This window comes from Paraglaciecola sp. QJM3NY_14, assembly GCF_056173245.1.
The window spans coordinates 3,979,331-4,094,673 of the sequence record NZ_CM149664.1; the positions used below are offsets into that span (position 1 = coordinate 3,979,331).

The 115,343-nt window shown below is 45.5% G+C and carries 91 protein-coding genes (2 of these 91 running past the window's edge); 37 read left to right on the forward strand and 54 right to left on the reverse strand.

Features of this window, described 5'->3' with window-relative positions:
* Together AC0VYA_RS17075 and AC0VYA_RS17080 are read right to left on the reverse strand one after the other, a co-directional pair.
* Positions 1–996 carry the 5' portion of an ATP-NAD kinase family protein gene (locus AC0VYA_RS17075; RefSeq protein ID WP_475489056.1) on the reverse strand. 141 nt of this gene lie to the left of the window's left edge, so the window shows 996 of its 1,137 coding nt (coding positions 1–996); its start codon is at positions 994–996; the stop codon falls past the left edge of the window.
* On the reverse strand, positions 996–1,628 hold the full coding sequence (locus AC0VYA_RS17080) for an elongation factor P hydroxylase (protein WP_475489057.1): 633 nt from the start codon (positions 1,626–1,628) through the stop codon (positions 996–998). The genes AC0VYA_RS17075 and AC0VYA_RS17080 overlap by 1 nt, the downstream gene beginning before the upstream one ends.
* 148 nt (positions 1,629–1,776) lie before the next feature.
* Here AC0VYA_RS17080 and AC0VYA_RS17085 point away from each other — a divergent pair, with 148 nt between their 5' ends.
* The 4 genes from AC0VYA_RS17085 to AC0VYA_RS17100 all read left to right on the forward strand — a co-directional run bounded on the left by AC0VYA_RS17085 (position 1,777) and on the right by AC0VYA_RS17100 (position 5,188).
* Positions 1,777–2,514, forward strand: a complete 738-nt coding sequence (locus AC0VYA_RS17085; RefSeq protein ID WP_473475594.1) for a sugar-binding protein — start codon at positions 1,777–1,779, stop codon at positions 2,512–2,514.
* 69 nt (positions 2,515–2,583) lie between these two features.
* Positions 2,584–3,426 carry a DUF8198 family protein gene (locus AC0VYA_RS17090; protein WP_475489058.1) on the forward strand — a complete coding sequence of 281 codons (843 nt, stop codon included), beginning with the start codon at positions 2,584–2,586 and terminating at the stop codon, positions 3,424–3,426.
* A gap of 6 nt (positions 3,427–3,432) precedes the next feature.
* Entirely contained in the window at positions 3,433–3,897 is a 465-nt protein-coding gene (locus tag AC0VYA_RS17095; RefSeq protein WP_475489059.1) for an acyl-CoA thioesterase, read from the forward strand.
* Between the two features lie 13 nt (positions 3,898–3,910).
* The gene (locus AC0VYA_RS17100) at positions 3,911–5,188 is read left to right on the forward strand and encodes a retropepsin-like aspartic protease family protein (protein ID WP_475489060.1); all 1,278 of its coding nucleotides are present in this window, start codon (positions 3,911–3,913) and stop codon (positions 5,186–5,188) included.
* Positions 5,189–5,293: 105 nt separating this feature from the next.
* On the opposite strand, the gene AC0VYA_RS17105 is transcribed toward AC0VYA_RS17100, so the two are convergent.
* Positions 5,294–6,151, reverse strand: a complete 858-nt coding sequence (locus AC0VYA_RS17105) for a PA4780 family RIO1-like protein kinase (RefSeq protein ID WP_011576127.1) — start codon at positions 6,149–6,151, stop codon at positions 5,294–5,296.
* Positions 6,152–6,602: 451 nt separating this feature from the next.
* Here AC0VYA_RS17105 and AC0VYA_RS17110 point away from each other — a divergent pair, with 451 nt between their 5' ends.
* Together AC0VYA_RS17110 and AC0VYA_RS17115 are read left to right on the forward strand one after the other, a co-directional pair.
* Positions 6,603–7,439, forward strand: coding sequence for a hypothetical protein (locus AC0VYA_RS17110; RefSeq protein WP_475489061.1), 837 nt, complete (start codon positions 6,603–6,605; stop codon positions 7,437–7,439).
* A gap of 132 nt (positions 7,440–7,571) precedes the next feature.
* The gene (locus tag AC0VYA_RS17115; protein ID WP_473475603.1) at positions 7,572–8,468 is read left to right on the forward strand and encodes a DapH/DapD/GlmU-related protein; all 897 of its coding nucleotides are present in this window, start codon (positions 7,572–7,574) and stop codon (positions 8,466–8,468) included.
* Between the two features lie 144 nt (positions 8,469–8,612).
* Here AC0VYA_RS17115 and arsB read toward each other — a convergent pair whose 3' ends face one another.
* The 4 genes from arsB to AC0VYA_RS17135 form a co-directional block, all read right to left on the reverse strand.
* Positions 8,613–9,668, reverse strand: a complete 1,056-nt coding sequence (gene arsB, locus AC0VYA_RS17120; protein ID WP_475489062.1) for an ACR3 family arsenite efflux transporter — start codon at positions 9,666–9,668, stop codon at positions 8,613–8,615.
* Between the two features lie 15 nt (positions 9,669–9,683).
* On the reverse strand, positions 9,684–10,418 hold the full coding sequence (gene arsH / locus AC0VYA_RS17125; protein ID WP_475489063.1) for an arsenical resistance protein ArsH: 735 nt from the start codon (positions 10,416–10,418) through the stop codon (positions 9,684–9,686).
* The gene (locus AC0VYA_RS17130) at positions 10,418–10,888 is read right to left on the reverse strand and encodes an arsenate reductase ArsC (protein ID WP_475489064.1); all 471 of its coding nucleotides are present in this window, start codon (positions 10,886–10,888) and stop codon (positions 10,418–10,420) included. Before AC0VYA_RS17130 ends, arsH begins: the two co-directional genes overlap by 1 nt.
* 141 nt (positions 10,889–11,029) lie before the next feature.
* Positions 11,030–11,374 (reverse strand): metalloregulator ArsR/SmtB family transcription factor, encoded by a 345-nt coding sequence (locus tag AC0VYA_RS17135; protein WP_011576133.1) that lies wholly within the window; start codon positions 11,372–11,374, stop codon positions 11,030–11,032.
* 237 nt (positions 11,375–11,611) lie between these two features.
* On the opposite strand from AC0VYA_RS17135, the gene AC0VYA_RS17140 reads away from it, so the two are divergent.
* Positions 11,612–12,649 (forward strand): mechanosensitive ion channel family protein, encoded by a 1,038-nt coding sequence (locus AC0VYA_RS17140; protein WP_475489065.1) that lies wholly within the window; start codon positions 11,612–11,614, stop codon positions 12,647–12,649.
* Between the two features lie 7 nt (positions 12,650–12,656).
* Here AC0VYA_RS17140 and AC0VYA_RS17145 read toward each other — a convergent pair whose 3' ends face one another.
* Positions 12,657–13,148, reverse strand: coding sequence for an RNase H family protein (locus tag AC0VYA_RS17145; RefSeq protein WP_475489066.1), 492 nt, complete (start codon positions 13,146–13,148; stop codon positions 12,657–12,659).
* A 125-nt stretch (positions 13,149–13,273) separates the two neighbouring features.
* Here AC0VYA_RS17145 and AC0VYA_RS17150 point away from each other — a divergent pair, with 125 nt between their 5' ends.
* A complete protein-coding gene (locus AC0VYA_RS17150) occupies positions 13,274–13,771 on the forward strand; it encodes a YcxB family protein (protein WP_475489067.1) in 498 nt (165 codons plus the stop codon).
* 12 nt (positions 13,772–13,783) lie between these two features.
* Here the strand turns inward: AC0VYA_RS17150 and AC0VYA_RS17155 are convergent, their stop codons facing one another.
* The 4 genes from AC0VYA_RS17155 to AC0VYA_RS17170 all read right to left on the reverse strand — a co-directional run bounded on the left by AC0VYA_RS17155 (position 13,784) and on the right by AC0VYA_RS17170 (position 16,691).
* Complete coding sequence (locus AC0VYA_RS17155) at positions 13,784–14,158, reverse strand: hypothetical protein (protein ID WP_473475622.1); 375 nt, start codon at positions 14,156–14,158, stop codon at positions 13,784–13,786.
* Between the two features lie 186 nt (positions 14,159–14,344).
* A complete protein-coding gene (locus AC0VYA_RS17160) occupies positions 14,345–14,704 on the reverse strand; it encodes a hypothetical protein (RefSeq protein ID WP_473475625.1) in 360 nt (119 codons plus the stop codon).
* Positions 14,705–15,145: 441 nt separating this feature from the next.
* Positions 15,146–15,991: a MipA/OmpV family protein gene (locus AC0VYA_RS17165; protein ID WP_475489068.1), complete on the reverse strand. Its 846-nt coding sequence runs from the start codon at positions 15,989–15,991 to the stop codon at positions 15,146–15,148.
* A gap of 175 nt (positions 15,992–16,166) precedes the next feature.
* Positions 16,167–16,691 (reverse strand): DUF1439 domain-containing protein, encoded by a 525-nt coding sequence (locus AC0VYA_RS17170; RefSeq protein ID WP_475489069.1) that lies wholly within the window; start codon positions 16,689–16,691, stop codon positions 16,167–16,169.
* Between the two features lie 258 nt (positions 16,692–16,949).
* On the opposite strand from AC0VYA_RS17170, the gene AC0VYA_RS17175 reads away from it, so the two are divergent.
* Together AC0VYA_RS17175 and AC0VYA_RS17180 are read left to right on the forward strand one after the other, a co-directional pair.
* Entirely contained in the window at positions 16,950–18,221 is a 1,272-nt protein-coding gene (locus AC0VYA_RS17175) for an O-acetylhomoserine aminocarboxypropyltransferase/cysteine synthase family protein (protein WP_475489070.1), read from the forward strand.
* Between the two features lie 155 nt (positions 18,222–18,376).
* Positions 18,377–18,763 carry a DUF2306 domain-containing protein gene (locus tag AC0VYA_RS17180; protein ID WP_475489071.1) on the forward strand — a complete coding sequence of 129 codons (387 nt, stop codon included), beginning with the start codon at positions 18,377–18,379 and terminating at the stop codon, positions 18,761–18,763.
* A gap of 108 nt (positions 18,764–18,871) precedes the next feature.
* Here the strand turns inward: AC0VYA_RS17180 and AC0VYA_RS17185 are convergent, their stop codons facing one another.
* The 3 genes from AC0VYA_RS17185 to AC0VYA_RS17195 form a co-directional block, all read right to left on the reverse strand.
* Positions 18,872–19,954: an alkaline phosphatase D family protein gene (locus AC0VYA_RS17185; RefSeq protein WP_475491085.1), complete on the reverse strand. Its 1,083-nt coding sequence runs from the start codon at positions 19,952–19,954 to the stop codon at positions 18,872–18,874.
* A gap of 10 nt (positions 19,955–19,964) precedes the next feature.
* Positions 19,965–21,164 carry a phosphoglyceromutase gene (locus tag AC0VYA_RS17190; protein ID WP_475489072.1) on the reverse strand — a complete coding sequence of 400 codons (1,200 nt, stop codon included), beginning with the start codon at positions 21,162–21,164 and terminating at the stop codon, positions 19,965–19,967.
* Between the two features lie 169 nt (positions 21,165–21,333).
* Positions 21,334–23,679, reverse strand: coding sequence for a TonB-dependent receptor domain-containing protein (locus AC0VYA_RS17195; protein ID WP_475489073.1), 2,346 nt, complete (start codon positions 23,677–23,679; stop codon positions 21,334–21,336).
* Positions 23,680–23,979: 300 nt separating this feature from the next.
* On the opposite strand from AC0VYA_RS17195, the gene AC0VYA_RS17200 reads away from it, so the two are divergent.
* Together AC0VYA_RS17200 and AC0VYA_RS17205 are read left to right on the forward strand one after the other, a co-directional pair.
* Complete coding sequence (locus AC0VYA_RS17200; protein WP_011576146.1) at positions 23,980–24,669, forward strand: response regulator transcription factor; 690 nt, start codon at positions 23,980–23,982, stop codon at positions 24,667–24,669.
* Positions 24,666–26,081 (forward strand): sensor histidine kinase, encoded by a 1,416-nt coding sequence (locus AC0VYA_RS17205; RefSeq protein ID WP_475489074.1) that lies wholly within the window; start codon positions 24,666–24,668, stop codon positions 26,079–26,081. The genes AC0VYA_RS17200 and AC0VYA_RS17205 overlap by 4 nt, the downstream gene beginning before the upstream one ends.
* Position 26,082: 1 nt before the next feature.
* Here AC0VYA_RS17205 and AC0VYA_RS17210 read toward each other — a convergent pair whose 3' ends face one another.
* From AC0VYA_RS17210 to AC0VYA_RS17230, 5 genes are all read right to left on the reverse strand, one after another.
* Entirely contained in the window at positions 26,083–27,225 is a 1,143-nt protein-coding gene (locus AC0VYA_RS17210) for a PepSY-associated TM helix domain-containing protein (protein ID WP_475489075.1), read from the reverse strand.
* 20 nt (positions 27,226–27,245) lie between these two features.
* Positions 27,246–29,309 carry a TonB-dependent receptor gene (locus tag AC0VYA_RS17215; RefSeq protein ID WP_475489076.1) on the reverse strand — a complete coding sequence of 688 codons (2,064 nt, stop codon included), beginning with the start codon at positions 29,307–29,309 and terminating at the stop codon, positions 27,246–27,248.
* Between the two features lie 246 nt (positions 29,310–29,555).
* Positions 29,556–30,410 (reverse strand): co-chaperone DjlA, encoded by an 855-nt coding sequence (gene djlA / locus AC0VYA_RS17220; RefSeq protein ID WP_011576150.1) that lies wholly within the window; start codon positions 30,408–30,410, stop codon positions 29,556–29,558.
* A 41-nt stretch (positions 30,411–30,451) separates the two neighbouring features.
* Positions 30,452–31,180: an N-acetylmuramate alpha-1-phosphate uridylyltransferase MurU gene (gene murU, locus AC0VYA_RS17225; protein WP_475489077.1), complete on the reverse strand. Its 729-nt coding sequence runs from the start codon at positions 31,178–31,180 to the stop codon at positions 30,452–30,454.
* 85 nt (positions 31,181–31,265) lie between these two features.
* Entirely contained in the window at positions 31,266–32,303 is a 1,038-nt protein-coding gene (locus tag AC0VYA_RS17230; RefSeq protein WP_475489078.1) for an aminoglycoside phosphotransferase family protein, read from the reverse strand.
* 97 nt (positions 32,304–32,400) lie between these two features.
* Between AC0VYA_RS17230 and AC0VYA_RS17235 the strand changes: the two genes are divergently transcribed.
* The 7 genes from AC0VYA_RS17235 to AC0VYA_RS17265 all read left to right on the forward strand — a co-directional run bounded on the left by AC0VYA_RS17235 (position 32,401) and on the right by AC0VYA_RS17265 (position 41,453).
* Positions 32,401–34,665: an LPS-assembly protein LptD gene (locus AC0VYA_RS17235; RefSeq protein ID WP_475491086.1), complete on the forward strand. Its 2,265-nt coding sequence runs from the start codon at positions 32,401–32,403 to the stop codon at positions 34,663–34,665.
* 67 nt (positions 34,666–34,732) lie between these two features.
* Positions 34,733–36,028: a peptidylprolyl isomerase SurA gene (gene surA, locus AC0VYA_RS17240; RefSeq protein WP_473475661.1), complete on the forward strand. Its 1,296-nt coding sequence runs from the start codon at positions 34,733–34,735 to the stop codon at positions 36,026–36,028.
* A 3-nt stretch (positions 36,029–36,031) separates the two neighbouring features.
* Positions 36,032–37,012, forward strand: coding sequence for a 4-hydroxythreonine-4-phosphate dehydrogenase PdxA (gene pdxA, locus AC0VYA_RS17245; RefSeq protein WP_475489079.1), 981 nt, complete (start codon positions 36,032–36,034; stop codon positions 37,010–37,012).
* Positions 37,009–37,815: a 16S rRNA (adenine(1518)-N(6)/adenine(1519)-N(6))-dimethyltransferase RsmA gene (gene rsmA, locus AC0VYA_RS17250; RefSeq protein ID WP_475489080.1), complete on the forward strand. Its 807-nt coding sequence runs from the start codon at positions 37,009–37,011 to the stop codon at positions 37,813–37,815. Before pdxA ends, rsmA begins: the two co-directional genes overlap by 4 nt.
* On the forward strand, positions 37,816–38,217 hold the full coding sequence (gene apaG, locus AC0VYA_RS17255) for a Co2+/Mg2+ efflux protein ApaG (protein ID WP_475489081.1): 402 nt from the start codon (positions 37,816–37,818) through the stop codon (positions 38,215–38,217). It abuts the gene before it with no gap.
* 14 nt (positions 38,218–38,231) lie between these two features.
* On the forward strand, positions 38,232–39,032 hold the full coding sequence (locus AC0VYA_RS17260; RefSeq protein WP_475489082.1) for a symmetrical bis(5'-nucleosyl)-tetraphosphatase: 801 nt from the start codon (positions 38,232–38,234) through the stop codon (positions 39,030–39,032).
* 396 nt (positions 39,033–39,428) lie between these two features.
* Entirely contained in the window at positions 39,429–41,453 is a 2,025-nt protein-coding gene (locus AC0VYA_RS17265; RefSeq protein ID WP_475489083.1) for a methyl-accepting chemotaxis protein, read from the forward strand.
* Between the two features lie 83 nt (positions 41,454–41,536).
* On the opposite strand, the gene lysC is transcribed toward AC0VYA_RS17265, so the two are convergent.
* Positions 41,537–42,895, reverse strand: coding sequence for a lysine-sensitive aspartokinase 3 (lysC, locus tag AC0VYA_RS17270; protein WP_011576160.1), 1,359 nt, complete (start codon positions 42,893–42,895; stop codon positions 41,537–41,539).
* Positions 42,896–43,133: 238 nt separating this feature from the next.
* Here lysC and AC0VYA_RS17275 point away from each other — a divergent pair, with 238 nt between their 5' ends.
* Positions 43,134–44,696 carry an amidase gene (locus tag AC0VYA_RS17275; RefSeq protein WP_475489084.1) on the forward strand — a complete coding sequence of 521 codons (1,563 nt, stop codon included), beginning with the start codon at positions 43,134–43,136 and terminating at the stop codon, positions 44,694–44,696.
* 115 nt (positions 44,697–44,811) lie between these two features.
* On the opposite strand, the gene AC0VYA_RS17280 is transcribed toward AC0VYA_RS17275, so the two are convergent.
* Positions 44,812–45,276: a DUF192 domain-containing protein gene (locus AC0VYA_RS17280; RefSeq protein WP_475489085.1), complete on the reverse strand. Its 465-nt coding sequence runs from the start codon at positions 45,274–45,276 to the stop codon at positions 44,812–44,814.
* Positions 45,277–45,552: 276 nt separating this feature from the next.
* On the reverse strand, positions 45,553–48,165 hold the full coding sequence (gene acnB / locus AC0VYA_RS17285; RefSeq protein ID WP_473475678.1) for a bifunctional aconitate hydratase 2/2-methylisocitrate dehydratase: 2,613 nt from the start codon (positions 48,163–48,165) through the stop codon (positions 45,553–45,555).
* A 421-nt stretch (positions 48,166–48,586) separates the two neighbouring features.
* On the opposite strand from acnB, the gene AC0VYA_RS17290 reads away from it, so the two are divergent.
* Both AC0VYA_RS17290 and AC0VYA_RS17295 read left to right on the forward strand, forming a co-directional pair.
* The gene (locus AC0VYA_RS17290) at positions 48,587–49,663 is read left to right on the forward strand and encodes an SMP-30/gluconolactonase/LRE family protein (RefSeq protein WP_475489086.1); all 1,077 of its coding nucleotides are present in this window, start codon (positions 48,587–48,589) and stop codon (positions 49,661–49,663) included.
* A 353-nt stretch (positions 49,664–50,016) separates the two neighbouring features.
* A complete protein-coding gene (locus AC0VYA_RS17295) occupies positions 50,017–50,562 on the forward strand; it encodes a type 1 glutamine amidotransferase domain-containing protein (protein WP_475489087.1) in 546 nt (181 codons plus the stop codon).
* Positions 50,563–50,621: 59 nt separating this feature from the next.
* On the opposite strand, the gene AC0VYA_RS17300 is transcribed toward AC0VYA_RS17295, so the two are convergent.
* From AC0VYA_RS17300 to AC0VYA_RS17315, 4 genes are all read right to left on the reverse strand, one after another.
* Positions 50,622–52,976, reverse strand: a complete 2,355-nt coding sequence (locus tag AC0VYA_RS17300; RefSeq protein WP_475489088.1) for a YgiQ family radical SAM protein — start codon at positions 52,974–52,976, stop codon at positions 50,622–50,624.
* A gap of 214 nt (positions 52,977–53,190) precedes the next feature.
* Complete coding sequence (locus AC0VYA_RS17305; protein WP_475489089.1) at positions 53,191–54,477, reverse strand: lytic murein transglycosylase; 1,287 nt, start codon at positions 54,475–54,477, stop codon at positions 53,191–53,193.
* A gap of 200 nt (positions 54,478–54,677) precedes the next feature.
* Complete coding sequence (gene def / locus AC0VYA_RS17310; RefSeq protein ID WP_475491087.1) at positions 54,678–55,241, reverse strand: peptide deformylase; 564 nt, start codon at positions 55,239–55,241, stop codon at positions 54,678–54,680.
* Positions 55,242–55,270: 29 nt separating this feature from the next.
* Complete coding sequence (locus tag AC0VYA_RS17315; protein ID WP_475489090.1) at positions 55,271–57,019, reverse strand: ABC transporter transmembrane domain-containing protein; 1,749 nt, start codon at positions 57,017–57,019, stop codon at positions 55,271–55,273.
* Between the two features lie 196 nt (positions 57,020–57,215).
* On the opposite strand from AC0VYA_RS17315, the gene AC0VYA_RS17320 reads away from it, so the two are divergent.
* Both AC0VYA_RS17320 and AC0VYA_RS17325 read left to right on the forward strand, forming a co-directional pair.
* Positions 57,216–58,898 (forward strand): phosphoethanolamine transferase, encoded by a 1,683-nt coding sequence (locus AC0VYA_RS17320; protein WP_475489091.1) that lies wholly within the window; start codon positions 57,216–57,218, stop codon positions 58,896–58,898.
* A 259-nt stretch (positions 58,899–59,157) separates the two neighbouring features.
* A complete protein-coding gene (locus tag AC0VYA_RS17325; protein ID WP_475489092.1) occupies positions 59,158–60,075 on the forward strand; it encodes an SGNH/GDSL hydrolase family protein in 918 nt (305 codons plus the stop codon).
* A gap of 130 nt (positions 60,076–60,205) precedes the next feature.
* Here AC0VYA_RS17325 and AC0VYA_RS17330 read toward each other — a convergent pair whose 3' ends face one another.
* From AC0VYA_RS17330 to AC0VYA_RS17350, 5 genes are all read right to left on the reverse strand, one after another.
* Entirely contained in the window at positions 60,206–62,260 is a 2,055-nt protein-coding gene (locus AC0VYA_RS17330; RefSeq protein ID WP_475489093.1) for an EAL domain-containing protein, read from the reverse strand.
* A 415-nt stretch (positions 62,261–62,675) separates the two neighbouring features.
* Positions 62,676–63,059, reverse strand: a complete 384-nt coding sequence (locus AC0VYA_RS17335) for a diacylglycerol kinase (RefSeq protein WP_473475703.1) — start codon at positions 63,057–63,059, stop codon at positions 62,676–62,678.
* A gap of 54 nt (positions 63,060–63,113) precedes the next feature.
* The gene (locus AC0VYA_RS17340) at positions 63,114–63,815 is read right to left on the reverse strand and encodes a phosphatase PAP2 family protein (RefSeq protein WP_475489094.1); all 702 of its coding nucleotides are present in this window, start codon (positions 63,813–63,815) and stop codon (positions 63,114–63,116) included.
* Between the two features lie 75 nt (positions 63,816–63,890).
* Positions 63,891–64,601, reverse strand: a complete 711-nt coding sequence (locus tag AC0VYA_RS17345; RefSeq protein ID WP_475489095.1) for a hypothetical protein — start codon at positions 64,599–64,601, stop codon at positions 63,891–63,893.
* A 242-nt stretch (positions 64,602–64,843) separates the two neighbouring features.
* Positions 64,844–65,833, reverse strand: a complete 990-nt coding sequence (locus AC0VYA_RS17350; protein ID WP_475489096.1) for a phosphotransferase — start codon at positions 65,831–65,833, stop codon at positions 64,844–64,846.
* Between the two features lie 155 nt (positions 65,834–65,988).
* On the opposite strand from AC0VYA_RS17350, the gene AC0VYA_RS17355 reads away from it, so the two are divergent.
* Positions 65,989–66,831 (forward strand): DUF2797 domain-containing protein, encoded by an 843-nt coding sequence (locus tag AC0VYA_RS17355; protein ID WP_475489097.1) that lies wholly within the window; start codon positions 65,989–65,991, stop codon positions 66,829–66,831.
* A gap of 156 nt (positions 66,832–66,987) precedes the next feature.
* On the opposite strand, the gene AC0VYA_RS17360 is transcribed toward AC0VYA_RS17355, so the two are convergent.
* Entirely contained in the window at positions 66,988–69,519 is a 2,532-nt protein-coding gene (locus AC0VYA_RS17360; protein ID WP_475489098.1) for a TonB-dependent receptor plug domain-containing protein, read from the reverse strand.
* Positions 69,520–70,179: 660 nt separating this feature from the next.
* Between AC0VYA_RS17360 and sbcD the strand changes: the two genes are divergently transcribed.
* From sbcD to AC0VYA_RS17385, 5 genes are all read left to right on the forward strand, one after another.
* Complete coding sequence (gene sbcD, locus AC0VYA_RS17365; protein WP_475491088.1) at positions 70,180–71,529, forward strand: exonuclease subunit SbcD; 1,350 nt, start codon at positions 70,180–70,182, stop codon at positions 71,527–71,529.
* Positions 71,529–75,227: an AAA family ATPase gene (locus AC0VYA_RS17370; RefSeq protein ID WP_475489099.1), complete on the forward strand. Its 3,699-nt coding sequence runs from the start codon at positions 71,529–71,531 to the stop codon at positions 75,225–75,227. Before sbcD ends, AC0VYA_RS17370 begins: the two co-directional genes overlap by 1 nt.
* Positions 75,228–76,209: 982 nt before the next feature.
* Positions 76,210–76,545 carry a type II toxin-antitoxin system RelE/ParE family toxin gene (locus AC0VYA_RS17375; RefSeq protein WP_475489100.1) on the forward strand — a complete coding sequence of 112 codons (336 nt, stop codon included), beginning with the start codon at positions 76,210–76,212 and terminating at the stop codon, positions 76,543–76,545.
* Positions 76,542–76,826, forward strand: coding sequence for a NadS family protein (gene nadS, locus AC0VYA_RS17380; protein ID WP_011576179.1), 285 nt, complete (start codon positions 76,542–76,544; stop codon positions 76,824–76,826). The genes AC0VYA_RS17375 and nadS overlap by 4 nt, the downstream gene beginning before the upstream one ends.
* Before the next feature lie 1,086 nt (positions 76,827–77,912).
* Positions 77,913–78,515, forward strand: a complete 603-nt coding sequence (locus tag AC0VYA_RS17385; RefSeq protein ID WP_475489101.1) for a thiamine biosynthesis protein ThiC — start codon at positions 77,913–77,915, stop codon at positions 78,513–78,515.
* Between the two features lie 928 nt (positions 78,516–79,443).
* On the opposite strand, the gene AC0VYA_RS17390 is transcribed toward AC0VYA_RS17385, so the two are convergent.
* From AC0VYA_RS17390 to AC0VYA_RS17400, 3 genes are read right to left on the reverse strand one after another with little or no spacing between them, the layout of a single operon-like run.
* On the reverse strand, positions 79,444–80,049 hold the full coding sequence (locus AC0VYA_RS17390) for a DUF4326 domain-containing protein (protein WP_475489102.1): 606 nt from the start codon (positions 80,047–80,049) through the stop codon (positions 79,444–79,446).
* A complete protein-coding gene (locus AC0VYA_RS17395; RefSeq protein ID WP_475489103.1) occupies positions 80,049–80,489 on the reverse strand; it encodes a DUF488 domain-containing protein in 441 nt (146 codons plus the stop codon). Before AC0VYA_RS17395 ends, AC0VYA_RS17390 begins: the two co-directional genes overlap by 1 nt.
* A gap of 12 nt (positions 80,490–80,501) precedes the next feature.
* Positions 80,502–81,203 carry a dual OB domain-containing protein gene (locus tag AC0VYA_RS17400; protein ID WP_475489104.1) on the reverse strand — a complete coding sequence of 234 codons (702 nt, stop codon included), beginning with the start codon at positions 81,201–81,203 and terminating at the stop codon, positions 80,502–80,504.
* 747 nt (positions 81,204–81,950) lie between these two features.
* Here AC0VYA_RS17400 and AC0VYA_RS17405 point away from each other — a divergent pair.
* On the forward strand, positions 81,951–83,243 hold the full coding sequence (locus AC0VYA_RS17405; RefSeq protein ID WP_011576185.1) for a spinster family MFS transporter: 1,293 nt from the start codon (positions 81,951–81,953) through the stop codon (positions 83,241–83,243).
* A gap of 34 nt (positions 83,244–83,277) precedes the next feature.
* Here AC0VYA_RS17405 and radD read toward each other — a convergent pair whose 3' ends face one another.
* The 3 genes from radD to grxB form a co-directional block, all read right to left on the reverse strand.
* The gene (radD, locus tag AC0VYA_RS17410) at positions 83,278–85,071 is read right to left on the reverse strand and encodes a DNA repair helicase RadD (RefSeq protein WP_475489105.1); all 1,794 of its coding nucleotides are present in this window, start codon (positions 85,069–85,071) and stop codon (positions 83,278–83,280) included.
* Positions 85,072–85,148: 77 nt separating this feature from the next.
* Positions 85,149–86,390 carry a nucleoside phosphatase gene (locus AC0VYA_RS17415; protein WP_475489106.1) on the reverse strand — a complete coding sequence of 414 codons (1,242 nt, stop codon included), beginning with the start codon at positions 86,388–86,390 and terminating at the stop codon, positions 85,149–85,151.
* A gap of 101 nt (positions 86,391–86,491) precedes the next feature.
* Positions 86,492–87,151 (reverse strand): glutaredoxin 2, encoded by a 660-nt coding sequence (gene grxB, locus AC0VYA_RS17420; RefSeq protein WP_475489107.1) that lies wholly within the window; start codon positions 87,149–87,151, stop codon positions 86,492–86,494.
* Between the two features lie 321 nt (positions 87,152–87,472).
* On the opposite strand from grxB, the gene AC0VYA_RS17425 reads away from it, so the two are divergent.
* On the forward strand, positions 87,473–89,221 hold the full coding sequence (locus tag AC0VYA_RS17425) for a gamma-glutamyltransferase family protein (protein ID WP_475489108.1): 1,749 nt from the start codon (positions 87,473–87,475) through the stop codon (positions 89,219–89,221).
* Between the two features lie 352 nt (positions 89,222–89,573).
* On the opposite strand, the gene AC0VYA_RS17430 is transcribed toward AC0VYA_RS17425, so the two are convergent.
* From AC0VYA_RS17430 to AC0VYA_RS17455, 6 genes are all read right to left on the reverse strand, one after another.
* A complete protein-coding gene (locus AC0VYA_RS17430; protein WP_011576190.1) occupies positions 89,574–89,852 on the reverse strand; it encodes a hypothetical protein in 279 nt (92 codons plus the stop codon).
* Between the two features lie 33 nt (positions 89,853–89,885).
* Entirely contained in the window at positions 89,886–90,374 is a 489-nt protein-coding gene (locus AC0VYA_RS17435; protein WP_473475745.1) for a hypothetical protein, read from the reverse strand.
* A gap of 4 nt (positions 90,375–90,378) precedes the next feature.
* Positions 90,379–90,684, reverse strand: a complete 306-nt coding sequence (locus AC0VYA_RS17440; protein ID WP_011576192.1) for an ElaB/YgaM/YqjD family protein — start codon at positions 90,682–90,684, stop codon at positions 90,379–90,381.
* Positions 90,685–91,093: 409 nt separating this feature from the next.
* A complete protein-coding gene (locus tag AC0VYA_RS17445; protein WP_011576193.1) occupies positions 91,094–91,696 on the reverse strand; it encodes a DUF502 domain-containing protein in 603 nt (200 codons plus the stop codon).
* A gap of 321 nt (positions 91,697–92,017) precedes the next feature.
* On the reverse strand, positions 92,018–93,640 hold the full coding sequence (locus AC0VYA_RS17450) for a methyl-accepting chemotaxis protein (RefSeq protein ID WP_475489109.1): 1,623 nt from the start codon (positions 93,638–93,640) through the stop codon (positions 92,018–92,020).
* 168 nt (positions 93,641–93,808) lie between these two features.
* Positions 93,809–94,318, reverse strand: a complete 510-nt coding sequence (locus AC0VYA_RS17455) for an Lrp/AsnC family transcriptional regulator (protein ID WP_011576195.1) — start codon at positions 94,316–94,318, stop codon at positions 93,809–93,811.
* 213 nt (positions 94,319–94,531) lie between these two features.
* Here AC0VYA_RS17455 and AC0VYA_RS17460 point away from each other — a divergent pair, with 213 nt between their 5' ends.
* The 3 genes from AC0VYA_RS17460 to AC0VYA_RS17470 all read left to right on the forward strand — a co-directional run bounded on the left by AC0VYA_RS17460 (position 94,532) and on the right by AC0VYA_RS17470 (position 99,379).
* On the forward strand, positions 94,532–96,688 hold the full coding sequence (locus AC0VYA_RS17460; protein WP_475489110.1) for a TonB-dependent receptor: 2,157 nt from the start codon (positions 94,532–94,534) through the stop codon (positions 96,686–96,688).
* An 86-nt stretch (positions 96,689–96,774) separates the two neighbouring features.
* On the forward strand, positions 96,775–98,094 hold the full coding sequence (locus tag AC0VYA_RS17465) for a cytosine permease (protein WP_475489111.1): 1,320 nt from the start codon (positions 96,775–96,777) through the stop codon (positions 98,092–98,094).
* 163 nt (positions 98,095–98,257) lie between these two features.
* Positions 98,258–99,379 carry a DUF917 domain-containing protein gene (locus tag AC0VYA_RS17470; protein ID WP_475489112.1) on the forward strand — a complete coding sequence of 374 codons (1,122 nt, stop codon included), beginning with the start codon at positions 98,258–98,260 and terminating at the stop codon, positions 99,377–99,379.
* Positions 99,380–99,485: 106 nt separating this feature from the next.
* On the opposite strand, the gene AC0VYA_RS17475 is transcribed toward AC0VYA_RS17470, so the two are convergent.
* The 5 genes from AC0VYA_RS17475 to AC0VYA_RS17495 form a co-directional block, all read right to left on the reverse strand.
* A complete protein-coding gene (locus AC0VYA_RS17475; RefSeq protein ID WP_475489113.1) occupies positions 99,486–100,184 on the reverse strand; it encodes a pseudouridine synthase in 699 nt (232 codons plus the stop codon).
* A gap of 124 nt (positions 100,185–100,308) precedes the next feature.
* Positions 100,309–101,907 (reverse strand): tetratricopeptide repeat-containing sulfotransferase family protein, encoded by a 1,599-nt coding sequence (locus AC0VYA_RS17480; RefSeq protein WP_475489114.1) that lies wholly within the window; start codon positions 101,905–101,907, stop codon positions 100,309–100,311.
* 97 nt (positions 101,908–102,004) lie between these two features.
* Positions 102,005–104,455 (reverse strand): TonB-dependent receptor, encoded by a 2,451-nt coding sequence (locus AC0VYA_RS17485; RefSeq protein WP_475489115.1) that lies wholly within the window; start codon positions 104,453–104,455, stop codon positions 102,005–102,007.
* Between the two features lie 544 nt (positions 104,456–104,999).
* Positions 105,000–106,532, reverse strand: coding sequence for a sulfatase family protein (locus AC0VYA_RS17490; protein WP_475489116.1), 1,533 nt, complete (start codon positions 106,530–106,532; stop codon positions 105,000–105,002).
* 1 nt (position 106,533) lies between these two features.
* A complete protein-coding gene (locus AC0VYA_RS17495) occupies positions 106,534–108,042 on the reverse strand; it encodes a sulfatase-like hydrolase/transferase (RefSeq protein ID WP_475489117.1) in 1,509 nt (502 codons plus the stop codon).
* Positions 108,043–108,256: 214 nt separating this feature from the next.
* Here AC0VYA_RS17495 and AC0VYA_RS17500 point away from each other — a divergent pair, with 214 nt between their 5' ends.
* Entirely contained in the window at positions 108,257–110,455 is a 2,199-nt protein-coding gene (locus AC0VYA_RS17500; protein WP_475489118.1) for a glycoside hydrolase family 3 C-terminal domain-containing protein, read from the forward strand.
* A gap of 55 nt (positions 110,456–110,510) precedes the next feature.
* On the opposite strand, the gene hmpA is transcribed toward AC0VYA_RS17500, so the two are convergent.
* The 3 genes from hmpA to AC0VYA_RS17515 form a co-directional block, all read right to left on the reverse strand.
* A complete protein-coding gene (gene hmpA / locus AC0VYA_RS17505; RefSeq protein WP_475489119.1) occupies positions 110,511–111,701 on the reverse strand; it encodes an NO-inducible flavohemoprotein in 1,191 nt (396 codons plus the stop codon).
* Between the two features lie 95 nt (positions 111,702–111,796).
* Positions 111,797–113,065, reverse strand: coding sequence for an NnrS family protein (locus tag AC0VYA_RS17510; RefSeq protein ID WP_475489120.1), 1,269 nt, complete (start codon positions 113,063–113,065; stop codon positions 111,797–111,799).
* A complete protein-coding gene (locus AC0VYA_RS17515; protein WP_475489121.1) occupies positions 113,066–113,380 on the reverse strand; it encodes a hypothetical protein in 315 nt (104 codons plus the stop codon).
* 249 nt (positions 113,381–113,629) lie between these two features.
* Between AC0VYA_RS17515 and norR the strand changes: the two genes are divergently transcribed.
* On the forward strand, positions 113,630–115,219 hold the full coding sequence (gene norR, locus AC0VYA_RS17520) for a nitric oxide reductase transcriptional regulator NorR (RefSeq protein ID WP_475489122.1): 1,590 nt from the start codon (positions 113,630–113,632) through the stop codon (positions 115,217–115,219).
* 57 nt (positions 115,220–115,276) lie between these two features.
* Here norR and AC0VYA_RS17525 read toward each other — a convergent pair whose 3' ends face one another.
* Positions 115,277–115,343, reverse strand: partial view of an MBL fold metallo-hydrolase gene (locus tag AC0VYA_RS17525; protein WP_011576206.1) — the 3' portion only. It continues 899 nt past the right edge of the window; the window shows 67 of its 966 coding nt (coding positions 900–966); its start codon lies off the right edge, out of view; it ends in the stop codon at positions 115,277–115,279.

Genomic DNA, 115,343 nt, shown 5'->3' on the forward strand with positions numbered 1-115,343 from the left:
GGTCGCCACGAGCAACAGGTTGTCACGACCAATTTTTTTGAGCACCTCAGGGCTAAGCTGCTGATTACCTCGGCCGAAGATATGTCCTTGGCCACCAATTAAGGTGATAACTAAGGTAACGGGTACATGTGAAACGTATTCGAGCAAAGTACTGGCAGTCACATCATGGGCAACAACCTGCTGATTTTGCACAATATCTACGCCAAGTAAGGTGTTCTTTAAACCTAACTCCTGCATAATGAAATCAACAGTTGAACCTGAGCCCATCACAAATAGGCGCTCTGGGTGCTCGTCCATGAATTCAATCACATGCGCGACGATATCAGCCAACACTAACTCGTCAGATTCCTTGCCGCCCATTTTCACCGCTTGGATATAGCGAAGTTCACTGGGCACACGCATTTCACCATACTGACGGGCATTGACTCTGCCTTGGCGAAAGAGTGTTTCGTCTATGTCCATGACATCAGCGTCTTGCAAGGTGACAATTTCGCCGTTGACCATCATAGCTACCACACGACCTGCCGCCTGCGGCGTGACAGCGTATACCCCTGAGTGAATTTTGCAGCCTGCAGGCACACCCAGCACGGGTATTGACTCACCGACAATATGGCACACATTGCGCGCTGTACCATCGCCTCCCGCAAACAGGAGCAAATCTACGCCTTGTTGCTGTAAGACGTGCACGCAGCGCTCGGTATCTTCCGGTTCGCTTTGAACGGCTGCTTGTTGATACACCACTGTGTGTTCGAACCCCATATCGGCCACGAGCGCTTCGCCCATTTCACCCCCGGCGGTATAGATATGCACATAATCTCTAACCCCCAGCAGTTCTTGTAATGCCAATCGAGTTCGGCTATTTGCCAATTTGGTCGCACCTAGAGCGAGTGCTTTGTCTCGAGTTTGTGCCCCATCGCTACCTTTTAATGCGACGCTGCCGCCAATGCCTGCAAAGGGATTGATCACTAAACCAAGCTTAAAATGTGTCATTGTCATTACACCGCAGCCTCAGTCACAGTGACACGCCACTCTTTGGGCAAACTAAACTTAGCTGGCGTTAATGCCTCTGTTGCATAGAATGCTGCAAGCGCATCAATAAATAAGGCCGCTCGCGGGGGGAATCCATCTCGTAAATATTCTAATACTTGTTGCTGCACATTTAAGGTAAATGCTTTGGTATCGGGATCAGCACCATTTAAGTTATCAGTACTAACACGAAACGCTTTATTGGCTGACACCGAAAACGCCCATTCGATTGCTTGAGGTTTAATTTCTACTTGCTCGAATTTTTTCTGCTCGGCTTCTGTTCGCCCATCCGGGCAATACCAGTAACCATAATCGTTTAACATACGACGCTTTTTTCCGGCAATACACCAGTGGGCAATTTCGTGCAGCGCACTGGCGAAATACCCATGGGCAAAAATCACTTGATGGTAATTGCACTGCTCATTGGCAGGGATATATTCAGGCTCGCCAGCGCCTTTGATCAAGCGGGTATTTTCGCTTTGATTGAAGGCAGCATCAAATAGCGCAATGACATCTTGGTATCGATGTATTTCTGCGCTGATATGACGACAACTCGGTTCATTGACATCGTTGGAATGTATGCAGGCGTTAGCGGTATTCATAGGAGGCGCATTCTACCTAACCCAAGACCATAAACTCAAGCGGCGAAACGCCCTATTGTGTTAACTCGTACTTTGCGTCAAGCTAACCTAAGCATATGTTTATTGTTTTCTACTTTCTGTTTTTTTATACCACGAACAAGGACTTACCATGTTTTCACGCCTAGTAAAATCACTACTGATGGCCTCAACATTTGGCGGACTATCGCTTTCTGCCCATGCATTCGACGTAAAGTACACCCCACAAGCGCCTATTATTGATGGGCATTCAGACAATGTTTGGCAACAAGCACAATGGCACGATATGCCTTATTTAATGGACGGCACCTTACCAGAAAAAGCAGATTTTTCCGGCCGCTACCGTCTGCTATGGGATGAAAACTACTTGTACCTACAAGCCGAGATTACCGACGACCTGCTGATCGACACCCATGCTGATCCCTTGGTGCAATACTGGGATGATGACGCCCTAGAAATATTTATTGATGGTGACGCATCAGGCGGTAATCACCGCTTTAATCACAGCGCATTGGCCTACCACATCGGCCTTGATAACCAAGCAGCAGATATTGGCGACGATGAAAAGGCGCATTTGTATAACGAGCATGTAAACAGCACCTGGAAGCGCCAATTAGATGCGCCCAACACAATATTGTGGGAAGTGGCCATCAAGCGTTATCCCAACAACTACACTGATGCCAACCCTAAAGCGGCAATTCCCCTGAAGAGCGGCGATGTGATGGGCTTTATGTTGGCTTACTGTGATAACGATGGCAGCGAAGTACGTGAGCATTTTATGGGGTCTCATGATTTTGCTGAGCAAAACGGTAGCAAAAACTTGGGTTTTATCACCGCTGACGTCTTCGGTAAAATCACATTGAAAAAGTAATGTCTTCTCTTAATTCAGCGCTTATTAAAAAGACGCGCGTCAAGATCGCCTCATTGATTGTGTTATCTAATGCCTGATTTAGTGGCTCAGGTTTCGCGTCATTTACACACCGTGCAAACGCTGCAAGAAATGGCGTTAGACGCGAAACTGTTACCCCTCATCCAAGGGGTACAGGCATGGCAAACTCTGCGTATGCAAAGCACCCATCAAGCGCACATGAGCAATCCTGATACTGCGCCTGCACTGGCTTTTTTTGTTGAACAAATTTATGGCCCAAAGGATTTCAGCCAGCGAGATGCGGATATAAAACGCGTGGTACCAAAAATGCACAAATACATGCCCAGCAAAGCGTTGTTCTCCTTGGAAAGCGCTTTGCGTTTACACGCATTATCTTATGAGTTGGATTACGTCTTGGCGCTGGAACTCAAAAAGCATGTAACAGCCGCTAACCGTCAATTCGTTACACCTAATCAAACTGACGCCAATAAGCGAATCCTAATTAATCAGCAAACGTATGCGGCGGCTTTTGTCAGTGGGCACAATGGGCATTTACGCCAAGAGCAAATAAGTTTGCTTAAGGAGCTTGGTAACAACTTAAGTGACGCGGTAGCGATTAAAGGCGTTGCTATGATGCTGGCCCTGTCAAAGCACCCTGCTCGTATGAAAGGCTTGCAAACATTGCATTTATTTTTGCAAGACGGCTACAAAGCATTTAAAAAAATCCCTAACAGTCAGACCTTTATGCGCGAAATTATCAGCAAAGAAGCACATCTTGTTGCGTTGTTGTTTACTAAGGAGGAGTGTACTAAGGAGGTGTTTCCTAAGGAAGTGCTTACTAAACAGGAGCTTTCCCAACAAGGTACTAACCCATTACCTTGTATTCCCAGTATTGAAATTTTACTTGAGAGCTAATCGATAATGTCAGACTCCCTAAATCTCCTTCCGTGGCATTACCCAAAGCCTTTTGTGTGCCAATGGCAGATAAGCCCTGAACAAATTGACCATTACAACCATGTCAATAATGTGGCCTATGTCAGTCAATTAGAGCGCACCGCCTGGGCCCATTCAAATGCACTAGGTCTGAGTATCGAACAATACCAAGAGCTAGACAGAGGTATGGCCATTAGCCGCCATGAGATTGATTATCTGGCAGCGGCCGTATTGGGCGATACGCTAGCTTGTGCCACATGGATTGTCGCCTGTGATAACAAATTAAAACTCGCTAGGCAGTTCCAGTTTATCCGCCTAAGTGACGGATTGACCATGCTCAATGCACGCACCGAATTTGTGTGCATCGCATTAAGTTCAGGTAAGCCAAAGCGCATGCCCAAGGTATTCTGCGATACCTACTTTAATGCCATGCTGGCGTCTCAAACAGAGTGAAGGCATCGATGTCATGACTAAACTCAATAGCGCACTGCTCTTGGCTTTATTGGCTTCAATTTTTGCTAACGTTTATCAGTACCTAAACGGCCACGAACAAGTACCCGTGCCCCAGTCAGAACAGAGTCAAATTGAATCACGCCGATCTGATGCCCTAGCGCACCAGCAAAGTAAAGACACCCAGCAGCTAAATGAACAGCTAATTGAGCAGCTAAATCAAGACACTCAACCTCACTTTTCTCAAACGCCCAACGTACATGAACCAAGCATTAAAACCGATTCAAGAGTAGCAAAGAAACCAACCACACCAGCAAGCGCTGAAATGCAACGCGGAGTACCAAACACGACACGCTTCAAACCAGATAGGCGTGTAGCCTATTTGGCCCAAACTCGGCGCTGGCTTGCGGCGCAGGAGTACGCCAAATTAGATGCCTTTTTCCCACTATATCTACGCCAATACCCACAAGATGTTGAGTTTTTGTTGCTAGAAGCCGAATATATTGCACATACACATTTGCTCAGTGATGCCATCATTCATTACCACGGCATGCTCAGTTTACCCTTGAGTCATGCACAGCAAACTCAGGTGCAAAACACCATTTCGCGCTTAACCAATGAAACCATCAACCAGTTAAAACAGGCCTACTCATGGGATATATTGGCGCAATTTGTTGAGCCCTTATTACAAGTAAGTCCCACCAGCCGTGAATTAATATTAGCGTTAGCCACAGCGTACGCACACCAGCAGCAAGCGGGGTTAATGGAAAACACCTTGGCCTCTATTCGCTATGAAGACCCTCAAGCCATGCAGATACGCGGAATTATTCAACAATACGATGACGAGGTGGACGCGCAAAGCGATAGGGCCATCAAAGCAGCGAATGACAATCCACGTAAGAATGTCCCCGCAGGTGTTACGTCAATAGGATTACAAAAATATGGCGATCAGTACGTAGTTGAAAGCCGCTTAAGCGGCAATCAAGTCCACTTTTTAATTGATACGGGCGCATCCACTACCACCATTTCAAGACAAAAATTCAAAACACTGTTCAAATCAGTCGCCACTAAATTTGTTGGCCAATTTAACGTGCAAACTGCCAATGGCACCGTACGCTCCCCTATGTACCAATTCGCTAGCCTGGAAATTGCAGAGGCGAAAGTAAAAAGCATCAACGTGATGGTATTGCCACTCGATGAGCTAGGTCACAGCGATGGCTTATTAGGAATGAATTTTTTACGAGAGTTTGATTTTAGAATAGATCAAAAAAATGCCCTGCTGCATCTGCAATAGGCGCCTTTCCTTAGGCGCCACTGCTGAAGATAGTAAGTTGTGCTATTTGTATTAATGAGGTTAAAAGCTGTTGTCAGTTATCTGACGGGAAATAGGTAAGGATCCCTAATCTTCGTCACTAGGGCCTGCGATGCGTGCTTTACGCTCTTGTTCTTCTTCAAACGCGGCCTTGATTTCTTCTAAAACAGTATCGACATCCGCTTCATCATCTGGGAAATCGAAATGCCCAGTTAACTGGGTATCTGCTTCAAGCTCACCTGCTTCAAACAAAGCCCACATTTCTTCGGCGTAATGGCTGTTTTTAAGCTCTGGGGCATATTGTGCGTAGTACTCAGTCATATTGCGCACGTCGCGCTGTAACATGCTAAACGCATTGTTATTGGCTGCCGCATCAACCACTTGGGGCAAATCGATGATCACGGGGCCGTAAGCATCGACCAAAACATTAAATTCTGACAAGTCACCATGCACCAAACCGGCTAATAACATGCGCATCACATACACCATCACAATGGCGTGATCTTCTATGGCTTGTTCAGCAGGCATAGTCACATCATTTAAACGAGGCGCCACATCGCCTTCGTCATCGGTGATCAACTCCATTAGCAATACTCCGTCATAACAGCCGTAAGGCTCAGGCACACGAACCCCGGCTTTAGCTAACGTAAATAAGGCATCTACCTCAGTGTTCTGCCAAGCGTCTTCTTGCTGCTTACGACCGAATTTCGAGCCCTTTTCCATGGCACGGGCACGGCGGGTGTTGCGCACTTTACGCCCTTCTTGATATTGCGCCGCTTTTTTAAAACTGCGCTTCATCGCTTCTTTATACACTTTGGCGCAGCGGATTTCGTTACCACAGCGCACAGCATAAACTGTAGCTTCTTTACCGCTCATTAGCTGATAAAGCACCTCATCAACGAGGCCGTCATCAACCAGAGGTTGTATTCTTTTAGGTATTTTCATGGCGCCGTTATACAGCAGTTAAGGCTTGCTTGGAATAGCAGCAAAAATTTGACATACATTTACTCAATGAAACACCTTAGACAAGAAATTTGATATGGATTGCGAACGGATGTTCGACGACGCTCAACACAGTGTTTTATCGCGTTTGTTTACCGTATTTTTTCAACGTAATTTAAGCCTGAAAACAACATAAAACACACCTTACGACGGATAGATTAATCTGCTAATGTTGCAAATTCAAGTGCTTAAATCTTCTCCCCTTAAAAACGTTATACCTGTATCTAACAAACTGATTTAACGAGCGCTTTTCGCGCACAATCGTATATCAGTGTAAAGGTTGTCATTTTTCATTTTAGCGTCATTTACGCCCAAGAGCCCTTTGAGTGTTGCCCGCGTGCACTAAGTGCTATGCTGCATACTCGGCTCAGTTGTTTACGCCATTAGGAACCCAATGAAATTACCCTGGTTACGTCGTTTAATGTTTATTAGTAGTGTGTCATTTACTTGTTTTAGTTTGGCACAAGTCTCCTCCCCTCATGTATTGGAACAAACCACAGGCCTTAAGCGCTTCGACGCGTCGCACCGTCTATCCGGAGCGGATAGCCGCAGCACAGTTGACATAAAACAGATGCATGTTGGTGACAACGCCCTTGCCAGTGCAATATCGCTTTATGACCAAGGCGCTAAATTACATCACATCGCCGGCAGCAGCCGCAGTGACAAAGTACGTTTGAGTTTTTATCAGCCCTATCAAAACTCCCGTTTAGAACAGCGCCTAGCGCTACATTTTAATAAATTCAATGGCTTTATTACTCAAATCAATAGCGTGTATACCGTTGAAAGTGCTTATGTGGGCATTAAAGACGTACTCAAAGACGTGTTGGCCTCAGCGGTTACTAAGTATGGTGAGCCCATTAGCCTTGCCGATGCGCGCACGCAAACCAACCTGACGCAAGATGAGGTGCCGCTTAGCAACTTTATTAAGACCCTTGCCCCAAGAGAAGATGTAAAGAACGACGTCATCGCATTCTTTGAAGACTTACGGGTATCACGCAGTGCCAAATTTGTGGCTGACGACGCTGGTCGCGCACTGTTACAAACTGGTTTTAACCGTTGTTATCTTTGGCAAACAGACAGCTACAACGAAATACTCACCTTGTGTTTCTTCCCACCCAATGCAGCCAACTCGGCCAACCGAGGCGTTGAGTTACAATTAGTCGATTTTGCCGTGCGGAAAAAAATTGCTGCGACAGAAAAAATCAAAAACACACTATCACTCAGTTTGTAAACGATGACGGGTCTAAACAGGGCAAGAATCCTCTGTAAATTATAATTTATAAGCAAAAGGGGGCTGTCAATTACGTCGTTTCACGCCATAATTCGCCCTCAATTTTTAAACTATCGACACTAGGAAAGATAAATGACTGTAAAACGTATTGGTCATCGCTACATTGATGCCGCCAGTGGTAAAACGTTAGATGTGTGGTTTCCCCGCGCGAACACCCAAATTGCACGTAGCTGTCTTGCGCAAAAGGTTGGCGTGATCAACAGCGATTTCGTTGAAGTTGAACTTGAAATCGACGGCGCACCACAAAACATCGAAGACGCTTACCTGCGTTTACATTTATTGTCAGAAGGCGCAGTAACACCTAATAACATCAACTTAACAGGCATTTTTGGTTTACTGACTAATGTCGCTTGGACGTCTGCAGGCCCTGTATTACCCACTAAAGTTGATGAGTTACGTGCCGCGATTGCCAGTGAACATCATCATTTAACTGTCAGCTCAATTGATAAATTCCCACGTATGACCGACTACGTTATTCCTGAAGGTGTGCGTATTGGTGATGCTGATCGCGTTCGTTTAGGTGCACATTTGGCTTCTGGTTCAACGGTCATGCATGAAGGATTCGTTAACTTCAATGCAGGTACCTTGGGCAGCTCTATGGTTGAAGGGCGTATTTCACAAGGCGTAGTAGTCGGCGATGGCTCTGACATCGGCGGCGGCGCATCGACGATGGGCACGTTATCTGGCGGCGGCAAAACCATCAATGCAATTGGTAAAAACAGCATGGTTGGGGCGAACGCTGGTATCGGTATTTCATTAGGTGACGACTGCATCGTCGAAGCGGGCTTGTATGTCACAGCTGGCACAAAGGTCACCACACCAGATGGCAAAGTAGTGGCTGCTCGTGAGTTATCCGGTATGAACGGCTTATTGTTCCGCCGCAACAGCCAAAATGGTGCAGTGGAAGCCATTGTCGCTGATCCCGCTAAGTGGGGCGGACTGAACGCCAGCTTGCATAGCAACGACTAAACGTTTGCAGCCCAATCTAATGAGCACACTTCATTGCATTGCTCTTCAACGGTAGCTCTTTAACTGGGCGACAGAAAAAAAAGCCAGCTGATATCAGCTGGCTTTTTTGTACGTAACCGTTTATTTCACTTACAAAACACGCTATCAAGCAAACCACTCACGGGTGCGATTCGCAAAATACACCAACGATAGCATCACAGGAACTTCTACCAACACCCCCACCACGGTCGCCAGCGCAGCCCCGGAATGCAGGCCGAATAAAGATATTGCTACCGCAACGGCCAATTCAAAGAAGTTAGATGAGCCAATCATACTCGCTGGCGCTGCCACATTGTGAGGCAAGCGCATTTGCTTGGCTGCATAGTAAGTAATGGCAAAAATACCGTAGGTTTGCAGCAATAACGGAATCGCAATCAGCACAATCATTTGTGGTTTGTCTAATATGGTTTGCGCTTGAAAACCAAACAGCAGCACCACAGTCGCTAACAACCCAATAATTGACCAAGGCTTTAACGCGCCAACAAATTTCGCTATGCGCACGTCACCGTCTTGTACTGCGCCTTGTGTAATATCAGCGGTATCATCGTGGCTTTTATTCAGCCAAGAGCGGGTCATCGCACCGGCCACCAATGGCAGTAACACGTATAAGACCACTGAAATAATCAAGGTTTCCCAAGGAACTTGAATATCGCTCATACCCAGCAGTAATGCGCTGATGGGAGCAAACGCAAAAATCATGATAATGTCGTTTACCGACACCTGAACCAAGGTGTAGTTAGCATCTCCTTTGGTCAGTTGGCTCCACACAAACACCATAGCCGTACACGGTGCTACGCCAAGTAAAATCATGCCTGCGATATATTCATTTGCGGTTTGCGGGTCAACCCAATCCGCAAAAACACCTTTGAAAAACAACCAGCCTAGGGCCGCCATGGTAAATGGCTTAATGAGCCAGTTGATCACTAATGTCAGTACGATCCCTTTCGGTTTGCGCCCCACGTCTTTGAGCGACGAGAAGTCGATTTGGATCATCATAGGGTAAATCATCAACCAGATCAGCACCGCCACGACCAGATTGACGTGGGCGTATTCAAGCCCTGCCACCACGGCGAAAAGATCAGGAAATACGCTTCCCAGCACAACCCCGGCGGCAATGCTTAGTGCAACCCAAACAGATAAATAACGCTCGAATAAACCCATTTTTATTTGCCTCCCTTAAATAGAACGTTGGTTAACGCGCTGACTTAATTGCTCTGCATTTTCGACTCGCTCTGAATAACGATCAACCAAGTGATCTTTATTATCCCGCGTCAACAAGGTGAACTTCATCAGCTCTTCTAATACGTCTACAATCCGATTGTAATAGGATGACGGCTTCATGCGGTTGTCATCGTCAAACTCCATAAAAGCTTTTGCCACAGAAGACTGGTTCGGGATAGTCAACATGCGCATCCAGCGACCTAGCACGCGCATTTGATTCACTGCATTAAACGATTGAGACCCACCGCTGACCTGCATAACGGCCAAGGTTTTACCTTGTGTTGGGCGAACGGCTCCTACCGATAGTGGCACCCAATCAATTTGGCTTTTTAGAATGCCAGTCATTGAGCCGTGACGCTCAGGTGAGCACCACACTTGCCCTTCTGACCACATCATTAAGTCGCGCAGCTCAACCACCTTAGGATTGGTCGCATCATCACCATCTGGCAATGGCAAGCCGGTGGGATTAAATATGCGTGTTTCAGCCCCCATGGCTTGTAAAATTCTGGCGCTTTCTTCTACAACGAGTCTGCTAAACGAGCGCTCGCGCAATGAGCCATACAACAACAAAATACGTGGCTTGTGGGCAGACGACTCAGTGTTAAATTGCGCAAAATTTGGAGCACTGAATGCCTCGGCTTGCACGTTTTCAGGTAAGGTATCTGAGTTTACTATTTTGATATCAGTCATTACTGAGCTCCCAACGCTTGAAATGCTTCGCGTAACGCTACTTGGTCTTGGGTATCAACATCGACATTGAGCATGGCATTTACGCGCTGAGTAATTTCATCAATGGTGGCGCGAAATGCTTGCGCTATTTCATCTTCGCTACCGGATAATTTAGACGGATCAGCCAAGCCCCAGTGTACTTTGACACTTTTGCCAAACCAAAGCGGGCACGTCTCGCCCGCTGCGTTGTCACAAACGGTGATCACCACATCAGGAGCAAAATCTTCAAACTCGTCCCATGATTGACTGAACAATCCTTCGGTACTGATACCCGCTTCTTGTAAGTATTTAATTGATAATGGGTGTACCTCACCTACCGGTTGGCTGCCAGCGCTTTGCGCCTCAATCTTGCCTTGGCTAGCATGGTTAGTGATCGCTTCTGATAAAATGCTACGGCAACGGTTGTGGGTACATATAAATAAGACTTTCAAGGTGATCCTCGCTTTGCTTTTAGGGTAAACACATCATTCAAACAAAATGCCGTTGTCAGTAGAGCTATTTCTTAAAGCACCGCAACTCTTTGTTATGAATAAGATTCGATTCTTTTTATGAACTACGCTCGTTATTCGCAGCTAACAACACTCGCTTTGCTTGGCCATGTTCAAATTGGTGATGTTGTCATTCAAATAGGCTTCTGTGTTGTGTGCGGTCAGTTCAAGGACTTTCATCGCCCATTCTGGCAATTTAGGGTTAACCGAGTAGTACACCCATTTTCCTCGACGCTCATCAAGCAGAATATGACATTTACGCAAATCAGCGAGATGGCGTGACACCTTAGGTTGGCTCAACTCTAGCGCCGTAATGAGGTCGCACACGCACAATTCTTTTTCAAGATAGATCAACATCAGTGCTTTAAGGCGCGTGTCATCTGACAAACATTTGTAAAACGACAAGGGTGACAAAATAGGGGTAGACATAAAAACGCTCCACTTTTTAATATTCGACAAATCATATATATGTTTTGTCGAATGTCAATTAGCTATTTTTCGATTTAACCCATGAAAAGCCACGGCATTACTGAAGTGATTAGGGGCGCCGGCGTACTTTGGTGATAACTTGATAGGACTGTAAAAGTGAATCCACTGGAAATCAGTTGTAAAATCAAGGTATAACAAGATACGAACTTTCGATACTCAGATTATTTCGGACCCGCCATGCCTTTAAGTGACACCTTCATCAGCGATTGGCTACCAGTTGTATTGACCTTAGTTTTCTTTGGTTTGCTGACCTGGCTAGCGCAAATTTTTCTGTTCAATAAACTTAAACACACAGGAGACGAAAATATTTTTGCCCGTCAGCTTGGCATGTTAATGCTAATGTTGGTTGGCCTAGTCACCGTGGTGATCATGCTGCCCATATCTGAAAGTTTAGAGCTACAGATTTTAAGCTTAATCGGTTTATTACTGTCTGGTTTACTCGCCTTCTCCTCTACCACCTTGTTCAGCAATTTAATGGCAGGAGCGTTATTGCGCTTCACTCAGCCGTTTCGCACTGGAGACTTTATTCGTTTTGACAGTAATTTTGGCCGGGTGACTGAACTGGGCTTGTTTGATTGCGAAATTCAAACGCAAAACCGAGAGTTGGTATCGATTCCAAACAGCTTACTGATCAATAAACCCGTTAGCGTAATCCGCCGCTCAGGCACCATCATTAGTGTTGAACTGTCGTTGGGTTACGATCTGCATCACAGCAAAATTGATGAGCTACTATTGCAAGCTGCAAAACAAGCCGGACTAGAAGACCCATTCGTGCATATCACCCAATTGGGCGATTTTTCGGTCAGTTATCGCGTTAGCGGCTTGTTAGTAGAAGTGAAAAACCTACTGACGGCTCGCTCAAACTTACATCGCCACGTACTTGATTGCCTTCACGATAATGACATTGAAATTATGTCACCAAACTTTGTTAGCCAACATGCGGGCCCAGATGTGGAGCGAAAAATTGCCCACTCCCCCGCATTTAATCAAGTACAAACAGAGTCTACCGCAGAAGACATCGCATTTGATAAAGCCGAGCAGGCTCAGCAACAAGCCAATGATAAAATTGAGACATTAGCAAAAATAAAAAGCTTAGAAGAGCAACTCTCCCATGCCGAGAAAGACCAACGTCAAGCGATAGAAAAGAGTATTGACCAACTTAAACAGAAATTGGCCGAAATCAAAGATGTCGTAGACGTACCGGAGGATGACTAATCCACCACTAACGAAGCGCTTCTCGCAGTGAACGCCTAGCGGCCTTATCGACTAAGGTAAAGCGCTGAGCGATTTCGTCTTTATCCCGAGAAGGCTGATGTCCAGCCACTTTTACAAAATCACATTTAATGTTGTCCGTGAACCGATACAACGCTTGGTAGAGTGGGTAGTGAGATAAACGTTTATTTTTACTCGAATAATAATCGTTCTTTTCAAGGCGCGTGCGACGTTTAGGTAAACTTATGATGTTCTGTGAATCCGTATACACAGTTAACCCTATGTCTTTGGTGCAACCAAGTTCAGTGATTTCACCGAGCGCCCATAGTAAGGTTTGTAACTCTAGCTGAGTCGAACTGGTCTGCTCGAAACGCTGAACCTTTATCTGCTTTTGTAATTCTTTTAGGGGGGAATGATCAAGCGAGATAAGAAGATATGCACCATAACCCACCCCAGTTTGGGTATTCACGCTGCCGTCGGTAAATAGACTCAAGGGTTGCATATTGGATCCTGTATAGAGCACATATGTGTATTCGTTTGCTTTTCAGTGTGAAAGCCAATGAAAACAAGTATCAAGGTAAGCCACATCCCGATACACTACTTTTTTAGATTGATTTATAAAAGCCAATGACTGCGCCCTTTAGTTACTCAACAAGCTACGTATTAGACAAAAGCCACTTCATAGAAACTTACGAAGCATCAGCCCCGTCAGTCTCTCCAAAAAAAGCGTACACCATCGCGTTTTTATTAGGCCTAGCAGGGCTAATGCTGCTTATGCTAACGCCGGTAGATCCATTTGTCGCTTGGTTTATTGTTGCCTTAGGAGGGCTTGAAGCTTTCAGCGTGCGCTATAAAAAAGCCTGGTGGTTGGGCAGGCAATTAATCAGTAAGGCAGCTAATACGGAACTTACATTAACGGTAAACGAAGAAGGTGTCAGTAGCGAATCAATACATATTAAAAGCACGCTCCTGTGGGCTGATATCACCAACATTGAAGCCACCGACAACGGTTGGTTGCTGCACCACAAAGGTGGCAAAAACTATCTTTCCGCCAGAGCCTTATCAGAAGAAGCTAACGCATTTTTGGTAGCAAAAACTGAAATGATTAACTCCAGCGCAAAGTAAAATAAACGCTGCTTAGTCCTTAATAAACAAGCTGTTGCGCTTGGCATACATCCAAGTCAACAAGAGAAATACTAAAGTGACTGCGCCGCACACTAACTCAAACTGATCGCCCAATACTTCACGATATTTCTTAGACCAAAACAAAGCGAATAAGCCATGTGAAGTAAGCAAAAAGCCACACCAAAAATTCACCCTTTTTGCCCAATTTGTTTGCGTTAACCCATACCAAGCCAAGTTACCTAGAAGTACAGTGACCACCAATAATACGCTAGGAATGATGTAATGCTTACCAATCACGAATGTTTGCAGTACCGCTAAGCCCGCCAATAAAGCCAACAGCGCCAAAAACCAATCTAAAGAATTTGCCCAACTAAGTGATTTTTTCATGCTGTCTGCCTTTTATTTTTATTGTTCGCTTTATCCTACTGTAAAACCAAACAACAAAACCAGTATATAAAACCGATATAAAGACAATTGTGGATAAGACATAGCACTTGAGTGACTTAAACTCATAAGTATCGGCTCAAGAGCATCAGTGGCTCTGAGCACCTATTATTTTCAAGCTAATCCCTATTATTGTTTTACCAACATCACTTTTGTTCCTTTATCACTGAGCATACAGTCGCGCTCTATGTCACTAATTTTAGTGTCGACTTTTGAATCAAACGCACCGGTCGCAATGGCCGCTCGGCTAGTGAACTCCCCTAGAATCACGTTTAATAAAATGGAGGTTGGCAGCACAGACGCCACCCCATTAACTAGTTTTTCACTAGCGGTTGTTTTATGGGATTCAAGTGAGGCGATATGCCCGTGCGCTTCCTCGCAATCTACTGCTTTATTTAAATGCTCTGCAGCCAATTCATGGCGCTTAACTGCTGAAGCACAACCAGACAGTACTAACGCGGAAATAGGGATTATGAGTAGTGCTTTCATTGAAGTTAGTCGCCTGTTTAGTAATGAACCAAGTCAGTCTAGACAGGTTGTTTTTCAAACAAAAGGGCGTGACGACCAATGTTAACCAATAGTGATAAGTCACATACTTTCGTGATAATTATGAGTGTATTGCTACGGGTAACAAATAGATGCTTTCTAAAAACTAGGCGAGAAACATCCTCGAAATTTCATCTCGACACTTAGCCAAAGGCTATTAATCCCCAGATGCTAGCTTCTCGGATGCCCGGCTTTGCCTCACTGGCGAAAACACACGCCCAGTTACTTTTTAAGGCTGACAACTCGCTCAGTAAAGCCCAATGGCAATACCGAGCAAGCTAGAGTGGTTCGCTCAAAATAACGCTAGCCTTTACTGCATCATGAACGATTACACAATCAAATAAGCTAAGCGTTCGCGGTATTCAAATGCTCAAACCTGATTACTCAGAACTTATATAAATAAGCGAACATCAGCCTGTTTTCAGTGGAGCTGTCCACTAACGGGCTGTCTTTAATTTCATCACCTAGACTGATAATACTGGCATCAATGAAAATCGAACTCTGTCTGCTAAACAAGTATGCTGTGCGTAGGCCTAGTTCAATGTTTATCGTTGAATCGCCACTATACGCTTGTCGCTCTGAGGTCGCTTCATTGGCACGCACGCCGTATTGGTAATCCACGTAGCTTTCATCTAGCCAGGTGGCAACAATTCTCGGTGATAACATGACTTGCTGGCCGAGCATCCATCTTTTATCGAGCCCCAAGCTAAAGGTACTACCATCTCGGTCGCCTGAAACGTCACTCGTCCATTTAGCGCTAACATTAACAACAGGGGTTTGCCACTGGGCTCTGGCGCCAATCACAAAGCCACCATCACGTTCGTCCATGCCCTGCAGAATTGGCGTATCTTCAATATCGTCATCATCATATCCGCTAAAGTCATAGCCAGCTGATAAGGTAAAAGCGATGCGTTGCGCATCATTTATTTGCAGGCTAGGTAGCTTAACGTCGAGGTTCGGTCCAAACCAACGGATATAGCGATTTTCATAGCTGATAAATGGGATAACATTGGTGTTTCTGTCGATGTCTTTTATGCCTAACTGTTGGCTAAAGGCGCCGACCCCTATTCCCCATTGGGACTTAGTCGATTCTGGTTGTAGACCTGAGCGCTCGCTTGGGGGAGTTTGTGCAGAAACAGGAGCACAGAATCCCAAGGCAAAAGCGAGCACACTAACGGAGCACAAGCTTTGCTTAGATAAGCTATAAAAAGGTAAAAATGCGAATGACATTCGTGATTCTCCAGTAGATTTTAACATTCGATGTACGCTTTACAGCCAAAGTTATGCGCACAAGCTAACCGACTATGCATGTGTTCGAATGATGACAGCGCTGCCGCTTTGCAGTAAGAGGCCTCACCGTGCGGTAGAAAGCGCTCACCGTGCGGTAAAAAGCACTCACTGTGCATTAAAACGCACTTAGGGTGATGATCAGTTTTTTGTCTTTCACCTCGAGTGACTCTAACGTCGCTTTGGCTAATTTTTGCTTCAAGTCGCCATCATCCAACACGTAAATAGGTCGCGACGCTAATATGGTACCGACCACAGATTGCAGTAATTTTCTGATGTCGTTTTGCTGCTTGTCTGACACTTTGTTCAGGTTTAGCTCCACCAATTTGGCGTTGGTAAAATACAGTGCGCCTTGCTCCTGATTATACGCTAGGCTACCGGTAATATATGAGCTGCCTGAGCCACTATACCTGCCCAAGGCACTGGCTTTAATATTCGCCCCAAGGCCAATTTCATTGGTCTCATCTAGCAAGTTCAGGCGCGGCTCTGATAAGGTCATAGTGACGAAAAACTTAGTTCTGGTCATCGGCATGATAGAACTCACCATCTCTTGCAGCTCAGCCTCGGTAAACTCATGCGTATAAGCCTGCGCTTGAGTGCAGCTCACACTAAGAAACAGGATTAAACTAATAATAAACTTCAAATTTCACCTCGTGTTGACGCTTGTTATTCAGCGTTGCTCTTGAGTTAGGACTTCAGGGATAGGCGCGTGGGGTACTTCTTATCCCTAACAATAACCCAGTTTTACATCATTCGATGACGTTAGGAACAACAATCACTATCGCGGTTCTAATTTAGCGCAGAAAATTCTGATAAAGGTGTCATTTTTGGAGAAACATTTGGTAATGTGAATGAATTGATAACGTAATTTAGCAAGCGACTTTAGAAGAGGAGATTGAGCATGAAAAAGGAAACTATCTGTATCCACGAAGGGTACGAAACCGATCCCACAACAAAAGCCTGTGCGGTACCCATTTATCAAACCGTTGCCTATGAGTTTGATGATGCCCAACACGGCGCAGACTTATTCGATTTGGCCGTGCCTGGCAATATCTACACGCGCATTATGAACCCCACGTGGGACGTGCTTGAAAAACGTGTTGCTGCGCTCGAAGGTGGCGTTGCAGCGCTGGTCGTTTCAGCAGGCAGTGCTGCCATTAACTACGCTATTTTAACCATCGCTGAAGCGGGCGATAACATAGTGGCCACCCCGCAGCTTTATGGTGGTACCTACACGTTATTTGCTCATTTACTGCCTAAGCAAGGCATCGAAGTACGCTTCGCAGAATCTGATAAAGCCGAAGATTTGGCTAAATTAATGGACGAAAAAACCAAAGCGGTATTTTGCGAAACCATAGGTAACCCAGCGGGCAATATCGTCGATATCGAACCTATTGCCAATATGGCACATGAGCACGGCGTTCCCTTGATGGTGGATAACACTGTGGCCACACCGGCACTTTTAAACCCGATTGAATACGGTGCAGATATTGTGTTGCATTCGTTAACGAAATACATGGGCGGCCACGGCAATTCGTTGGGCGGTATCATTGTTGATTCAGGTAAATTTCCATGGGCTGAGCACAAAGAGCGCTTCCCTATGCTTAATGAGCCTGAGCCTGCTTATCACGGCGTAGTATACACCCGGGAGTTTGGCGCCGCGGCGTTTGTAGCGCGAGCACGTACTGTGCCCCTTCGCAATACAGGCGCCGCTCTCTCCCCGATGAACGCTTTTATGTTAATGCAAGGCATGGAAACACTGCCCCTGCGGATGGAGCGTCACTGCGACAACGCCATAGCCGTAGCCGAGTACTTAAAAGCCCACCCGAAAGTAGAATGGGTGAGTTATGCAGGCCTTGAGGGCGATAAGTATTATCCGATGGCCAAAAAGTATTTTAATGGTCGTCCTTCATCGTTAATGACGTTTGGTATTAAAGGCGGTTTTGAAGCGGGCGTTAAGTTTTACGATGCCCTTAAATTGATTAAGCGTTTGGTGAACATCGGCGACACGAAAACACTGGCTTGTCACCCTGCCTCAACCACCCATCGCCAGCTAAATGAAGATGAGCTAAAAAGCGCTGGCGTGAGCCCAGAAATGCTGCGCTTGTGCATAGGTATTGAGCACATTGATGATATACAAGCTGACTTAAAGCAGGCGTTCGACGCAGTTTAACGTCAGCTTTTTGTGCACTAGCCCATTGTTTTCAATCACAAAACAGTGGGCTTTTTTGTGTTTAGGCTTTTGTTTTCAAGTAGATGTCATTATGATTCTGCTTCGAATTTAAGTCCCCTAGAAAGCACCCCCATTGTCCAAGGAACAGGAACAACATGACATATGTACAACTTGCCTACTTTCACCTCGCCACTGTAGTACCGGCCTTTTTGATTGGCACCTATTTATTGGCCAATCGCAAGGGGACACCAACCCATCGCCTGCTGGGTAAAATATATATGAGCTTGATGCTCGTTACTGCCATTATCACGCTTTTTATGGCCCCTGTGGTGGGCCCCGTACTGATTGGCCACTTTGGATACGTACACCTGTTTAGCCTGCTAGTACTATACGCCGTACCGAGTGCCTATTTCGCTGTACGAAAAGGGAATATTGCGAAGCATAAACGCAGTATGATCCTGCTTTATGTGGGGGCAATTTTGATTGCCGGGGGCTTTACCTTTACCCCCGGCAGAATGATGTATGACTGGTTTATAGCTTAGTGATTTAGCCAACATATTAGGCTGACGAACTCGATTAACACTGCAATTGCCACTGGCTCAGTTATCCCAATGAGCCGTCGAGCCAACAATATGGAGTATGGACTTTGGTTAATGCAGTGACAGCACCTGCTGCATTTTCACTTCGCCAGTATCGTCTTTTACACTCATGGTGACGCGCACTGCCTTTTCGTCAAATTGGATGTCCAATACGCCGTAGTTTGCTTTTGAAAAACTGCTACCCACACGGTGTTTATTCGGGCTAACTTGTTTCCACTCTTCTGTTAAGCCTGACGAGGTCATCTCCCATAACGATGTGCCATTTTTTCGCTTAACTTGGCTCAGTTCGCTCCAATGCGTATCGCCACTGACAATCACTAAATTGTTAATCTCCAAAGAATCTAACATGCTGAGTAAGCGCTGGCGCTCTTGGGGAAAGTTAGCCCAAGACTCCCAGCCACTAAATTCGGGTAAAAGCTGCAAACTTGAAGCTAAAATGCGCATATCAGCTGGTTTTTGCAATTCCTCCTCTAACCATGCCCACTGCTTATCACCCAGCATTTTGTGGCCAGGATCAGTATGCGGCACATAAGGCCCCTGATTGTTCGGTTTCTTCTCCAGCATATATTCTACGCGAGTCACGTGTTTTAAATCGTCTCGATTCCAACGTAAATCTGGCATGATGACTTGCACCCGATGGGGGGTGTCACCATAAAAGTAACTGGTATAAATACCGTCATCTCGGCGGCGCCTAATACTGTCTTTTGGCTCATTAAAATAGTCGAGCATAATCTGCCGAGAAGCCTCTTTTTGCGGATATGCTTTGCCTGCATCATTTTCACCAAAATCATGATCATCCCATATACCAATGGTTGGCGTGCTCGCCAGCATTTTTTGCATGCCAGGCGTTGACCATTGTTTTTTATATTTTGCTTCTAGTTCAGCCATGTCTTCAGTATCACCGTAAATATTGTCACCGAGGAGCATAAATAGGTCGGCATGCTCTTGTAGCATAGGCTGCCAAATTGGCTGGACTTTGTCTTGATGCAAGCACGAGCCAACGACCACTTTAAAACTCTGGCGACTGGGGTTCATTTGTGGTGACGTTTTTTGCTCAGCTAACGCACTTAGGCTAACTAGGGCAAGCGTCGCAATAAGTGACATGAGAGGTATCATCTGAATTTGGCTTTTCATATATTTATAATCAATTTTTAATAGTTTCATTGTGAGCTTGTTTGGGTTTCAAAATAGGCAAGGCTTCACCTATTGGCTCGCCATTGATTTTGGCATATTCATCAGGGTTTTGGTCTAACAATATTAACGCCGTCGCAGCGATTTGATCTAGCCCGTAGGTTTCACTATGCCTCACCTCTCCCGTTGGCTGGATATCAGGCCCTAAAGCAGCCATCCACACTTGGTTCGAACCTGCTATGCCTTCTTTATGCTTGGCTAGACCGCCCAAATACCCCTGAGTTGCTTTTGGACTTGCGTGGTGTTGCCACGTTTCGATGCTATTCCCACGACCGTGATCAACGGTTACCAGTAAATTAGTGTTACCTTGGTATTTAGGTATGGTTTGCAACATACCCCATAAGCGTTCAATAAACACATCGCTTTGATGTGCAGAGCGCAAGTATGCTGGGTAATCTCCGTCGTGGGCGAAGTCATCTGTCTCACCGAGTGCCACATAAATCACGCTTGGTTGTTTGGCTTGAATATACTCTTGGGCAAAACCCACGGTGAATGCATCAAGGCGCACGTTATGCCATGGGCTGGGAATGTCTTTTTGTAGCTCATTCAACCATTTCGCTTTGGCGCTTAGCCCGCTCCAGTCGGCTGACATAAACCCGGCATTTATCGGCAGTTTGCTGCGCTCTTGATTGATAATGGCAGGAAACACATCCCAACTGCCAAATGCAGCCACATTGTTTTGATGGCTTTCTTGCTGATTAAGCCACTCTAAAATAGTCATATTTGGGTTTGCTAAGGGGTTGTTTGAATCAATCCGCTCGTCTGCCTTGCCGGTCAGTATTTCGTTGTAACCAGGATACGAAAACCACCAAGTGTTGCCGACCTTCATAGCCGATTGCTTATCTCTATTACCTATCACTACTCCTTGCTTTGCCATAACATTCCACAAAAACGGCATTAATTTGTGACGCCTCTCGTTTGCTGTTTTTGCACCTAGATCGTGGCGGATAGATTTTTTGTGCTTTTCAAATTCAGGCTGGGCTAACAGATTAGCGTCATAGCCGCGAAAGACCTCTTGCCAGCGTAAACCGTCGATACTGATGATAAGGAGATTATCCGCAGCCCGAACAGGTGCGCTGAGCGTTAAGATAAACAAGGCCTGACATAAAATGACTATTTTCATGATGGATTTAACAGGTTGGTTGAATGACATAAACGTTCCTTAAAGCGATGCTGAGACTCTGTTTGCTCGTTATTTGTTATTGCTTGCTCGTTTCGATATTTGTTTCGACACTCGTTTCGCGACTCGTTTTAATATACGAAAAAGGCGAGCCGAAGCTCGCCATTTCTATTGATTGCACGAGTACAACCTAGCTGTACACTTAGAAACGTGCTTGTGCGTTAAATGCAGCGGTGCGCGGTGCGCCAATCCAAGCTGATTGACCTGCAATACCCCCCAAGTAACTTTCGTCAAACATATTATTTACGGTGAAGCGTAAATCGATTGAATCAACACCTTGAATAGGTGCATCAAGGCTGACTCCGGCATAAAAATCAGTGACTAAATACGCCTCTGCCACTTGGGTATTAGCAGCATCGATGAAACGGTCATCTACCCATTTGGTTGACGAACCTATGAAGTAGTTTCCCCGTGTCCAATCAAGTGACACAACTGCCATATTCTCAGGTGAACCAAATACGGTGTTACCTTCAGGGAAGTCGATTGAACCATCTGTGTACTCTGAATCGTTGAAGGTATATGAGCTATACACTGACAATTCATCGGTCACATTGAATGATAATGACGCTTCAAAACCTGAAGACTCGATGCCGCCCACGTTAACGTAGCTACCGTTAGTACCGATTAGGTAATCAATACCATCTGGCGAATCAGGGGCGATAAAGGTTAAGCGGTTATCAAACTTGATGCTGTAGTAGGTTAAGCTCGCATTGATATTTTGTGATACGTAACGTAAACCCACATCCACATTTTCAGCGGTTTCAGGTTCAACTTGGGTCAACGTTGAAGCGTCGCGCTCAAGCACTGTGTCTTTAATCGCGGCAAAATTCTCAGCGTAACCGGCGAAGACTTCTAAGCCATCAATTGGCGTTTGCGCCACAATACCACCAGAGAATAGTGTGTCTGAGTCAGAATTGAGCTCTGCTTTGTTAGCAGCGTCAAAGTTATCTTGGCGCTCTAAATCAACGAAGAAGCGCTTCATGCCTAAGCGAATACTGGCCCAGCCCATGTCTAGCTCGTCTTCTGCGTAAACCATTAAGGTTTCTACTGGGAACTCACGTTCGTACTGCACCCAATAAGGCGTGTGGTCGAATTCAAAGCTTGAGCGAGAATCCAGGATTTTGTGCCAATCACGTGATTCTTTACGGTTGTAATCTTCGTACCAAATACCACCACGTAAGGTGTTGTCCATATCATTTATTTGTGTGTACCACGCAAAATCTGCGTCAAAACCGAAACGCTCTTTCTCGTAATGAGTGTGGCGGTATGAACCAACGGGGATTGCACCTTGTGCATAACAACCTGGGTCATATTCTGGGCCTGCACCGCCATACGGCGCGGTGATCGTGCTTTCACAACCGGCAATGGGGCTAACGGCTAATCCGTTGGCGTTAACAAACAAAAGCTCGCGGATCGCACTACCACCGTAAACGGTATTCCCCGATGAAAGCTCTGAATGCGCCACGCCATCACCGTCCTCTTTTACATCAACAATGTACTGAGGAGCCCAATCACCACGGCCTTCGTTGTCGTGGTAATAAACATTGCCCGATATCTCAACGTTATCCGCTTTATAATCAGCACTTAAATAGGCAAACATGTTTTCACGTAAGCTTGACCAAGCCTGACGAAAAACCTGATCCACATAAGGAATGCCCACCCACTCACCCGACAAACCATCTGACTCAGGGTTTTGTTCAAACTGGGCTAGACTGACGCGCTGGTAGTTATCTTCGTGCACATCATCCCACGAGAAATACCCTTTGATATCAACGTCGCTCACTACCGTCATAAACTTAGCCGCTAAATGGTCACGCTTATTCTCAGCGGTTTGGGTTACCCAATCAGTGTTTTCGCTGCTAGACGCACTGAACCATGCGTAGGTATCAGGTGCTATTTCGCCTGTTTCGTAGCGCACGAAATACTTCTGTGCATCAAAACTACCACCAGAAATACTCACCACCATGGACTCTTCCATGCCTGGAGCGATAGTGGTGAAGTTAAGCGTACCGCCTAAGGCCTCGTTTGAACGCGATGCAATATCACCGGTCCCTTGAGATACCTCAACTCGGCCCAAGTTTTCGGTGTCGATGTAACGGTTAGCCTTAGCACCGCCGCCATAGTTTGAGTTACCGTTAGCAATACCATCAATGGTGATACCAATTTGCTGCTCATCCAGGCTTAATTGAAAACCGCGAATAGACACAGTGGTAGACCAATCATCTGAGCCAAAGGTATCCCCTTCGTTGATCAACACGCCCGGTAGGTTATCAATCACTGCAAGGGCACTGGTCAACGAGCTTTGTTGCTTTGCCATCTCATCAGACGTTTGGTTGTTTGCGTAAGAAACGCTTTTACCCACAACCGTGATTTCTTCAATCGCAGCATCGTCTGGTGTTTCTTGAGCAATTGCTGAGCTAATAAAAGATTGGCTACCTATGGCCATAGCAACGCAAAGTGCTAAGTGTGTTTTAGCGGTTGTTTTCATGTGTGTGTATTCTCTTAGGATTATAAAGACCGCAACAATGTGACCGTTTCTCGTTACAATTTGAGTGCAAAAATATGACGATATTGTGACGGGTCAAACCACTGAATTACCTAACTTAATGCTTAAAAAAACTTCAAAAACAACGCCACACTATGCTTCACCGGTCTTTGAGATGTGACCGTTTTACAGCAACTGAAAGCTAAACTTCCCTCTAAGCTAAAAAATAGCCAACGAATTACACTTGAAAACAGGAATCATTATCAATAACATCTAAACACTGAATCATTACCCTGTACTGCCATGTCCTCTCAGCGCATTTTGATTATCGAAGACGATGCCACCTTAAGTGGTCAAGTCGCAAGATTACTCGAAGAAAAAGGCTTCAATACCCACCAATGCTTAGACGGGCAGAAGGGGTTACTCTGTGCATTACAGGAAAGCTTCGATCTCATTTTACTCGACGTTTTGCTCCCCTCTCTCAATGGTTTTAATGTGTTGAATCAAATACGTCGCAGCAAGCAAACGCCGGTTATGATGATCACGGCCTGTGGTGCCGAACAAGAGAGAATCGAAGGCTATCGAAAAGGCGCAGATGATTACCTACCCAAGCCGTTTAATTTCACCGAAATGATGCTGCGCATTGAAGCATTGCTGCGCCGCAGTCAACACAGCGTAGAGCCAATCACGAAAACGACAGAATTGAAAATTGATAAACTTCGTCTTAATCGGATAAAACAGCAGGTTTTTTTTGCAGATTGTGACGTTGAACTGACGCCAATCCAATTCCGATTACTATGGGTGTTAATCGAAAACAGAAATGAAATCATGAGCAAGGCATTTCTCTATCACAGTGTGCTAGATAGGCCCTTTAGTCGTTATGACAGAAGTTTAGATATGCACTTGAGCCGAGTGCGTAAAAAGTTGGTCGAGGTGGGCATGTCGCCGGAACGCTTGCTGACGATGCACGGTAAGGGTTATCGATTTACATGAAAAACTCCCTTTTCTGGCGTCTTTGCGCATTTATTGCGTTGGGCACAGTGTTACTTTTTTGGGCATTGAGTTGGTTAACAAATCACACTGAAACCAGCATGAGTTTCATCGCGCCTGAGCATCAACAACAGCTACTTGAATATGGTAAAGAGGCAGAAGAAATTTTACGCCGCGACGGTGAAGCGGCCTTAGCAAGTTGGCTACGCGCGTTGCAGCAAAAAGAGCATACCTGGGCTGCTGTGGTGCGAACAAATATCACCCCTTTTGCTGGTTCAACCATAGAAAGCCAGTACCTTGATCGGTTCCAAATGGGGCGAAGCGTTGAGTGGAAAATTCACCTGTACTTTGAAGACAACCCCACCATGGAGATCCCCTTTTCAGATGCCTCAAGCCACTTTTTGATTCGACTCCCACAACGCATGCGCCCTGGGGCATTTCTGATTTACGCAAAAGTCATTTTACAAATTGCTCTACCCTTACTATTACTCAGCCTTTTGAGCTTTGTGCTTTATCAACATGTTATGTCACCGCTACGAAAATTAGAAAATGCCACGAAGGCGTTCAGTAGCGGAGAGCTCGATGTAAGAGTCTCACCTTATTTATCCCATCGAGACGACGAGTTAACACGCCTTGCTGCCACATTCGATCATATGGCACAGCGCATAAGTAAGCTTATTTACAATCAAAGGCAGTTGCTCGCTGACTTATCCCATGAATTACGCACTCCTTTGACCCGAATCGACATGGCGGTAGATTTTGTAGAGCAAAATATAAACCCCAAACAAGCCTTAGAACGCTTAAGATACGAAGCAGCTACCATGCGCAACTTGGTAGAGGACACGCTCACATTGGCTTGGCTGAATAATGAATCGCCACGACTCGACACGGATGATTTTGACTTAGTCGAGTTATTAGAAGTGATTTGTGAAGATGCTCGCTTTGAGTATCCGGATCGTCTGTTAACAACAGACTTACCCGCGCAAAGCAAAATGTCCCACAGTAGCCAAACAGCCTTAGGCCAAGCTATCGAAAACATCATACGCAATGCTTTGCGTTACACGCCAAAAGGCAGCGAGGTAAAAGTCTCCTTAAGCCAGCGTGACAACGGCTACCTCTTGATCGTTAGAGATCAAGGCCCAGGTGTCCCCCAAAGCATGTTGTCAGATATATTTAAGCCATTTTTCCGGGTCGATAAAGCAAGATCGGTAGATACTCCATCAGATAGAACTGTCAACCCTAGTGGATTCGGCCTAGGACTGGCGTTAGCCCACAGACAGATTGCAGCAGTAGGCGGTAGCATAAAAGCCTCAAACTATTACAGTAAAAACGACGGTAACGAACAGGGCTCGCCACTGGGCTTAGAAATCAGCGTTGAGCTTCCTTGCTCAAGCTCTTGTGACGAGTCACCTTGATCTATGTAGGTGTATTTCTTTGTCGAGGTGCAATTATCAATCGTCGCCATGCCAGTAAAATACCTGTGTACACCAAAATGCAAGCCATTAAAGACACCAAGCCAGCAATAGTCTGGCCTATTACGCCGAAGTATTCCCCTGTGTGTAAAAACCGAGCTGTGCCCCACGCTTGACCTCCGCGGGACCAGTCTGATTTTCGCAATACCTTACTGATATCGCCGCTGGAAGTATCAAAATACAATGAATACGCCAGCTCTTGTCTGTGACCAATGCTTTTGTCGATATAGAAACGGGCCTCATTTTCCTCCTCTCCTATTTCCAACCACATGGAATGCCAATCAGCGTAGTCATTGTCATTTGCGTGCCCAATAGCAAATTGAAACAAGGTCTCGTAAGGCACAACATCCGCCGCTAAACTTGTGGGTGCTTGGTGAGTTTCTCGTTGCGGTACACTTTCCCCAAACACACCATAGAGCGCTTCATTTGCCCACGTGAAATGAAAAAGGGTGGCTGTTAGCGCAATAACAAACAGTGCGGGCAAGCACCAAATTCCAAAAACCAAGTGCCATTGTCGATAGCGATGCTGAGTATTTGAATAACGCTTTGGTAACCTAAATGCATGTTTTAAAGCGGTGCGATTAAACCGTTTCGGTAGCCATAAATACAGACCGCTGAGCAGTAAAAATAAAAAGACTAGGTTCGCGTAAGCGGTAATGTTTTTGCCGATAGCGCGAGAATCTCCCGCAAGCAATAAATAGCGATGCAAGTTGGTCACCTGGTGGAAAAACTCAGCCGTCACGCCCTCACCGTCTCGCAGCACCTCTCCCGTATAAGGGTGCAGTAAATAACTGCTCTTACCGGACCAGGCAGGTATAGCGGCACCCTCTTTGTTCACCCAGCGGATAAATATATGATGCTCATTGGGATGGAGTTGGTGCAAGATATCAACAACCTCATCGGTGCTGATGCGCCTAGCTGATGTGTCAGGCTCGACGGCGTATTGCATTTCGCTGAATTCAATAATTTGCCGCTCGTAGGTCAATAACACACCAGTAAACGACATACAAAAGACAAACAGACCTGCCACCAGCCCCGTCACTAGATGGGCCCAAAAGACCCACCTCTTGATTACATTACTGCTCATAAATTGATAATACTAGGTGATTAAAAATCGTAAGAGACAGACAAGCGAACGTCACGACCTGCTTCATATGGGCCAATAACCGTAGCAAATACCTCGCTATAGTCCCCCACACTTGAGTGGTCGATATATAACTTATCGAATAAGTTGCTGACCGCTAAGTTAACCATCAAGTTATTGGTGATATGCCATTTTCCGTAAATATCCACTGTAGTGTAACTGGGTTTATTTAAGCGATATAAGGCATCTGTCCAACCTAAATCTACAGCTTGATGCAGGGTGTCAATATCAATAGAGTCCACTTTAGCTACACTCACACCAATGCTAATATCTGGGTTGATGTCGTAGTCCGCTCCCGCCACCCAAGTATTTCCTCGGCTGTTTCCTAAGCCGACAAATTCATAGCCGTTAATATCAATTGATGAGTAGCTGACGCTGTATAAGTCGTCTCTTGGCTTTAATTCAGTATCTGCACTGGAGAATCCAAGAAATAAATCGATTCCATTTACACGATATGCCACATCAAACTCAACACCACTTGTATCGAGTGTGCCGATATTGTTAAACACAGCATTACCTTCATATCCTTCAAAAATAACGTCATCCAAAGAAGAGCGATAAACACTAAGCTTAGCGTTCAGATTATGAGTATTGTATTCAACAGACGCTTCGATATTTTCTACGGTTTCAGGTACTAGGTCATTGGCAACAACCGGTATATCTGAGCCATCATAGAGATAGCCGTCTATGGTAAAGCCATCACCTATCTGCTTGCCTCTAGCGGCTTGGGCGTAGCCTAACCCGACAGTCCACTCTTGGGTTAAGTCATAGGCGAGCCCCACATTGAAACTGACTTCAGAGTCATCCAATGTCGATGCGACGTCGGTGACGGGTTCACCATAGTATTCATCAATCAAGATGTTTTGCTCAAAATCATAGTCGTCGTAACGAACACCGTAACTTAGCAATAACTCTGGGGTGAGATCAGTGTAACCTTGAGCGTAGATCCCAAGCACACTCCCTTCTTCGGCGTTTTCAGTCGCGCCTTGGGCAGATCCACTAGTCACTTCATCGTGACGATAATCAATACCGTAAACAAATTTATGCTGCCCAGTTTCACTGGTATTGCGCAGATCGTAACCATAGGTGTCAATTTCTGCTAACCAATCAAAACGGCCACCGCGAAAAGAAGAGTCTGTTTGGTATGCGGTTGCTTCGATGTGAACCAACGCACTGTGTGCAAAACGGTAGTTAGCCACGTAGGTGTCACGCTGAGCTTCACTTGAATAAAGGGCATCACCTTCTTGCACAGCCCAATTAGGCCGCGCTGAAAACTCGCCTTCTTCATCACGTTGTTCAACGCTTAACGACAAGAATTGATTTTCTGCGATATCACCACTAACTTTCAAAAACGCCATGTCTTGATCTGCGGCGGTACCGTATATCTCATTGCCGTTACCATCTTCCATGTTGTCTCGGTCAATGGTGCTGTAATAACCCAATACCCCCCAAGAATCGCTTAATTTGCCGTAAAGACTGCCACTGTAGCGAGTACCGTCATTTGAAAAGTAGTTTGCCTTAACGCGGCCTCCAAATTGCTCTTCTGGCTTTAACATGTCTTGCGCATCTTTGGTTTTAAAGCGAATTGAGCCTCCAATAGCACCAGGACCACTGGTGGCCTCCCCTGCCCCCGCCTGCACATCAATTTGTTGTAAAAGGTCTGGGTCAATCGTCACCCGACCAATATGGTGAAACAAGGTAGAGGTTTGCTGCGCCCCATCGACCGTGACATTCAAAAACGCATCTTCTAAACCGCGAATATAAATCTTTTGCGCTACGCCCACTGAGCCACCCACACTGACAGAAGGTGAATAACGGAAGATATCCGCCAGATCACTCGCTTGATATTGCTCTATATCTTCGGCGGTAATGCTGAGATTGGTGGCGGCCCCTACAACTGATATTTTCTCTACGGCCGATGTACTTTCGGTTTCTGTTGTATCAGTATCTGCATATGCCAATGTGCTGGTTAGTGCACCCACGCTGGCTAATGAGCATATTGCACCTATGAATACTCGTTTTTTCAAGAAAAGCTCCCTATTGATTATTGTGATTTCAAATAAGAAGCATTCTCATTAAGTTTCATATAAAAGCCTAGCACTTTTACATTTGTTACATTTATACGGTGATTTGATACACACATACCAGTGCTATCATTGATAGTGCACAGAAAACGGCAGATTTGTCAGCGGTAGCTGCAATAAATGCAACTACCGTAACATCGAAAAGAATCGTGACTCAGAGCAAGAGGTTGAGATTTAAGGTTATAGCGATCAGCGCATGCCGCGCTTTTCTTTGATCATTTCATACGCCGCTTGTATATCTTGCGCTTTGTTCTTTGCTAGTTCTAAGGCCTGCTTCGGCAAGCCTTTGGAGACCAGTTTGTCAGGGTGGTTTTCGCTCATAAGCTTGCGATAGGCTTTTTTAACTGCTTTATCATCATCGGACTCACTCACGCCCAATATTTGATAAGCATCATTCAACGATTGCTGAGTAGAATAAGTCGACTGGCTACCCTGATGTGCTCTGTGTGACGATCGCCCATCTCGCTGACCACCACGCTGGCGAAAACGTATTTCCGCTTCGTAAACAGAGAGTAAATACAATAGCTCGTTTTGTTTGAAGCCAAGATGCAAAGCTGCAGTTTCAAGGACTTTTTGTTCTGCTTTATCGAGCTTACCGTCAACGTAGGCTGCTTGGATCAAAATCTCTAAAAAGACTTGCAGTATGTCTCTGCGCCCATGGCAAGACTCTTTCAATTCAACAATGATGTCTTTTAGGGCGAAGTCTGCTTCTTTACCTTCGCGAAAGGCCTGCTGAGCTTCTTTACGGGTATCTCCCTCCAGCCCCATTTGATCCATCAAGGCGCTGGCCATTTTGATCTCTACATCGCTGACTTTACCGTCTGCTTTGGCAATGTGTCCCATGACTGAAAACAGGGCATGAAAAAAGATTGCCTGCTTTTTAAAGTCATCTTGGCTGGTAAAAAAACCACTGAAGCCGCCCATTTGATTGAAGTCTTGGCTATAGCCTTTGTCGAACATATGCCCAACAATAAAACCCAATATGGCACCGGGGATACGCCCAAACATAAAACCAAAAATGGTACCTAAAATCTTGCCAATCATTATTTACCCTGTCATAAAATTAATTTCTTGAACTCAGTCGTTCAATCTTGTGCATTTAATTGAGCCAAACGCTCAGGCGTGCCTATATCAATCCACAGGCCTTCAAATAGGGCCCCACTGACTAACTCAGTGGCCATCGCATCGACCAATACCGGCGCTAAACGCAAACTCGTTGGAGTGAGGCTGTCGAACAACGCCTTGCGGTATACTCCGATACCGCTAAAAGTGTATTTACCCCACTGGCCGTCGCAGGTTGGTGTTTCATTCAGGGGGACTTGCTGTCGCACTTTGCTCACACGACCACCCTGTAGGTAAAAATCGCCATCAGGATTGTGTGGGGGGTTTGGCACTAATATCAAGTGGGCCAAGGGGAACTCATTAGCAAGCAGTGCAGATTTTGCCGACAATTCATCAAGCATGTTCACAAAAGAAAAGTCAGTGAAAACATCACCATTGACTACTAAAAATGCACCTGACGGGTTATCTTGACTAAGCAGTGGCAATGCTTGCTTTATGCCACCTGCTGTTTCAAGTGCCGTTTCTTCCTTTGAATACATTATTTCTAGATTAAAACGCGAACCATCACCGAGCCGTTGCACTATTTTATCGCCCAACCAAGCGTGATTGATCACAACGCGCTTGATACCCGCTGTGGCTAAACGTTCAAGGTGGTATTCAATCAAAGGCTTACCGCGCACTTCTAACAAGGGTTTTGGGAGGGTATCTGTTAATGGACGCATGCGCTCACCCCGCCCAGCCGCCAAAATCATCGCAGTATTTATTCTTTTATTAGTGACAACCACTGTTCGTCATAACCTCGCGTTATCATATCCAAGCTTTTAACGTTCGACTTTACTAGCCTTTGCTGCGAGCGAGTGAGACCACTTTCCCTTTTCCAGCATCTTCTATTGCCAACACACTGGGTAAAACTTCATCTTCAACAAACTTAGCAAATCCATAAAGCTCAGGATAACCTTTGCCAATATCAACTAAGTAACCCAAGGTGCGGGGAATATCGCCTAAATAGTCACTTTTACCATCTCTGTGATGAAGGCGTGCGAATATGCCGCTGGCTTTCACATGACGTTGCATACCGGTTAAATCAAACCAACGGGTAAATTTAGCAAGGGAGTATTGCGGGTAAAACTGTTGTTGAAATGCCTCTAGCCAATTGCTGACCCATTCATCCGGCCAGCGCCGATAACAGTCGCGCAATAATGACACCGCGTCATAAGTAATGGGGCCAATCACTGCATCTTGAAAATCAATCACGCCGATATCACCGCTTTCAAGCATCATCAGGTTGCGCGAATGGAAATCTCGATGCACGCCAACCTTGGGTTGCTCAAAAAAGCTATCCGCTAACACGTTGAATGTGTCGTTCAACATAGTCTGTTGCTCGGTCGTGGTTTGGTAACTCAAATGCACATCTAATAACCACTGGGTGAATATTTCAAACTCACGAGAAAAAAGTTTGTGATCATAGGCTGGCAAAGATGCTTGAGTAGTCGTTGTACATTGCTGTACCTTTGGCAGCAGCGCTAACGCCTTGGGATATAGTTGATGGCAACTTTGCTCGTTTAATTGATGCGCCAATTGCTCATCACCGAAATCATTGAGACAATAAAAACCTAAGTCATGATCAGCGACCAATATATCGGGCACGCATAATCCGTTAGCAGCAAAGAGCTCAGCGACTAATGCAAACTTACGACTATCTTCAAATTTAGGTGGGGCATCAACAGCAATAATGCTGCGACCATCAAAGGTGAAGCGAAAGTAACGCCTAAAGCTGGCATCACCGTAAACCATGTGTAATTGTTGACACAAATAAGGTGTGGAATGATTAATCCAATCCATCAGTTGTGCTTGTCTTTGTGCCAATGGGCTCACTTAGGACCTCTTGTTGGGGTAAAAATTGACAGCGAAGAATGGCGAAATATCGCTTTTTTTGCAAGTTTACTAGCAAATCTGCGTGAAACCCTTAAAATTGGAGCTTAACCCCCGTGACTTTAACCATTATCAGGCTGCCTTTTTACCCTACCGTATGAAAATTAAGCAACCTCTTCACGTGCTCTGTTTCTCTGTGTGCTCGCTTAGCGCTGTAGCCCAAGAAACATGTCCAGCACCTGCAAATACTTTCGTGGTAGAGAAGCGTCTGCCAAACGGACAAATTCAAGTTATATCTAATATGACCTCTATTCAGCAAGATAATTTCGCAGAATTTGAGGGAGACGTGGAAATAACCAACAAAGATTCACAAATTATTGCCAATAAGGCGCAAATTGACCGCACTACTCAGCAATTAATTGCCACTGGGGATGTGAGCTATCAAAACCCTCAATTGAGCGTGACCAGCCAAAAAGTGCTTCTTAATACCCAGAATAACCGCATGGAAATTGCCGATACGCAATATGAATTGACCACCCTCAATGCTCGTGGTCAAGCAGAGTTATTAGTGGTGGACCAAACCCAAGGCTTGGAGTTAAACGGTGTCACGTTCTCCACGTGCCCCACAGGTCAGGAAGATTGGTTGGTACACGCGGATAGCATCACAGTGAAACCAGATGAAACCCGTGGTGTCGCGCGCAATGCGTTCTTCTATGTGCAAGATATTCCCATATTTTATTTACCTTACTACTCGTTTCCGGTGACCGATGCCCGTGAAACCGGTTTATTGTTCCCCCAAGTCGGCAGTAGTAGCAGCACAGGTTTTGCTTACGAACAGCCCTATTATTTGAATCTAGACCCGCAGTACGATGCGACTATTACCCCTAGATACATGACTAAGCGTGGTTTGCAGCTAAAGACAGAATTTCGTTATTTGACTGAGAATAACAGCGGCCAGATTGATATTGAGTACTTGCCCAACGATTCCGATTCAACGACCAATGAGGATCGCTATTTTTATCGCTTCACTCATAAAGGTGCGTTATCAGACGATTGGGAAGTGAATGTAGATTTTAACGGCTTAAGCGATGACAACTATATTGTCGATTTGGGCTCTGATTATTACAACTCTGCGGATACTCATCTGTTTAGAACCCTAGGTTTGCATTATTACTCCGACGCACTGAATGTCAGTTTGCAACTTAGAGATTTTGAAATTTTAGGTGATCACGATGACACCTACCGCGCGCTGCCCGAATTAAAACTCGATTATGTTACCGATTTACCCGCTGGCTTTAAATTTGATATTCACTCTGAGCTAGCCCGTTTCGACAATGCTAATGGTACTAGCCCTAAGGCCACCCGCGCACATATCGCCCCGACGCTTAGCTTACCTTTAGAAAACAGTTGGGGGGAATTCTTAGCGGAAACCTCAATAATGCATACTGTGTATCGCCAAGAGGATATCGAGGGCACTGACCTGTCTCGTGATGTGTCACGCACCTTAGGCCAAGCAAAACTATACGGGGCCTTAGTCTTTGAGCGTCAAGCTCATTGGTTTGGGGATAACGTCACTCAAACGCTAGAGCCCAGAGCCCAGTACCTTTACACCAGTTATGAAGACCAATCAGATATCGGTTTGTATGACACAACACGCTTGTTTAACGATTTTGCTGGATTGTTTCGAGGGCAGGAATTCACTGGCTTAGACCGCATCAGCGATAAGAATCAAGTGACCCTAGGAGTAACATCTCGCATAATAGATGAAGATAATAGGGAACAATTTAAACTTAGCTTAGGTCAGATTTTCTATCTTGAAGACAACAAGGTCACCGCAGCGAGTAAAGAAGATGACCGCTCAGCCTTAGCAGCAGAGTTGGACTGGCGCATCGGCAGTAAGTGGTTAGCCCACAGTGAAGTGCAAGTATCCACCCAAACTGACAAAGTTGAACGAAGTAGTGTTGGCCTTGAGTATCGGCTTGCTAGAGACAAAATGCTGCAAATCAACCATCGATTTGTGCGTGATTTATCTGGCGAACAGGTCAGTCAACTAGGCTTAACAGCCAGTTGGCCCATCGCCCAAGACTGGTACTGGGTTGGGCGATGGTATCGAGATATCGATCGTCACCGTACCATCGAGAGCTACACAGGATTACAATACGAATCGTGTTGCTGGGCATTGCGCATCGTAGCTCAACGTCAATTAACCAGTCGTTTTGATGATGATGGCCTACAAAGTACTGATGAATTTGATTCAGGTATCGCGATTCAATTCCTATTTAAAGGAATTGGCGGCGATAGCTCCGGGCGCGATATGTTAAAAGATGGATTGTTCGGCTATCGACAGCCTTATCTGTTAGATTAGCGCCAAGTACCATAAAAAATAACCCATACACTCAGGTGTAAATTTTAATTAATAAGTAACCATAAATATGAAATTAACTGTAGTCACTTTTGCCCTTTTGGCATTTATCTCGTTTAACACGTTCGCCAAGCAAGTCCGCTTGGACAACGTAGCAGTCATTGTCGATCAAGGCGTGGTTCTTGAAAGCCAAATTGAAGAATTAGTTAATACCGTAAAACGTAACGCATTAACCAACAATCAAACCTTACCCTCAGATCGCGTTTTGCGCACCCAAGCGATTGAGCGCTTGATTGTGGATAGTTTGCAAAATCAAATGGCTGAGCGTATGGGCATTCAAATTAGCGACCCTCAATTAGATCAAACCATAGACAACATCGCCAGAGAAGACGGCACAACAGTTGAAGACTTGCGTAAAAACCTTGCCTCTGAAGGGGTCAGCTTTGAGGTATATCGTGAGCAAGTGCGCAAAGAATTGGTCACTGGCGAAGTGCGCCGCGCCAACGTGCGTCGCCGCATATACATTACGCCTCAAGAAATAAGCAACTTAGTGACGCTTATTGATGAACAAGGCGGACAACAAGCTGAGTATCATTTAGGTCATATATTGATTGGTTTTCCACCTGAGCCAACTGACGAAGACGTCAGCAAAGCCAAAGACACAGCAGAGAAAGTATTAGAATTATTAAACAACGGCTCTGAATTTGCCAAAATCGCCACGGCTTCTTCTTCTGGCTCTAAAGCGCTTGAAGGCGGTGATTTAGGTTGGATGAACATTAACTCTATGCCAACACTCTTTGCAGAGGCTGTACAAGGCACCAGTAAAGATGACTTAATCGGCCCTATCCGCAGTGGTGCAGGTTTTCACGTATTGAAAATTATTGATATTCGTGGCATTGAAAAAGTCGAAGTTGCAGAGCTTAAGTCTCGTCATATTTTGATCAAACCCTCGGTTATTTTAAGCGATGAGAAAGCAGAAAAGATGCTGACCGAATTTAGAAAAGAACTGTTGGCAGGTGAAGCAGACTTCGCTGAATTAGCTAAAGAGCACTCAGCTGATCCTGGTTCAGCTTTACGCGGCGGTGATTTAGGTTGGGCTGACCCTAACGTTTATGTACCGGCCTTCAGGGATACACTGCAGAGCTTAGAAGTAGGCGAAATCAGTCAACCTGTTCGCTCTACCCACGGCTGGCATTTAATGCAATTGATGGATAAACGTGTACAAGACGCCACAGAGAAACGCAAAGAAGACAAAGCATATCAGTTGTTGTTCCAGCGTAAGTTTGCTGAAGAAACTGAAGCATGGTTGAAAGAAATGCGTGACAGCGCTTATGTCGAATTACTTGACGAAAAAGACAATAGTTAATTCATGACCATTAAGCTTGCCATAACACCGGGTGAACCTGCAGGGGTTGGCCCAGATTTAATCATCACCTTAGCGCAGCAGCAATGGCAGGCCATGTTAGTGGTATTTGCCAATGCTGAGCTGATGCGTATCCGTGCAAATGCACTGAACATCCCACTGACGTTATTACCATACGATGCAAGCTGCACGGACATTCAACCTGCCGGGTCGCTTTATATTGTTGATACACCGCTGCAGGATGAAGTCATTGCTGGAAAACTAAATCCAACGAACAGCCAATACGTACTAGATACACTGCACCAAGCTTGCCAGATGAATCTCAATGGCGAATTTCAGGCTCTGGTGACAGGCCCTGTGCATAAAGGCGTGATAAACGAGGCAGGCATTCCCTTTAGTGGCCACACTGAATTTTTTGCCCAGCAGTCGAACACCCCTGAAGTTGTGATGATGCTGGCTACCGAAGGCTTGCGCGTAACACTCGCTACGACGCACATTCCAGTGACAGCGGTATCTGCTGCTATTACTCAGCCCAAGCTGGATAAAGTGATCCGTATCATAGATCACGATCTAAGAACCAAGTTCGGCATTGCTAAGCCGCATATTTTTGTATGTGGGCTCAATCCTCATGCAGGTGAAGACGGGCATATTGGCCGTGAGGAGATAGATACGATCATCCCTGCCCTTAATGCTCTGCGCCAAGAGGGCATAACGCTTACCGGGCCATTACCGGCTGACACTATTTTTAACCCAAAGTATTTGCAACAAGCCGATACCGTGCTTGCTATGTATCATGATCAAGGGCTACCTGTGTTAAAATACAAGGGCTTTGGTCAAGCGGTAAACATCACTTTGGGATTACCCTTTATTCGCACCTCCGTGGACCACGGAACCGCACTCGATTTAGCCGCTACCGGCCACGCCGATGTTGGCAGTTTTAGCATCGCTATCAAGGAAGCCATTTCATTGGCAAAAAGTACACAATGAGCAAACAACATTTAGGCCACACAGCCAGAAAACGTTTCGGTCAGAACTTTCTGCACGACCCTTATATTATTGATCAAATCGTATCTGCCATTAACCCACAAGTGGGACAAAACGTGGTAGAAATAGGCCCGGGTTTAGGCGCACTTACCGAACCGGTTTGCGAACTGATTGATAAGCTAACCGTAGTCGAGTTAGACCGCGACCTTGCCCAGCGTTTGCGTACGCACCCGTTCATTGCCAGTAAGCTGAACATCCTAGAAAAGGACGCCCTAAAGTTTGATTTTTCTGAGTTGTTCAGTGAAGAGCATCCGTTAAGAGTATTCGGTAACTTACCATATAATATTTCAACCCCTTTGATGTTCCATTTGTTTTCGTTCGCGCACAAAGTGCAAGACATGCATTTTATGCTGCAAAAAGAAGTGGTAAACAGGCTGGCTGCATCACCGGGTAACAAGAACTATGGTCGCTTGTCTGTGATGGCGCAGTATCACTGCCACATCATGCCGGTTATTCATGTCCCGCCAGGGGCCTTCAACCCACCGCCTAAAGTCGATTCAGCTGTGGTGCGTCTTATTCCCCACAAGGTTAGGCCGGTAGAGGTAAAAAGCGAAGAAGCACTTAACCGCGTGTGTGCTCAAGCGTTTAATCAACGCCGTAAAACCATTCGCAATAGCTTGAAAGAAAGCCTTAGCGAAGCGCAACTTATCTCGTTGGATATTAACCCTGAATTACGAGCGGAAAACTTATCACTGGCTCAATTTGGAAACATTGCCGATCTTGCGTTTAGTACTCAGGAGGATTAAATGACAAGTTCATTAAGTACGGGTCACGAGCTAAGTGATAAAATTAAGGTTGTGGTACACACCCAACATTTACCAGAGCATACCGCCAATGAGGCGGACAAATACGCTTTTGCTTATGAAATTAACATTGCCAATAACAGTGACGAAAGTGTGCAGCTTATCAACCGTTATTGGCTCATCATTGACGGCAATGGCAAACAATCTGAAGTAGAAGGCGCTGGCGTTGTTGGTCAGCAGCCACACATCGAAAGTGGCGATAGCTTTCAATATACTAGCGGCGCGGTACTTGATACCCCCGTAGGCTCAATGCAAGGTTATTACGAAATGCAGGATAAAGATGGCGCACTCTTTCGTGTACCCATTGATATTTTCCGCTTAGCAGTCCCCCATCAAATCAACTAGTTCAGAGTGTACACATGGCTGATTATATCGTGGGTGATATACAGGGTTGCTTGAGTGGCCTTAAAGTCGTTTTAAGCAAAGTAGACTTTGCACCGGGTAAAGACACACTATATGCGGTTGGCGATCTTATTGGTCGTGGCCCTGAATCTTTAGAAACCCTCGCTTATTTGCACGGATTAGGTGATAGTTTTCACACCGTGTTAGGTAACCATGACTTAAATTTACTAGCAATATTCTGCGGTGTTAGGCGCGCAAAAAAGGGTGACAAGCTTGACAGCGTCATTGCTTCTGACAAGTTCGCAAAATATTGCCATTGGTTACGCCAAAAGCCACTTGCTCTAAGCCTTGGAGAAAATACATTGCTGACCCACGCGGGCTTATATCCTATGTGGAGTTTTGATAAAGCATTGGGCTTGAGCGATGAAATTAGCACAGCGCTACAAGGCCCTCACTGGCAGCAATTAGTGCAAAGCATGTATGGTGACAAGCCCAACCGCTGGGCCGATGACTTGACAGGCGAGGCAAGGCAACGTTTTATCATTAATGCGTTTACTAGAATGCGTTTTTTGGAAAAAGACCAGCGCCTTGAGTTTGAATGTAAAACCCCACCGCAAGATGCGCCTAAGTCCCTCACTCCGTGGTTTAGTGTCAACAACCCGGAATTAACAACTCAGCAAAGAGTCGTTTTCGGGCATTGGGCGGCTTTGAATGGCGAGACTCAAAACAGTCACTTTATTGCCTTAGATACAGGATTTGTCTGGGGAGGGCATATGACCTTGCTTCGTGCAAATGACTGGTTGCGAGTGCAAAGCTAAAACGAGACCATATTCAATCACTTCCCTATTCATAATTTCCGCATTTTGTCATAAAACGTCTTCAGTTTTGTATTATATTAATAACTGCTAAATGTGCTGAATGCGAACCATTTCGTTATTATCTCAAGTAAAATTAAAAAGTTAGCTAATGTTAACCGCTTTTAAGTCGATACTACTTTCGTAGGGTAAATCTAAGCAGATTGTAGTGGTTATCGAATTTGATAAGCATTGTGTTAGGGACATAAGTAACGCAGGTATGATTGCCTTTGTTATTGTGTGAAACTGGCCTGTAAGAGATTAAAATATGTAATTTAGCTGCATTGCAGTTTGCATTCATCACACAATAAAATAATCGCCCTAACACCTATAATAAATAGATTTATTTGGAGAGCACACATGAAATTGACTGTAGCACTGCGCGTTGTAGGTGGGTTTGCCATTATTACTTCGCTGCTTATCGTCATGGGAATATTTTCACTCGCTACCTTAGATGATATAGATGACGCTACCGAAGACGTAAGTAATCTCGCTTTTCCGACGGTCAGCGGCAGTAGTCAACTCAAAGTGTCATTCTTAAACATGGGGCGCTTAACGGCAGAAGCCTACTACGGTGACGGTTTAGACAGCCTTGATGAAAAAAGCGAAGCCTTTAACAATAGCCAAAGCAACTTTGAAAACGAATTCAATACACTTAAGCAGGTAGTCAGCCAAGAGTCTGATTTAAAAGCCTCTTTAGCAGAAGTGGATGGCATTTACGAAGACTATAAGGTCAATGTATTAAAGCTGTTTGATAGCCGTAAAGCTGACCTAGCTATGCGCGATACACTGCGTGGTCAAATTAGCGATATTGAAGATAACGCCGATGACACATCCTCATTGATCTTAGATTTCTCTGACCTTGACGAAGTTCAAAATAATGCCCAACTTGCCAAGGCTTCAGAATTAGCCAATCGCCTTGAAACCAATTTAATGTCACTTATCACAGTGAGCTCAGAATATATTAAAACCCAAAATTTGGTCAGGGCTGACACCCTAGGCAACGAGGTAGAACTGGTTGTAAACCAAATTCGTGAATCTTTGAGTGGCATTCAAAACGCAGCGGGTGGCAACGACCCTAGTGGTACCCTGTCCGAAATCTATCAAATGACGGGGTCAGTCCTAGACCTGGTAAGCTCGTCAACGGGTGTGCTACAAAACCAAGTAAAGAAGATCAACAAACAGAATGAAGCCACTGCCGCTTACAGGGCCTCAGATGCCAACATCGAGTTAGCCATTACCAAACTTAATACCCTGTCTAAACTTGCCGATGATAAAGCATCGATAGCCAATGAATCGGTAAAAAGCTCAATTAGCTCTGGCAATCTACGAACCACATTTATTGTTATTATCTCGGTCTTAATTGCCAGCGTAATTGCCTTCTTTGGTGTGCGAGCTATTATCAAGCCGCTTAACAGAGTTAATGAGATGCTGAACATTGTTTCATCAGGGGATCTTACTCAACGTTTAGACGACTCTTCCGATGATGAATTTGGCACTTTGGCGAAAAACTGTAATAACTTGGTTGACAGCTTAAAGTCATTGATTTCAGGTATAGGCTCTCGCTCTGCTCAGTTAGCTGCCGCATCAGAAGAGACCTCTGCGGTGACCATGCAAACCACGACATCGATTCAAGAGCAAAAATCACAGATCGCACAAGTTGCTACCGCAACAACAGAAATGCACAGTACGTCCTTGGTTGTCAGTCAAAGCGCTGAAGATACATTGCGTCAAATTCAACATGCTGATGAAGAAGCCGAGAAGGTTAAAGCTATCTCGGAAGAAAACATTCGCACCATTGAAGTGCTCGCCCGTGATGTTGAAGAAGCGGCCGAGGTTATTAATAAGCTTCATCAAGACAGTGCCAGCATCGGCGGTATTTTGGATGTTATTCGTGGCGTAGCTGACCAAACTAACTTACTCGCATTAAACGCGGCCATTGAAGCGGCGCGCGCAGGTGAGCATGGTAGAGGCTTTGCCGTAGTCGCAGATGAAGTACGTACCCTTGCCAGTCGCACACAAAAATCGACTCAAGAAATTAACTCGATGATTGAAGTGCTTCAAGCGGGCGCTGAAAAAGCCGTAGCAGTAATGAACCAAGGCAAAGAGCAAACAACCGTTTGTGTTGAGAAAACCGAAGCCTCAACCAAAGCCTTGCAGCTCATTTCTGATGCCGTTCATAAAGCGTACGATGTTAGTTCGCAAATCGCTCAAGCAGCGAAAGAACAAAATGTGGTGTCGCAAGAAATTAGCGAGAAGCTAGAGAATATCGTGAATATCGCCGAAGAAACCTCTGTAGGCGCGCATCAAACGTCTGAATCAAGTCACGAGGTGGCCAAGCTTGCTGAAGAGCTACAAAGTTCTGTACAGCAGTTTAAGGTCTAATTAACCTATATTGCGCTTACTTTTAGCGCACAAAAAAACCGCTACTTTTCGATAGCGGTTTTTTTGTGACTAAAATGCGTTAATTATTCAGCTTCAAACAAGCTCTTATGCAGGGCTTTCACCACATTTGAACTGTCCTTTTCGCTCACTAACATAGACATATTATGCACGTTGGCACCGAAACAAATCATTCTCAAGTTAAAGTCAGACACGGCAGCGAAAATACGGCTCGATACACCAGCTGCACTGTGCATGTTATTGCCTACCACAGTCACCAAATCAAAATGCTCTTCAAGCTCAACTTCACAAATTTGGCTAAGCTCTTCGATCGTCTCACGGTTCAAGCGCTGCAATACTGAATTAGGCGGGTTATCCAGAGTGAACGAGACACAAATTTCAGATGTCGTCACCAAATCAACACTTAAGTTGTGCTTGGCGATAATGGTAAATACATTCTGCAAGAACCCCTGAGCGTACATCATCTTAGGCGTTTTCACTGTCACCATAACTTGGTCTTTACGGCGAGTAATAGCGCGGTAAGAAGGTTCATGTTCACAATCACGAACAATCCAAGTACCGCCTTTTTCAGGCTCCTTACTTGAGCCAACAAATACCTTTATGTTTTGACGAAGCGCTGGCTCCATGGTCGCTGGGTGTAACACCTTAGCACCAAATGTAGCCATTTCTGCGGCTTCTTCAAAGCTTAGCTCAGGCAAAGGTCTTGCTGCATCAGTAATGCGCGGGTCCGTGGTATAAACACCAATCACATCCGTCCAGATTTCACAGCTTTGTGCGCCTAAGGCTTCAGCCAATAAAGCGGCAGTAAAGTCAGAGCCTCCACGTCCAAGCGTAGTGGTATTGCCTGCTTCGTCAGAGCCAATAAACCCTTGGGTAACCAGAACGGTTTTAGCTATTTCAGGTGCCATTAGCTTTGCCGCGCGCTGCTTTATGCCATCCAGTTGCGGAGCCGCCTGACCAAACTCGCTGTCGGTCAGAAGGACATTGCGCACATCAAAGTTATCCGCTGGTAGACCTTGCTGCGTCAATACCTCGGAAAACAGCAGCGATGCCATGCGTTCACCGTGCGACAGCAAACTGTCTTTTAAATCAGGACGGTGGAGTATTTCTTCATGAAACGCCAATTGTTTCAATGACTCGAGTAACTCCAACAACTTATCGGCCACCAAAGTCGGCGCGCCTAAGTCATTTAATATAGCGAATTCAATGGCTTGTATTTGCTCAATGTAAGCCGAAATTTCATCTTTGGTCAGGGCCTTGTGTGCCAGCTCTACCAGAATGTTGGTTACCCCAGCTGATGCACTTACCACCACCACTTTAGTAGCAGGGTTGCCTTTTACCACCTTGGCGCAATTAAGCATGGTGGCGTAGGTTGCGACACTGGTTCCGCCAAATTTAGCTACGTTTATCGAAGAGTCACTCAATGTTTTTCCTAATTAGAATATGTACAAAAAAGATGCCATAAATTACCAGCTTTTTAGCGCAGATAAAGCACATTTTGCCTCTTTCTGTACACTTTTTGGAATAGCCTATGCGATAGTGATACCGGGCGTGCTATTTGAGTATTTCAAAGGACGTCTCGCCCTCTATCATTTAATAATAAAAATCACCAAATCCAGTCAAATTAATGGTGAAAATACAGTCAGTTAAGGAAACATAGACATGCTCCGATGCAAAACCATCAGCAGTTCATTAACGAGCGGGGTCATCATTGCTCTGATCGCAACCAATAGTTTTGCTGCACGAGCCAGTGAAACCATCGCTAGGCCGTTACACGAACTCACCCTTCATGAAACACAAACATTATTGCGTAACAACACCATCACCGTCACCCAATTGAGTGATTACTATTTACAGCGAATCGAGAAATTCGACGATAACGGCCCTACGCTCAATGCCATCGTCACGCTTAATCAGCAGCTTGCTGAACAGGTGGCAGCGTTAGATATGAAACTTAAGAGTGACGCGCCAATGGGCACACTATTCGGCGCCATGGTGCTACTCAAAGACAATATTGACGCCACAGGTATGCCAAACACTGCAGGGTCTTGGCTGATGCGAGAACACGTTCCTAGTAAAGACGCCTACTTGGTTGAAAAGTTAAAAGCACAGGACGCGATTATTCTGGGTAAAACCAATTTGTCTGAATGGGCAAACTTTCGCTCCACTATGTCATCAAGCGGCTGGAGTAGTTTGCACGGGCAAACCCTCAACCCTCATGATGTAACGCGCTCTCCGTGTGGCTCTAGTTCAGGATCAGGTGTGGCTGTCGCCGCAGATTTTACGTTATTAGCGGTAGGTACAGAAACAGATGGCTCCGTTACCTGCCCCGCTGCTGTTAACGGTATTGTGGGCATCAAACCCACACTAGGCCTTATTAGCCGCAGCGGCATCATTCCCATCGCCCACTCACAAGACACAGCAGGCCCAATGGCACGCTCGGTTGCTGATGCGGTCGTTATGCTTGAAGCCATGATGGGTGAAGACAACAACGATGCGAGCAGCATTGCACCTGTACCCTTAGTTGAGCATTTAAAAGCCGACGGGCTTAAAGGCAAGCGGATAGGCGTGGTGCGCAACATGATGGGCTATCATCCACAACTTGACGACGTCTTTGAAGCTCAGTTATCTATATTAGACAAAGCGGGCGCTATCATCATAGACAATGCCGATATCGACGATAAAGGCAGCTGGAATGAAGACGAGTACAGCGTGTTGCTGGCTGAGTTTAAAGCGGATTTAAATCACTATTTAACAAGGAGCAATGCACCAATAAAAAGCCTACAAGAGGCGATAGACAAAAATGAAGAAGCAAAAGAGCGCACTATGCCTATCTTTGGACAGGAGATATTCATTAGCGCCCAAGAAGCGCCTGAGTTAACGGATAAACGCTACCTCGATGCGTTACACAGCGCTAAACAAAAAGCAGGCAAAGACGGCATAGATGCCACACTCGCAAAATACAATGTAGATCTACTGATTGCCCCCACAACGGCACCTGCGTGGAAAATAGACCATATCGATGGTGATCACTTTCTTGGCTCAGCCAGCGGCGCGGCGGCAGTCGCCGGCTACCCGCACATTACTGTTCCAATGGGAGAAGTGTACGGCATGCCTGTTAATATGAGCTTTATTGGTGGAGCAAAGAGTGAAGGTTTGCTGATTGAGGCGGCTTATGGGTTTGAGCAAGCAACTCATGCGCGTATCACTCCGCTGTTGTTTTAGCGTATTAGACGAGCAAATTTTGACTGTAACACCAGTGCCCATCGGCATTGAAGCACACCAAAGTGAACTTGATAAGAGCGGCTAAAATGCCGCCTTTATCACCCAATTCAATTGGTTAGTCTTTTATCACTAATGTGTCGCCTACTTTTACACCGTTTTTAGCAAACCAGCCTTGATTCATCTCAAGTGCGTAAAGTACCGCTTGAGATGCCCCAACTGAGGTTAAGTCGTGGGGTTGCATCGGTTTAATATCGGTGATCACACCATCACTGGTGATAAAGGCAACATCAAGCGCTAAAAATGTGTTCTGCATCCACATACTGGCTTTTTTAGCGCCAGAGAATTTGAACAACATTCCACATTGGCTACACAGCGTTTTACGAAACATTAAGCCTTTTGCTCTTTGCTCAAAGGTATAAGCATACTCCACATCAAGAGGCTGCTTACCAATAGTAATGCTAACCAAAGGTAACGTCTGATATGACTCGTTTTCTTGGGCATTTGCCCCTAGCATCACACTTAAACTAAAAAAGCCTGCAAGCAAAACAGACGTGAACAAGCGAAGGGGTTTAATCAACATGTGTATTCCAATAATTTAGATAAAACCCTCGAAGCCATCTGGCACGTAGCGTGTGAGCAATAACGGAGTTTTATTATTAATTCGGTTAAAACAAACTTAAAAACAATGGGTTAGTTTATTTATCAGACTAAAGTCTACTTTACCGGAAAACAGAAAGGAATAGCTCGAGGACACAGATTGTAGCAAATACGGGTTTAGCAACAAAAAAAGCCGAACTAGGCATTCACCTGTTCGGCTTACAGTATTTTATTCTGATTTAGTTATATAAATCAGTGATTAAGCAATGTTAAGAGCAGGAATAATCTTCTCTTTCGCAGCAGCTTCTGCTTGCTTGAACTCATCGATACGGTCGAAGTTCAAGTAACGGAAAACATCACCAGACATAGACTCGATCTTGTTCGCATATTCCATGTACTCAGCTGTAGTAGGGATACGACCAACAATTGCACCAACAGCCGCAAGTTCAGCAGAACACAAGTAAACATCAGCACCGTCGCCTAAACGGTTAGGGAAGTTACGAGTAGAAGTAGACAATACTGTTGAGTTAGCTAATACGCGTGCTTGGTTACCCATACACAATGAACAACCAGGCATTTCAGTACGCACACCCACACGACCGTAGATGTTGTAGTAGCCCTCTTCCATCAATACGGCTTTGTCCATCTTAGTCGGTGGAGAGATCCACAAACGCGTTGGCAAGGTCTTGTTGTATTGCTCAAGTAGTTTACCTGCAGCACGGAAGTGACCAATATTCGTCATACAAGAACCGATGAACACTTCATCAATTTTCTCGCCAGCAACGTCAGACAAAGTTTTCGCATCATCTGGATCGTTCGGGCAACAAAGAATAGGTTCGTTGATATCATCAAGGTCAATCTCAATGGTTTCAACGTACTCAGCGTCTTTATCCGCTTGCATTAGCTCTGGGTTAGCCAACCACTCTTCCATTTTACGAGCACGACGCTCAAGCGTACGAGGGTCGCCGTAACCTTCGTTGATCATCCAACGTAACATAGTGATGTTAGACGTTAGGTACTCTGCGATAGACGCTTCAGACAACTTAATAGTACAACCTGCTGCTGAACGCTCTGCAGAGGCATCTGACAATTCAAACGCTTGCTCAACGGTCAAATCGTTCAAACCTTCTATTTCAAGAATACGACCAGAGAAAGCATTGACTTTACCTTTCTTAGCTACAGTCAAAAGACCTTGCTTGATACCGTACAATGGAATGGCATGCACCAAATCACGCAACGTGATGCCTGGCTTCATTTTACCTTTAAAGCGCACCAATACCGACTCAGGCATATCAAGCGGCATTACGCCTGTTGCAGCTGCGAATGCAACCAAACCAGAGCCTGCAGGGAATGAAATACCCATTGGGAAACGCGTATGAGAATCACCACCAGTACCCACGGTATCAGGCAATAACATACGGTTTAACCAAGAGTGGATAATACCGTCACCTGGGCGAAGTGAAACACCGCCACGGTTCATAATGAAATCAGGCAATGTATGCTGAGTATCAATATCAACTGGTTTAGGGTAAGCCGCTGTGTGACAGAACGACTGCATGGTTAAATCTGCAGAGAAACCTAAACAGGCTAGATCTTTAAGCTCATCACGGGTCATTGGCCCAGTGGTATCTTGTGAACCCACAGTAGTCATTTTAGGCTCGCAGTAAGTGCCAGGTCGAATACCCTCAACACCACATGCTTTACCCACCATCTTCTGAGCTAAGGTATACCCTTTGCCAGTATCAGCGGGTTGGTCTGGCTTACGGAACAAGTCAGAAGCACCAAGGCCTAAAGACTCGCGCGCTTTTTCGGTCAAACCACGACCAATGATTAAGTTAATACGGCCACCAGCGCGTACTTCGTCTAGCAATACGTCAGACTTATACTCATATTTAGCCAGTTCAGCGCCTGTTTCAGCGTTAGTAATACGACCTTCAAGTGGGAAGATGTCAATCACGTCGCCCATGTTCATATTGTCTACGTCAGCTTCAAATACTAACGCACCAGCATCTTCCATAGTGTTGTAGAAAATTGGCGCAACTTTACCGCCGATACATACACCGCCGCCACGTTTGTTTGGTACGCCAGGTAAGTCTTCACCGAAGAACCAAAGGACTGAGTTAGTCGCTGACTTACGTGATGAACCGGTACCTACAACGTCACCCACGAACGCAACAGGGTGACCTTTTGCTTTAATTTCGTCGATTTGTTTAAGTGGTCCAATTTCTCCATGTACTTCAGGCGTTAAGCCGTCACGGGTCATCTTATACGCTGCACGTGCGTGCAATGGAATATCAGGACGTGACCATGCATCAGGTGCAGGTGATAAGTCATCGGTGTTTGTTTCACCGGTCACTTTGAATACTGAGTAAGTGATTTTCTCAGGCATTTCAGGGCGTGAAGTGAACCACTCGGCGTCAGCCCAAGATTGTAATACGTCTTTGGCGAACCCGTTTCCTGCGCGGGCTTTTTCTTCCACGTCATGGAAAGCGTCAAACATCAGCAAAGTGTGCTTCAATTCTTCAGCAGCAAGCTCAGCCAAATCATTGTTATCAAGTGCATCAACTAGTGTCACGATGTTGTAACCACCGTGCATGTTACCCAACAATTGGATCGCAGCGTCTTTGCTGATCAAAGGAGATGATGCTTCACCGATAACGATAGCATTTAAGAAACCAGCTTTAACATAAGCCGCTTCATCTACGCCCGGTGGAACACGCTCTGATAACAACTCAAGTAAAAAGTCACCTTCGCCTGCAGGCGGCGCTTTTAATAACTCAACCAAACCAGCAACTTGCTCGGCATTTAATGGTTTAGGTGGGATACCTTCGGCAGAACGTTCTTCAACATGTTTACGATATGCTTCTAACACAATTAGGACCTCTTGGTTGACTCAAAGAACACCGGACGTTCTTGAGTATGTCTATAAAACCGAGCAAGTATAAGGCTTATACAGCCAAAATAAAAATAACCTGTATGTTTATAGCCTTATACTGGCTATTCCCTACAAAAATAGGGGTTAATAGGATGTTAAGTGACGCGATAATCGTTTTTTATGACGTTAAAATACCCTTTTTCATTATTTCTGTTTTTATCTAGGGGCAAGTCTACTGTCACAGAATACACTTTGTACTTCCCTATAACTTACGGAGCAGCAATTGCACTTCAATGACAAGCTCGCTTCATAATTAGGTTGATAAATACACCCAAATAACGAATCACAATTTAACCTAACAATATCATCATGCTATATCTTGTTGAAATGTTTATCCTTTACATATCAGGGAGATATTATGAAATTGGTTAAATTTACCCTACTCGCTATTTTTGCCCTTGGCGCATATTTGCTGCTATGGCCTGTCGCTATTGATCCAGTCGCTTGGCAAGCGCCCACAGCCACAGGGTATGTTGGCCCATGGGCATCAAACAATGCATTAGCCGACTTAGATCTATTGTCGTTAGGTGACCATCATGGGCCAGAAGATTTTGCCCTTCGAGATGACGGTGTTATCGCCACAGCTACCCATTCGGGTGACATTATGCTACTGGCACCCAATACCAACGAATTTAAAACTTGGGTTAATACAGGCGGTCGCCCACTGGGAATCGAGTATGACCTACAAGGGAATCTATTGGTTGCCGACGCGATGAAAGGATTAATATCCATAACCCCCAATGGTGATATTAGCCTTGTCACAAATCGGGTAGACGACACTGACATTGTATACGCGGACGATGTAGACGTCGCACAAAACGGTATGGTCTATTTCAGCGATGCCACCAGCAAGTTTTCTGCCTCGCAATTCGGCGGCACATTACCCGCAAGTCTGCTGGAAATAATGGAACACAAAGGCAATGGACGCCTCTTGCAATACAATCCAGCCACTGCCGAAACTAGGGTACTACTGGAAGGCTTAACCTTTGCCAATGGCGTCGCGGTGAGTCACGATCAACGCTCGGTGCTAATCAATGAAACCGGCAGTTACCGTGTATTACGCTATTGGCTGAAAGGCCCAAAGGCCGGCAAAGTTGAGACCCTTATTGATAACCTACCGGGATTCCCTGATAACATCGCCCGCTCTCCTAGCGGTGGATATTGGCTCGGGTTTGCCTCCCCTCGCGCCAAAAGCATAGATGACTTATCTGAATCCCCCTTTCTAAGAAAAATGATTCAGCGTCTGCCCAGCTTTTTGCAACCGGCAGGCAAAAATTATGGCCATGTCATTAAAATTACCGAAAATGGTGAGGTACTGATGAACTTACAAGACCCTAGTGGTGCGTATCCCTTTACTACTGGCGTGCTAGAAACGGCTGACGCTTTATATATTAGTAGCCTTACGGCTGGTGCAGTCGCTAGAAGGTCGATTTAAAAAAGGCAATCTGTTGATTTGGATATTCGTTGTTAATAAACGCATCTCAGTCTGCAAAGGTGACAGAAATTGGGTTCTGGGTTTTAGCTTTAGCTTTTTGCGGAGCCCTCAACCCAATCAGATGACGTGAGTAGTTGGGTCGGGGTAAGCCAACACCGGCCTCTGTAAAAATTTCTCTTGTCTCTAAAATTTTGTCAGGCTCAAAGTATGATAAAAACCCTCCCCTTTAATCGTTAAATCGAAACCGTCACAACTGGCGTGGCTTTGCGAGACATTGGAGCTCTCAGGATCTGTGGCACGGCATTAGCATTTCTTCATTCACAATATTGAGCTTAAAAGATGAAGGAAAAATTATGACTACGTCACTAGCACATAAGCGTGTTGCCATTTTGGCCACTGATGGTTTTGAGCAAAGCGAGTTATTTCACCCATTGAATGCGTTAAAAGAAGCCAGCGTAAAAGTGGATATCATTTCTCTTGAGAAAGGGTCAATTAAGGGTTGGGATGAAGATAATTGGGGGGAGTCGATTAAGGTCGATTTGACACTTCAAGAAGCGAAAAGCGAAAATTATGACGCTCTGGTACTACCCGGCGGCTTATTCAACCCCGACACCTTACGTACCAGCAATGCTGCCATCGCGTTCATTAAAGATTTCTTTGCCGATGAAAAACAACGCCCTGTCGCAGCGGTATGTCATGGCCCTTGGCTACTCATTGAAGCGGGTATCGTAAAAGGGCGTAATTTAACTTCTTATCCGAGTATTCAAACTGATTTACGTAACGCAGGGGCAAATTGGCAAGATGCACAGGTGCTGATCGATGGCCAAATCATCACGAGTCGTAACCCAGATGACTTGCCCGCGTTTAGTGAGCAAATCATCAAAGCGTTGAAAGACTAACCCTGAAGCACAATAAAGTTGACTTTCAGTACATTGAATTCAAATAGCAAAAAGCCACATTAATGTGGCTTTCTTTTTTTATTACTGCTGTTTTTACGTCGGTTATCAGTGTTTGTACCGGCCGAGTTTCCAGTACCACCGGCCTTATTGTGTGGCTGATTGTCACTGAAGCGAGTTAAGCCCTGTTGGGCTTTTTTGCCCTTCGCTGTTTGCTGAGCTTGGTCATTTCCTTTGCCTTTCGCATACGCTTTATTTGCAGAGCGCTTTGCATACTCTTTTTGCTCACGCCCTTTTAACTCATTACGGCTCTCAGCAGGTATCAAGCATTTAGCGCCATTGCCAATAAGATAGCCTTTACCCATGTCGGTTAACGCTTTACGCAACATTGGCCAGTTAGCAGGATCGTGATAACGCAGAAAAGCACGGTGCAACCGGCGGCGAATTTCACCCTTGGCCACGGTCACAGCTTCACTTTTGTGATTCACTTTATGTATCGGGTTTTTCCCCGTGTGATACATAGTTGTCGCGTTCGCCATAGGTGACGGATAGAAGTTCTGTACTTGGTCGAGTTTAAAGTTGCGCTCTTTTAGCCACAGCGCCAAGTTCAGCATGTCTTCGTCTTCAGTCCCTGGATGAGCAGAGATAAAATACGGGATCAAATACTGCTCTTTGCCCGCTTCCATGGTGTACTTGTCGAACAACTCTTTAAATCTATCGTAGGTGCCCATCCCCGGTTTCATCATTTTATCCAGCGGGGCTTTCTCTGTATGCTCAGGCGCAATCTTCAAATAGCCGCCCACGTGATGCGTTACCAACTCGCGTACATAATTGGGATCTTCAATCGCCAAATCGTAACGTACACCCGATGCAATAAGGACTTTCTTCACCCCTTCCACATTACGCGCTTTGCGATATAACTCGACGGTAGGCGTTTGGTCAGTATCTAAATGACCGCAAATTTCTGGCCATACGCACGATAAACGACGACACGCTTGTTCCGCTTTCGGACTCTTGCAACGCAATTTATACATATTGGCGGTTGGGCCACCTAGATCAGAGATCACCCCAGTAAAACCCGGAACCTTGTCGCGGATCTGTTCAATTTCACGAATGATCGATTCTTCAGAGCGGCTTTGAATAACGCGCCCTTCGTGCTCGGTGATAGAACAGAAAGTGCAACCGCCAAAACAACCACGCATGATATTCACCGAGGTTTTAATCATGTCGTAAGCAGGTATTTTTGCTTTACCGTAGCTAGGATGCGGAACACGTGCATAAGGTAAATCAAACACGGCATCCATTTCTTCAGTTTCAAGCGGGTAAGCAGGTGGATTAATCCAAATGATTCTATCGCCATGGCGCTGTGCAAGCGCACGAGCACACCCTGGGTTGGTTTCTTTGTGCAATATACGCGAGGTATGCGCGTAATGCGTTTTCTCGGCACGCACCACATCGTAAGCTGGCAGCATCACATAGGTTTTATCCCACGGCTTGCGACGTTTGGTTTTTGAGGTAAAAGGCTGTACGACAATCGGTTGGGCCTTTTGCTCTTCAATGGCCGCTTGTTTATCTGCCTCAGAAGAAACCGCGCATTTATCTTCGATGATTTCGTAGGGGCTAATAACAGGGTCAATTTTACCTATGGTGTCTAAATGTGTTGAGTCTACACCTTGCCAACCAGGCAACGGCTCTTTACGGATAACGGCTGTGCCGCGAATATCTTGCATCTGCTCAATGCTTTCACCCGCAGCAAAACGATGGGCCATTTCAATTAATGGACGTTCAGCATTACCGAACATCAACATGTCAGCTTTTGAATCAAACAACACAGAGCGACGCACTTTATCTGACCAGTAATCATAGTGGGCAATACGGCGCAAACTAGCTTCGATACCACCAATCACTACTGGTTTTTTATAGGCCTCTTTGCATCGCTGAGTGTATACCGTGACTGCACGATCTGGGCGCTTGCCCCCTTCGTTGTTAGCAGTGTAGGCATCATCGTGACGCAGTTTTCGCTCTGCTGTATAACGATTGATCATGGAGTCCATGTTACCTGCGGTCACGCCGAAGAATAAGTTCGGCTCACCTAACTGCATAAAGTCGTTTTTGTTCGTCCAATCCGGCTGAGAAATAATCCCTACTCGGAAACCTTGTGACTCAAGCACGCGGCCAATCACCGCCATGCCAAAGCTGGGGTGATCCACGTAGGCATCCCCCGTAACAATAATGATATCGCAGCTATCCCAACCTAAGATTTCCATTTCTTTGCGTGACATGGGTAAAAATGGCGCAGGGCCAAAACACTCAGCCCAATATTTGGGATAAGAAAAAAGACCGCGCTCGGCTTTCATACGCTCAGCAGGCTGGCGTTTAACAGGCGATTTAGCGACAGGTTGACTCAGGTTGGACATACAACTCCACAAAAATAAAAAGTATTAAAAAAGCGCTCAAGATGGAAATGCGAAAAGCGCTTAAAATTTGACCGCGGGAGTATATACCTAAAGTACTTTTTAGCCCAGTAAAGACCGCAAAAAAGGCAAATAATTACCGTGGGGAATAGCAGACACTGCCCATAAGATTAATGGGCAGTTTAACGCTGTAACAAAGCAATATATTACATAGTGCTTATGAGTTGCTTGGCAGAGGCTGCTCCATTAAGGCATCGAACACGTCACGTGCTGGGTAACCATCTGCAATCATGTCTTTTGATAATTGAAATTGGCGAATACCGCTTCGTGTACCCGGTCCCAAAATACCGTCGGCCTTGCCCACATCAAAGCCCAAACCATTGAGCTTATCCTGTAGCTGACGCATTTCATCTACCGTGTAATCCGGCAGCTCAGGCAGAGTTTTAGACAAGGTACTCAAACCAGCAATACGATCCGCTAAGTGCCCCACAGCGATGCCGTAATACTCTGAGTTATTCCAGCGCAATATTACATTAAAGTTTTTATAGGCTAAAAATGCCGGCCCTGCATGACCCGCTGGCACCAGAAGCGCACCTTTGATATCAGCGTTACCGATGGCATGGCCGTCAGTACGGGTGACGCCAGCACCGTTCCATACAGAAAGCGCTTTGGGATCATTCTTGCCCGCTAAGGTATAATCGAATGAGTCAGGCAGGCTCACCTCTCTGCCCCATTTGTAGCCTGATTGCCAACCTAAATTTTTCAAAAAGTTAGCTGCCGAAGCCAGCGCATCTTGCTCGCTATCCCAAAGATTGATTTGGCCGTCTTTATCTCCGTCAACTGCGTATTTCATATAGGCAGAGGGCATAAACTGTGTGTGCCCCATGGCACCGGCCCAAGAGCCAACCATTTTTTTGTCGTCTAGTTTTTCACGATCAATGAGCAACAGAGCTTGCATTAATTCACTGGAAAAATAACGGCTACGGCGATTGTCACATGCCAAAGTGACTAGCGAATCAATAACCGGGCTTTTTCCCTTGTAAGAGCCAAAATTCGTTTCTAAGCCCCAAAAAGCTAAAAGATACTGAGCTGGCACACCGTATTCTTTATTTAACTCCCCCAGAAAAGCACGGTGCTTGGCCATCATTTGCTGGCCTTTTTCAATGCGCCAGGTATTCACCCGTTTTTCAAAGTAATCAGTAAAGGTTTGTACAAACTCAGGTTGATTTCGATCCAGCGAGATGATTTTTTCTTTGTATCTGGCGCCGCCAAGCACTTCATTGGTAACACGCTTAGAGACACCGGCTGTTTTAGCTTGCCCCTGCAAGTCAACAACACATTGTGCAAATAAGGCCTGTGGGCTCGCCACTTCTTGGGCCTCACTTACAACCTCCTGTTCACCTGACACATTCATGTCAGTGGCATCTTGTTGAGCAGCCACACTGATCCCGCTTAGCAATGAGCAACATACTATGGCAGATAATTTCTTTAACGCAGTTTGCAACGGATATCCTTACTAATAAAAAATGGGTAATCACATAAGTCACCTTATGTTACACCTCTGGTAATAAATCATAGCTTTGACTGAGTATCGCTTAGATTAGCCTTTGCCCTTCGCACAAATAATTAAATACGCCTATTCAATTGTTGAGATAAGCTCATGCCAGAATGGGCAGCTCTTAGCAGTTCTAAACGCAACACCGCTTAACGATTATCGTCGTTTTTGATTTCGCCTTGTCGGTCATCAATGCCTGCTATTTTTCTGCGCCATACGGATTCAGCCATAATATCGGTGTTAAGTTCAACATGGTCAAGCCACGTTTTACCAATCAGATGATCAAATTCGTGTAGGAAAATGCGTGCTACAAACCCATCTAAGCGCTGAGTGGCCGGTGTTCCATCGCGTTGCAGATACTCTATCTCAACCCAAGTCGCCCGGCGAATAAAACCACGTAAACCAGGCACAGACAAACAGCCTTCCCAGTCCTTTACTGTTTCCTCGCTACTTTGTATCACTTTGGGGTTAATTAACACCAAAGGTTCCATGTCAGGTGCATTTGGGTATCTAGGGCTGGGCCGTGATGCAATGATCATGACTGCACGCTTATCAAATACTTGCGGTGCTGCAATACCGACCCCATTGGCCTCTTGCATGGTCACGAGTAAGGCATCAACAAACTCCTGAAACGCACTGGTTTCAATATCTGTCTGGGAGACTGATTTGGCTGGCGTACGCAAGATAACTTCACCCACTTGTGCTATTTTCATCATGTAATTTATCTTATTCTTTTCATAAATTAACTGACCAACTGCAACTCGGCGAATTCCCGATAAAGCGCATTACTGGCGATTAATTCTTGGTGATTACCTATTGCCACTATCTGGCCTTTATCCATCACGACTATGCGATCCGCATTGATTACTGTGGCTAATCGGTGGGCAATAATTAAAGTGGTCTTTTCGCGCATTAGTTCGTCCAGAGCCAGCTTGATAAACTGCTCATTGGCTGCATCCAGTGAACTGGTTGCTTCGTCCAGCAACAAAATAGGTCGATCAGCGAGGATTGCTCTAGCGATAGAGATTCGCTGTTTTTGCCCACCAGATAAACGTACGCCTCGCTCGCCCAAATAAGTTTGATAGCCTTCGGGCAACTGCTCAATAAACTCATCGGCTCTGGCGGCTTTAGCAGCGGCTTGCACGTCTTCATCACTGGCATCCGGTCGTCCGTAGCGAATGTTCTCGGCAACACTGCTAGCAAAAATCACTGACTCTTGAGGTACGAGGGCATATTGTTGGCGCAAAGACTCTAACTCCAGCTCAGCTATATTCACCCCCTCTAAACTAATTTCCCCCGATTGAATATCGTAAAACCGCAGCAACAGTTGGAATAAACTAGATTTGCCAGCGCCGCTTGGGCCGACTAAAGCAATACGCTCGCCAGCTTTTATGTCAAGAGAGATATGCTGTAATGCAGGGCTGTCATCAGCACTAGGATAGCTAAAATTCACATCCGTTAAGGTTAAGTTGCCTTGCACCTTTTTTGCTAACAATTGGGGCGTTTCAGGTTCAAGCACTTCACTCTCGGTATGCAATAACTCCATTAAACGCTCGCTGGCTCCGGCAGCTTTTTGAACTTCCCCTATGACCTCGCTTAACGTGGCGACCGCACCGCCTGCCATAACGGCATAGAACATAAACGCGGTAAGCTCACCGGCGCTAATACTGGCAGTTAACACCTGCTGCGCCCCTAACCAAGCGACTAAGGTAATGGCGGTCATGCTGATACCCATAATCGTGGCCATCATCAAAGCACGAAAGCGAATGCGGCTATTGGCCGCTGTCATCACATCTTCTACCCGACCGGCAAACTTACTTCTGTCGAGATCCTCATGAGAATACGCTTGAACGGTGTGAATTTCATGCAGTGACTCATCCACGTAAGCACCTAAATCTGCCACTCGGTCTTGACTGTTTCTGGCATGCAAACGCACTTTGGCGCCAAAGAAACGAATTGGCAATAATACAATCGGCACAGCAATCAATACGTACAGGGTCAACATGGGGCTGGTGATTAACATCAGCAATAATGCACCAATAAAAGTAATGCTTGCGCGCAGTGCCATTGACAGCCCCATACCCACCACCGACTGCAGCACGGTAGTGTCACTGGTAAAGCGTGAAATTACCTCGCCGGTACGTGTTCTCTCAAAAAATGCGGGGGGTAACGTTAGCAGATGAGAGTACACAGATTGGCGAATATCTGCGCTGACGCGCTCTCCTAGCCAAATCATTAGGTAAAATCGAAAGTACGCTGCAATACTGCCCAGTAGCGCAATACCCACCACCACCAGCATCATTTGATTTAACATGGTAGCGTTATTTGCGACAAAGCCTTCATCGACCACGACCTTCACACCTTGGCCCAATAACAACCAAGAGCCTGAACCAACAATAAGCGCGCTTATGGCACACATTACCTTTGTTTTATAGGGTGCGAGTTGGCCAAATAACCAGCGCATTAGGGTAAGAGTTTTTACAGCTTTCACAGGTGTCCTAATAATGTTGCCAACGCAAAATAAGAGTGACTCAACAATATATTTCACATTCGACTGATACAGATTATTAGGATGTTGGGGCACATTGCTTCATTTTAAATCAGCTCTTTTAAATCACGCCTTAATATTGTGTTAAGCCACCATCCATAAGATTCGCTGCCATCGTGAACCTAGGTATTAATCTGAGATGAATAAAGCGGCCGCCCAAACACCAATACGAAGCGAATGGTTACGGGCTTTTAAAATTCCCCCTCAACTTGTCATGCTGCTCGCAGCGCTATTTGTCACGCTAACGGGCAATCACACCTTTTTCGACCATCTTGAGACAATTTACTCTTGGCAAAATAATGCATTATTCATCTGCTCAGTTGGCGCTATTTTATGGGCATTAACATCTATTGTGTCAATCGTATTAAATTGGTTTATGCCGGTAAAACTAGCGTTATCCATCGTGCTTATTACGGGGGCAATATGCAGCTATTTTACCGATGGTTTTGGCGTTATTTTTGATATCGACATGATGCGTAATATGTTTGCCACTGACACCGGCGAAGCGGCCGATATACTCAACTTTGGTTTGCTTAATCACGTCTTGTTATTTGGAGCGATCCCGATAGTTTTTTTTAATCTGTTGCCACTGAATAAACAACCCAGATTAAAAGACATTAAGCGCCGCTTTTTGATGACGGGGTTTACCTTAGTGATTGGCATAAGCGTTATCGGCGGGAGTTTATTTGCTTTTAGTGGTCAGTATGCGAGCTTTTTTCGTGAACACAAATCCGTGCGTTATTACACGAATCCAATACAACCTATGTATTCATTGGTCGCATTTCTGACGCAAAAGATTCGCTCTGCTGCTTCCAGGCAATTCGTGTTCCAAACGTCCCGTGCTGCCATTCCAGACACAGATTTGCATCGAGAGCTCGTGATTGTGGTTGTCGGTGAAACCGCTCGCGCTGATCACTTCTCAGTCAATGGCTACGAGCGTGAAACCACCCCTTTGTTAGCCAAAGAAACTGATTTAGTCTCTTTCAGCCAAATCAGTAGTTGCGGCACATCCACCGCAGTTTCAGTACCTTGTATGTTTTCCATTCTGGGTCGTGATGACTTTGATGCAGACAACAGCAAAACCACAGAAAATGTGCTAGATATTGTGGCTAAAGCCAATATTAGCGTGCAATGGCGGGACAATAATTCTGATTCAAAAGGGGTCGCAGAGCGCATTCCCTATATAAGTTACAACACTAGCGAAACGAACCCAGTTTGTGATGAAAAGCGGCAACCCAAAGAACAAAAATATAGAGAGTGTCGTGATGAAGGTATGCTTGATGGGCTACAAGAATTTATTAACGGACAAGAGCAAGACATACTCATTGTACTACATCAAATGGGCAGCCACGGCCCTGCATATAGTAAGCGCTACCCGTCAGCATTTGAAAAATTCACGCCAGCATGTCAAACCAGTGAACTATCAATGTGCAGCGACGAAGAAATTATCAATGCTTATGACAATACCATCCTCTACACAGATTACTTTTTAGCAAAAGTCATTGGGTTGTTAAAACGCAACACTCCCCGTTACGAAACAGCCATGATTTACGTCAGCGATCATGGTGAATCTTTAGGTGAAAGCAAGGTCTATTTGCACGGTTTACCCTATATGTTCGCACCCAAAGCGCAAACGCATGTGCCGATAATAGTGTGGGCGGGTGCATCTTCGGATATTGATATTGAAAAAACCCGTGAGTTAAAAGATTCACCTAATTCCCATGATGCATTGGCTCAAGCCATTTTACTAAGCATGGAAGTTGATTCAGACGTAAAGCTCCCCCCTATACCCCCGTTGTTAATAATGAAATCGGATGACTAAAAGGAGCTATTAAGCCGATGCGGACCAGACCATTTTAATCAGTGTCAGTATTTTTTGCACTTGTGGCTGCTTTTCAAACAAAAAATAGCTAACCCTTTGATTTTATTAAGGGGCTCGAAATATGCATAATCGTTTTTCGGCATGAAAACGTCTGTGCACTTTTGGGATGTTCTATGCTGATGCTTATCCCGCTCGGGATACTAACAACAATAAATTATAATTGGCGTTGTGCAGTATAGAAGCGCCCTGAGGTGAAACAATGAACAAACTGACTCTGCCACTGTCCTGTGGATTCAATTATTTACTTAAAAAAACTAGAAGAACACTGTGTGTATCTGGAACATCACTACTGATGTTTGTCAGTTCAACAGCATCCGCCACGCCTATCAGTGATATGTATGTGTTCGGTGATTCGCTTTCTGACACAGGCGCATTTGCTGCACTGGCACCTGGCTTCTGTCCGGATCCACCTTATGCTGATTGCCGGTTCTCAAATGGCCCAGTGTGGGTTGAGCACTTAGCAACTGATTTAGGGGTGTCAGCTACTACCGCTTATGCAGGCGGCACAAATTGGGCCATAGGCGGCCAGCGCAGTGACCAAGTACTAGATGGTCAAATAAACAATTATCTCCGGGCCGCTAGTGACATGGCAGATACCGATGCACTCTATGTTATCTGGGCAGGTGGCAATGATTTTTTGCAAAATGATCCCGTCGGCACCTATACCCCGGGCGATGCAGCGCAAAACATTGTTGACAGTGTGACCACTTTAGCAATGGCGGGGGCTATGAACTTTCTAGTGCCGAATTTACCCATTGCAGCGCCTTGGGCTTTTGAATTTAATGCCGCATTAGCAAATGGTTTAGATGGTATCAGTAGCGGGTTAAGCATCACCCAACTTGATGTGTTCAGCACATTTTTAGATATATCAATGAACCCCGGTGATTATGATCTAACGAACGCATCAGCTCCTTGCGTTGACTCGGCAAATATGACCGTGTGTACGAACCCTGATGAGTACTTACTTTGGGACTCAGTTCACCCTACTGCCGTGGGTCACCAACTTATTGCCTCTGCCGCACTCGCCGCTTTAGCAGTACCTGAGCCCGCCTTACTGGCGCTTTTTGGTTTTGGCATGTTGGCGCTGGTACGCACAAGACGGAAAATGCTCCCTTAATACCACTCAAATAGAAAGCCCTCGTCAGAGGGCTTTCTATTTGAGCTAGAAGCTGTCAATTTAATGCTGTTAGCGCAGCTAATATCCTACCAACGCCGCGTTCATATTAGGTTATTCACTACCAGAATGTTTAGCTTGCCGGATATCTATAATCGATTAAGGCTTGAGCTGGTACCGGTTTACTAAAATAGTAGCCTTGAACTAAGTCGCAGCCGAGTTTATCTAGCAACATAAGTTGCTCATGAGTTTCAACTCCTTCAGCGACGACCTCAAGGTCTAAACTATGCGCCATTGCGATGGTTGCTTTGACTAAATCAAAGTCCTCCTTATTCACAGTGATGCCATCAATAAAGCTGCGGTCTATCTTTAAAATATCAAATGAATAGCGACGCAAATAACTCAGTGAAGAGTACCCTGTACCAAAATCGTCCATCGATAATTTCACACCTAACTGGTGAAGCTCTTCCAGCGCCTCTTCCACATAGGCATTACCAACCATTAATACTCCCTCCGTTATTTCAAACTCCAAATTTTGCGGCGAGATTTCCTCTTTGCTCAATGCCGATAAAATAAAGTTAATTAGCTCTTTGTCCCTAAATTGCCGCGGCGATAAATTGACCGCAATGGTATAGTTTTTATTATGAATACTCGCCCACTCCCGCAAAAACTCTAGAGCTTGTTCAATAACGTATTTACCAATGGGTACAATTAACCCGGTATGTTCAGCAATGGGGATAAATTCGTCAGGCGGCACATTACCCAATATCGGATTACGCCAACGAATTAATGCTTCAGCCCCGATTACGTTTCTATTTTGCACACTAAATTTGGGTTGGTAAAACACCTCAAACTCTTTACGCTGAAGCGCTTGATTGAGCTGCCCTTCGATTTCGAAACGGCGCAACATAATGGCGTTCATTTCTTTTGTGTAAAATGAATACGTATTTCGTCCTGATAATTTAGATTGGTACATGGCAGCATCAGCATGGCGTAATAAATCAGAGGCACTGCTGCCGTTTTCGGGATACGTTACAATGCCAATACTCAAGGTCAGGATCAGCTCCTTACCATCAATTAGAAACGGGTCTCTGAATACCCGAAGTAGGCTTTCGGCCACCTCCTTTGCATCGTTATCACCAGCAAGTGCCCGTAACAACACGATAAATTCGTCCCCCCCTAAGCGCCCTACCGTGTCCGCCTTTCGCAAGGCCAAGGTTAGCTTGTTAGCCGCCTCAACTAGGAGTTTGTCGCCTACTTCGTGGCCTAATGAGTCATTCACTTTCTTAAAGTCGTCTAGATCTAGAAATAGCAGAGCGGCTTTTTCTTTGTTTCTTTGCGCCTCTTTAAGCATTTGCGATAAACGATCCAGAGACAAGAAGCGGTTCGGCAGCAAGGTCAAACTATCGTAATAAGCGTGATGGCGTATCGTTTGAGCCGCCTTATGCTGCTCAGTGATATCGCGAACGATCACTACTATTTGGTTGTACGCCTTAACATGGCTCAGTCTTGCTTCGAAGTAGCGAATACCGTCTGGCAAAGTGAGTTCATATTCAAAGGTAGAAATACCCTCTTGCTCAACCACCCTTTTATTAAATAGCGTATACTTGCGTGCCACCTTGCGTGGAAACAAATCTGTAATGGTGCGTCCGACGCATTCACTTGGCGATGCACCGAGATATTTGTCATCCCCCCCATGAGAATCAATGATGGTGCCGTCTTCTTCCATCAAGAAGAACAAATCAGGGGTGGCCTCAAAGACCGCTTCAAGCATGTTGTCTTTAAATTTTGCTTGCGCTTGGGCTTGTCGTACGTCGGCGAGATCGATATCAATGCAGTACATTTCGTGCTTATTGTGTTCATTTGTGAACAAAACATGGCTCGAAAATACGTTAACATCGCCACCATTTTTATGGCGCAATGTCAGTTCTTCAGCAGGAATTTTAATGCCTTTATTGATCCAATCAGTGTGGGCGGCAATAACGGGTTCACGCATAAAGTCGGGAAAAATGAGATCTTCGAGTTTCTTACCTAACGCTTCTTCTTCGCTATAGCCATAAAGTAACTCGCTGCCCAAATTCCAGTAAATCACATTCCGCTCTTCATCGTATCCTTGAACAGAAAGAGCATCTACCTCGTCAAACAACTGATACACAGCGTCTTTTATGGCTTCTTGATGGACTATCATAGTACTAAATTGACTGCCTCTTGGTTAGTGTAGATAAGCTTTGCCTATCTTTAATAATCAATATCGCGCCTATGAGCAACAGTGCGGGCATGAAGACAGCGCCTGAACTCTTATATGAAGAATAAACGCTAAAGTTGAACTGCGCAATTTAGCAAAGAAGAATTGAGTCTCCGCTTCAAATGCAACTGAAACCCTCCTGAATAAAGGAGAAGTTAAATTACCAAAAAGTATACAGTAATTCCCAAGCTCAAAGGATAACTAAAGTGGTCTAATTTTGAATAAGTATGATAATTAAATAGCAGAAGCTCGATTTATAACAAACCGGATAACGCTCGACGTGTTAATACTGATTTACGGTCAATACTAAATTGGCGTATTTTTATAGTCAGATGTTGGCCACAAAAGGTCTAAAGCCTTACGCGATGTAACGCCAAAGCGCTTCCCCCCAAATCAGACCAACTATGGTCATAGCAATAAACACTCCAGCAGACCCCATGTCCTTCGCTCTCCCAATGAGTGGATGATGTTCAAGAGAAATACTGTCAGCCAATGCTTCTAGTGCAGAATTGACAATTTCAGAAAATAATAAGAACAGTAAACTGATCGTCAGGGCTAACCAGTGCAACGAAGATTGTTTCAACAGAAACGAACAAGGAACGAGAAATGCGCATAGTAATAATTCTTGGCGAAACGCTGATTCATACAACCACGCCGCCTTGAGTCCTTTAAAAGAACATTCAGCGGCTTTTACTATGCGTCTCAGACCGGTGCCGTTCAATTTATTTGATGGAATATGCATACATACCTAACAGTAAAGATGAGAATGTTTTCCCGAATGAATGAGTCATAACCATTATCCAGTTTCGCCCAGTACTGAACGTTTTTTATGATCGAAAAACAGCTTAAGAATGAAAGCGCAAACACACCAACAAACTAAAGCACTAGCAATATCATGAGACATAAAGTGTGCACCGCGCAATTGCTGGGCAAGCCCAAAACACAGACCAAGTAGCATGCCAGGCAGAAACCATAGATTAGCTTTGCCCCTACAGGGCGTCTTTGCGCGCCAAACTTTGGCGGCGAAATAAAGACTAAAAAATGCATAGCCTCCTGACGCGTGTCCTGCGGGGAAACAATGACCAATATCTAATTGAGTGCTAAATATGTCAGTTAAATACACATACTCCCCTTGTCCCCCCAGGCCTTTAATATCCCATGGGCATGGCAAAGTAGTGACTCCTTTTAGCAAGGAAACCGTGCCAATGGCCGCTAAAGTAGAAACACATAAATACACTCCGACTTTACGCTGCCAAGGGAGACCAAAGCCTTTCCAATAATTTACAAAGGTTAGGCTAAGCAATAACAGAATCAATATGCTCACTAGGTAGCGCCCGCCTTTATGAGCGACCGTATCTAACCACCAACTATTTTTTGTTTGCCAACCATCGGTGTAAACATAAAATTTTGCGGATAAATACTGGTCAATACCACCGTACTGACAAGCGAACATCAAGAACAACGGAATACAAAAATACACGATAGAAGCAACACGCACAGAGATAACGTCCTTTATAGTGAGCAACCACCCAAAGGGTATCAGAGAATTATTAACGCAAACTTAGGGCATAAACTATCGGCCGGGCTGCACGGACTCGGGCACTGGATGAGGGGCCTTAGGAGGTTCGCTATTCAATATAGCAAGCACCAAGACAAAGAAGCACAGCACCAAGTTAAACAGTGGAAGTTGCAACGCTGGCGGCATCAAATAAATCAGCAAGACAGAGGGTATCCATACTAACCAATTCGTCACTATCGTAGTGGGTAAGTAGAGTAATAACAGTCGTTTATCCAATAGCTGCATGGTACGACGTACATTGAAATGCGCATCTTTGAATTGATAACAAAGCGTCAGCAGTGGGCATGTGAACAACGCACTAAACACAAACTGGTCGAAAGCGATTTTTTGGATCAGGGTAACGGCATCAGTACCATTGCCAAACAAGGTAATTTGCAAACCATAGAATGCATCTACTAACCAACCCATAAAGGCCCAAAGTAAACAATAAAATGCTAACTGCCGGACAGGCTTAAAATGAATTTGACCGGATAAGCTTAAGTACATAAAAGGCAGTAAGCCGCCGAACACCCCAGTAGACATCACAGCGTAAACCACACCATAGTGCGATTTGAGATCGGCGAAAAAATTAAACACAGGTTCGCTTGCAGGCCAATAGAAAAAGCTTAAACCAATGCCTAATGCTATCAACTGTAAACACATGGCAGGGATGAAGTTTAGTTTTAATGCTCGGCGGATGTTCGAAACCAAAAGAGAATGACTCATAAAAAATAAATGTCTCAAGTATGCATGGTAACTATGCTAAAAATGCGGATGTTAACGTCATCTATCCCAGCTGGACGTACTAACGTAAATTCACGATGTTCAATACTGTAATGATTAGCCCTAACGTACAATCTTAATCATCAATTCCGTAAGCCTGTTAGCGCAAAAAGCAAACTTAAGCCCTATCACTTGGAAGTAGCAAACCGTTTGGCTACGCCAATATAGCGGAATAGCGCGGCTGCTCACGTACACCTATTCAACGCCTTTGCCGTCTGCCCTTGCATAAATTCGTTTATTTTCACATGCTCCGGGCTCCAGCCGAGCAAAAAACGATGAAAGTCAGCCCATACAAGTGGTATCAACCCTCGCCACTCTTGCTCTAGCTCTTCAACCCAGCGCTTTTGGACCCCTCGTGTATCTGAAGAAAGAATCGCCGCTCTAAACTGCGCAAAATAATAATCAATATAACTATCGTGTTTTTCGAATAGCACAGGGCCAGTCACACAACTGCCTAAGAAATACATCACATCCTTGATGCCTATTCCCCTGCCTACGTACTGAAAGTCCACTGCGGCAACGGTTTCACTAGCGCTAAAGCAAAAGTTCGCTAGTTTTGCATCGCCATGCAACAGTGTTTGAAAACGCGCATTGTTCAGTGCCTCATCAATACGCTGGGCATTGTCCTTGAGCTCGCCCTGCGGCATTACGCCAAACTCAGCTTGGCGAGTAGCCAAATACCAGTAACAACCAACGGGCCACAATGTCGATGTGTCTATGTTGATAAAACGCGCGTGAAAATGCGCTAACCAACTCAGCACTGTTTTAATTTGCGTTTCCGTAGCCCGTGCATATACCAAATCAAAACCACTACTTTTCAGGTCCTCCATGATCAAGGTTTGCGTCTCTGGGTGGTTCGTTGATTTAATCAACCCGATAAACTGCGGTACATAACACGTCTCATCACAACGCCCAGCGAAAAATTGGTAAAACTCGGCTTCTACTTGGTAGGAGCGCACTTTACGTTGGTGCCCCACCTCACTGTGCCACCCTCGAGGATGGTGCACCTTGGAGGGCGGCGCGACATGCTTCACAATCACGCTCTTGCCTAGCTTAGGGCTATCGTAACGGGCAATCTCACCGTACTCGCTCCACAAATTCTGCAGTAGCTCGCGTTTTTCAAGCTTAGGGTCGTCAAAGTACTCGCGTAATCTAGTCAATAATTGAGTTTGCATGGGCGCCTTGCTAGCAAGTAACACGGTGAATCAAGATAGATCCTCATTTTGCCCTATGGTTACTTTGGCAATCAAGGCTTTAGGCTGTCACAATAGCGAGCTGTTAACGCCCTACCGTTATTCGGCGTCAATTTCGTACACAGGACCAGAACAACATGACCATTTACCAAGGTAATATTCGCAAAATGCGCGTATCCACCGATGCTGAGCATCTTGCCCAATATCAATTGCCCATAGGCGAGCAACTCATTGATATGAACCCGCTGATCGGTAAAGCGCTTAACGTCAGTTTCGATAACCAGATCAACTGCGTGCATTGCCAAGCAAAAACCAAGAAAAGCTTCAATCAAGGCTACTGTTACCGCTGCCTAACGACGTTGGCACAGTGCGACACCTGTATTATCAAGCCTGAACTTTGCCATTATGACGCCGGCACCTGCCGTGAACCTAGCTGGGGCGAAGCAAATTGCCTGTCAGATCATTACGTATATCTAGCCAATACGGGGACGATTAAAGTGGGGATTACTCGTCATGTCAGCGATGCAGTATCAAGTCGCTGGCTCGACCAAGGTGCCACTCAGGCGATGGCCATCATGAGAGTGCAAAACCGCCTAACAAGTGGTTTAGTCGAAACTGCCATGAAAGAGTTTATTGCGGATAAAACCAATTGGCGCACCATGCTTAAAAGCCAACCTGACACTGCCGATTTACAGCAATTAAAAGAAGATCTCATCACCGAAATAGAAGATCAATTAGACGAAATTACCGAAGAGTATGGTTTTCAAGCCATCGATATTCTTGATTTACCCGCGGTTGATATTCATTACCCAGTGGACCAATATCCAGAAAAAGTAAAGTCCATCAATCTAGACAAAGAACTGTCTTTCAGTGGCGTACTACAAGGCATTAAAGGCCAATACTTGATGTTAGATGGGGATCGCGTGATCAACATGCGTAAGTATTCCGGTTACCACCTAAGTGTTGAAACCCCTGAGTAATCGCATTTAGCACGGCGCTTTAAAACCTTAGCCAAGCGTTTAAATGACATAAAAAATCGGGCGCAGTTTGCACTGAGCCCGATACAAATAGTCTACTTCATTATTGCTTGCCCTAAATGCTTGTTTCCAAGCTAAGGTCGCTTTTACAGCGCAATATTAGAACGTGACAGATACCTTACCGTAAACAAAACGGCCTGAGAAACCAAACGGTGAAAACCCTGAATAAGGGAATAAGCGTGAGAACGTACCCACATCTTCCACCAATTCACGGGTAGTATCAGGGTAAACATCAAATAAGTTGTTCGCCCCTAATGTTAGCGTTAGGTTGTCTGTTACGTCATAACCAACGTCCAAATCTGTGACCCATTTTTCGGGCAATACTTCATTGGTAGCTGGGTCACTTGATGGCTCTTGCGTTTCACCGTAGCGTGTTGTGCGCAGTGTTGCGTGCCACTCATCCATGGTCCACACTGCACTTAAGTTGAGCTTGGTTTTGGGTGAGCCCACTTCAAAACGGCGCAATTCAACATCCGAGAACAAGTTGCCTTGATCCACGCCAGCACCAGCAAGTACCGCAGGTGGGTCGATGATGTCAGTCACTTCATTTTTGTTGTAGTTAAAGCCCGCATTAAAGGCCACATCACCCCAGTTTTGAATGTCAGTATTGTACGACGCCACCACATCAACCCCTGATGTTTCGCTGTCAATGGCATTCAAGAAGAAGCGCGCACGGTTTGCCCCCGTACCTGCTAGTAAGGTTTCAATTCCCTCACCGGACAAGTTATTGGACAACACAATACGATCGTCAATTTTGATATTGTAGTAATCTACTGACACACTGAAGTTTGAATCTGGTGACCAAGTAATACCCGCGCCGTAGTTCACCGCCTCTTCAGCATCCAATCCAGGTGAGCCTAACGCTTTTGCCACATCACTGTTGGGTGCAAACGTGCCAGTTTCAGTTGGTTCACCGTCTACAAATACCGTCGCGATAGAAGTGAAATACTGCTGCTGCAACGATGGCGCTCTAAAGCCAGTGGATATTGACGCCCGCAGAGCTATTTCTTCTGTCAGCGTGTAACGGGTGGCAAACTTGCCGTTTACCGTTGAGCCAAAGTCAGAATAATCTTCATAACGAGCAGCTACAGTCACATTCCAGTTGTCCGTGATATAGGCTTCTAAATCCACGTATAAACTGACGTTGTGACGACTGTTGTCACCGGCTGATTCGGGGGTAAAGCCAGGAAATACCTGTGAGCCCGCAGAGCCACCAAAGGTACCTTGAACATAAGACGCTTCTTCACCGGCTTCAATTTCGTAGCCTTCACGGCGATATTCAGCACCTACCGCCACGTTGACGCCACTGGCTAGGCCAGACACATCAATTTCGCGGCTAAGGTCTAGGTTAATGGTCAGTTGGTCGTAAATCAGCGTACCGGCATCAAACACCGTTTGGCTCGTTGGCCCTAGTGAGGTGTTTAAGCTGTTTTTCACGCCGAACTCAAACTCATCTTCACCGTATACGGCAGAGAGATCGTAGTTCCAATCACTCATAAACCCTTTTACACCCGTGGCAAATGAATAATCATTGATGTCAGAGGTTATAATAGGTAAGAAGCCATCGGGGTAAATAGCTTCGATGTTGCGGCTGTCTTGGGCACGGCGATAAAAACCTCCACCTTCCCCTTCACGGGTGCTGTACGAACCAAATGAATATATTTCTGCGTTCTCGTTTAGCTCAAAGCCCGCGTTATAAAACACCGCCATGTCTTCAACATCGCCATTGCCAAAGTTATGATTGTAGCGATCCCATGTGAGTTCGCGGGGATCTAACGAGCCATCTTCTAAACGCGAATAGTTTTCTCGTTGATCATAATCAGAGCGATTACTGGCGCTGCGATCACGAAATTCAGCTGACAGGTTAAAGAAACCGTCATCCCCTAGCGCAAACCCCATGTTGGCACGCATGGTAGCGGTTTGACCATCGGTTAATTCGCGATCGCCACCTTCGGTAAAGGCAAGATCGCCGTTATCATCAATGCCGACGTCTTTTAAATCAGGCACACCATCCATGGTCGTTACGTTCGCACCGTACGTGACTGACGCCGAGCCACCGCTGCTGGCACTTTTCAATACAATGTTGATAACCCCCGCAATCGCATCAGAGCCATATTGCGCTGCTGCGCCATCGCGTAATACTTCGATACGCTCAATGGCGTTAGCAGGGATCGCATTTAAGTCAACCGCTGACGAACCACGCCCGGTGGAGCCATTAAGGTTAAGCAGCGCGTTTGAATGGCGACGCTTACCGTTTACCAATACTAGCGTGTGATCCGGCGCTAAACCGCGCAGTTGTGCGGGTCGAACGTGGTCGGTGCCATCGGTCAATGACGGTTGAGGAAAGTTAAAACTTGGCAACAAGTTGCCCAGAATCATATTGGTTTCAGTTTGCCCAGTAGTGCTAAGTGAATCGGCACCAATGATGTCGATAGGCACTGGGCTATCTTCAACCGTGCGCCCTAATCGACGTGAACCGATAACACTGATTGTTTCTAAATCATCTGCAGCTTCAGTCGTTTGCTCCTGAGCGTAAGCGTTTGCTCCGCTCAAAATTGCAGATGATGCACTCATCATTAATGCGACTTTTAACCACTGATCTTTGGCTTTGAAGGTATGTGTTTTTTTCATTGTGTTGCATGTCCCAATGTCAATGTGGAGTAATCAACACTGCACCGTCTTCTGTTATTGCTTTCTGTCCGGCCAGAAGTACGATTTATTATTGTTTTTATCACAGGTGATGTGGTTGCCCAGTTGCCTAGGCTGCAACACTATTAACACGAAAATCACTCCACGGTGCACTTCCACATACTTGGTTACAAATTTAGAGAAAAATATTGATAAACTAAGCATCAGAATCAAAGACTTAACGTCTTTGAAAAGAAGTAAAATAGCTATTAAACACCCCGAACGTCGGCCAAATACCAACACCTGCTGCAAACAGGTTTTGTTTTCAATCTTGTCATCAATCGTGTCGGTGCTCACAGAATGGCAACGCTGTGCAAAAGAAGAGTTTTACTGCTTTTTTACTTGCTCTCTTTTTTACTCTCCTTTTTGCTCTCTTTCCTACTCATCTAGTGTGAACATCTACCTTGCTAAGCACTGATGCAGTACACTTATATCGGATATCGGATATCGCATATCGCATATCGCATATCGCATATCGCATATCGCATATCGCATATCAAAGCTTTATCCCGCACTGTGTATCAGTGGGCGGTATCAGTAAACTGCTGCAGTAACCTGACGCGCTGCAATTTGTCATTCGTAAAACCACAAAGGACTTGGCATATCAAAATTCTACACACCTCTGATTGGCACCTAGGGCAAAACTTTTTCACTAAAAGTCGCAAAGACGAACATCAAGCCTTTTTAGACTGGTTACTTAACGTGATCCAAGTACAAAAAATTAATGCTGTTATTGTCGCGGGAGATATTTTTGATACCGGCACGCCGCCAAGCTATGCCCGTCAAATGTACAATCAGTTTGTGGTGGAACTAAGCAAGCTCAGCTGCACCTTAGTGGTATTAGGGGGCAATCACGATTCTGTATCAACCCTAAATGAATCTAAGCAGTTACTCGCCTGCCTGCACACCCATGTTATAGCCAACTCCACGGATAACTTGGAGCAACAAGTCATCGAACTATCTGACGCTACAGGCCGTGTAGGCGCTATATTGTGCGCTATTCCGTTTATTCGCCCTCGTGACGTGCTACAAAGCCGAGCAGGTGAAACCAGCGAAGACAAAAAGCTTGCCCTAAGCGATGCCATAAAAGCCCATTACGCCAGCATTTTTCAGCTTGCCGTTGAACGTCGTAATCAACTTGCCGATAATGGCAATGGCAATGCAGTTCAAGGTAATCGCAACGTCAGCAGCACGAGCGTTCATATTCCTATTATTGCCACTGGGCATTTAACGGCATTAGGGGTAAGTCAATCGGAATCCGTGCGAGAAATTTACATCGGCACATTAGACGGCTTTGCGGCTGATGGTTTCCCCCCAGCGGATTATATTGCTCTTGGCCATATTCACCGACCGCAAATGGTCGCTAAATCTGAGCACATCCGTTACAGCGGCTCGCCTATCCCCCTGAGTTTTGACGAGCTTAAATCACAGAAACAAGTGGTGATCGTAGCGTTTGACCAGCAAGGTCAGCGCACCATCGCCCCGTTGGATATTCCGATGTTTCAACCTATGGCCATGCTCAAAGGGGATTTGGAGAGCATAAAAACGCAACTGACAGCGTTTCCCCTTCTCACGGAAAGAACTAGCGCTGAGGATGACGGCCAAGCTAACAATCCCAGCAAACCGCAAGTGCCCACCTCAGTAAAGCCCACTTGGCTGTGCATTCATGTTGACGTGCAAGACTACTTAAGCGATTTACAGCAAAGCATTCAAACCTTGACCGAGGGGCGCAATGTGGAAGTGCTGCAATTACGTCGCACCCGCACCAAAGCAAGCCAAGGGTTAAACCAAGTTAACAACGAAACACTGGCAGAGCTAACCCCCTTCGATGTGTTTGAAAAGCGCCTCGCCCTTGAACATTTTGAAGGAGAGCAAGACCAAACTCGCTTAACGAAAATTCGCCATACCTTTAGTGAAATAGTGGAAGAAGTGCGCCATCAGGAGGCTAAATAATGAAGATACTTAGCCTGCAATTTAGCAACCTCAACTCATTAAAAGGCCAATGGAAAATAGACTTTCGCCAAGCGCCTTTTGCCGATAACGGTGTGTTCGCTATCACCGGCCCTACTGGAGCAGGCAAAACCACCTTGCTGGATGCCATTTGCTTAGCGCTCTACCATGAAACCCCGCGCTTAGGGGCGCTGTCGGCCAATAACAACGAGATCATGACCCGAGGCACGGCCGAATGCAGTGCCGAAGTGGAATTTGAAGTAAAAGGCGTAGCCTATCGCGCCTTTTGGAGTATGAGGCGCTCACACGGCAAGCCAGACGGTAAGCTGCAAGCGGCGGTGGTGGAGCTAGGAGACGTTGCCACCGAAAAAGTGCTGGCTAGCCAAATTAAGAAAAAGTCTGAGCTGATAGAGCAAATCACCGGGCTTGATTTCGGTCGTTTTACTAAATCCATGATGCTCTCTCAAGGGGAGTTTGCGGCGTTTTTAAATGCTGACGAAAAACAGCGCGCCGAGCTATTAGAAGAACTCACAGGCACTGAAATTTACGGCTTGATCTCTGAACGCGTACATCAACATTACAGCCAAGCGAAACAACAGTTAGCCGAGCTTGAAGCCCAAGCCAAAGGGGTACAGTTGCTAAGCGAAGATCAAAAGCAAGCCTTAATGGATGAACAGCAAGACTTACATGGGCAGCAAAAAGAGCGCCAAATACACATAAGTGCTAAACAAGAGCATGTGAACTGGTGGCAACAACTTGACTCCGCTCAAAGTGCACAACAGCAAGCCACACTGCAGCTGACCCAAGCTCAACACGAAAAAGAGCAGCAAAAAGAGGCCTTACAACGACTGGCCAACAGCCACCCGAGTGAAGCGCTGCGAGCGCCGTTTGAGTTATTAACCGACGCTCAAGCCCAGTGCATCAACGACGAAAAGGCCTTGAATCAAAGCCAGCAGCAACTGCAAACAAGTGACGCTAGCTTAGCGCAAAGTAAAACCGTAAGTGTGGCAGTGAGTAATGAATTTCAGGCAATCAAGGCGGCATATCACGCACAAGAAACCTTGCTCAACGAAGAGGTTATTCCCCTAGATAACGAAATACGTCAACACCAAGACCAGCTCACCCAAACCAACGCGCAACACGCTCAGTTGAGTACAAAACATGCACAGCTTGTGCAAGATGTTGAAAACACCCAGGCGGGGATTAATAGTCAGCAGCAATCGTTAAAACAAGCCAATGACTACTTAACCGCTCGTCCCTCTGATGAAGCACTGAAACAGTATTTAGGTCAGTGGCAGTTGCAAGCGCAACAAATCAAAAAAGAACAAACGAGTTATCAGCAACTGGCTGAAAAGTGTAAACAAGAACAAAGGCAATTACACCTAGCCCAGCAAGACGCTCAGCTTAACCAGCAGCAACATGAAAAAATTAATCAACAAACCCGTGAATTGGAAAACGAGTTTCAGCAACAAACCAAACTGTTATCCAAGCTTGAAGAGCATGGCGCGCTTGACACCCAAGAGCGGCAGCTCAGTACATTACAAAGCTTAACGCCGTCACTATTGGCGTTAAAAAACACTCAGCAACAATGGCAACAGCAAACCCAAGAGCTAACCGAAAAACAGACTCAGCTCGCTGATAACCTAGCGCAACAAAAAAACCTGAGCAATGAACGAGAAGTTATAAAACGTCAGTATTTGGCCAAAAGCCAGCAAGTGAAACTGCTTAGCCAACTTATCAGCCAAGAAGAGCAGTTAATTCACTTTCGCGCTGCCCTAAAAGATGAACACCCCTGCCCTTTGTGCGGCGCCAAAGAGCACCCGCTGGCATCTGAAATGGCGGTGGATATTCCTGATACCGTTACGCAAAAACAACAACAGGAAAGCGAACTGGCCCAGTTAGAAGAGCAAGGCAAAGAAATACGCGCAAAACTAGATGCCTTTCTGCGCGGTGAAACCGACCTGAGGCAACGTATCGATTGGCTCAGTACCCAACAAGCACAATTAAGCCAAGCATGGCCTGAGATGTGCCAAGCCCTAAGCCCGTTATCTGATCAACAAACTAACCTGCAACTTACTATTGATAATGCTGACTCGCTGATAGCCATTGAAAATCAATTCAACCAGCAAATTCAGCAGTTACAAAAGCAGATAGAAAAGTTAAAAACGCAAGCTCGTACTTTGTTAGTCAGCAAAGAAAAATGGCAACACAGTCAAAGCCAGAGTCAAAGTGCTAGCTCAGCCTTATTGCTGGCGCAGCAGTCAGCGAAAAACCTAGAAAACAGTGTGCAAAATCGCAGCAACGACATGCAACAGGCCGGTGAGACATTAACTTCATTGAGCCAAAGCTTGTTAGCGCATATTCAGCAACACGGCTATACCCCACCCGAGGCAGGTAATCTGCTTCAATGGCTAACGAGCAAAGAACAAGACGCCAAGCAGTGGGAACACCACGCCAATCAGCGCAATGAGGCGACGGTGCAAATAGACAAACTCACCAGCGCCCAGCAACATAAGCTCAGCCTATCAGGCGACATCAAGAGTCAGCTAACCGCTATTGAGCAGCAACGCCAAACGTTACGCGCACAACTTGAGAGCCTAAGTACTAAACGCTTTGGCTTGTTTGCTGATAAATCGGTTAAAACAGAGCGCGAGACATTAAGCGAAACGCTGCGCGCATTAGAAGCGCGCCACGAACACGCTCAGCAGCAAATGCGCCAAAAAGAGCAGGAACACAATACCCATTTAGCTAACGTACAAAACGCCCAAACCCAGCTACAGCAAAACCAAACCCGCCTACAATCGCGGCAAAACGAATGGCAAACCAAGCTCCTAGCCAGCCCCTTTGCCGACCAGCAAGCCTTTGAAGCCGCCTTACTTGATGAAGCCACCCGAGCGACATTACAAACACTCAAACAAACCCTGGACGACAACCTAGCAAAATATCAGGCTTTGCTTGAGCAAGCTAGCACCCAAGTCAAAACGCTGTTGGCACACAACAATGCCACCCAGTGGCAACAACAAACGCGCGATGCGGTTATTGAAGCCTTAAATGCCCTGACCGAAGAGCAACACAAGGGGAACAAGCGTGAAGGTGAAATCAGCCAAGCGTTGAATTTCGATAAACAGCGCAGCAGCGAACAACAAAATCTATTTAGTCAAATTGAATTACAGCGCAGTGAATTTGAACATATCCATTATCTGCATTCGTTGATTGGCTCCCAAAAAGGGGACAAGTTCCGCACGTTCGCCCAAGGCCTCACCCTTGATAATTTGATGTACCTGGCCAATAAACAACTAGAGCGCTTGCACGGCCGGTATTTACTCAAGCGCAAAGCCGATGCCAGTTTAGCCCTTAGCGTGATTGATACCTGGCAAGGGGATATTCAGCGCGACACTAAGACCCTCAGCGGCGGCGAAAGCTTCTTGGTCAGCTTAGCACTGGCACTGGCGCTATCAGAACTGGTCAGTCACAAGACCAGCATCGACTCCCTGTTTTTAGACGAAGGTTTTGGCACCCTAGACAGTGAAACACTGGATATAGCCTTGGATGCACTGGATAACCTGCACGCCTCGGGCAAAATGATTGGGGTCATCAGTCATGTTGAAGCCATGAAAGAGCGCATCGTAGCGCAATTGGCAGTGACCAAGAAAAGTGGATTAGGGGTGAGTGAGCTTGATAAGCGTTACGCTGTGCGTTAAGCAAACGCGTTGCTTGTTTATGTGCTGCGCACACTGAGATTACGCTGCGCTTAATTATGGCCTTCGGCCACAGGGCACAGCTTCGCTGCGTTACGCACTGCGTGCACCAAGCAATCGCGTTGCTCACTATGCGCTTCGCTTATCGTCATCCATGACGAGTATGACTCTCGTCCCTACGAGCCAGTAACTTCTTTTCAACAGCCAAAAGAAGTCACCAAGAAAGGCCGCCCTCCGGCAAGTCACTCATCCTTGCGCGTCTCGCCTAGCACTGGTCGTGAAAATGCGTTCCCGACGCGGCTTTCACTTGAATGACATCCATGTCATTAATCCAGTGTCAGTCGTCGATGCTCTGGGTGACTTGAGTCGGTAAGTAAGGCATGCGCTTCGCTTATTTATGGCCTTCGGCCACACAGTACAGCTTCGCTGCATACACATTGCGTGTGCTAAGCAATCGCTTCGCTCACCGTCATCCATGACGTTTTTCAAGCCTCATCCATGAGGCCCGACAGACTTTTCTTCAACAGCTAAGAAAAGTACGCAAAAGAAGCCGCCTTCCAACCAATTTTTTGATCCATATTTTTGATCGACTTCAACGCCAGAACCGCGAAAGGTAACGTCCCTGTAGAGCACTTCTCTATGTAAGCTCTTCGAAAACTTATAATTCAAAACGGAGTTTAAACCCGTCGCTGGTGCCTCAGCCAGCTTCGCCATCCATGGCGAATCGTTCACCCGATAGGAGCGTTGCTCCTAAAAGCTTCGGGCTCACCCCTGTCTGGACATCTGACAAGCCAATTAAAAAGATGGAAAATTGGAGTCGTGAACCAAAGCAGCAACTGCGTCGCCAATAGAATCGGTTACGCCGCTGACTTGGGTGTACTGTTAATTCTTAGTTTTCATTACCCCATTTGATTTAGCTTTTATATTGTTTGTTTTCATCTGAAGGTGTACATTGTACACTTAAGGTTTAGCAATGGGGGATCCTGTGAGTCATGCTATTGAGTTTATTGAGACTTCGATATTTACCAAGCAGATCAGCGCTATTGCTACCGACGATGAACTCAAAGATCTTCAAGTGGAACTTATTGCCCAACCCGAAAAAGGCGATTTGATTCGAGATACTGGTGGCCTGCGCAAAATACGAATGGCTGTGGGCAATCGAGGAAAAAGTGGCAGTGCTAGGGTTATTTACTTTTTGGCTCATGTTGAAAAGATCTACTTGATTTTGGCGTATCCCAAGAGCGTTAAAAACTCCTTGAGCCAAAGTGAGAAGGCTGAGTTAAAGAGCCTTGTAAAATTATTAAAAGGGGAAGATAAATGAGTGTTTTTGATGAATTGAAAGCGTCTCTCGAAGAGGCTGTTGTTATCGAGCAAGGGCAAAGGAAAGCTGCTCGTGTGACCTCTTATGAGGTTGCAGATGTTAAAGCTATTCGTGCTCAACTAAATGTTTCTCAAATAGAATTTGCCGCAGTACTGGGCACGAGTGTCGATACCATCAAAAGCTGGGAAAAAAGACGTCGTAACCCAACAGGACTAGCAGCAAAGGTGCTAGCAACAATTAAAGACAATCCGGCGGTATATCAGGAATTAGCAAGACATTAGGAATTCGCTCTGCTTATTTATGGCCTTCGGCCACGATTCATGTGCTGCGTACACTGAGGTTACACTTCGCTAGGGCATGCGCTGCGCGCACCAAGCAATCGCGTTGCTCACTATATGCTTCGCACTCGGCATCCATGCCTTTTTTCAAACGAAATCCATTTCGTCCAACTGACTTTTCTTCAACAGCTAAGAAAAGTAAGCAAAAGAAGCCGATCTCCAGCCAATTTTTTGATCCATATTTTTAATTGTCTTCAATGCCAGAACGGCGAAAGGTAACATCCTTGTAGAGCACTTCTCTAACTAAGCTCTTCGAAAACTTATAATTCAAAACGGAGTTTAAACCCGTCCCTGGTGCCTCACCCAGCTTCGCCATCCATGGCGAATCGTTCACACGATAGGAGCGTTGCTCCTAAAAGCCTCGGGCTCACCCCTGTCTGGACATCTGACAAGCCAATTAAAAAGATGGAAAATTGGAGTCGTGAAAAAGCCAAAACATGCGCTGCGCGCACTAAAAGTCTTAGATGCTTTGGGTGACTTGAGTCGGTGGAAAAAGAAACGACTGCGTCGCCAAAACATGTGCTTCGCGCACTAAAAACAGCGGTTGTATCACTAGAATAGCTGCATTTTCGAGCTCGGGTTGAAACGAGTTAACATGGGGGTCCTGTTAACTCGCCACCTTTTAAACTCGCAAGGTGAAAGAATTGAGTAACTTTACCTGTCTTATGTTTTCCAATATAAAATCTACTTCTTAGAAGTTCTCATCTATTGGATGTATGCAAAGCTACTGCGCACATAAAGCGCTTTTTTAAGGCGTGATATCACGATAACAGCTCTGTATATCACTGTGATTTCGTAGGTTTCATATTGTAAATGAAGCATCTTGCTTCAAAAACCCACCCAGTATAGATCACCTAACAACGTTAGCGATTTGCACACTGATAATAGCATCGATACGTTATGTATCAGGCGGGTAACAAGATACGGTCATTCGCTACTCATTTGTGGTGAGCCATCAAACAGACAAGGCTAATCTAGTGACATAAAGCTATGAGAAGGCGTTCAATTTAAAATGATAAGAGGTACACAATGGAGTTTACGAACAAACGCACCATGCTAATGACAGCATCTTTAGTATTATTGGTGGCGATAACACAGATTATTTATACTGCCCTTTATGTTGCTGAAGTTGGCTTTTCAAGGCAAGTTTTATGGGGGCTAGAAGCATTAATATTCACTGTTCTTGTTGCTTTTGCCGGTGCATCTATGGTGCAGGCAAAAAACTGTCAACTAGGGTGGTCGGCTATTGCATTTAGTGCGGCTATTAACATTGTGCAGGTGAGTATTGGCCTAACTTTGTTTTCAACATTTGGCAAAGTTGCGGGTAGCGTAGAAGGGGCACAACCGTTAATTGGTGGTGTGGTGGCTTTGTCTTTCATGATTTACTATGCCGCGAAAGTATTATTGGGCTTAGCAGCACTTGTTTTTGGTATGGCAAGTATCGCTAAAGGTAGCAAAGTGATAGGCGGCGTTACAGCATTAGCGGGTGTGGTTGCTATGTTTGCTAATGGCATATTAATTACCTTTAGCCGTGATGGCTTTCTTCCCTCAGGCGTTGCTGGTGGTTCAGGTGTAGTAGCAACGTTACTTTTAGCAATATGCTTGATAAGTCTTTACCGTAAGGAAGATTAAGGCTGACTGTCTAACCACTAAAAGTCTTTTTAAAGAAACAATAAACATCGGTACATAGCGTATGTGCCGATGTTTTTGTATGTAGTAAATTATGTGGCGTCAAACCAGAGCCGTTTAAGTATTAGGCAAAGGAATTTCAGACACACCGGCTCTTATTTGTGGCCTTCGGCCACGAAGCACAGCTTCGCTGCATACACACTGCGCGTGCCAAGCAATCGCGTTGCTCACCATGCGCTTCGCTTATTTATGACCTTCGGCCACTATTCATGTGCTACGCACACCAAGCAATCGCTTCGCTCACTATATGCTTCGCACTCGGCGTCCATGCCTTTTTTCAAACGAAATCCATTTCGTCCAACTGACTTTTCTTCAACAGCTAAGAAAAGTAAGCAAAAGAAGCCGATCTCCAACCAATTTTTTGATCCATATTTTTAATTGTCTTCAATGCCAGAAAGGCGAAAGGTAACATCCTTTTAAAACACTTCTCTAACTAAGCTCTTCGAAGACTTATAATTCAAAACGTAGTTTAAACCCGTCCCTGGTGCCTCACCCAGCTTCGCCATCCATGACGAATCGTTCACCCGATAGGAGCGTTGCTCCTAAAAGCCTCGGGCTCACCCCTGTCTGGACATCTGACAAGCCAATTAAAAAGATGGAAAATTGGAGTCGTGAAAAAGCCAAAACATGCGCTACGCGCACTAAGAATCCGAGATGCTTGGGGTGACTTGAGTCTGCGGAAAAAGAAAAAAAAGCAACGGCTACGCCGCTTAGAAAGCGGCGTTTTCAAGTGCGGATTTAAAACGAATTATCATGGGTGTCTTGTTAATTCTTAATTCGCCGCTAGGAAAGCGGCGTTTTCGAGCTCGGATTTGAAATGAATTACCATGGGTGTCCTGTTAATTAGTGCTTTAGTTAATTTTTTAAGCGTCTATTTTCCGTCATCCCATGAATTTAGAAAGTCAGCGAGAACATCACCATGACAGGCTTGTGGCTTACAAAAACAGCCAAGTCGCCTTCCGGCTAACTTATACACTTCAGACTTTTCCTTATTTGGGAATTTCTCATAGTCAAAGTCATACTTGTATTTTCGTATAACTTCTTCACGATCATCCCCTTCGTCATACATCGAGTAGGGGTTTCCCCAATATGATCCCCTACCGATATACTCATATTTCGGTGTGCTTTTCTTTGACTTGTATTCGGTTTCAGTTTTGATATTTATAACGCGTGTTATCGGAATTCCAATAACCCTCAATGGTTTTCCGCTTTCTTTTAATTGTGCTGTTTCTTCTGTGAACTCTTCGCCATCGTCAAAAACAATAGCGTGCGTTATATCGTTAGGAGTCCAGCTAGAAAACTCCTTAATTTTGATTTTCTCAGATGCTTCATTACAGAGCTTTGCAATTAAATCATTTGGATCAGATGGATACACTAATGTCGCTTCGCCAAGGCTCGAGGTGATTTTCATAACTTTTCTCGAGAACTTCGAATAGCAGTTAAAGAGTTTTGGATAAAGAATTAATACAATAGCCATTAGTATAAATGCTTAACCTTTAAATCTAAGTCTGTATGTTGATTAAGATATTCAACTACAAGTCTTCTATGGCAAAGGTGCGGCTCATGCTCACTACATAACAAACAACCGTGATCAAGTAGAGCTGGTTTCACCGACCGTTCAATATTTCTCTGCGACATGAGATTAAGAAATTTATCTTCGTAGGTCTCCCACGTCATTTCACCTTTCTTGTAAGCGCTCAATATATCCTTGGTAGGCGCCATCTCTGGGGTGTGTACATATTCGGCTCCGCAGAGCTCTTTCAGAAAAAATTTGAGATCATCCCTTTTAGCAAAACCAGCTAATTGAGAAACATTGTTGAGTCGAACATCTAGCAATGTATTGATATTTGAAGTCTTAATAAAATCAAAAAATGTCTCAGCATTTTTTTTAGTAAAACCAATAGTATATATATCCACGTTGTAGTCCTTCTAAAATATTGTTGCTACCAACTTATAACAGTTACCTTCAAACTCTTCCCCAAGGCTAATGCACAATATGCTCTGTAATTCACTTGGATCTTTTATCAAAACATCGAAGTTTGGATCTGTTACAGCTAGGTCATATGGATTCCCACTGTAGATAAAACTAGCACGCCTCTTTTCATAATTATTTAGGTATAAGTCTAAATTGCTAACTTTAACCAGGTAGAGAGACTGAACAATCTGAATATCATTATGTTGAATCATTCTATAGTCAACTCTATCTGTTACTCCCCAGAGATTATCGGGGAAATCAAGATATCGAGACAACTCTGTCTTTTCTATTTTATAGTTTTGTTGCCAAATAGAATCATCTATTAAGTAGTTTTCAGGCTGATTTATTAGTGGAGCATGACACTCCAACCCAATAGTTACCTTCTGTAGTGGTTTGACATTAAAGTTTCCATGTGGATTCTGACACTTTGCTTGCTCATGGGACAACTCCTTCCCCGCTGTATCTGAAACTGGGCGCACCCATTGAGATCCATCTATCAACTTTCCTGCTACGCAGTGCTGATGATGTTTTAAAGAATTTGCTAAAATGACAATTTGATGTTTACTCATTATCTTTCCTTGATTTGAAATAATCTGGCGCTTAACAATATTAATATCCGGAATTTTCCCCTTTTCCACATCTGTCTTTTTTAGCATACACCGTAACTTGTTGTACAGGTTAAATTTTTTCCATTTCTTAAACTCGTTGTTGTAGAAACACGGAAAACTTCCATGATCTTGCTGTTTACTGGAAATAGCGACGAACCTGCGCAAAAAACTGTCTTAAGTAATGCTCTTCATACTTAGTTCTTATCGTTCAGCGAAGCGTAAACTTAGTGCGCGAAGAGCATGCTTTGGCTTTTCCACGACTCCAATTTTCCATCTTTTTAATTGGCTTGTCAGATGTCCAGACAGGGACGTCTGGACAAGGCGAATTGCTTTACATGGATGTTTCCTTTCGCTGGTCTGACATTGAAGTCGATTAAAAATATGGATCATAAAATTGGTTGGAGATCGGCTTCTTTTGCTTACTTTTCTTAGCTGTTGAAGAAAAGTCAGTTGGACGAAATGGATTTCGTTTGAAAAAAGGCATGGATGCCGGTGAGCGCAGCGCATGCCCAACGCGCAGCGTAATCTCAGTGTGCGCAGCACATAAATAAACGAAGTGCATGCACCTTAAAAACAAAACCCCCTGGGTATAATTGTTTATTCATAATAAAAATAGATGCTGAGGCTTCAAGTTGTAACCACCCAGTAACCGCATTGTTACTGACTTGTAAAGAATGTGGCGTTTTGTGTGGTGCCCAGTGAGCACCCTCACGCCCATTGCTGATGCTTGAGCGGATAATATTTAGTCGGCATACTCGATTTTCCTATTAGCCAATACTCTTTTGAGAATGTTCTATGAATGCGGAAACACGCAGTTATCGACGCTATGTCCTGTTTATTCTTACCTTGGTTTATATCTTCAATTTTGTTGATCGCCAAATTTTGGTCATCCTGCAAGAACCGATTAAAGCGGAGCTGGGGTTATCTGATACCCAGCTAGGTCTATTAACTGGTTTTGCGTTTGCTTTGTTCTATGTGGTGGTGGGTATTCCTATCGCTCGCTGGGCTGATGTGGGTAATCGGCGCAATATTGTCAGCTTAGCCCTAGTCGTATGGAGCGGTATGACCGCGGTGTCAGGCTTGGCGCAAAACTATACCCAATTACTACTGGCCCGTATTGGCGTCGGCATTGGCGAAGCTGGTGCGAGCCCGCCTTCTCATTCAATGATTTCAGATTACTATGCGCCTGAAGAACGCGGTGCGGCCATGTCTATTTACAGCATGGGCTTGTATCTGGGGATTTTGGTGGGCTTGCTGTTAGGCGGCTGGTTGGCAGATAAAATCGGATGGCGTATGGCGTTTTTTGCCGTGGGCTTGCCCGGTATATTAATGGCCGTTGTCGTGCGCTTAACCTTAAAAGAGCCCCCCCGAGGCGGTTCAGGCATGGTCTCTGACCCGAACGTGGGCGAAAAGTACACCTTTAAGCAAACATTGGGGTTCTTGTGGAAGTCTAAACCGTTTCGTAAAGCGGCCTTTGCTGCCGGTTTCTGTGCGTTTACCGGTTACTCTACCTTAACCTTTATCCCTTCGTTCTTAATTCGTAGTCACGGTATGAGCATCGCGGAAGTGGGCGTTTCTCTTGGCCTTATTATTGGTTTCTCTGGCGTCATTGGTGCACTCAGCGGCGGCTTTCTAGCCGACAAATTCGGCAAGATGAATTTGCGTTGGTACATGTGGGTACCCGCCATTGGCGTGCTGCTTTCTGTGCCCTTTAGTCTACTGGCATTGAGCCTGGACTCGTTGACCTTGGTGTTGGTGTGCATCTTTATCAGCAATGTATTTGGCTCTTGTTACCTTGGCCCCACGATTGCGATTTCCCATCATTTGGTCAAACCGTCGATGCGTGCAACAACCTCGGCAATCTTGTTCTTTATTCTCAACATTGTCGGTTTGGGTTGTGGCCCTGTTGTCACCGGCGTAGTCAGCGACTATTTTGCCCCTGAATACGGTAGTGAATCACTGCGTTATGCATTGGTTTTCTCTAGTTTGGTGATTTTACTGGCGGTAGTGCAATACATTCGCAGCGGCTCCGCGTTATCAGCCCATGAAGCGGCTAAACCATCGCCGAAGGAACCTGCTTCAGTTTAAATGCTAGCGCCTGTGGCTAGCGCAAAAAAGTGCGCTAGCCAAGGGCATTGGCCTTGCGATATGGCCCTTGGTAATCAAATAATCGTTCGGTGACTTGCCAGTGGTGTTTTTGCTTTTTGGCGATCACAAAGTCAGGTGTTGGTAGATAGGGCAAAAACGGCTGCAACTCTTCAATGGATTCGAAATGAATTGACTGGGTGGCGCTGGCTAATCTTCGGGCGAATAAATCATTAAAGCGTTGTCGCGCTTTTTTATAATTGAAGCGAAAGGTTTCTGATAGTGTTAGACCATCTTCATCGTGGTAGGTGATTTTTATGCTCTTGTCCGCCTGGTTGATCACAGGCGTTATGGCGGCGCAGCGTAGCACTTTATTATTATTTAAATTTAACGCCTTTCTTAGTATGTCGTCAGGGTCGATGAGCTTCTCATTGCAGTGATGGCATTGCCTGGCAGCAATGTCGTTCTCCTGATTGCAATAGGGGCAGTGTTTAAAGCGAAAGCGATAGCTGCATTGCATTGTGAGTTGTGGGCCATCGACGGTGTTTGGGCTATCAGTGGTGTCAGGGCTTTCAATCAAGCCTTGGCAGCGGCGACCAAAATGCTCAAGTATGTGACCCTCTGCGTCTTTTCTCCCCCAAAATGCATTAGCAAAACCGCATTGTGGGCAATGTACTTGCACGGCAACAGAATCTGGCGTGGGCTTTTTTTCGCCAATTTCAGGCTGAAAAATATCGTAACCATTATTGGTGTAATCCAACACTAAGCAGTCTTTTTTGCCTGGGCTTAGGCGCAAGCCGCGCCCGACAATTTGTTGAAATAAACTGATCGATTGTGTGGGCCGCAAAATGGCAATCACGTCTACGTGGGGCGCATCAAAGCCTGTGGTTAATACAGATACATTCACTAAGTACTTAATGTGTTTAGCTTTAAAGGCAGCGATGAGCGTGTCACGTTGCTTTATTTTCGTGGTGCCGGTGATTAAGGCGGTTTGCTGTGGGGGTAAGTAACCGCAAATTTCTTTTGCGTGATCGATAGTGGCGGCAAAAATCATGACGCCTTGGCGGTCCTGACTAAGCTGTAGTATTTGCTCGGTCACGGCCTTAGTCACTCTCGGGTGTTTATCAATGAGTTCATTTAAGGCGATATCATCGGTATTTTGCTCGCCGTCCAAACTTTCTGTTAGCAAACTAAAATCATAATGAGCAACGGCGGCATCATAATGAATGGGCGGCGTTAAATAATGGTTTTTGACCATGTACTGCAAAGGAAGCTCAAAAATACATTTTTTGAAAAAAAATTGGGCTGCGGGCCGTGTATAACCGTGGTAGTGATGCTGATAAATCCAACCACTGCCTAGTCGATAAGGAGTAGCGGTTAAGCCAAGCATTTTTACCTTTGGATTTAAACGGCGAAAATGTTCCAGGGTTTTATTGTACTGAGCGCTGTCTTCTAGCCCTACTCGGTGACATTCATCAATAATCATTAAGCTAGCAGGAGCGTCAAAAGCCTCTAAGTTTGCAGACAGCGACTGAATACTAGCGAAGGTCGTTTTTAGGTTGCTGTCTTTTTGGCCTAAGCCAGCTGAAAAGAGTCCTGCCGGCGAGCCGGTAGCAAGAAACTTAGCGTGATTTTGCTCCACTAACTCTTTGACATGAGCAAGGCAGATAACACGGCCTTTTGCTAATCGACTCAACTCGGCAATAACCAAACTTTTGCCTGCCCCCGTCGGCAATACGATCACGGCGGGGTCATCGCTTTGCCGAAAATGCGCTAGGGCGGCATCAACCGCTTGCGTTTGGTAATCACGTAATATGAATGCTTGGCTCATCAAATTTGAAAATCGAGTCTAGGTTGCGATGGATCTTATCAAAAATAAAGAAGATGCGGCGCATGGTTTATGCTTTATCAGTGACGTAAGCAGCCAGACGCCATCCAGCGACACACCGGCGGCGTCGCTACGTCCGCTAAGCAGTTTTCGATTTCACACAATACAGCGCCTCGTGTCCAGCTCACATCTTTTATAGTGGTTTGAGCTGGCGAAATATTAAGGGTCTGCAAATATTTATCTAAATAAATCGGGATAAAACAGGCTGTTTGCGCTTTATAGCATGCATGACTTTTATTGAAACAGCATTGGTTGATGTCTGTTTCTTTTTTATAGTTAAATGCTCCGGTTAACGTCCATTTAGGGATGTTTTTCTGAGGATCCGGTAGCGTATTCGTTGCTCCTTTTGACCTTGCTGTCCCTTTTTTTCTAGGCCATGAGTAATTATATGGGTCTTTTATCTCTGAGCGAGTACCGTCAATAGTAAGTAAAATATCATCAGCACAATCCGCGACACTCCACTCTTTTTGCGTCGCCCCTATCCCAAAAGCACAATTTTTAGGCACCGGATCAATAACCGGAGAGGTCAGTGACTTAGGGGCTTCATCTTGCCCCAAGCCCAGATACGAATAACTGTATATCTGTATGGGTTTGCCATTTAACCTCACTTTCTTAACCGCATCATCAGCAAGTGAGCAATCTGGGCACGCAAACGTCACCTGTGATGAGGCGCCGCCCATATCAACAATCCCAAAATCGGTTGCGATATATGTGTCTTGCACACTTAACCAAGCAAACAATCCCTCTTCGAATCCAGTGACTGTTTTCGTTTCAATTAACACCTCTGAGCCAAATTTTTCAGCTAACTTTTGCGTTAAGGTTTGCCACATGATGAGGCTACCTTCGGGATTAGATTGTTCCGCAATACGCATACCAGCCGTGGCATATATTCTTGCTGATACAACATTGCATTGATTCACCCAGTCGAATCCTACCCATCGGGGTTTCCCTTTATGTAGGTCGCCATCACTTTTGATTAAATCTAATGTACTGATAACGTCACTCACAATGCTATCGATATCCGTCACTTGGCTTTCGTTAATGCCGCGCAATGGGTCGGCAATAGCCCGCACTTTTGGGCCACTATGGGCAATTAAATTTGTACCTGATTCTTCGTATACAAACAAACGCGTGCCGCTACTACCGGCATCGTAGATGATGTGACAGATATTTTTTGGGGAGGCCATTGGCATATTGAAGCAGCTACTCAAAGCCAAAAGACTCAGTGCGAACAGCGCGGCCTTGGATATTACATGATGCAAAAAATAATCCTCTTACCAATAAGGTTTTTATATGAAGTATCAGAAGCGCTGAGCTAGATGTTGTATGGCGCTTTGTTAGTGCGCCGCGCTATTACGTTCTTTTATTGCGCGACATCGTAAAACAGAGGAATTTTACAGGTTGTTGAAAAGTAATCTAGATAGGCGCCTACTTTTGGCGGTATTGTTAGCCCTTTAATTAAGGTGATGCCCCGTAATCGGCCAAATAAGGTTATATCGTCAATAGAAAGCTGCTCATTCACACCTGTTTCGCTGTGTAACATGTGCGCCAACTCCCCTAACTTATCTTCAAATGCTTTGATGAGTGATTTGCTATTGGCCAATGCCTCAGCAAAAGAGCCAAGTTCCTTGGTTTTTTTGTGAGTGAAATAATCTATCGCACTTTGTGTTTGAAACTCCTTCACTGGTGAGGTTACCCACCTTGGGTAAAGTAGTTGCTTCATTAATAAGTTGACGTCTTTCAACCAAGCCGATAGGTCTGCTCGATTCGCTGAGGGTGAAAATATCGGGCTGCCGTCAAGTTGGTCAATATAGCTGACTATATCCATGCTTTCAGGCATAAAGCTACCATCAGGCTTTTTCAAAATTGGGCAGGCTTTAACCCCTATCATGGCTATCGGTGTTGCTTCATCGTCGCTAGGTAACACGGTTAGTTCGACAGATACGTTTTTCATAGCAAAAGGCATACGTGCCATAACACAGTATGGGCAATGGTCGTAAATATATAAGTGCATAATCGACATAATAAAATGATTCCTTAAGTCTAAATGAGCTGACATTATCCTGAACTCCAGCATAAGACAAATCGACAATGCGAAAGGCGTTTTTTGCTGCTCATGTCCAAAATTAAACGCTTATTTGTGTGTTCAGGGATTAATTAGGTTTGATTTTTGTAAGCCCATTGTCAGCAAGGGCTTTTTTGTGATAGAAAAATACTGGGTGATACATCTTATGAGTATCGCCTTTTGGGTGTACTGCGCATTTTGAAACGTTTCAAAAGTGATTCTCGCCTCTTTAATTTCACTATCATTTGTCTATCAAATTTTAACTATCGGGAACAATCAATGAAGTTTCATATACTCGCCTTCGGGGTGTTATCCGTCAGCCTTTGGGGTTGTAGTTCAGCGGAGAACCAAACAGAATTAAAAGCAGCACTGCCTCAACAGCAGGCCATGGTGGTCACTGCTAACCCCCACGCTACAGCCGCAGGATTAGAAGTATTGCGCGCTGGTGGTTCAGCGGTCGACGCGGCTATCGCCATTGAATCAGTATTGAGTCTTGTTGAGCCGCAAAGCTCTGGCTTAGCTGGCGGTGCATTTATGGTGCATTACGACAACGAAACAAAATCAATCGCAGTTTACGATGGCCGTGAGAGTGCACCAAGTGGTGCTAAGCCTGATATGTTCATGCTTGAAAACGGCGATTCAATGTCGTATATCGATGCAAAAACTAGCGGCTTATCCACCGGCGTACCTGGCATCGTCGCCATGTTATCCATGGCCCATAAAGACCAAGGTACCTTAGAGTGGAGTAGCTTGTTCAGCTATGCCAGTAAACTCGCTACCGATGGTTTTGAAATATCTCCTCGATTGCACGGCATGCTCGAACGATTTGGTAAATATATCCCCAGCTCCCGTGACCAAGGCCCGTTAGATGCGCATAATTATTTTTTTGATGACGCCGGCCAGCCTCATCCAACGGGTTATTTATTGAAAAACCCTGAGTACGCGAAAACACTAGCGATCATCGCTAATGACCCAAGCGACTTTTACCACGGTGATATTGCTAAAAAGATTGCTGCCATGGTGCAGCAGCAGCCAAGAGCGGGCTCGTTAACGGCTGAAGATATCGCAGCTTATCAGCCGGTTAAGCGCACCGCACTGTGTCAGGATTACCGTGATACGCAAATTTGTGGCGCACCGCCACCGTCTTCATGGTTGGCTGTAGGCATGATCATGGGTATTTTAGAAAACGGCCCGCGCCCGAGTGCTGCTGGCCCCACAGATCCGAAAAATTGGGCTGTTTTGGCTCAAGCTCAACAGTTGGCCTATGCCGACAGAGACCAATTTATTGCCGACCCTAACTTTATCGATATGCCCATAACCGGCATGTTGAATAAAGCATATTTGGCAAAACGAGCCACCTTGATCTCTGATAAGGCAACCCCTGAGACTTACGCAGTAGGCGACCCTTGGGCGTATAACGACACACCCAGAAATACAACAGCCGGTATTGACGCGACCCGAGATGTGCACGGCACGACCCACTTTGTCATTGTGGATACTAAAGGCGATGTGGTGTCTATGACGGCAACCGTTGAAAGTATCTTCGGTACCACGCGCATGGTAGGCGGTATGTTTTTAAACAATCAGTTAACGGATTTCTCGTTTCAGCACCATGATAAGAACGGCAATGCTATCGTCAATGCTGTAGCGGCAAATAAACGCCCGCGCTCATCTATGTCACCTTCCATCGTGCTGGACAAAAACGGCGAGTTTTTGTTAGCAACCGGCTCTCCTGGCGGCAACAACATTATCGCTTACACAGTGAAAACCTTGGTTGGCGTGTTCGAGTGGGGCCTAAGTCCACAAGCCGCAGTTGACTTACCAAACATGGTTGCCAGAGGCAAAACCGTGCGTTTAGAAAAAGACGTTGCGCCCGATTCACTCATCTCAGCCATGAAAGACATGGGCTTCGACGTTGATGCATCAAAAGGTGAGAATTCAGGTTTAAGTGTGATTATGCGCCAGCCTGATGGCAGCCTAGAAGGTGCAGCAGATAAGCGCAGAGAAGGCGTAATCGGCTCACTTTAAAACGAGTAAGCAGAACTTTCATATAACAACGGCGGCCAATTTGAGCCGCCGTTTTCGTTTAACGCTTTCAAGCTTCGCATGCCCTCAGCTGCTCTTGCCCCACACAGAAGTCTAGCCACGTTAGCTTGTTAGATAGGAAGTGATGTTATCTATTATGGTATGGGTTCCAATCCGGCCGTGCACTTGACGTCGGCTGTTTAAAATATTGGAGGTGAACTGTTCTACGTTGGAGCTGGCTCGCCCACTAATCGTGATGGCAAGCCAGCTCACACAAGGAATAAAAAAGGAGTCACCGAAAAGCGGCAGAGGAATATTGCCTTAGGTGAGTTGAGTGACTCCTAAAAAACTGTTTTTAAGCCAGATTAACTAGGCTAACGATGCGCATTATCAGTGGCACCGATGCGGGCTTAGAGCCTGTCATGCCCACTGCAGCACCTGCAGCAAATGCCCCTACAGGTGTTAATGGCAATCTACAAAATTCTTTGGTCGCACTAGCAACCTGTTCCTTTCGCGCTAAAATCATCTGTTGATTTTCAAACGCATCTGACGTTGCTCTTTCAACATCTGTTAACCGTCGACCTAATAAGAGTCGGCTGATAGAGTGACCAAAATTACTGTCAGTTGACATCATCTGCCTCCTTGAGCGTCCCTATCTAGGTCGCGATTAATGCTGAAAATGGTGCTTAGTATTCATACTTTGAGCCGCTTTACTGTCATCTGACTTAGCCTTTGAAGCCTTCGTGCCTGACAATGTCAATGCGTCCCATGCCCGGGATAAACTCACGTGCTTAAGCAGCGCTTTAATGGTCATTACTATGCCAAAGGCTACCGCGGCATTGAGTAGAATCACGCCGCTGCCCACCCACACCCAATGCACATTGAGTTGGATAAGCCCCAGCGCCAACATAGCGTTTAAAGTGATCCACAAGGTTGCACTGACTGCCGTTAGTAGCAGCACACCAATCAACACCAACACCATGGCTCGGGCAGAGAGTTTCCACTCACGCCCGGCTAAGGTCTTGGCTAACGATAGCTGTCGCTGGTAGCGTTTGCCTGCATCCGTAGCGGCCCCGATAATTTCCTTTATAAGTTCACCGTGCTGTTGGCTGTCTTCTTCAGCAGTGCGAGGCTTATCCGGGTTAGGCATGTCCATTCGCTTAGCGCTTACGCAACAGCGAAGTGATTAGCATACCGGCGGTAAACGCAATGCCTACGGTGGCAATTGGGTTTTCAGTAGCGAATTTACGCACTTGTGAACCGTTCCACTGCTTGACCATTTTCTCTTGCGCTTCACCCAGAGATTCTGCAGAGCGCTGCGCTGTGTCACGCACAGAACGTTCCGCTTTAGACGCTTTATCTGCTACTGCATCTACAGAGTCGTGCAATGCTTCTTGCGCTTTTTTCGAAACTGGCGAATCCGTTTTTGAGTTAGTATTCGCTGTCGTTGTTTTTGCATTTTCCATGATTTTCCCCTTACGTTGTTAGGTCGTTTAACCGAGTGGCTAAGTTCACACCTTTGGGTTTAGGTTAACGTTTTGCGCTGTGCCTAAATCCAATGAGAAGGTTCTCGCAAATGCATAGGTGTTTATTTGCATCCTTGACTAAGTGAAAGCAATGGCTGTGCCAGCGCGGTAAATAATAAGAAAAACCATATATGGCAATGAGTTACAATAAATGGTGTATCACCAGCGCAGCCGCGCCTTTCAGAACTGTGGGAAATTATTGCATCGGGTGTGCAATTCTTACGGGGGCTGGAAGCAGAGAGGTTTATTTACCTAAAAATGGCTAAAATTGACATGAAATGCCTGCTTTTACAGACACTCCGTTAACCACCCAAACCTTTAGTACAAAAAGTAACCAGTAGAGATGTCATTATTGAGGGAGTTTTTGCTTTTTAAATCCGTTTTCGTTCTTGGATTGGCTGCCACCCGTGAGCGCAATACGCATAGCAGTTTCTACGTCTATATCCAGTGGGGTTACTTTAGTTTTGTCTATATATAAGGTATAGCCACCTATTTGGTAACTAAGAGGAATGTAAACGCCGACTTTTTGCGCATCGTTAAATAACGTTTTTCCACCTTCGGCATTGGTCACAAAACCAATTAAATCAATACTGTCGCTAATTTGTACCGACACAACGCTTTGCATCTTTTGTTGCTTACCCACATTGATTAGGTTTACGGCATCTTGAATGGCGCCATAAAAAGTTTTTACTAATGGAATGCGCTCGAAAACACGCTCGCCCCAATGCAGTAGTACTTTAACCACATAAGCGTTGACTAATAACCCTGCAAAAAACAACAACACAATGCCTGTCACTAACCCCATGCCTGGGAAGTACCATTGAGCAGGTATGATCGGCGTTAACGCCAACTCCACGGTTGTTACCAGCCAATACAATGCATAAACAGTCAACGTAATAGGCACCACAGCTAACAAGCCTTGGACGACCAGTAGCATAATTTTTTTGAGCATAAGTGGGTCTCGAGAAGAAAATGAAGCAGCCTAGGGTAATATAAAAGCTGCATGCGTTATTTGATTTACTTAAATTTTATCACGTTTTTAAAGTGAATAGAGGATCACCCACCAATTGCATTTCGAGGTAATAATACCCATCCGCATTAATCAGTGCCCGTCTCAGAATGCGTCCAGCGGTTTTTGATTAAGCCGTCACTGTGTCGTAATGGTTGTTCCCTTTCAAATAGAGAGAACGCAGAGCAAAGTCGCTGGGGCATTCCCTCGTGATTTATCGGCTCAAGGCTGTGTATTGGCTCAAGGCTGCTTTTAAGCTTAGGGCTATTGAACGAACTTCTTAATGATGCCAGCCATCCGATCTTTGACATCCATCAAGGTCAGGTTATCTTCGTCGCACGATTGGGCATGCTCACCGTTGAGTTTCGCTATTTGGCTTAGCTCATTCAAATGGCGCAGTATGTCTTGTGTCACGATGCTTTGTTGGGCAATCGCCTCAACGATATGTTGATTCACTGCTGCAATATCTTCAATTGCGTTGGTCACTCCTTTCAAATTACCATCGGCTTCAAGCACCTTATCAACACTGAATTTTGTTTGGTCTTGCCCTTGGCTAATCGCGTTTACCGCATCACTGGTGCCTTGCTGCACATTTGCGATCATTTGCTGAATTTCTTCTGTAGATTGCTGAGTTTTAGCCGCAAGTGTACGGACCTCATCGGCCACGACAGCGAAGCCACGACCATGCTCCCCAGCTCGTGCGGCTTCTATGGCAGCATTAAGGGCTAATAAGTTGGTTTGCTCAGCAATGCCTTGAATAACGTCTAATACGGTACCTATTTTTCGCGCGTCTTCGTTTAACGCTGAAATCACTTTTGCGGTGTCTTCAATCTGCTTAGACGAGCCAGAAATGGTCTCAATGGTTTGCTGCATAACATCAATACTGGTGACCGCTGAGCGACTCGCTGTTGTCGCTGAATCTGCGGCGTGATGAACATGCTGCTCAATAACTTGCGCCACTTGCGACAGTTGATCCACCGCTTCTTGCACACTGGCCGTGCCGTGATTTTGCTCCGTAACCCCCTGGCTGATGGCGCCAGCGCTGTCGACTAAACTAAAACAGACTCTGTCTAAATCTTGTTGTGTTGCGCCAAGCCCTGAATGGATCTCCAACAGGTCTACGCGCAATGTTTCTACTGACTGAGCCATTTGGCCAATTTCATCTTGGCGTGCAAACATTAAAGGAGATGCAAGGCGGCCTTGACTAACATCATGAATATGCTCACTTAATTTACGTAAAGGCGAAGTCACTAATGCTTTTAAACTCCACAACAGTAGGGCGAAGCCAAGCACTATGGTTGAAATTAAACTGACACTTCCCCACCATAAAGAGCGCCTTACTTGGCTATTCTTGGATTGGTTTTGCGATATTACTTGGCTGCTTATTTGCGCACTGAGGGTTTCAAGCAATTTAGTCGGTGCTCGGTCAATACCTGCCACAGCTTTATCGCCAACGTATGGGTCATAACCTGCATTAATAAAGGCTTGATAGCCCAGCTGGTATTTGTCGTATAGGGTTGAATGCACTGAAGCAAAGTCGTTTAGCTGCTCGCGCACTTGTGGACTGACATCTATGCTCTTCAAGGTATTCAGCTGCTGCTCAATTTCTTTGTGCCGTGCACTGAAGCTATTCCAATATTTTTCACGTTTTTGGCTATCTTTCCCCCTCAGAAGTACGTTTTTCCACTCTTGCACTTGTCGTTTAAAAGTGAGGTTCACCGTATCAATTAACAGCGCTGCTTTTACTTCTCGCTCCAGTAAGTCGCTATATTGGTCTACATGAGAACTAAGATTGTTGATAGTCAGTGCAGCGATGAGGCCAAGTACAGCCACAAAAACCATCAATACACCCATTACTTTTGAACTGAGTTTTTTTATATTAACCAACGTCTTGCCCTGTTTTTATAGCCAAAGGTTATTCCACTTAGTCTATGCTTATTCAATATTATTATTGTTTGCGCTGAGTTTACCCCAGTACAAACTATTTTCATCTTTCACTATATATCGTCATTATTAATGATTTGATGAGTGTGTAAATTCCATCACACGCTCCCACTAAAACTCAGGGCTTTCATCAATCCATTTAAGGTGCGCCAACGGATACCCCAAAAACCACTTGGCTCTGTCTAATACGATGCGGGTTTTAATGTGTTTGATCGACAATTCAGGGTTATCACTTAATTCAGTGCACGCTGCGTTGAGCGCTTTAATATCCGGGAAACAACTCAAAGAAATATAATCCACGTCTCCACTGAGCTGCATGCAATCCATAATGTGAGGCATGTTCTCGATGACGGCGGCGAAGCGTCTGCGAGTGGCAGCAGTGTTATTGTCAAAGGTGAATTCAATATAGGCCAACACATGCTCACATAACTGATCTAAGTTCACGTCAGCATGAGCAGCTCTAAAATAGCCAGCATCTTTGAGAGCCTTCACTCTTTGAAAACAGGCACTTGGCGATAAGTTAACGATTTCTGATAACTCTATATTGGTTAAATCAGCTTGCAGGTGCAGTGTTGCTAGAATTTTTCGGTTGTAACTATCGATTTTAATCGTTTTTTTCATTTCACTACCTGATGGTTGCCTTTTATCCTGGCTGATAAAGGCTGTTCAAACAAAATCTAGCGTTTATGGTCAAGGGTTCAAAAAATAATGCCTGAAACGAGCACGCACAACAAAATATTATTTTGTTTCAATTGTGGAAACTTAAACGACTCAAAATTTGAGCTGCGTTGGAACGGCTCAATATAAAAAATGAACTCCCACTGAGGCGTTAATATGCACAAAAAAGTAAAGCCCTTCATGCAATCTACCCTTGCCCTATGCGTTGGTCTATCGCTTGTTCCCCATGCTTACGCTCAAGTTACTGACTCCCGCGCCTCGGTACAAGCTCAAACAAATGATCTAGAAATTATCTCTATTTCTGCTCGTGGTCGAACAGAGTCCATTCAATCGGTGCCTGATTCAGTCACCGCGTTTTCATCCGATATGATACAAAGCGCACGAATTGCTAATTTCAGAGATGTAGCAAACCTAACACCCAACCTAACGCAGTTAGATAATTTCCGCCCTGGTCTATCGCGCATCACTATTCGTGGCTTGATCACACCTCAAGTGGGCGATCCCCCTCTTGCTTTCGTGGTGGATGGCGTCACCGCATCTGATATTGAATTTATCAACCAAGATTTAGTCGACGTTGAGCGCATTGAGGTGATGCGCGGCGCCCAAGGTGCTTTATATGGTCGCGGAGCCGTGGGCGGTGCAGTGTTAATCACCACAAAACAACCCATTGAAGACTTAGAAGGCAGTGTAAAAGGGTCCTACAGTAATGGGAATGCCTATCATCTAAGCGGTGTATTATCCGGTTCGTTGAACGAAGAAGACAGCGCCTATTTGAGAGTAGGCGGTTATACCAAAAGCAGTGACGGCTTAATCGATAACACGTTTTTAGACGAGGAGGCCGATGCCTTAGATGAGGACTCAGTCTTTGGACAATTGCAATTTGATATATTCGATGACACCCGCTTAAACATTAAAAGCAGATACACCACCAGCACGGCCGGATTTGCGTACTATCAAGGTGTGACCGCTGACATCATCGAAGATTTTTCCATCGACACCTCGCAAAACATAGCAAACCGCGACGAGCGCGATGTGTTCGAGATAAGTGCCAAACTGTCACAGGATTACGCATTGGGTACCTTTGATTTCATCACAGCTTACAGTCAATCCAAGAACGATCATTTCTACGACGGCGACTACTCTGCTGATGCCACTTTTATCGATGAAGCGGACTTATTTCGCGCTCCTTTTGGCACTGCGGGTGAGTCAGACGTGGAATCATTTACGGTTGAGAGCCGCTTCACCTCGCAAAGTGAGCAGCGTTTACGCTGGGCGGTATCTTTGTTTTATCAAGACAGGCAACGGGACACAGTTGTGAGCTTTTTTGATGATTTTGCCGGCGGGGCTTCCCGTAACCGCAGCGACTTCACTGACGAAGAGAAGTACTTAGTTATTGCCGACAACAACAGTAGCAAAGCGTGGGCTATTTCTGGCCAAGTAAACTATGACATTACCGACAAACTGGAATTGACCACTGCCTTACGTTTTGATCAAGACAAACGCGAGTCGTTTGATCCTAATTTTGCTGATGACACCTTCGCGCAAAAAACCTTTAGCCAGTCGCAGCCAAAGGTCACCCTTGCTTACCAAGCAATGCCAAATTTTTTGGTTTATTCAAGTTACTCTAAAGGCTTCCGCAGCGGTGGATTCAATGAGCCAGCAGAAGGCATAAGCCGCACATTCAACAAAGAAGTGTCAGACAGCATTGAAGCGGGCTTTAAAGCCACCTTGTTTGAAAACTCGGTGACCTTAAACGGTGCTGCGTTTGCGATCGACCAAGATGATGCGCAAGTCACGCAATTCAATGTACGCACTTTTACGCTTGAAAACCTCGCCATTGAACGTGTTGAAACCCGCGGAGTTGAGCTTGAACTCGGCGTGGCAGCGACACAGAACTTGGATATTCGCTTCAGCGCAGGCCTGATTGATTCTGAAATTAAAGCATTCTCACGCCAGCCTTCGCTTGAGGGAGAAACCATGGTGTGGGTGCCTGACTACAACTTAGCATTGTCGGCCAACTACCTGACTGAGCTAAACGATACTTGGTCACTCACCTCAAGCGCGTCACTGCAAGTGGAAGGGCCTAAGTCATTCGACATTACCCAGCCGCAAATTCGTTCGTCTCAGTACCGCTTCATCAATGCCAACCTAGGATTACGCAGCGAACAATGGACAATTCAATTGTTTGTGAATAACTTAACCGATGAACGTGCGATCGAGGATATTTTTATATTAGACGATGGTGTTACAGAGTTTGCTCGCCAGCCTAATAAACCTCGCACTTACGGGATTGAAGCTGCATACCACTTTTAGCGTAAACCTGTTTAGCATCCCTAGAGCCACAGCTAAACATTTTTAACAGCCCCAATCAGGGGCTGTCTTTTATAGGTTACTCAAACATGTCAGATAAACACAGCGCTGCAACTGCAACCTCTTTGAACGATTATGCTACAACGCCAGTGCCCCAAAGCGAAACAGTCAGTGGCATTGGGATAGGTATGATAAATGGCGGGCTGGCGTTTGCCGTGCCGGGGCTTATAACAGGTATACAACTGGGAGATGCATTGGGGTTAGCGCAATCGATTTTCGCCTTTCTGCTGGGTGGTTTAGCACTGGCTATTTTAGGCACAGTCACTGGGCTTGTTGGCATGCATAATCGTTTTTCATCCTGCATGACGATTAAATTTGTGTTTGGTACATCCGGGGCGAACGTCATTAACTTTGCGTTTGTGGTTTCTTTGCTCGGTTGGTATGGCATTAACGTCGATTTATTCAGTCAAGTTAGCCAGCAGCTTTTGCTTAAATACACTGATTCTGCCCCAGAGGCATGGCAGCTTGAAACGCTATTTGGTGTGCTGATAACAGTGATAACCATATGGGGTTTTAAAACCATAGAGCGCATCACCAATCTATTGGTGCCTATTTTATTTGCGATTGTGGTGTATTTATTGGTACAGAGCTTTGGCTATGCCCAAACCAACCCTACCCCCGAAATAATGAGCGGCTCACTGACCTTTGGCGAAGGGGTTTCAGCGGTCGTCGGTAGCTTTATTGTGAGTGTGGTACTTATGCCAGATTTCAGCCGCTATGCCGCTAAACCCATCGATACCGTTTACGCATCTTTTCTGCCTTTCTTGCTGATCAACTCTTTTGTATACGTTGTTGCGGCTTTTGCGGGCATTGTTGTGGCCGATAGCGACATTCTATCTGTGATGCTGGTGCTGGGTTTAGGCGGTTTGGCATTCTTTTTATTGCTTATTTCTTGCTGCGTCACCAATGTAATCAACCTTTACAGTTGTGGCCTAGGCATTATTGCCGTGTTCCCTAAATCTAAAGAATGGCAATGCATCGTCGCCGCAGGCGTCTTAGGCACCGTGGTCGCGTCATTTGATCTACTGGACAACTTCACCAATTTCTTGTTTGGTTTATCCATAATTTTCACTCCAGTCGCCGCCATTTACGTGGTGGATTTTTTCATCGTTAGGCGCGGTGAAAAATACACCCTGCAACACCTTACCCACAACCAAAGCTTGAATATACGTGCCATCATCGCATGGCTTATTGGCGTTTCTACCTCAATGGCGTCAAATCAAGGCTGGATCACTATCACCACGATTGAGGTTTTTGATGCCGTGTTACTCACACTGCCTGCCTACTACTTATTATCACGTAGCGAAATCAGAGCTCGCGGCAAGTTAACGGAATCACACCCGCAATAAACGAAATATTATTTTGTTTACCCGTACACATTCGAACAAGTTGTGCGGGTAAACCAACCATTTGCCAACAAATACATTGCGCCACATCACTAATATTTATGCAGCTAAAAAAACACCAGATTGCTCTGGGTAAATGCTTCCCCAGCGCTAAAGAGGATTAAACATGAAACAGTTAACCCGGTTAGACATATCAGACATATTACATGGCTGCGCAGTACTTGGCACCGGTGGCGGTGGTGAGCTCAGCGAAGGTTTTCGCTACATTGAAGCCGCCTTTGCTGAGGGTAAAACCTTCACTTTGGTAGACATCGATGAAGTCCCAGACGGTGAAAAGCTATGTACACCTTATATGCTAGGTGCGCTAACCGCTATTTCTGGGGAAGAAGAGCAAGAATATGCCGCTCTGCCAAGAGCAAGCGGTATTCCCATGTTAGCAGCCTATGAGCGCCTAAAAGCCCTGACGGGTGATGATTATTACGGCACTATTTGCTGTGAGCTTGGTGGCTCTAATACGGCTATCTCCTTTTATCTAGCCGCCATGACAGACGGTTACATTATCGATGCCGACCCCGCTGGGCGCGCCGTGCCTGAAATCACTCACTCAACCTATTATTTCAATGGTTTGCCTGCCGCGCCTATCGTGACGGCCAATGAGTTTGGTGAGTGCTTTATCTGTGAAAACGTTGCAGATGACCAACGCGCTGAGCGTGTTGTGCGCGCCCTTGCTATGGTGAGTCGCAATGACATTGCAGCGATAGATCACGCTTTACCTGTGGAACAGCTTCGCGGTGCAGTGATTCCTGGCACCATCAGCAAAGCCTTAAACGTCGGTCAAGCTATTCGCTTAGCGGTTCAAGAACAAGATGACATTGCCGATGCCATCGCCGATTGCGCCGGTGGCTATGTGGCGTTTCGCGGCAACGTTAGCCAGTTTCATTTTGAGACCAAAGATGGATTCACCTTAGGTACTTTCGACATTCAAGGCCACAGCCAGTACCAAGGCTCGACGTATGCTATTGATGTAAAGAATGAAAACATGGCGGCACGTTTAAATGGCGTAGTAGATGTAACCATTCCTGATCTGATTTGTGTACTGGATGTGGATAACAATGTACCTGTGACTAATCCTTATCACAAAGTCGGGGCTAATTTGGCAGTAGTCATTTTACCTGCGCCGAAGGAGTTCACTGGCGAGAAAGGTCTTTCGGTATTCGGCCCTGCGTACGCAGGGATTGATCAAGCGTACGAATGCGCGGTGAGTAAGCATTTCGCTCAGCTTAAATAAATCGGCCTAATTCAGATATAAGGAGCCCATTTTACGAGTATCTCGCTCGTTAAATTGGCTTTAATATCAATACGCGTTTCATATGAGAAAAGGCATGATTACGCCGTTAAATTACACTTGGAGGAGCAACCGTTTGCCACTCGCCTTGGGCTAAATCTTGCAGCCTATATTGACCAAATTGACTGCGATGCAAGGCTTCAACGTGATAACCGCAAGCGGCAAACATACGCCTCACTTGATGATATTTTCCTTCATTTAACGTCACGTTAGCTACATTTTCACTGATTGTTTCTATTTTCGCGGGCAAGCACTGCTCAGCCCCTTCACCCAATACCACGCCTTTAGCGAATGAATCAATGATGTCACTTTGCAACGGGCTATCTACGCTCACTTGATACACCTTGTCTACGTGGTGCTTAGGGGATGTAAGCTGATGTACTAATTTGGTGTCATCGGTCACTAAAATAAGTCCGCTGGTGTCTTTATCTAATCGGCCGACGCTGACTATTTTTGGGTTTCGAAATTCCCAGCGCTCAGGCAGCAAATCGTAAATACGCATGCCCTCGTTATTGTCATGACTGCACACATAACCTAAGGGCTTATTCAGCATCACGAGAATGCCATCAGGAGCATCAAGGGCTTCGCCGTCTACCCGCACGGTGGCAGGATCAACTTTTAACGCGGGAGATTTAGCGAATTCACCTTTGACGGTAACGCGTTTGTCTTTGAGTAAGTATCGGGCTTCTTTGCGGCTGCAATAGCCTAAATTACTCAGTAGCTGGTCAAGACGTTTAAGGGCGGGCATAGGGCTCCAAGGATGAAATACGAACATTGATAGATTCACAGCACACGTACTAGCATGCTCAGGGGCGCGAAGTATGTCATATAAGGCGAGTACCCAAAAGTACGGTGGCTAAAACAGAGGCGATTTAGGATTCAAATGGGATCTGCTGTTGCTTAAAGAAGGTTTCAAGCGCCTGAGTGTGTTGTCGATAATGCTTCCAGCGGCCGATTGAGGATTGATTGATCGGTTGTCGCACTTGGACTTTGCTGGCCGTCGACACAGGGGCTTGATTGCGCTCTACATGCAAACACTCTTGTTGCCATGACAAACCACAAAATGACAGTAAATCACGAATATTGGTCTCAGGATTGCGCACCAAATCTTGATAATTAAGTAGCTTGAAGTTATCCATGCCCGTGGCCTGCCATTGATGTACCAGCGTGTGAAAGCGACTATAAAATCGCCCGATATTCTGCAAATTATAGGCGTAGGCATAGTACGGGCTATTCAGTGAAAACAACTGGCGATAATTACCGACACAGGTATCCATTGGGTCTCGTAGTAAACAAATGATTTTTGCATTAGGTAAAGCGCGACGAATAAGGCCAATGTAGAAAAAGTTAAACGGTAGTTTATCCACAAAATGGGGAGTATCTCCCACTATGGCTTGCGTGCGTTGAATATACCGCTGGCCTATTTTTGCAGGCTCAATTTGCATGGCTTTGCGCAATGTTTCTACGTCTAACACCGTGGGTGATGGCGTTTTGGCTAACTCTTTCACTGCCACGCCAAAATCTTGTAGTTCTCCCGCTGATAACACCTCACTATGATTACTTAAGATACGTTCAACTAACGTGGTGCCAGAACGAGGCATACCCATCACAAAAATGGGCTGGTGCGAGCTATCACCCGCTTTAGCATAATCACCCGCTTGAGAATAATCGCGGTCTAAATCCTTGAGCTGGGTTTGCTCTACGCAATCGAAAAATGCGGCATCGTCGGCAAATTCATAACCGATACTCGCCAGCTTCGCGCTTTTGGCATTTTCAAGTACATCAAATGCGCTAGTGTAATCTTTTAGTCCTTCGTATTCTTTAGCCAGTGCGTGGGCAATATGCATGGCACCATCAACCGTTTTGGTGCGTTTCGCAGCGGCTCGAAGACGTGGAATATGATTGTTATCGGCACTGATGCCACCTAAGTCTGCCAAAGCAAAGTGCGCTTGGTGATAATCTGGAGCGATGCTAATGGCTCGCTCAAAATGTGCTCTAGCATCCTCAAACTTACCTGCGAATTTACTCGATACACCAGCGTTGTAGTAAAAGTGCGCATTATGTTTATCTAGCGACAACGCCTTACTGAAATACCCCAATGCTTTTTCATGCTGGCCAACTCGGCTAAGTGCTACGCCTAGTGTATCAAGCGCAAGGGGCTTGCTGAGCTGTTCAAGAGGCGCATTTGCTGTGGCATCAAGCACAGATTGTGATTCACCGCGCAATGAATGGCATTTGGCTAAATAGGCAAAGTATTCAGCTTGCGGCGCGATGGCATTCGCTTTTTCAATTAACTTAATCGCCTTGGCAATTTGACCGACTTCGAGGTTGATCATAGCCAATAAAAAATAACCATCGTGATCGCATGGATCCTGTTTCACGATCTGTACGCACACGCTATGGGCTTTAGCAAAATCACGCTGATTAAGCGCATAAATGGCTTGTTGATGCAGTTGCTTAATGTCTAGCATAGGTTTCTTGTCACTTTATATGGAACTGGGCTGCTTTGTTCTGTCATAAAAAAGGGCACTGAGTGCCCTTTTTATGCATTAAGAATTTTAGCCTAAACTACATCTCAAATTGATAGTTAAATTTAAGTCCGACCGTGCGCGGTCTCTCTAAGTAATGACCATAGTAACGCAATATATCACCTCGGTTCGAGTTAGTATCAGGGGCTACCGCCAAACCAATATCACCCAAATCATTTCGTGATGAGCTCACGGCGTATTTGTCAAAGAGGTTGTCCACGTAAAGGGTGACCGACCAATCTTCGTCAGACAAAGACGCGCTTAAATTACTTAGCGCATATCCCGATATCACTTCACCTGATTCGTGCAGGCCTATTTTTGAGTAAATATCGCTTTGCGCCGTTAGGCCGTAGGTCACATCTAATAATTTATCGCCAAACACTTCTGTAGAGTATTTAACTCCAAGGGAGAATTGGTGCTCCGGCGAGCCTGGTAGGCGATCGCCGTCAAGGCCATCAGAGTCATCGAACAACTGAGCTACATCTTCGGTCAATTCAGCTTTGGTGTAAGCATAAGTGGCATAGGCACTGAATTCATCGCTAAAAATTGCGCGTGACATCATCTCAACGCCTTTTGAATTAGCTTTGCCGGCATTAACCAAAATAGTCTGCTGACCATTTTCCGTGGTGCCCGTGACTTGAGCGTCATCCCAATCCACGTTGAACAATGCCATATTGAAATGGAATCTGTTTTTTAGCCATGTGCTTTTTAAGCCAAGTTCGTAATTGGTTGTGGTATCAGGTGCGTAAATTTGCTCGTTGGGCAAAGCGCAGACTTCTTGTGTATCCCCTGATAAGTCAGGAGGACAAGCCCCCACACCGTTTGAACCACCAATACGAAAGCCTTCACTGACCGTAACGTACCCCATCGCATCAGACGTGATTTGATAACTGGCGTTAAACTTAAACAAACTCCCACTGTCGTCGGCTTCATTTTCAAGGGGGATCAAGATAATTTCATCCCCTTGCCTAAAGTCTTCTGCACCTTCTTCAACCGAAATAGAGGTATACAACAAAGGTAAATCAACGTCAGATGCGGTTTCTAAATCGTATTGATAAAAACGAGCCCCTAAGGTGATATCTAATTGCTCAGTGACCGCATAACTTACTTCCCCATACAGGGCTTTTTCAGTTACTTCTGTTTCATCAAACGATATGTATTCGAGATCATCAGTACGTAAATTGCCTCCTGTTTCCCACGTCTCTATCGCATATTCATCGAAGTTCGGCGTGAACTCTAAGCTTCTGCCGTCGCTTTCAATCTTGTTATAAAAAACACCCGCGATCCAACTTAGGTCAGAATCATTTTTAGATACCAAACGTAGCTCTTGAGTGAAGATATCTCGATTGTCTTCTTCTCTGGTGTAACTCGAAAACGCAGGAAACTCTTCATAGCTATAGGCAAGGCGGATCAATAAATCGGTTTGATCTCGCTGACCAACCGCTTCGAACGTGGATTTTCCTGTTGCGGAGACCAACTCAGCAAACCCCAAATCAACGGAGAGCTCTAAACTGAGCAAGTCGTCTTCTTTTTCACGGGGCTCTTCGTAGCGATAAGCTGATTCGTACTTTCCGATGATGTCATTCAAACCATTATCTGGCGATAATCCGTTGTAATGAACAATAGAGCGCCCTTCCACTTCTTGCTTTTGATACATATAAGTCAGTGTGGCGTCAATGTTTTCGGTGGGTGTCCAGCGCAGGGCAACGCGGCCTGAAAGGGTATCTTCGCCGTTCGCATCTTTTTTCGAGCGCAGGTTACTGTCAACATCGCTTGCATCTGTCCAATCAGGATCAGCAATGGAAACCCCACCTTCACGCACTAGGTAGTTATAATCAACAAAACCGGGATCATGGAATTTGTTTAGCGACATACGCACGCCAAGCACGTCTTCAATCAAAGGGGTATTGAAAACAAAGCCCCCCTCTGCACCGACACTATCGCTTTCATTTACGCTAAACACATTGCCTGTGACTTCACCAGAGGTAACATCTAACTCTACCTTATTAGGCAAATAACGAATGGCTCCGCCTAGGGTGCCGGCGCCGTAGAGGGTACCTTGTGGACCGATTAATACTTCAACGCGCTGAATATCGTTCAAGCGCATATTAATGAATAGGGGAATTTCACCCACATAAGTTGATACGGTGCCGCCGTCTGAACTTGGGCCTGAAGAGTTGGTATTTAACCCACGTACGATAATAGGAGAGTCATTACGCCCGCCCTGATCAGTAATGGTTAAACCCGGAACCCAGCGGGCTACATCGTCTAAGTCGGCGATATTTTGCTCAGCCAAGGTATCAGAAGTCAGGGCGGTAATGTTCAACGGTGCTTCCTGCAATGAACCAGCGCGGCGTGTCGCTGTGACTTCGATAGTTTCAATTCCATTCTCTGCGCTTTGCGCCATAACCGATGGGATTGGTGCAAACGTGGCTGAAACTGCCAAAGCAATTGATGTGTGTTTTGTTAGGAAGCGTTTAGTGATCGCCATGTATGTGTTTCTCTTTTTTGTAGTGAACGGTTTTAATTGTGAACAGTTGCGTAATTCGATGTTAATCCCAGCTAGCACAGCAGGTTTCATGCCTGCTTTTCTGATACGTTAGTGCATAGTCCGAGTGAAAAAAGCGCCGAAAATCTGCGTTATACAGATATTTATGCACTAATTGTGGTTTTCTATCGCGATAAATTTAAAGCGCACCTTAATGATGCATTGTGTAATGAAACTCAACTAATCTTTGCAAATATTGAGGTTTAGCTACGAATAAAGTGGATTAAACTGGAATACGCACCAAATATAAGTGGTTAATCGTGCATAACTATTCACCTTTCACTAAGCAGTTTCCTCTTGCACCACTATTTCCAGCACCGAATTGCGTGTTCGAGCGCATGATAGAGCGCGCTAACTCCTCAGCAAAGTACACGAAGATAGTTGAACGCGCTTTTCAGACATAAATCAGAGGATAGAATAGATAGAAAACGATCGATTAAGGGTTAGAGGCTTACCATGGGCTGGTAAGCCTTAAAAAGTAGTAAGTTTATTTAATCGCTTGAAGCTCGGCTGCCAACGCTTTCTCTAATTGGGCTTGATATAGCGTTTGGTAAAATTCAGCACGGCGCATTTTGTAAGGCTCATTTTGCAGTAATATATTTTGTTTGTTGTACTTGTTCCATTCATTCCATAGCGTGGCAAGCTCGGACTGTTCTTTGGGCATAGCACCATTTAGGTTGTGCGATTCGTATGGGTCAGTCTGCATATCAAAGAAGCTCTTTCCGACTCCTGGCAATGGTTGATTCAAGTACTTGAATTCAGGGGTACGCACAGCCCACAAATCACTGGCTTCTTCTAAGCGCCAAAATAACGCGGGATGCGGTGATGCGGGGTTTTCACCGTTAATATGGGGCAGTAAATTTACTCCGTCTAACTTCGCCTGACTCACGTCGGCTCCCGCTAAGGCCAACGAAGTTGCAGCAATATCCAAAGACGAAACCAATCCGGAATATTCGGATTTCAAGCTAAAACCGGCTGGCCAGTGGGCAATAAATGGCACATGCACGCCGCCTTCGGTTAGGCTCACTTTACCACGGCGAAAGGGGGCATTATTCGCCCAATCTGAATCTGGCATCCACTCTTCTGGATACACGCCACCGTTGTCTGACAGAAAGAAAATTAAGGTGTTATCCAGCTTATCGCTTTGTTTAAGGGCGGCAACGATACGCCCAACGCCTTGATCCATAGAATCAATCATGGCGGCATAGGTTCTGCGATCCAAATCGGCGATATGCTGGTATTTGGCCAAATCTTGCTCGGTAGCTTGTAAAGGAGAATGCGGAGCGTTATAGGCCACGTACATCATAAATGGCTGCTCAGTAGCGGATACAAAGCGTGCAGCTTCTTTGCTAATGGCCGTTGTAAGATACTCGTTTAACTGAGCGGGCTTACCATTGCGTGACAACGCAATACTGTACTCAGCACTACTCACTTTAACCGACTCCGGAAAGTAATCATGCCCACCACCTAAAAAGCCAAAGAACTCGTCAAAGCCACGATTGTTAGGATGAAAATTAGGATGTGAGCCCATGTGCCACTTACCCATGACCGCTGTTTTGTAGCCTGCTTGTTGCATGCGCTTGGCGAACGTTAGTTCTTCGACCGGTAAGCCCATATACGGATCGTCAGGAGAGTGGGCTGCGTTTACTTCCATGCCGAAGCGCGCCTGATAACGCCCTGTTAGTAATCCTGCTCGCGAGGGGCCACAATATGGATGGGTTACATAGCCATTTTTAAACACCACACCATTGTTAGCCAAGGCATCAATATTCGGGGTAAAGATTTCTTTCGAACCGGTAAAACCTAAATCTGCGTAGCCTAAATCATCGGCTAAAATCACCACGATATTTGGCCGCTCCTTTGCTACTAACTTGTGAGTTCTCTTAGTTTGCGCCGCAAGGTCGCTACTAAATACAAGACCCGCCAAGCACAAAGCCACAAACAATAATGAAAAGAGGTTAAACCGTAGCATCGAATTCGATGTTTGGCGGATCGGTAAAATAGGTAAGTAGTTCTGCATGCTAGTGCTTGTCCTGTAAGGTGGGTTGACGGAAGTTGTCCATACGAGTCATCGCTGCGCCTTCGTATTCACGCTTTAGCTGCCAAAGTGGGCGTTCTAGTGAGAGCTCCCACGTAAATAGTCGCCGATATAAATCCTTCACGATCTCAGGGTTGGTTGCAGAAAGATCATGACGTTCAGAAATATCCTGACTCAGATCGTAAAGCTCTGCCGGACGGTCAGGGAAACGCAGTAGCTTCCAATTTCCGTGACGAATCGCGCCTCGGTTTTCTTTCTTCCAATACAAGGTCTGATGTGGAGGTATCGTGATTTCACCGCGCACATAAGGGAGTAAATTAGTGCCGTCTATATCGGCTACCGCACTTTTTTTACCGCCCGCTGCCGCGTAAAAGCTGGGTAGCAAATCTAGAGTACTGATAGGTTCGTGATAGGTATTAGGCCCAATATTGCCTGCTGGCCAGCGCATCAAAAAGGGAACGCGAATGCCCCCTTCAAGATGGTTGGCTTTGGTGCCACTTAGCGGGGTATTGTCGGAAGCATTCGTGTCAGAGGGACCGCCGTTATCGTTGGTAAACACCAGCAAGGTATTTTCGCTCAATCCCAATTCATCAAGACTAGCCAGCACTTTGCCGATTTCGCGATCCATCGACAACGTCATTGCAGCAACTTGTTGACGCTTTCCGCTTAACTGGGGGAATTGAGCAAGATCTTCTTTGTTGGCATCCATAGGTGTATGCACCGCATTGAATGACAAGAATAAGAAAAACGGCTCCCTCTGGTTTTGCTTAATAAATTCAATCGCCTCATCTGCCAACGCTTGGGTTAAGTAATGGGGTGATTCTTTATAATGAGCAAAACCTCTCTCCAAACGATCCTCAGGGTAAGAAACTGGGTTATTTGGCCCAAATTCAAAGTAGCTGCGTGCTCCGCCTCGAAAGCCATAAAAATGCTCGAACCCACGCTTTGTAGGGTGGAATTTATCAGCATTACCTTGATGCCACTTGCCAATCAACGCGGTCGAATAGCCCAAGTGAGTCAAGTAATCGCCGATGGTGCGCTGGTTTAAAGGCAACCCCATGTCATCCCCTGTTAGGCCCGAATCACTCATGTAACCTGGTACATTGTTCTCCTCAAAACCAAACCGTTGTTGGTATTTACCTGTTAGTATGCCAGCCCTTGATGGCCCACACACTGCTGCGCTAACGTAAGCCTGAGTAAACACCGTGCTTTGGACGGCTAATTTGTCCAAATTTGGTGTACGGATTTGGCTGCTACCTTGAAAGCCAAAATCCCCGTATCCTGCATCATCAGACAGAATCAGAACGATGTTCGGTGCATCCTTATTGCTGCCTCTAGGATTTGGGTTAGTACTTTCCAACCTATTACCATCCCCAGCCGCCTCGGCATTCACATCGAGCAACAATAATAAAAGGATGCTAATTATGACAGTGCCCCCTTGTCTACTCCTCAGCCTAAAGCTGCGCATATTAATTTGATGACTGAATACCATTCGCTGTTGGCTCCCTTCTCTATTTTGACAATTCTTACTTTGTGTGACGGTCTTTAATTTGATTAACCACGAATTTGTCTTTCTATAACAACCATATTGATTATCATTTTGTTAACAGTATACAATAAACCTTAACTATGTTTACATTGCAAAACAAATTTTTTCAGGTTGAATATTTCTGTTTCCCCTTACTTACATAAGCAAAGGATTGATCATGCTTAAAACGCTTCTTGTTTCAGTACTAATGTTCACTTGCCACTTGGTAGGTGCTGCACAGATAAACCATGTAAAACAACAGATATGGTTTAACCCCGAACTTAGTTTTGAAACGCGCGCCCAGGCGCTCGTTAACGCAATGACAATAGATGAAAAAATAGCTCAATTGTCACATTCCACTCCAGCGATACCGCGCTTAGAGGTGCCTCAATACAATTGGTGGAATGAAGCGCTGCATGGTATCGCTCGTAACGGCAAGGCAACTATCTTCCCTCAAGCTATTGGGCTCGGGGCCACCTTTGATCCTGAATTAGCACAAGAAGTAGCTAATGCGATATCGGACGAAGCGCGGGCCAAGTACGCCATAGCTCAGTCGATAGGCAATCAAGGGCAATATGCCGGGCTAACATTTTGGACACCAAACGTGAACATTTTTCGCGATCCTCGCTGGGGACGCGGTCAAGAAACTTACGGTGAAGATCCCTTCTTAACCTCACAAATGGGCACTGCGTTCGTAAAAGGTCTGCAAGGGGACGACCCCAAATATTTGAAGTCTGCCGGTGTAGCCAAACACTTCGCAGTGCATTCAGGACCGGAGTCTTTGCGCCATCAATTTGATGTTGAGCCTAGCAAAAAGGATTTGTACGAGACCTATTTACCCGCTTTTGAAGCGCTAGTGACCCAAGCAAAAGTCGCAGGTGTGATGTGTGCGTACAATGGGGTGTATGGTCAGCCATCCTGTGCAAGTGAGTTCTTGCTGGGGGAAATGTTAAAGAAAAAGTGGCAATTTAATGGCTATGTTGTGTCAGATTGCGGCGCATTGCACGACTTTCATAGCGGACACAAAGTCACCCATAATGGCGTTGAGTCAGCGGCACTCGCATTGCGCGCGGGGGTCGATTTAAATTGCGGTTTTACCTATGAAAAATCCCTGAAAGCTGCATTTGAAGAGGGCCTTATTACCCAATCATTAATTGACCAGCGTCTGAAAAACTTGCTTATGATCCGCTTTCGTTTAGGTTTATTCGACCCCAGTGAGTTAAACCCGCATAATGCCCTAGGGCAAGAAGTCATTCACAGCCCTGAACATATTGAGCTAGCGCGTAAAGTGGCGGCAAAATCGATTGTTTTATTAAAAAATGAAAAACAGGTATTACCCCTGTCAAAAGATATTAAAGTGCCTTATGTCACCGGCCCATTTGCGGCTTCCTCCGATATGTTGATGGGCAACTATTACGGTATCTCAGATAGCTTGGTAACTGTTCTTGAAGGCATTGCAGGAAAAGTATCGTTAGGCTCGTCACTGAATTACCGCGCAGGCGCTTTGCCTTTTCACAGTAACATTAACCCCCTTAATTGGGCGCCAGAAGTAGCTAAAACAGCCGATGCTGTGATTGCTGTAGTAGGCATATCTGCCGATATGGAGGGCGAAGAAGTTGACGCAATAGCCTCTGCCGATCGAGGAGATAGGGTTGCTATCACCTTGCCCCAAAATCAAGTCGATTATGTAAAGCAACTTGCGGAAAACAAAAAAGGTCCGTTGATATTGGTTGTTGCTGCAGGAAGCCCAGTGGATATAAGCGAATTAGACCCATTGGCGGATGCCATACTATGGATATGGTATCCAGGTGAGCAAGGTGGCAATGCGGTGGCAGATGTGATTTTTGGAGATACTAACCCATCAGGTCATTTGCCACTCACCTTCGTAAAAACAATTGATGATCTCCCTCCCTTTGATGATTATGCAATGACAGGCAGAACCTATAAATTCCTTAAAAAATTGCCTCTGTATCCATTCGGCTTTGGCTTGTCTTACAGTCAATTTAAGTTTGGTAAGCTCAGTTTATCGAAGCGCGCTCCTCAAGAAGGGGAAAATATAAACATCAGTGTTGAAGTTAAAAACAGCACAGCCCTAGATGGTGAAACGGTAGTGCAAGTGTATCTTTCCCCTCAGGTACCGTTGAAAAATGAAGCGATAACAAATTTAAAAGCGTTTAAGCGCGTCCACATTGGCGCACATGAGAAGCGCTTAATTGAATTTACTATTGAAGGAAAAAATCTTTACAGAGTTAACGATGCCGGTGAAAATGTTTGGCCCAGCGGTGCATACACCTTGGCCGTTGGCGATTCATTGCCAAGCAAGCGCAGCATCGAGTTAGGGGCAGCGCCTCATGGCTCTCAACAAATACACTTTTAAGATGCAGCAGGCTTCAGGGATGACGAAGTACTCACACTGCTGCCTGCCGTTTAAACTATAGGTCTCTATGTGGACCAAATACTTCGTAGTGGATCTGTGCATCTTTAACACCCAACTCGAGCAATTGTTTTTTGACAAATGCCATAAAGCCAGTGGGGCCGCAAACATAAAAATGACCGCTACTGATAGGCAAATCATCCCCAAGGGGCGCTAGTGACATTAAGCCAGTAGTGACGCTGTCAGCCTTAGGTGCTTGGCTTGCATACCAAGTATGCGTGCTAAGTTGTGGTGTATTTTTTTCAAGTTCAGCAACTCGCTTGATGAAGGAGTGTTGCTCTGGGTTTTCACACGCATGCAAAAAATGTATTGGCGTCGTTGGGTGGCTCTCAACTGTCGCTTCCAGCATCGACATCATCGGCGTTAAGCCTACGCCTGCTGAAATAAGTACAGTAGGCAAATGTTGGTTCTTCTGAAAAAAGTCGCCTGCTGGTGGCAATATATCAATCACGTCACCTTGCTCAACAGAGTCATGCAAATGATTTGAAACTAAACCCTTAACTTCCCCCTGCTCCCGCTTAACACTGATACGGTATGTTTCACCATTAGGTTTGTCTGATAACGAGTACTGACGCATTTCACAGAACTCAACGTGTTTCGGTTGTACTTTGACCCCCAAATATTGACCAGGTTTATAACCTACAACAGGTTTGCCATCCACCGGCGATAATACAAAACTAGTGACCAACGCCGATTCCGGCGTTTTGCTTAGCACTGTAAATTGTCGCGTTCCTAACCAGCCTCCGTGCGCTTTTTCAGTTAGGTTATACAAATCTTCTTCCCGGTTGATAAATATTCCTGCCAACGCGCCGTAAGCCTCAACCCAAGCTTGCTCTACATCAGGGGTAAAGGCTTCAGGGGCTAATTCCCGCAGCGTTTCGATAAGGTGGTGGCCCACAATATCGTAGTGCTCAGGTTGAATAAAAAAGCTGGTGTGTTTGTGTGCCACCCGCTCAACAACCTCACCTAACGCGCTCAAGTTATCGATATTTTTTGCGTAAGCGGCGATCGCATTAAATAATGCAAATTGCTGACGGCCATTGGCCTGATTCGCCATATTGAATATGTTTTTCAGCTCAGGATTTAAACGGAACATACGTTGATAAAAATGATCGGTAATGGCTACGCCCGCGGACTCCAAAAGGGGAATGGTACTTTTAACAGTGGCGATAGTTTGAGCGGATAACATATAAAACCTCTTGCTGTGAATGATGTTGATGTGAGTAGAAACAATAAAATATGGTGGTCACTAAACGTCGTTGTATACCGGTTTAGATAGCCTTTTTAGCCTGGTTTTCCATCGACTCTGGCCTTGGTTAACACGGGCCAGTAATACACAAAAAACAGAATAAAGGCTGTTGACCAGAGCCATGCACTAAGTTGCCAAAAAAGGAGTACCTGCTCGCTAAGCGATGCGAATACACGTACGAAACCTGCGACTAAAAGTAAAGCAAATGCAGCACTTATACCGCGGGATACGACTAACGCCCTCCCTGTATGTCCCAGTGACACTCGCGACATCATGCTTAAGATCATGGCCGAAATAGCGCTGATACTGATTAAGTGCAAGCTGTCTTTTAAGGGTAAGCAGGAAGTCAGTAAACTTATCCCCACCAGAGACAAGCCGATAGCCATGGCAAGGTATGCAAAGTGCAGTGACCATAACAATGAGACCGCCCAAACGCCCTGGGCAAACCATTGTCCCAAGCGCCAAAGATGTCCGACACCAAGTACAATCAAAACGATTGCAGTAAGGGTAGAAACAGGAGTAAAAAATTGAATGATAAAAAGTGCAACCGCCAGCAGAGAAAAAACCAGCAGCACTAAATCGAACCTAGGGTGTTTTACCTGCGCGCGGTTTAAGGCTCTGGCAGTGAAAAAAGGGATCACTCGACCACCAATAACCGTGATTAACACACAGAATAAGAGCACCGCACTTTGTACCAACTGCGACGCCATTACATAGGCCTGCTCATTCACGAGCGCAAAAAAGATGAGGTTCAGGCTAAACAGACCGCCCAATAAGGCGATGAGTTTGTAATTAGAGGTATTTCTTGCTTTAATAACCTGATAACTGAAGCATCCAATCACACCCAACCACCATAGTAATTGGCTGCATATGAAAAGGCCTAGGCCCCACGGCGCGGTGCTGGATAACCCACTTATACGTGCGACTATCCACAGTCCACTTAGCATGATTAGCCATACACCATGAGCACTGCGAAGCCCTGTCCAGGTTTGCACAGCTGTCAGCAGAAAGCCTACGGCAATCATTGCGGCAAAACCAAATATCATCTCATGGGCATGCCATAAAGAAGGTGGCAATACGAAAGAATGTGGCCAATGCCCGCTAAACCATAATGCCCATACTACCAAGGCAATGACAGCCCAAAGCGCCCCTAGCAAGAAGAATGGCCGAAAGGCGAGTGACCATACAGCGGCCTGAGGCAACCCCAGTGCGGTTTCTTTTTTGCTCAAGGGCTCAGCGGGTTGGGCAAATTGGATGGCTGATTGACTCGATGCGCGCTTCTTCGATGCTGCTGTTTTCGTCATCTAGAGCACCCGCTTATGTTGTTCATATTGCGCGATACACCGCACCACGTAAGCGACTTTCAGCACGCTAGCGCTGACAATGATCATAAGATGGCTTGCCACCTGAATTGGCATTGAAAAAAAGTGCGATAAGGGGTAACTCACCGCGATACATACCATGAGCAATGCCAGAGACACCGATAAGGTTATATTCGCAAACATGAACAATGCGCCAAAGCGCTTGGATACACTCTCGTTATTGACAACGTCCATGTAACAAGTGGCTATGTCGGTCATTTGGGTATTAGTCATGTCATTTGCGATAACGTTATTCATCAGTGCCCCCAGAGTGCGCTGCTCAAAACCTGTTTTGGTCCTGCGTCAGCAGAGATACACTTTAGATAGCACCTTTAATGCCAATTAATAACTACAATATTATCAATCACTTAAATATCAACCCTGTCATAAAGAGTCATATCGACTCAGTAAATAGTGAGTCATAGCGACTCGAAAAAGTCTTTATGACTTGATGCATTTAATGGCATTATTGTCATATGCACATCAGCATTGCCCAGTGGAGCCCCTATGATGGAACTTAATTCAACGCTTCTGTTAGAAGTGGCATTAGATCTCGCCAACAGCATCACCAATGAAGATAGGTTCGACAGATTGCTATCCTCGATTAGAAAAGCAATTAATTGCGATGCAGTTGTATTGTTGGTCTACCAAGGCGAACAACTTAAACCATTGGCAATACAAGGGCTGGCAACCGATACTCTTGGGCGGCGTTTTAACCTCAGCGATCACCCTCGCCTTTCGCTCATTTGCTCAGGAAGTCAGCCGGTGCGCTTTGCATCAGATTCTCCATTACCTGATCCTTACGATGGCTTGTTGCTCGCAAAAGAAGGCGACTTACCCGTGCATTCGTGTATGGGTTTGCCCTTGTATAGCGACAATCAACTGATGGGCGTCGTGACCCTTGATAGTCTCAGCCCTGAAGCCTTTTCAGAAATTCCCGAACGTACATTGCAGCTAATCACTGCGCTGTCAGCCGCCACATTGAAAACGGCTATGCAACTGAGTGGGTTGGAACAGCGCGCACAACAAGCACACGATTTAGTGCAAGAACTTACGAACGAAGCACTAACACGAGATGGTGGTGAGTTGATCGGCAATAGTCCTAGTATGCTCGCCCTTAAAAGTGATATTCAGTTGGTCGCGGGCTCTGACTACACGGTGCTGATATTGGGCAAAACAGGCGTGGGTAAAGAATTGGTTGCCCGAACATTGCATCAACGTTCTAATCGAGGAACCCAGCCTTTGGTGCACGTTAACTGTGCCTCGATTCCGGAAACCTTGGCGGAAAGTGAATTGTTTGGTCACGGAAAAGGCGCGTTCAGCGGTGCCGAAAAAGAGCGCGCCGGCAAATTCCAACTAGCCGATGGAGGCACGATATTTTTAGATGAAATTGGTGAATTGCCCTTAAGCGTGCAAAGTAAATTATTACGCGTGTTGCAAAGTGGCGAGATTCAGCCTGTGGGAAAGGATCAAGTATCAACAGTCAACGTACGCGTAGTAGCCGCGACTAACCGAGACTTAGCACAAGAAGTTAAAACTGGGCGTTTTAGAGCTGATCTTTATCATCGCCTCTCCGTGTACCCTATCAACGTGCCGGAACTAAAAGAGCGCGGAGATGACGTATTGTTACTCGCAGGTTATTTCTTAGAAGTGACCGCTCGCAAGCTAGGTATTCGCCAACTAAAAATCCCAAACGACGTACAACAGGCCCTAATTGCCTATTCTTGGCCTGGCAATGTAAGGGAATTAGAACACGTCATCAGTCGTGCCTCTTTGAAGGCAACGCGCAGTAAGAATCAACACAACATTATCTCACTTAGCACAGAAGATTTAGACTTTGAGCGTGGAATGCCGCCAAATATCAACCTGAATCAACCAATCCAAGAGAGGGAGGTATTAGGCAGTGGCGAAGCACAGAGTCTTAAAACAATGACGGAAGCTTTTCAAGCTCAGATGATCAGCCGCGCTTTGAGTGAGCATCAAGGCAATTGGACGTTGGCCGCCAAACAATTAGAGATGGACAGGGCCAACCTTGCACGATTGGCAAAGCGGCTCGGCGTACACGTACAGAAAAACGTGAACAATCAAGCATTTTGATCATGTGTTTTAATTAGCCAGCCTTGATTACGAACGTTCACCAAGGCTGGCACATAACTAATGTAAGCGGCGATAATTCGCAGGTACCCATTCAAAACCGCTTTTCGTTTCACGCACATGACCC

Coding starts and splice junctions, on each gene's coding strand:
- arsH (WP_475489063.1), bottom strand. CDS start 10,418: ATGACTGATATCAAAATAGTAAACTCAGATACCTTACCTGAAAACGTG.
- AC0VYA_RS17105 (WP_011576127.1), bottom strand. CDS start 6,151: ATGAAAATACCTAAAAGAATACAACCTCTGGTTGATGACGGCCTCGTT.
- AC0VYA_RS17430 (WP_011576190.1), bottom strand. CDS start 89,852: ATGATGTCAACTGACAGTAATTTTGGTCACTCTATCAGCCGACTCTTA.
- AC0VYA_RS17320 (WP_475489091.1), top strand. CDS start 57,216: ATGAATAAAGCGGCCGCCCAAACACCAATACGAAGCGAATGGTTACGG.
- AC0VYA_RS17425 (WP_475489108.1), top strand. CDS start 87,473: ATGAAGTTTCATATACTCGCCTTCGGGGTGTTATCCGTCAGCCTTTGG.
- AC0VYA_RS17385 (WP_475489101.1), top strand. CDS start 77,913: ATGGAGTTTACGAACAAACGCACCATGCTAATGACAGCATCTTTAGTA.
- AC0VYA_RS17095 (WP_475489059.1), top strand. CDS start 3,433: ATGTCAGACTCCCTAAATCTCCTTCCGTGGCATTACCCAAAGCCTTTT.
- murU (WP_475489077.1), bottom strand. CDS start 31,180: ATGATTTTGGCGGCTGGGCGGGGTGAGCGCATGCGTCCATTAACAGAT.
- djlA (WP_011576150.1), bottom strand. CDS start 30,410: ATGATTGGCAAGATTTTAGGTACCATTTTTGGTTTTATGTTTGGGCGT.
- AC0VYA_RS17150 (WP_475489067.1), top strand. CDS start 13,274: ATGACTGCGCCCTTTAGTTACTCAACAAGCTACGTATTAGACAAAAGC.
- AC0VYA_RS17325 (WP_475489092.1), top strand. CDS start 59,158: ATGAACAAACTGACTCTGCCACTGTCCTGTGGATTCAATTATTTACTT.
- AC0VYA_RS17440 (WP_011576192.1), bottom strand. CDS start 90,684: ATGGAAAATGCAAAAACAACGACAGCGAATACTAACTCAAAAACGGAT.
- AC0VYA_RS17400 (WP_475489104.1), bottom strand. CDS start 81,203: ATGCTAAAAAAGACAGATGTGGAAAAGGGGAAAATTCCGGATATTAAT.
- AC0VYA_RS17495 (WP_475489117.1), bottom strand. CDS start 108,042: ATGGTATTCAGTCATCAAATTAATATGCGCAGCTTTAGGCTGAGGAGT.
- AC0VYA_RS17510 (WP_475489120.1), bottom strand. CDS start 113,065: ATGACGAAAACAGCAGCATCGAAGAAGCGCGCATCGAGTCAATCAGCC.
- AC0VYA_RS17515 (WP_475489121.1), bottom strand. CDS start 113,380: ATGAATAACGTTATCGCAAATGACATGACTAATACCCAAATGACCGAC.
- apaG (WP_475489081.1), top strand. CDS start 37,816: ATGACAAGTTCATTAAGTACGGGTCACGAGCTAAGTGATAAAATTAAG.
- AC0VYA_RS17470 (WP_475489112.1), top strand. CDS start 98,258: ATGAAACAGTTAACCCGGTTAGACATATCAGACATATTACATGGCTGC.
- AC0VYA_RS17300 (WP_475489088.1), bottom strand. CDS start 52,976: ATGTCCAACCTGAGTCAACCTGTCGCTAAATCGCCTGTTAAACGCCAG.
- AC0VYA_RS17165 (WP_475489068.1), bottom strand. CDS start 15,991: ATGTCATTCGCATTTTTACCTTTTTATAGCTTATCTAAGCAAAGCTTG.
- norR (WP_475489122.1), top strand. CDS start 113,630: ATGATGGAACTTAATTCAACGCTTCTGTTAGAAGTGGCATTAGATCTC.
- AC0VYA_RS17295 (WP_475489087.1), top strand. CDS start 50,017: ATGACTACGTCACTAGCACATAAGCGTGTTGCCATTTTGGCCACTGAT.
- AC0VYA_RS17180 (WP_475489071.1), top strand. CDS start 18,377: ATGACATATGTACAACTTGCCTACTTTCACCTCGCCACTGTAGTACCG.
- AC0VYA_RS17335 (WP_473475703.1), bottom strand. CDS start 63,059: ATGCATATTCCATCAAATAAATTGAACGGCACCGGTCTGAGACGCATA.
- AC0VYA_RS17145 (WP_475489066.1), bottom strand. CDS start 13,148: ATGCAACCCTTGAGTCTATTTACCGACGGCAGCGTGAATACCCAAACT.
- AC0VYA_RS17445 (WP_011576193.1), bottom strand. CDS start 91,696: ATGCTCAAAAAAATTATGCTACTGGTCGTCCAAGGCTTGTTAGCTGTG.
- AC0VYA_RS17205 (WP_475489074.1), top strand. CDS start 24,666: ATGAAAAACTCCCTTTTCTGGCGTCTTTGCGCATTTATTGCGTTGGGC.
- AC0VYA_RS17330 (WP_475489093.1), bottom strand. CDS start 62,260: ATGATAGTCCATCAAGAAGCCATAAAAGACGCTGTGTATCAGTTGTTT.
- AC0VYA_RS17460 (WP_475489110.1), top strand. CDS start 94,532: ATGCACAAAAAAGTAAAGCCCTTCATGCAATCTACCCTTGCCCTATGC.
- AC0VYA_RS17100 (WP_475489060.1), top strand. CDS start 3,911: ATGACTAAACTCAATAGCGCACTGCTCTTGGCTTTATTGGCTTCAATT.
- AC0VYA_RS17280 (WP_475489085.1), bottom strand. CDS start 45,276: ATGTTGATTAAACCCCTTCGCTTGTTCACGTCTGTTTTGCTTGCAGGC.
- AC0VYA_RS17080 (WP_475489057.1), bottom strand. CDS start 1,628: ATGAATACCGCTAACGCCTGCATACATTCCAACGATGTCAATGAACCG.
- AC0VYA_RS17160 (WP_473475625.1), bottom strand. CDS start 14,704: ATGAAAGCACTACTCATAATCCCTATTTCCGCGTTAGTACTGTCTGGT.
- surA (WP_473475661.1), top strand. CDS start 34,733: ATGAAATTAACTGTAGTCACTTTTGCCCTTTTGGCATTTATCTCGTTT.
- AC0VYA_RS17390 (WP_475489102.1), bottom strand. CDS start 80,049: ATGGCTATTGTATTAATTCTTTATCCAAAACTCTTTAACTGCTATTCG.
- AC0VYA_RS17370 (WP_475489099.1), top strand. CDS start 71,529: ATGAAGATACTTAGCCTGCAATTTAGCAACCTCAACTCATTAAAAGGC.
- rsmA (WP_475489080.1), top strand. CDS start 37,009: ATGAGCAAACAACATTTAGGCCACACAGCCAGAAAACGTTTCGGTCAG.
- AC0VYA_RS17260 (WP_475489082.1), top strand. CDS start 38,232: ATGGCTGATTATATCGTGGGTGATATACAGGGTTGCTTGAGTGGCCTT.
- AC0VYA_RS17290 (WP_475489086.1), top strand. CDS start 48,587: ATGAAATTGGTTAAATTTACCCTACTCGCTATTTTTGCCCTTGGCGCA.
- pdxA (WP_475489079.1), top strand. CDS start 36,032: ATGACCATTAAGCTTGCCATAACACCGGGTGAACCTGCAGGGGTTGGC.
- AC0VYA_RS17200 (WP_011576146.1), top strand. CDS start 23,980: ATGTCCTCTCAGCGCATTTTGATTATCGAAGACGATGCCACCTTAAGT.
- radD (WP_475489105.1), bottom strand. CDS start 85,071: ATGAGCCAAGCATTCATATTACGTGATTACCAAACGCAAGCGGTTGAT.
- grxB (WP_475489107.1), bottom strand. CDS start 87,151: ATGTCGATTATGCACTTATATATTTACGACCATTGCCCATACTGTGTT.
- AC0VYA_RS17265 (WP_475489083.1), top strand. CDS start 39,429: ATGAAATTGACTGTAGCACTGCGCGTTGTAGGTGGGTTTGCCATTATT.
- AC0VYA_RS17485 (WP_475489115.1), bottom strand. CDS start 104,455: ATGGCGATCACTAAACGCTTCCTAACAAAACACACATCAATTGCTTTG.
- AC0VYA_RS17175 (WP_475489070.1), top strand. CDS start 16,950: ATGAAAAAGGAAACTATCTGTATCCACGAAGGGTACGAAACCGATCCC.
- def (WP_475491087.1), bottom strand. CDS start 55,241: ATGAAAATAGCACAAGTGGGTGAAGTTATCTTGCGTACGCCAGCCAAA.
- AC0VYA_RS17190 (WP_475489072.1), bottom strand. CDS start 21,164: ATGTCATTCAACCAACCTGTTAAATCCATCATGAAAATAGTCATTTTA.
- AC0VYA_RS17465 (WP_475489111.1), top strand. CDS start 96,775: ATGTCAGATAAACACAGCGCTGCAACTGCAACCTCTTTGAACGATTAT.
- AC0VYA_RS17480 (WP_475489114.1), bottom strand. CDS start 101,907: ATGCTAGACATTAAGCAACTGCATCAACAAGCCATTTATGCGCTTAAT.
- AC0VYA_RS17360 (WP_475489098.1), bottom strand. CDS start 69,519: ATGAAAAAAACACATACCTTCAAAGCCAAAGATCAGTGGTTAAAAGTC.
- AC0VYA_RS17090 (WP_475489058.1), top strand. CDS start 2,584: ATGCCTGATTTAGTGGCTCAGGTTTCGCGTCATTTACACACCGTGCAA.
- AC0VYA_RS17135 (WP_011576133.1), bottom strand. CDS start 11,374: ATGTCTACCCCTATTTTGTCACCCTTGTCGTTTTACAAATGTTTGTCA.
- AC0VYA_RS17345 (WP_475489095.1), bottom strand. CDS start 64,601: ATGAGTCATTCTCTTTTGGTTTCGAACATCCGCCGAGCATTAAAACTA.
- AC0VYA_RS17155 (WP_473475622.1), bottom strand. CDS start 14,158: ATGAAAAAATCACTTAGTTGGGCAAATTCTTTAGATTGGTTTTTGGCG.
- AC0VYA_RS17275 (WP_475489084.1), top strand. CDS start 43,134: ATGCTCCGATGCAAAACCATCAGCAGTTCATTAACGAGCGGGGTCATC.
- AC0VYA_RS17435 (WP_473475745.1), bottom strand. CDS start 90,374: ATGGACATGCCTAACCCGGATAAGCCTCGCACTGCTGAAGAAGACAGC.
- AC0VYA_RS17185 (WP_475491085.1), bottom strand. CDS start 19,954: ATGAAAAGCCAAATTCAGATGATACCTCTCATGTCACTTATTGCGACG.
- arsB (WP_475489062.1), bottom strand. CDS start 9,668: ATGGGTTTATTCGAGCGTTATTTATCTGTTTGGGTTGCACTAAGCATT.
- AC0VYA_RS17210 (WP_475489075.1), bottom strand. CDS start 27,225: ATGAGCAGTAATGTAATCAAGAGGTGGGTCTTTTGGGCCCATCTAGTG.
- AC0VYA_RS17405 (WP_011576185.1), top strand. CDS start 81,951: ATGAATGCGGAAACACGCAGTTATCGACGCTATGTCCTGTTTATTCTT.
- AC0VYA_RS17115 (WP_473475603.1), top strand. CDS start 7,572: ATGACTGTAAAACGTATTGGTCATCGCTACATTGATGCCGCCAGTGGT.
- nadS (WP_011576179.1), top strand. CDS start 76,542: ATGAGTGTTTTTGATGAATTGAAAGCGTCTCTCGAAGAGGCTGTTGTT.
- AC0VYA_RS17350 (WP_475489096.1), bottom strand. CDS start 65,833: ATGCAAACTCAATTATTGACTAGATTACGCGAGTACTTTGACGACCCT.
- AC0VYA_RS17475 (WP_475489113.1), bottom strand. CDS start 100,184: ATGCCCGCCCTTAAACGTCTTGACCAGCTACTGAGTAATTTAGGCTAT.
- AC0VYA_RS17500 (WP_475489118.1), top strand. CDS start 108,257: ATGCTTAAAACGCTTCTTGTTTCAGTACTAATGTTCACTTGCCACTTG.
- AC0VYA_RS17355 (WP_475489097.1), top strand. CDS start 65,989: ATGACCATTTACCAAGGTAATATTCGCAAAATGCGCGTATCCACCGAT.
- AC0VYA_RS17110 (WP_475489061.1), top strand. CDS start 6,603: ATGAAATTACCCTGGTTACGTCGTTTAATGTTTATTAGTAGTGTGTCA.
- AC0VYA_RS17455 (WP_011576195.1), bottom strand. CDS start 94,318: ATGAAAAAAACGATTAAAATCGATAGTTACAACCGAAAAATTCTAGCA.
- AC0VYA_RS17490 (WP_475489116.1), bottom strand. CDS start 106,532: ATGCAGAACTACTTACCTATTTTACCGATCCGCCAAACATCGAATTCG.
- hmpA (WP_475489119.1), bottom strand. CDS start 111,701: ATGTTATCCGCTCAAACTATCGCCACTGTTAAAAGTACCATTCCCCTT.
- AC0VYA_RS17085 (WP_473475594.1), top strand. CDS start 1,777: ATGTTTTCACGCCTAGTAAAATCACTACTGATGGCCTCAACATTTGGC.
- AC0VYA_RS17195 (WP_475489073.1), bottom strand. CDS start 23,679: ATGAAAACAACCGCTAAAACACACTTAGCACTTTGCGTTGCTATGGCC.
- AC0VYA_RS17140 (WP_475489065.1), top strand. CDS start 11,612: ATGCCTTTAAGTGACACCTTCATCAGCGATTGGCTACCAGTTGTATTG.